Source organism: Billgrantia hypersalina (genome assembly GCF_052584175.1).
Genome location: NZ_JBMIQI010000018.1, coordinates 1 through 110,037 on the forward strand (window position 1 = coordinate 1; position 110,037 = coordinate 110,037).

A 110,037-nucleotide genomic window follows, 5' to 3' on the forward strand; every position below is an offset into this window, starting at 1 on the left:
AACCTCTCGTCGTATCGCTTCCTCATAGAAACACCCCGAAGGTTGGATTGGGTGTCCAACTTTCGGGGTGCAGTTCAAGGCGGCCCGTAGCGATCCCCTATGCCGCTTTCAGCGGTTAGGGAACAGGCTGGTCAGCTTGGTGGCCAGCATGACGTTGCCGGTCGCCTTGAGCTTGCCGGTCATGAAAGCTGTCATGCCGTTGACATCCCCGCTCATGATGCCTTTCAGGGTATCGGTGCTCATGGATAGCGATACGGAAGGGTCGTCGTGCTCGCCTTCCTCGATCGCCAGTGTGCCGTCCTTCACCACCAGGTAGTGGCTACCGTTGTCACTGAAATGGAACTGGAAGACATCATCCATGCCCTGGGCAGCCTGGGGGTCGAAGCGCTCTTGCAGTTTATCTAGGATCGAGGTGGACATGGTGTTTCCTTCGTTGATGAGCAGGGGGACTGAAGCCCGTCTGACAAAGATTATTTCAAACGATTGTTTCAATCAAGCCCGTTGTCAGCGCCGTTCTCTGGCGTCACGATTGGGCAACCAAAGACGATAGGGAGTGCCGACGTGAACGAGTGGCTGATGGATATCGGGCGTTTCATCGTCCAGATGTCGATTCTGACGCTGTTGGTGGTGGCGGCTGTGCTGATTATCACCCGGATCAAGGGCGAAAGCGGTGAGCGCGTACGCCTGAGAATCGAGAACTTGAACGATCGTCTTGAATACCGCCAGCGGCGCCTGAGCCTGGCCGCTACCGAACCCAATGCCCGCAAGCGATTGCTCAAGACCTTCCGCCGCGATGACAAGCGCCGTTCCCGCACGGGCCATAAGCCGTCGATCGAGCGGCCGACGACATGGGTACTCGATTTTCGTGGCGACCTGAAAGCGACTGGAGTGGGGCGCTTCGCTGAGGAAATCTCCAGCGTGCTGGCTGCGGCTGCGACAGGGGATGAAGTCGTGATTCGGCTGGAATCCCCGGGTGGCCTGGTACACGCCTACGGTCTTGCAGCCGCCCAGGTCGATCGCCTGCGCGACGCCGGGCTCCACACGACGGTTTGTGTGGACAAGGTCGCAGCCAGCGGCGGCTATCTCATGGCTTGTGCCGCCGACCAGCTGCGTGCCGCCCCCTTCGCCGTACTGGGCTCCATTGGGGTTGTCGCGCAGCTACCCAACGTACATCGCCTGCTCAAGCGTCACGACGTGGATGTCGAGCTGCTCACGGCGGGTGAGTACAAGCGGACCCTGACCGTCTTCGGAGAAAATACCGAGGAGGGGCGCGAGAAGTTCCAATCTGACCTCGAGAACATCCATGCCCTGTTCAAGCGGCATGTGGCCGAGCGACGTCCTCATCTCGACATCGAAGCCGTGGCCACGGGTGAGGTGTGGTACGGGCACGACGCTCTGCCAAGAGGACTGATCGATGCCCTTGGCACCAGCGAGGCCTATCTGGTTTCACGCATGCAGGAGGTACGCGTCGTCAGTGTTCGCTTGGAAACTCGTCATTCGATGGCCGATCGGCTGGGCAAGGCGATCAGCGCCGGTGTCGAGAACGCGGTGGAGCGCCTGTTCGAGCGACTCGACGCAAGCCGCTGGGAGAAGCGCTGAATACGATGCCTCGCGGCAGCTGTCAGAATTCTTGAAGCCGGACCAGGGCTTCGATCATCTGGCGTGCCTGGTCACCCTGAAGTGAATAGTAGATGGTTTGCGATGCCCGACGTGTCGATACCAAACCCTCACGCCTGAGGATGGCAAGATGCTGCGACAATGCCGATTGGCTCAACGCGAGTCGCTGGTTGAGTTCGGTCACCGAGAGTTCGGAATCATCCAGCAGGCAAAGGATGCGCAGGCGATTATCGTTGGCCAGCGCTTTCAGTAGTGCGGTGGCGTTGTCGATGGCCGGGTTGCCGGCCTGGAGGAGACGCGATGAAGCGCTGTGCGAGGTGCTCATGATGATCTCCTGATATTGCCCGGGCAGCACGGTGGCTGAGGGCTAGCGGCTTCAGGCAGCTACCTCGGTCTGGGACAGGACAGTGCCAAAGGCATGTCGCAGACGTTGCAGTTCGGCAGTGCCCAACGTAGTCATGGCATTGCTGATTTAGTCATCATTGATAGTGACTCAACGACTGTCAAACGAAGAATCAACTTAAATGGTCTTTTCTCTGACTTGTGGCAATGGATTGTCAACAATCAAGAACGAGACAAGCGCTTGTTATGCGGAAAAGAAGGCTCATTAGCCGATGGTATGAAGGAAAAAGTTAAGAAAAACTCTACAGTGTCAACAATCGCCGTTCCTCATCGATGTCGGACCGAAGCTCATGTCTACCTACAAGAATGAATACCATCGCTCGATCGACCAACCGGAAGCCTTCTGGGCCGACCAGGCGAGACGGATCCCTTGGTTTACGTCTCCGAGCACGATTCTCGAATACGACGAGCAGGGGCATGCCCGCTGGTACACGGATGGCGAGATGAACATCTGCCATGCTGCCCTGGATCATCACGTTGCACAGGGAAGGGGGGACCAGCCCGCTATCTACTGGGATTCTCCCGTCACCGGCGCCAAGCGAACCCTGACCTACCGTGAAATGCGTGACGAGGTGGCGCTATTCGCCGGCGTGCTGCAGGATCTCGGCGTAAAGAAAGGCGATCGTGTGGTCGTCTACATGCCCATGGTGCCGGAAGCTCTGGTCGCGATGTATGCCTGCGCACGGCTGGGTGCTGTTCACTCCGTGGTGTTCGGCGGCTTTGCCCCGCATGAGCTTGCCGTGCGTATCGATGACGCTCAGCCCAAGGTCGTGGTGGCGGCTTCCTGTGGTGTCGAGATCGACCGGGTGATTTCCTACAAGCCCATTATCGATACCGCGATCGAGCAGAGCGAGCATAAGCCAGAGGCCTGTGTTTTCTTGCAGCGGGAACAGCAGCGCGCCGAGCTAGGCCCGCGCGATCATGACTGGGCCGAGCTGATGAAGCGCGCCACCCCGGCAGACTGTGTGGCGGTCAAGGGGAGCGACCCACTCTACGTGCTGTATACATCGGGAACCACAGGCAAGCCCAAGGGCGTGGTACGAGACACTGCAGGTTATGCGATAGCACTGCACTACTCGATGGAAACCATCTACGACGTGGCGCCTGGCGACGTGTTCTTCTCGGCCTCCGACGTCGGTTGGGTGGTAGGCCATTCCTACATCGTCTATGCCCCTCTGCTTCGCGGGTGCACCAGCGTGGTCTACGAAGGCAAGCCGGTCAAGACGCCTGACGCGGGCGCTTTCTGGCGGTTGATCAGCCAGTACCGGGTCAAGAGCTTCTTTACCGCGCCCACGGCCTTCCGCGCCATCAAGAAGGAGGACCCCGACGGCAAGCTGCTGCAGCAATACGACATTTCCTGTCTGAGAGCGCTGTACCTGGCGGGTGAGCGCCTCGATCCGCCTACCTACCACTGGCTCGACGACCTGCTCGAGGTGCCCGTGATCGACCACTGGTGGCAGACCGAAACCGGCTGGCCGATTGCCGCCAACCTGCAGGGGCTCGAGCCGATGCCGACCAAGGCCGGCAGTGCCACCGTGCCGGTGCCGGGATTCGACGTGCAGATCCTGAATCGCGAAGGCGAGAGGGCCGGGGCGATGGAGCAGGGCAGCGTGGTCATCAAGCAGCCCATGCCGCCAGGCTGCCTGGTGGGGGTGTGGGGCGATCCCCAGCGCTTTCACAGTGCCTACATGGCCGCTTTCCCCGGCTACTATCTAACGGGTGACGGGGGCTACTTCGACGACGACGGCTACCTCTTCATCATGGGACGCACCGACGACGTTATCAATATCGCCGGGCACCGCCTTTCCACCGGCGAAATGGAGGAGGTGGTAGGTGCCCACCGGGCCGTGGCCGAATGCGCCGTGATCGGCATTCACGATGCCCTCAAGGGCCAGGTCCCGGTGGGACTGGTCATCCCCAAGGACGGTTTCGATGGCGATGAGGTCACCCTGGAAAATGAACTGATTGCCCTAGTGCGCGAGAAGATCGGCCCGATCGCCTGCTTCAAGCAGGTTCTGGTCGTCAACCGCCTGCCCAAGACGCGCTCCGGCAAGATCCTGCGCAAGCTGTTGCGCAACATTGCCGACGGCAAGGCGTATGGCGTCCCTTCGACCATCGACGATCCGGCCAGCCTGCAGGACGTGCACGAAGCCATGAAGGAGAAGGAGGTCGGCTCGGCTCACGAAGCCCGCCAGGTCTGATGTCTTGTCGAGGACGCGAAATCGCCGCCCCCGGGCGGTGATTGGGTTCAGTGTCGCGACCCGTTACGCCTCAGGCATTGGCCGGTGCCATCGGACCACGTATAATCCACGCCTCATTTCCGGCACCGGTCGCCCGACGGGTGCCGGCGAGGGTTCCCTCACCCCTCGTACACGACTTGGCCACCTGTTGGCCGCGAAAAAGGAATGCAGATGTTCATACTGACTGAAGCGCAGCAACGCCGCTGCCTCATGCTGCTGGTGTCGTTTCACATCCTGGTGATAGCGGCCAGCAACTATCTCGTCCAGCTCCCTTTTACGCTGTTCGGTTTTCACACTACCTGGGGCGCGTTCAGTTTTCCCTTCATTTTCCTCGCGACCGACCTCACCGTGAGGCTGTTCGGCAAGGAGCCCGCCCGTGCGATCATCATGCGCGTGATGCTCCCTGCGCTGTTCATTTCCTACGTCGTCTCGGTGATCTTCCCGCGCGGCAGCTACGCCGGCTTCGGCGCCCTCGGGGAGTGGGATCTGTTCGTGGCACGCATCGCCCTGGCCAGCTTCATGGCCTATGTACTGGGGCAACTGCTCGACGTTCAGGTCTTCGACCGGCTGCGCAATCTGCGGGCTTGGTGGGTTGCCCCGGCGGTTTCGACGGTGCTGGGCAATCTCGCCGATACGGCAGCCTTCTTTGCCATGGCGTTTCATCGTAGCCCCGACCCCTTCATGGCCGCGAACTGGGTCGAGATCGCCGCCGTGGACTACGTCATTAAACTCGCTATCAGCCTGTTGTTCTTCCTGCCGCTTTACGGCGTACTACTGGCCTGGCTGAGTCGCAGGCTGGTGGCTTTCACAGGGCAGCAGGACCTGGCGCCGCAGCACACCTGATCGGCATCAGGCCGATACCAGAAACGGGAGATGGTATGAGCGTCGAACTCAATTATCACGATACGGGCGGCGAAGGCACGCCGCTCATCGTCGTCCACGGCCTGCTGGGCAGCGCCGATAATTGGCGCTCACACGTCAAGCTGTGGCAAGAACGCTGGCGAGTCGTGGCCGTCGACCTGCGCAACCATGGACGTTCTCCTCACGCCGATGGCATGAGCTACCGCGAGATGGCAGATGACCTGCTGGCCCTGATGGAGCGCCTGCAAATCGAGAAAGCGCACCTCCTCGGCCACTCGATGGGGGGCAAGGTCGCCATCACCTTGGCTCGACTGGCGCCCGCGCGCGTGGCATCGCTGATCGTGGCGGATATCGCTCCCCAGGCTTACGGGCACGGGCACGATGCCGTTTTTGCAGGCCTGCGGAACCTCGAGCGCGGTAAACCCGACAACCGGCGCAAGGCCGATGCCCTGCTGGCGGAGTACGTCGAGGATCGCGCTACCCGCCTCTTCCTGGCCACCAACCTGGAACGAGCGGACAACGGCGAACTGACGCTGCGCCTCGGGCTCGACCAGATCGAAGCCGGCTATGACGATATCATGCAGGCACCGGACGGGGAGGGGGCCTACGCAGGCCCATCCCTGGTACTACGCGGCGCAGCATCGCATTACGTGCCCGACTCCGCGCTTCCCCGGTTGAAGCAGGTATTGCCCGAGGCACGCCTGGTGACCCTGCAAGCCGGGCACTGGCTGCATGCCGAGCAGCCCGAGGCATTCCAGGCCGCCGTCAACGAGTTCCTCGCCGATCAGGCATCATGATTGCCGAATTGAGGCGCTAACGCCCGTCAGGGAGCGGCCGTACCGAGGTCAATGGCGAGGCGATCCACGGCGGTGTTGGTCTTGATGACCCCCTCCTGGAGCAGGAATCGCTCGAAACGCAAGTAGCGTCCCTGGTCCACCGCCGCAGGCTGCAGAGAGAGGCGAGGGTAGATATCGGACCAGGACTCGCGGCTGGCCTGGTCGGCCAACGCAGGTTCCGAAGCCTCGAGTAGTGCCCAGGCGTCCTGCGGGTGGTTGGCGATCCAGAGAGCCGCTTCCTCCAGAGCCGAAACCAGTTGACGCACCGCGTCTCGCTTGCCGTTGAGGCGATCCCGATTCGCCATCAGGATCAAGCCATCATGCAAGGGTAGTCCGAATGCCTCGACCGGCAGTACGCGCGTGAGGATACCTTCATCGGCAAGCTGGCGGGGAAACAGATAGCGATGGTGTACCATCACGCCATCGATACTCTGGCCGCGCATGGCGTCGAGCACCGAGAAGTCGACGTCCTGCAGCGCCACCAGCTCCAGTGCGTCGGACACCCCGAGAATCTCGCTGAGCAGGCTTGACAACAGCGCGTCGCGTCCATCGATATCAGTATGACCGATACGCAGCCCCTCCAGATCCGCCACCGGTCCCTCATGTTCGGTATCTTCACGCACGATCAATGCTGCAACCGGAGCGGAGATCAGGGTAGCCACGCGCATGAGAGGCAGACCCCGATCGACCAGCATGTGCAGTTGGGCCTGGCGACCGACGACCAAATCGGTTCGCCCGGCTGCCAGCAGCTTGGCAGGCACCTCGGGGTCGGCCGGAACCTCCAGGGTCACGTCCAGCCCTCGACGCGCGAACATGCCTTTCTCCCGTGCCACCAGCAAGGTGGCATGCTGGGGATTGAGATACCAATCGAGCGTCACGCGCAAGCGCGTGGTGGGGGGAGGCACGATGGGGTCGGCGGGCTCGCTGACTACCGTTGGGACTTCCAGCCCCCGCCGCTGAGAGCGTACTGACGCGTCGCGATCGCTCGACGCATCTGCACTGGGAATTTCCCTTACGCCTGGCACCTCTATGCTTGGCGGCACCTCTACCACGGGGGCGGGCTCGGTTGGTGCCAGCGCCTCGATATCGCTCGGGATGGGAAACACCTCGACGCGGCTTTCGAGCTGCAGCGGAGGGGCAGGCAGCGGCTCGGCTTCTTCCGTCTCGGATTCGGCTAGCAGCGCGAGAGGGAGCATAAGCAGAGAGGCGGCGATCGCTCCCACCAAGGTGCATGCCAAGGAGCCGCAATGAAGCTTGGCCATGAAACTCCAACGTAAATGTAATTTTCGGTAAGCAGCCAGTTTATCGTTGTCATGCCGAGCATGGCCAGCCTGCGCCGTTCTGCTAGAGCGGAGTGACCCATGGCATAATGGGCTTACCCCGGCTCGAGGTCATGCATGGACACCATCAATACGCTTTTTCTCCTTTCCGGCTTTCTGATAGCCCTGAGCGTCGTGGCCAGTCGAGTTTCAGCCGTCGTCGGCCTGCCGCTGCTGCTGATCTTTCTGGGTCTGGGCATGCTGGCAGGCGAAGATGGGCTACTCAAGATCCAGTTCGACGACTATTCCCTGGCGTTCCTGATCGGTCATCTCGCTTTGGCCATGATACTGCTTGATGGCGGGTTGCGTACCCGTCTCAAGACCTTCCGGGTCGGTTTCAAGCCAGCCCTGTCGTTGGCCACCTTGGGAGTGTTCGTTACCAGCGGACTGGTGGGGCTTTTTGCGATGTGGATCTTCGGCTTGTCCCTGGTGCAGGGGCTGCTAGTGGGGGCCATCGTTGGCTCTACGGACGCTGCGGCCGTGTTCTCGATGCTGAGCGGACGTGGCGTTCACCTCAATGAACGCGTCAGCGCCACCCTCGAGATCGAGTCCGGCACCAACGATCCCATGGCCATTTTTCTGACACTGCTTCTCGTTGAGGTATTGGTCGGCGATATCCGGGGGCCGGGCTCGACCGTGATGTTCATGGTGCTCCAGTTCGGTATCGCCATTCTTATCGGTTTGGGAGCCGGATGGCTCAGCGCCAAGCTGCTGCGCTGGTTAGACCTCGCGCCTGGCCTTTATTCGCTGCTGGCCCTGGGACTGGGGTTCTGTGTCTTCGGTGCGACCAGTTTCCTCGGCGGCAGTGGCTTTCTGGCTATCTACCTGACCGGTTTGATGATCGGCAACCAACCGGGCCGACACCTCAATTTCATTCTTCCAGTCCATGACGGCCTGGCTTGGTTGAGCCAGATCGGACTGTTCCTGATCCTGGGCCTGCTGGTCAACCCATCGGGGCTACTCGAGTTCGCTCTGCCGGCCGCGCTCGTGGCATTGGTGCTGATCTTCGTTGCGCGTCCGATCGCTGTCCTGATCACGGTCAAACCCTTCTTCCGCTTCCGCTGGAGGGAGATCGGCTTCATATCCTGGGTCGGGTTGCGTGGCGCGGTTCCCATCGTGCTTGCCATCTTCCCCGTGATCGGCGGGGTAGAGAATGCGGCTCTCTACTTCAATGTCGCCTTTGCCGTGGTGTTGTTGTCCCTGCTGATCCAAGGTGGCACCTTGCCCCTGGCTGCCCGCTGGACGAAGGTCGAGATTCCGGCCGGTGTCACGCCCGACCGACGCGGTCCGCTCGGCATCCTGCCGGATAACGACTACGAGATGTTCGTCTACAAGGTGGATAACGAAGATCTCGATGACGTGCCCATCCGTCTGCTGCGCTTTCCCTCGGGTGCGGTAATCTCGGCGCTCTTTCGCCAGCATGCCATGCTGCATCCCAAGGGCAGCACGCGGCTGAAACCAGGCGACATCATCTGTGTCATTGGCCGCAGCGGGGACCTGCCGGCACTCAACCGCTTGTTCAGCGGCGATTCCAAACTCAAGCGCGAACGCGCTTTCTTCGGTACCTTCACTTTCGACGGCGATGCCTTGATGAAGGACATCGCCGGTGTCTACGGATTGACGCTAAGCCCGGGAGAGAGCGACATGACCCTGGCCGAGTTCGTATCGCTGCGCGTAGGCGGCCACCCGGTGGTCGGCGACGACGTCGACTGGCATGGCATCCATTGGGTCGTCAGCGAAATGGACGGCAACCGAGTGACACGTGTCGGTCTGCGGCTCTATTAGCCGTCTCGCTTGCAGCCCACAGTAGCGGCAACTATCTTCCCTTCACGTCAATGGGATTTGATTGAGGTGCTCCATGACTCGAGGGCTTGGAGGTCGCTCACTGGCCAATATCACCCGTTACCAAGGGTATCGGCGAGGTCGAGTAGCGTCTCGAATATGTGTCTCGAATGTGTGAAGCGGAGCTAAATCCATATCGACAGGGAGTGTCTTGACATGCTCAAGTTTCTGGCAAGTACCGTAGGAATCATCTTTCTTATCGGCCTGGCCGTGGTTATCGGCCTGCTGATGCTGATCTTCTAGTTTCATAGCGTGGCGACGAGTCGCATCGCGATTCGTCCCGCACCGCCCCCCATCGCATACCCAGGCTTTCTTCCGCTAACATGGTTGGGACATGTATAGAAGCTGGAGTTTGCGATGTTGTTATCGCGCCATCAGTGGCTCACGCTGCTGGCGGGGTATGTGATAGGCACTTTCCTATTCACCATCCTGCGTTGGCCGCCCGATGCCAATCATGACCTCTTCCTCGCTTTCGGCGGCATGCTGGTACCGACGGGTCTGGCCTTTTTCGGTGCGCTATTGGGGCGAATCCATAGCCGGCAAGGCGCGACAGTGGGGCTGGTGCTCGGCTATATCACCTTCTTCGCGCCGGCCAGCGTCGTCATGCTGGGCAGCTGAGGCTTGAAAGCAAAGCGCCCGGCCTGGGCCGGGCGCATAAATCTGACTCAGCAGCGCTTAACCTGAAACGGCAAAACTCCCCGCGTTGAGCCAAAGGTGGGTGGCGACGCTCGCTGCGTAACCCACCGCGATCACAGGTGCCCAGCGCAAATGACCGATGAAGGTATAATTGCCGCGCGCCTGGCCCATCAGTGCAACACCGGCAGCCGAGCCGATCGACAGCAGGCTGCCGCCGACACCGGCGGTCAGCGTGATCAGCAACCAATGACCATGCGACATCTCAGGCTCCATGGTCAGCACGGCGAACATGACGGGGATGTTATCGACTACCGCGGAGACCACGCCCAGCACGATATTTGCCCAGGTGGCATCCCACCCGGCGTAGAGCGCCTCGGACAGCATGCCGAGATAACCCAGGAAGCCCAGGCCCCCGACGGCAACCACCACGCCATAGAAGAACAGCAGGGTATCCCACTCTGCGCGTGCCACGCGGTTGAATACGTCGAAGGGCACAACGCTACCCAACTGACGCAACTTGCGCTCATCGCCGCGCCGGGTGTAGCGAATGCGCTTTTTTTCCAGGGAACGCGGCAATGTCATGCGCAGGTAATAGCCGAAGAACTGCAGGTAGCCGAGGCCGGTCATCATTCCCAGCACCGGTGGCAGGTGCAGCAAGGTATGGCAAGCCACGGCGGTAGCAATGGTGAGCAGGAATAACAGGACGATGCGCCGTGCACCGCGCTTGAGCCAGACGTCTTCGTAGACGCCCTCCGGCTTGCGATTGTTGATGAAGAACGTCATCAGGACGGCGGGAATCAGGAAATTCACCAGCGACGGCACCAGCAGCGAGAAGAACTCATAGAACTGCACGATACCCGCCTGCCATACCATCAACGTGGTGATATCGCCGAAGGGGCTGAAGGCGCCGCCAGCATTGGCCGCCACCACAATATTGATGCAAGCCAGGTTGATGAAACGCTTGTCGCCTTCCGCCACCTTGGTGACAACCGCACACATCAGCATGGCCGTCGTGAGGTTATCGGCGATCGGAGAAATGATAAAGGAGAGACCGCCGGTCAGCCAGAACAGCTGCTTGTAGCTGAAGCCCCTACGGGTCATCCAGGAGCGCAGCGCATCGAAGACGCGTCGCTCGTCCATGGCATTGATGTAGGTCATCGCCACCAGCAGGAACAGCATCAGCTCAGCGAATTCGAGCAGCGTCTCGCGAAACGCATGCTCGGCTTCGTCGGGCATGCCGGATTGCACGTAGACCCAGCCGATCATGAACCAGATGAGGCCGGCAGCCACCAGCACCGGTTTCGATTTGCGCATGTGCAATTTTTCTTCGCTCATGACCAATGCATAGGCAAGAACGAAGATGGCAACGGCAACGTAGCCGACGGCCGAACCGGTCAGATCCAGGCTACCCGTCACCGCCATGGCGAAGGGGCTGAATAGAAAGAGACAGAAAGCGGCCAATAGGATACCGGGCCACCGGAAGTTTTCCCGTAGCCTGGATTTCGAACTGCAGCCAGTTGGCATGGCGGTGAGTCCTGTGTTGTAAGGGGTTGGGAGGAGGAGAAAAAAGCGGCTGAATTTTACCATGCTCTGTTGCGGTGCAACAGTTGTTAAGGGGGAGCAAATAGGGCCATATCGAAGCTTTGGGCAATAAAAAAACCCCTGCTTTGCAGGGGTTTTCTTAAGGTATCAGGGTGGCGGAGGGACAGCCCGCCTGGCGGCATTGTATCAGGGCGCGCCACCCGCAATCAAGGGGAAGCATAAACCCACAGCTCATCAGCACTTTGGTTCTATTCCTCGCATTTCTCGCCGGACCACCTTGTATTACAACGTGCCACGAACTATCATCCAAGAACATTACCTTTGTTGGGTAGCTTGTTGGAGACGCGGCCATGCCTAAGAAAGCCAGAGAACTTTCCGCCGTTGAGGTGAAGCGCCTGACCGAGCCAGGCCTGTACGCCGTGGGCGGGGTGGCCGGCCTGCATCTCCAGATCGCCAAGACCGGCGCCCGCTCATGGGTGCTGCGTGCCACGGTAGGCGCCAAGCGCCGCGACATTGGCTTGGGTGGCTATCCTGACGTAACCCTTGCCAGCGCTCGAGAGAAGGCCAGAGAGGCGCGAGAGAAGATCCAGCAGGGCATCGACCCGGTTGCCGAGCGCCGCGCTCTAAGGAGCGCTCTGCTCGCTCAGCAGGTACGCGACATTACCTTTGAGCAATGCGCTGCCGAGGTCATCAAGAAGAAGCAGGCTGAGTCTCGCAACGCCAAGCATGCTCAGCAGTGGGAAAACACGCTCAAGACCTATGCCTATCCCGTATTGGGCAAGATGGCCGTTGCTGACGTGGATCTGGCCCATGTCTTGAAGGTGCTCAAGCCTGAGTGGGAAAGCAAGACCGAAACCATGACCAGGGTACGCCAGCGCATCGAGGCAGTTATTGCGTGGGCAACCGTGCATGGCCACCGCTCCGGTGACAACCCGGCACGCTGGAAGGGCAACCTAGACGCCATTCTGCCGAAGCCCTCCAAGGTGGCCAAGGTGAAGCACCACAAGGCGCTGCCGATAGACGACATGGGCGAGTTCATGGTGAAACTGCGCCAGCAGAAGGGCGTGGCTGCGCTGGCTCTGGAGTTCACCATTCTGACCGCGACACGCTCAGGCGAGGTTCGGGGTGCCACGTGGGACGAGATCGACCTGGAGAACGCCATCTGGACGATACCAGCCGGCCGCATGAAAGCCGAGAAAGAGCACCGCGTACCGCTCTCCAAGGAAGCCCTTGCGCTGCTGCAGCGACTCCCGCGTGATTCCGAGGTTGTCTTTCCGGCACCGAAGGGCGGCAAGTTCAGCGATGCAGCCCTGGCCGCTGTGCTCAAGCGTATGGGCGTTGATGCCACCGTTCACGGCTTCCGCTCGACATTCCGGGATTGGGCAGCCGAGCGTACCAGCTACCCGCATCACGTTTGCGAGATGGCCCTGGCCCATACGATCAAGAACGCAGCCGAGGCAGCCTATCGTAGGGGCGACCTCATGGAGAAGCGGGCAAAGCTGATGCAAGACTGGGCGAAGTTCTGCGGCACGATCCAGCCGAAAGGCGAAGTCGTCCCGCTGCGTAAGGCGGAGATGTGATCCGCCCGGACTACTGAACAGACAATGGCTTATGAGCAGGGCAGGGTGATACCCAACGAAAACCCCATCATAAGCGACCAGGGCACAGGCGGCACTGCCGCACCGTGTTGGCTGGCCTAGGGTAGCTCCCGAACGTGCGGATACTCCACCGCACTGGCCAGCCTCTTCAATGGAGAGCGTGAGGAGTAGCGCTTATGTCTATTGAGAGCAGGCTTCTGAAGCGAAAAAAATGGTACACGCTGGATGATGCAGCTCGCCGTTTGAGCGTCGAGTTCGGCTGCGATATTAGCCATCGCGACCTTGCTCAGTTTGCGCTTGATGGCGAGCTCAAGTTAAGTGTCCTTTTCCAAGATCGCACCTTTGTGCATGGCTACCGCCTGGTGCCGAGTAGCTTTCATCTTCCCTGCCATACCGGCAGCATTGAAGGCGGCACATACATTCCCTCATTGCTGGGTTACCAAATAGATTGGTGTGATCAGGTAGCCTGGGTTAGTGGTACGTGCCGACTTGTGACGGAGCACCACGTCATCAGAAAATACCTCAGAACATGGGTTCAGTATGGGGCCGGACAGTTCACTGAGAGCGAGTATGTAGACAAGGAATGGTTTGTAGAATCTGCTCACGATGGACAGATCTACTTTATGGTCGATGTGGCTAGTGAGGATGCTGATGGGCATGATACCTACTGCGTGAACGAGCGCCTTCCGAAACCTGAAGATTTGATCGTGACTAAGCCGGATCTCGATGTCTTTGTAAACCGCGTTTTAGAAGAAGGTGAATCAAGCCAGAGCAAGCGAGAACCTGATGAAATGAAAACTCTAGAGGTGCTGGGTTTGCTCACGGAAGCGCTCGCACAGCAGCATCCTGGTCTTTACGCTATCTCTGGGAAACCTAAGAGATCGGGAATCGTTAGCATTATGCTTGGGGTTGTCGAAGGCTATGCAAAACCAGCTGATACTGACGCCGAGCCTCTAGAGCTGCGCGCTGTTGGCAAAACCACTCTCGACAACATCCTCAGAGATTCCATTGAGGCATGGGAGAGAAGAAAGCAGCAGTAAATTTTCCAATGGAAATTGATTTTTCCATTTGGAACATACCTCAGCTCCAAAGTCGCACGATCAGCCTTGTCGATAGCCAATGAGACAAGGTGACTCCGATGGAGCAAGTAGCACACACAGCCAGCAAGTGGCTTAGTGATAAGCAAGTAGCCGAGCGGTACGAAATTGGCCGGGCAACACCCTGGCGTTGGGCAAGGGAAGGTAACTGCAACTTCCCGGCTCCCATCAAGCTAGGGCCGAGCTGTACACGTTGGCGCCTTGCCGATCTGGAAGCATGGGAGGCAAGTCGGGAGGTGGCGCAATGAGCAAACTTCCCAGCTTCCCGACCCGCGAGCACTTCCTCTCCCATACCCGCGCCGTCCTTGCCATGCTGCTGCGTGGCGAGGGCTGCGACCAATTCAGCTACCACCGCTTGACCGGCCTACCCATTGCCGACTTCCGCACTAGGGTGAGCGAGCTATACCGCGCCGGCTGGCCTATTGATCGTGAGTTCCATCTGGCTCGAGACACGAACGGCGAGCCAAGGCGCTGCAAGCACTACTGGCTGTCCAGAAAGCTGATGGCGGCGTTCTTCGCTGCCGATCCCACCTTCAAGACCCGCTGTGAAGCGTTCGCCCAGAAGTACGGAGACAGTCTATGCCGCGTCAGCTAAAAGAAAACCCCGTCCTGGCGGCTACCAGTGACGAGGCTTCATTCCAGACTGAACACCTGAATGATAGCCCAGCCGCCCAGCGAAATGCCAGCAACCTCACGGCCCCCGTATGCGGGGCCGTAGCCAAGGCAGGGTAGCCCTATGGCGAAGAAGAAACCCAAGGTTCATTGGGGGGCTGGGGGCGCTCTCGCCATACCCAAGTTCCTCATGGGCCATGAGGACTTTCGAGAGCTTTCGCCTTCCGCCCTCAAGGTGCTGCTTGTGCTGGGCTACCAGTACAACGGCAAGAACAACGGGGATCTCTCGGCCACTCACACGATGATGCAGGACTGGGGCGGCATGGCAGAAGCAACGCTCTCCAGGGCCCTACGAGAGCTTCAGGAGCGCAACCTGGTTACCAAGACCCGGACTAACTATAAGGGCCGTGACGGCGCTCGCTGCGCCCTGTACGCGCTGACATGGGCTCCTATCGACGAATGCCCCGGCAAGATGCTGGAGGTACACCCTACGATCACCGCACCGCGAAAGCTATCAGGAGGATAGAGCCATGAGCTTCGATGATTACCAGCTTCAAAAATTGAAGTCATAGGCATCAAAAAATGAAGCCTTCCAGCCGGGTGAGCCGAATATTGACCGATAAGGCATCAAATTTTGCAGCCTTATCCCGACTTTTCGAGGTTTTGTGACTTCAATTTTTGAAGACCCTTATAAGTTACCAGGGGGTATAGCTCAGATGAGGGGTTCTAGGACCAATGCGGGGCGATGGCGAGAGCAGCAAGAGGCTCTGATCATCACAGGCCCAGCCCGCCCCATCGTCACCGGGCAAAAAGGGCTTGCCATGCCAAACCGTACCGACTACCTTGTAGTACATACGAACACACAAGGAACGAAGCATGGCCCCGCACGATCAGCACATCAACCTCCGGCTATCTGCCGAACTGCTGGAGAGGGTAGAGGCACACCGCCTGGAGCTGGAGAAGCTGACGCGCCAGTCCGTGACTCGAGCGGCCGCGCTGCGCTCACTGATCGACGCAGGGCTGGAGTTCGTAGAGAAGAAGGGCAAGTAGAAAACGAAGCGCCCCCGCACCTGCTGCAACAGGCCGGGGGCATGACACCGCGAAGCAATTGGAGAACCACGATGCGTAACAATGATACCACTACCCATGACTTCGATTCACTGGCCGCACAGGCGCGTGAATTCAGCGAGCGCCTGCAAGGCTGCCACGGGCTGCTGATGTCCCTAGCTGACTGCGGACAAACACTCTACCTGGGCGTGCAAGGATCCGACGTGTTCGCGGTCAAGATGCTTGCCAGCCGGGTGAGGGAGTACGCCGAACTATGGCAGGCAGCGGCCAAGCATATACGCACCCCTCATATCAGCCTCGCTGAGGCCGGTATCTCGTCCCGTGTCGCGGTATATGCTGCCGCTGGACTCAGTGACAGTGTTTCTGATCGAACTGAGCTTGGAGGCCTATTTGAGGTACACGCCGGCTACCTGGATCCACTGCTGTGTTCCTTCCGGTCTGTGCTGGAGAACTATTCCAACGCTGATAGGGGCACTGACGAAAGCCGCACCTTTGAAGCTGGCACCATTATCGAGCAGGAGCTTGGCCGGCTATCGTTCGACATGGAGCAGATGCAGGAACGCCTTTACAGCGCCTGGAATGCCATTGGTGGCCAGGGCAGGGAGGAAGCAGCATGAACGTTACTGGCACCAAGCCCAACAACAGCGCAGCTCTTGCCACTCCTAACGCTGACCGCGATCAGCTGGCTCGCATGATCGGGGCCGATCCATCGCTTGAGCCGCTGTTGCTCGACATCATCGCCAGATTCATGCGCAGCAAGCCGCTGCCAAAGTAGCCCTGCCCACCGTGGTACACAAGCCCTGGCCAACGCCGGGGCTTTTCCGTTGAAGCCCGCTTAGCGTGAAGTGCTAGTCTGCAAGAAAAACCACAATGGGAGCGCGGGGATGTTCGGGCTATTCAGAAAGCTGCTGGGTAAGCCGGCCAACCAGACAGAGCAAAATGACGACCTTGACCAACTTGTTAAGCACGTCAGTGAAGCATATGCAGGCGATATAAGCGTATCTTCCGCTGACTTCTTGGCGGCACAAGGCAAGCTGGCCCAGGTTGATGGCAAGCCTATCTACCACTATGCCGAATCACATAAGCATGACATCGAGATGATGAAGCGCTGTTGTGCTGCCATAGAGGGCGTCTACTGGTCGCACGGCACCATGAAGATGGCCCCTGAGCCGAGATACTTTGAGCGAGTCGCAATACTGTCTAGGAAGGCGAAGGATTACGAAGGCGAGATCGACATTTGCAGGCGCTGGCTAGCCATGGAAGATGACTTCATGGATTGGCGACAAGGGGATCAACGGCGCGGAGTGATCATTTCTGGTAGCCCTGTTGCTCGCCGAATCCGTGAGAGGTTACCCAAAGCCATGGCCTTACTAGACAAGCAGCGCTCGCCCAGCGCCTAAACCTGAGTACAGGTCTGATACAGGAGCCCCCGCCATTGAGCGGGGCTTTTCGTTGATCCGAGGCAGTGTGAGCAGTCTGGAATCTTGCTATATCTGAACAGCGAAAACTAAGAAGTAGATAGCGCAGGGAGTAGTTATGGGGAACACAACCAAAATGGTCCTGGTGGTCATAGGCGGCATCTTCCTTTACGCCATGCTCGCCGAGCCACCCGATGAACCTAAGAGATCATCGACAGCACAGGCTAGAGAGGCTCAGGCGCGAGAATCAGAGGCCAACCTTCCGGATTCCTTCATCTCAACCAGAGATGACATAGACGCCGTGGCAGAGGCTGCTCGTCGCTGCGTAGCTGCTCTGCACGGCGGTAGCGGCGGCGTAGCATGCGACTCGTTTGATGCGAAATACGCCGGTATCGCCAAGGACTTAGAAAGCAACCACGAATCCCTGAAAGCCGAATGGGAGAGTGACGTCTCAGCTTCCGAGATGAGCAGGCTCGACGCGCAACTCAGGACAATGCAGCGCAGAGTGAGCGAGGTAGGCGATCTTCGCAATCCATGGAGCACCCACCAAGGCACGTCCCGTATAGATGACAGCCCTACTGTCACGCTGCGCGCCAGGTCGAATGAGCACGTAACCAATTGGCTCGGTCGCCCCACGGCTCCAGCAACACTGACCTTGAGCTGCCTGGAAAACACGACCCGCATCTTCGTCAACCTGAATGATAACCACATGTCCAGCAGCCCCTACCATGACTGGGGTCATGTCACCATGCGTATCGATGACCAGCAGGCTTTTACCAACCGGATGCAGGAGTCGACTGACAACTCGGTGCTAGGGCTGTGGAGCGGCGGTCAGTCCATCCCGGTCATTCGTAGGATGTTTGGCGCGGAGCGCCTTACGGTCCGGGCCACGCCGTATGGGCAATCTCCCATCACCGTCACGTTTGATATCACCGGCCTGGAAGATGAGATCCAGCCGCTCCGACAGGCATGCAACTGGTAGCGATGTAGCGCAGCCCAGAAACCCGCCCCTCGAGGCGGGTTTTTAATGCCTGCACGCGCTCCAAAGCATATGTGGCGGACGCATACTCCCCCTTTAACGTTGTAACAGCGAGTTTCATGGCGTCTCATCAATGCCGATCCCTCATAATACCCAACAAAAAAGGGCTGATTAGGCCAGATTTGGCTATACTGTATAAAACCACATAGGTTTGAGGTGATCGCATGTCATCCGCACAGAATGGCCGTTTCAGGGGACCGAACGTAAAGCCCACCAAGGCCGCCATCGCTAACTATTTTCGGCTGCTGCAGGACAAGGCCAACCAGGGCGACACCCTGGCCGCTGCCGAACTCATCAAGATCGACCTTCTCGACCGACGCAAGGAAACCGCCGTATGAACCGCAAAACCGAAACCTTTGTCTCCGGCCAATACAAGCTACTCGTCACCGCTCACGATTGGGCGCCGATGCTTGAGCACAAGGTGTCAGGCGTCTATGGCCTGACGGCGCCGCTGAAAGAAGCCTCTACCTGGCAGACTGGCCGGCTGATGCGAAACGCTCGAGACCTGGCGCTTGATGCCGTCGCCAAGTTCGAGCAGTGGACGCCGCGCCTTGAGGCCATCCACAAGAATTCAGACCTGTCCTTACAGGGCCGCCAGCGTGCCGCCAGTGACATCGTGAATCCCATCCTGGCCGAAATGGAGGCCAAGGTGAGCGCGATGAATGAGGACATCGAGACGCTGTATCGGCAGGCCCAAGCCGGCCTTTCCCCCGTCCGCCCGCTGAGTGACAGCGATGTGGTAGGGCATGCCATGGATCGGGAGATCCGCGATTACCTGCGTGAGAACCCGCCCAGCGAGCAGATGCTAGGCGCGATGATGAAGGGTGAGCATCCGTCATTCGTGAGCGCTGTACTCCGCGCCCCGGAGCCAATGCTGGCCGGCTTCACCCCGCTGAACGCCCGACGCCTTGAGGCTGCCGGCATTGCCGCCGCCTTCGGTGAAGCGGTCGAGATGCTGGATACCATGATTGTGGCCTTCGATGACGCCCGCGTTGCTGCGCTGCGCTCCATCGACACCATGGCCGGCATCAACGAGTTGCGGAAGTCGCACAACGAGCTGGACCGCCGCATCAATGCCGCTTTTGCCAAGAACCAGACGCTGGCCGAGTTCCGCACCTGGCTCGCTGCTATCCCGCGTCCTGCAAAACGTTCTGGCGACCTGACAGCCGCGCCGTCAGAAGCAGCGTAAGGGGATAGGATGCTCACTTTCGACCTGCGCAAGCCCATGCTGACGGCCAGCCGCGTGCATGAGTCCGACCAGCACCCGCTAGAGGCGCTGCGCCGCCTGGCTGACCGAGCCATGGGAGTGTTCATGATCTACAACGTGGACGAACTGAACATCAGCTACACGGTCATGGCGTTCGATCCCGGCACCGGCAAGTACGTCACAACCGAGGCGCCGAGCCCAACCCGAGCCTATGAACTCGCTCAGGCGGAATACCAGCGCGACACCGGCCCTAGTCGGTCGGTGCAATAGGAGGCGCTCATGCAGAGCCGGCTAGAGATCGTCATCGACAGCACGTCAGGCGAACGGCGTCTGAAGTCGCTGAACTACCAACTCGGCGCCACCGAAAAGAGCGGCGACAGGCTCACCAGGGCTACCGGGGGAGTGAACGACGAGCTGCGCCGTATGCGTACCGTCACCCTGGCTGCTACCGGCGCCCTGGGCGGCCTGGCCGGCGTCATGAGCGCCCGCGAGGTGATCCGCTACGCCGACACCTGGCAGAACGTCACCAACCAGCTACGGCAAGTCACGGACTCCACAACCGAGCTTGAGAGCATCCAGGCTCAATTGCTGGAGACGGCCAACGAGACGCGCTCAGGCTTCGACTCGACCGCCAATCTCTATGCCCGCCTTGCTCGCTCCACGACCGAGCTGGACCTGTCACAGCGCGACCTGCTGGGCATCACCCGCACGATCAACCAGAGCTTTGCCACCAGCGGCGCCACTGCCACCGAGGCATCAGCTGCCATCACCCAGCTATCCCAAGGCCTGGCATCCGGCGCCCTGCGTGGTGACGAGTTCAACAGCGTGGCCGAGCAAGCGCCCGACATCATGCGGGCCATTGCTGCCTCGCTTGGCTTGACGATTGGCGAGCTGCGCGACTTCGCTGCCGAGGGCGGCATCACGGCTGAGATCGTGGTGAATGCGCTACGTGAAGCCTCTGACGAGATCGGGGGCCGCTTCGCTGACTCCGTGGCGACGTTCGGCCAGAAAGCCGAGGTGGCTAACAACAACCTCATGGCCTGGATTGGCACGAGCAATGAGGTAAACGGCGTTGTCGGCAAGCTGGGTGATGGTCTGGTGACTCTCTCCGAGAACCTTGACGGCATCGTGACCCTAGCCGGCGGCGCTGCCACGCTGTTTGCTGGCCGCTTGGCAGGAGCCACAGCGACCGCTGCCGGGGGCATGCTGGCTGCCCAGATCGAGGCCGCCCGCTACCAGGCAACGCTCGCCTCTATGGCTGGCGTGACCCGTGCAGCCGCTGCATCTCAACTCGCATTGGGAACGGCCACCCGAGGCGCTGCCGGCGCCCTGGCCCTGGTGGGTGGTCCCGTAGGGGCTGCTGTCGTGGCTGGTGGGGCGCTGTACTACTTCCGGGAAGAGCTGGGCTTTGTTCAGCCTGAGCTGCGCGCCTCATCCGAGCGGGTAGCCGAGCTGGTGGGCTCCCTGGATGCACTGAGTCAGGCCGCCATCAGAACGCGCATTTCAGAGCTGACCAGCGACCTTGCCAAACTCAAGACCGAGTTCATCGGGGTGACGGAGATCGGCACGGCGGCTGACAGTGGAAGGCGGCGGGGCAGTGGTACCCTGGGCTTGGCTGCCGGCGAGCTTGGCCGCCAGACGCGAGCGATTCAAGATGCCGTCAGCGGCGTGGGTGAGGGGATCCTGAGCCCGCAGACACAAGCCGAGATCAAGGCGCATGAACAGGCCCTCTCAGACCTGCAAAACCAGTTGGACAGCCTTGAAGGCACCAACATCAGGACGGCGGGCAGCTTCGCGGCCCTGAGTGGCGACACGAAGGATGCCGCCAAGGCTGCCAGAGAGGCCGAGCGGGAGCTTGAACGCCTCGCCAGTGGCTTCCAATCCCTATACGACCGACTGCGCCCCGTAGAGGCCTCACAGCGCCGCTACCGTGAAGATCAAGAAATTGTTAACCGGGCAGTTGAGGCCGGCCTGTTGCCACTCGCTGAGCAGTCGAGGCTGCTACAGGAGCTTGAGCGGGACTACCGAAACGCTGGCGATGCCGCGTCCGTGTATGGCTTCACTGGCAGCGGCCGGCGTGACGAGGACCAAGACAGCTATTGGGATCGCTGGCTGGCAGGAGCTGAGACGGCCTTTACTGACTTCGATCAGCTCGCCGCTAACACAGCACAGAGCTTTCAACAGGGATTCGGAAACGCCTTCGAGTCGATGATTTTTGACTCCAAGTCTGCCGGCAGCGCGGCCCGCACGATGTTTGAAGGCGTGTCCCGGACGGCGGTCAACGCCTTGGGACAGATGGCCGGCCAGTGGGTCGCCTACCAAGGGGTGCAGATGGCCACAGGCCGCACCATGGAGGCTGCTGCTATCGCTGGAGCTGCCACGACCGGTACGGCTATCGCATCGGCCTACGCGCCTGCTGCAACTATGGCGTCCCTCGCCTCGTTTGGAGCCAACTCTGCCCCCGCTATGGCCGGCATCTCGTCTACGTTCGCGCTAAGCAAGGGTTTGGCTCTTACCGGCATGGCACATGACGGATTAGACCGCGTGCCGCGTGAAGGTACGTGGCTCTTGGATAAGGGCGAGCGTGTCGTATCAAGGCCGCAAGCCGACCGCTTGGATCGCTACCTCGATCAACAGGAAGAGAAGGCAGCACCGTCACAGGCGCCTACCGTCATCATCAATGAAGCCCCACCAGGCACGAAAGCCGACGCCCGCCAAGATGACGATGGCCGATGGGTGGTGGAAGTCATGGTTGCCGACCTGAATGGGGATGGCAGGTTCGCTAAGGCCATGGGACAGACCTATGGAATGAGGAGGCAAGGGCGCTAATGGCTTTCCAAGCAGACAAATACGACAGCAGTCTTTTCACGTCCGGCACCTGGGAAGAGTTCCAGAGTGGCCGCTTCCGTATCGCCCTGGCGGGGAACGTCGCCTACCGTCAGGCGCTCGAGGACATGGCGAAGAAGTACCGCAGGCAGTACGGCGATGAGCTGACCCAAGCCCAGCAAGACGAGATCACCGCCGAGGCGATGGCTATCGGCATGCTGACCGGCTGGGAAGGCGTCACGGCCACGGACCAGGACTGCAACTCTGTAGAGCTGGAGTACAGCGTCGAGAATGCCAAGGCGCTGCTGCTGGAGCATCCCGAGCTAGTCGCCTTCGTCATGCGGAAGGGCGGCGAGATGGAGCGCTTCGAGAGGAAATATGCCGATGACGCAGCGTGACGGCAAAGGCCGATTCATCAAGGGCACCACCGGCAACCCCGGTGGACGCCCCCGCAAGGCTGACGAGCTGCGTTCGCTGCTGGAGGGTGACGCCAAGGACGTTGCCCGCAAAGTGATCGAGGCTGCCAAGGGTGGCGATATGCAAGCCTGCCGTATTGTGGTCGAACGCATCCTGCCGCCCGTCCGACCCGCCCATGCCTGCGTCGCTTTCGACTTCGACGCTGACGCATCACTGACCGACCAATCCCGCCAGATCCTCGCCGCCGTGGCAGAGGGCAAGCTACCGCCCGACCAGGGTAAGGCGTTGCTCGACGGCATCGCGGCACTTTCCCGCGTGACGGAAATGGATGAGCTGGCCAGGCGTATTGCCGCCATCGAGGAGCAGAGCAATGCTTGAGTACCCGGAGAAAGACCGTTACCTGCACAGCGCCGTGCAGCCCCTGAAGCGCCTGCATCGCGCTCAGATCGTCGTCAAAGGCCAGGTTAAGGCCACCCTGCAAGGTGAGGACGTGAGCAGCCTGAAAGACCGCGCTCATCGCTTCGCATCGGCTCAAGGCTGGCACCGCGCCGTGGTGCAGGTGGTGAACCATGCGTGACCTGGAGAAGCGCCTGGAGCGCCTGGAGAGCCGCCAGCATGACAGCATCGTGCAGGCAATCTCCGACCTGATAGACGAGCTGAGCGACAAGGCAGCCGGTGGTGACGGCACGCAGACGCGCTCCGAGCTGCTGGATCTGCTGGAGGACCACCATGCCACGTCATAGCCTGGCTTCGCTGGAAAAGCGGTTAGAAGCCCTGGAAACAGTCCACGCCGAACCGCCCGAAATATGGGTTGCTCCATCCGAAATGGAAATAGCCGGCTGGGAGCTGCTGCCTGGAAACAGCCTGTCCGAGAACGTCATGCGCCTGACAGGCGAGAGTGACGAGGATCTGAAGGGTAGGGCAAGGGCAGCCATGCGCGAGCTGTGGCGGCAGGGTGGGGCGCGTAATGCGGCAGCCATCTATTTCGCCATCAAGCCGAGCGGGGTGACGCTATGAGCCTCAAGGATCTACAGCGGCGCCTTACGAAGCTGGAAAACGACCGCTTCATGACCGATGACGGCATCGAGGCGTTCTTCATCAGCGTCGTGGACAATACCCGGGAAGGTGCCGGCGAGCCGCTACCAGTGCTGGGCTGGAGGTATCAGCGCTACATGGATGATGACGTGGTGACGATGCGCGAGCCTGGTGAAGATGACGACACGCTGAGGGAGCGCCACCTGGCCGCCGTTCGCCCGCTGCTGGTTAAGGGTAGCGTGCCGATGTTCCTGCCGATCAATCCATAGGCGGGAAAATCCCCCCAATCAGGGGTATTTGGCGTTGCATTCGTTGCATGCACACCAAAAAGCCGCCTCATCTCTACCGTTTCCGGCTTGATGGGCGGCTTGTTGGGTAACTTGCCGAAACGCTGCTAAGTTACTGATAAATAAGGGCGAGTGGCGGAGGGACAGGGATTCGAACCCTGGAAGGGCGTTAACCCTTGCCGGTTTTCAAGACCGGTGCATTCAACCGCTCTGCCATCCCTCCGGCTCACGGGGGCGAATATTACCAGTTATGCTCTTAAGGTCAAGAGGGGCAGCCAAGCACAGCCGAGGAGGCCGCATGCCGAACCATGTCGATTCGCCAGTGATACCTACGCCAGCCGCGGCCGCCGCACTCGTCCACCGGGGTAGATTGTTGACGGTGCGCCGACGGTACCCGCCGAATGCCGGACTGCTGGCGCTGCCCGGAGGCAAGGTGGAAGCCGGCGAGCCACTGCTTGAGGCAGCGGTGCGTGAACTGCACGAAGAAACCGGTGTGCTTGCCGAGGCAGAGCGTGTGTTGACCGCGCTCGATCAATTCCAGCACGACGATGCGGGGCTTCTATTGCATCATTTCGTCATCGTGGTGGTACTCTGCCGCTGGGTAGGAGGTGACGCGGTGGCAGGTGACGATGCCAGTGCGATTCACTGGCTTCCGGCCGAGCAGGCATGGGACGAGCCGGGGCTTTGCGCCAGTACCCGTCGAGTCGCCATCGATCTGCTGGAAAACCCATCGCTGCGATGAAGGGGCGTTGAGTCTTGTAGAACTAAGGACTTGCGCCGGGAACCAAGCGACGGCATTCTTGGTCAACTGCTGAGATCAATCAAGATCAACCACAGGGAGCTCTGGATCAATGGCCTATCACGATACACACATGGCCCAGCACTCGTCCCAGGCCGTCAGTGCCAACAAGGTACTGCGCAACACGTATGCGCTACTGGCGATGACCCTGCTGTTTTCCGCTGTCACAGCGGGTGCCGCCATGGCCATGGGCGTCGAGCGGATGAATATCTTCGTCTTCTTCATCGGCGCATACGGCCTGATGTTCCTGGTGCACAAGACGGCTAACTCGGCGGCGGGCCTGCTGGCCACATTCGCCTTCACCGGCTTCATGGGCTTTACCCTCGGCCCGATACTCAGCGCCTACCTGGCTCTGCCCAACGGCGCCGCACTGATCATGAACGCGCTGGCCATGACAGGGCTGACTTTCATTGGCCTGTCTGCCGTGGCGCTGGTGACCAAGAAGGACTTCAGCTTCCTTGGCAATTTCCTGATGGCTGGTGCCATCGTGCTGATTCTCGCCATGGTGGCTGGCCTGATCTTCCAGATTCCTACGCTGATGCTGATGGTTTCGGCTGGCTTCGTGCTGTTCGCCTCGGCCGCCATCCTCTACCAGACCAGCGAAATCGTGCACCGCGCCGGCGAGACAAACTATATTCTCGCCACCATTACGCTTTATGTCTCGATCTACAATCTCTTCGTCAGCCTGCTGTCGCTGCTGGGCATCATGAGCAGCGATTGATTTCGGCCCCACGAGGGTATCGTCAGGCCCCGCCAACGCGGGGCCTGTGCGTTTGAGTATGCAGGTATCTGCCCATGCGCTATGGTCTACTCGTAAAGGGAGCCCCGTATAGCAGCCAGGCCTCCCATTCGGCGCTGCGCTTTGCCACGGCCCTGCTGGCCCGGGGGCATCGCCTGGAAAGCGTCTTCTTCTATCACGACGGCGTCTACAATGCAGCGCGGCTAGCCGCACCGCCCCAGGACGAACCGCACCTCTACGACGCCTGGTGCTCACTCAATGCCGAGCACGGTACGCAGCTACAGGTGTGCATCGCCGCGGCCCTTCGCCGCGGCATGCTCGATGCCCGCGAGGCGGATCGCCACGGCAAAACCGGCCATAGTGTCGAACCGCCCTTCGAGCTAACGGGGCTTGGGCAGTTGATCGATCTGGGGCAGGGTGTCGATCGACTGGTAACCTTCGCCCCATGAGGAATAGCGCCATGTCATCGCTCTCCAGCCTCACCGGTGACTTACTGGTCGTGTTGCGCCACGCGCCGCATGGCGGCAGCTGGCTGCGGGAAGGCCTCGATGCAGCGCTGGTGGGCGCAGCCTTCGGACAATCGGTCTCCCTGCTGTTTCAAGGCGATGGCGTTCTGGCCCTGGCCAAAGGCCAGGGGCCAGGCCCGCTTGGGCAGAAGGGAACCGCTGCCACCCTGGACATGCTGACCATGTACGATATCGAGTCGCTCTTCTTCGACGAGGATGCGCTCTCCCGCTTCGGCCTCTCCCAGCGCGACCTGCAGCTGCCAGCCGCCGGAGCCGATCCCGGTGTGATCACAGAGCTGTTTGCCGGGCATCGGCTGGTCCTGATTTTCTGATTGGCTCTGTTGATACAGCGAGGGTGCCGATGATCCTGCATATTCTCAACCGCCCCCCCAGCTCGAGCCTGGTCTACCGAGAGGCGCTCGCCGCCATGGGCGGTACCGATCGGCTGCTACTGGTCGAGGATGGCGTGCTGGGCGCGTTACCTTCCCAGGTGCGCCATTTCCAATCAGTCCAGGGGCGATTGTTCGCCCTGCGGGAGGACCTCGCTTCACGCGGCCTCGCGGGGCAGTGCGACCCTGGCGTACAGGTCGTCGACGTGGATGGCTTCGTCATCTTGACTGAAGAGGCCGACAAGACAGTGAGCTGGTTCTGATGGCCTCCACCGAGATTGCACGTTACCTGCTTGTAGGAAGCAAACGCATCGCGCTCGACCCCGAAGGCTATCTGGTCGAGCTGTCCGACTGGACACCGGCCGTGGCCGAGGCGCTGGCTGCCGAGGAGGGGCGCGAACTGACCGCAGAGCACTGGGATGTAATCGAAGTGATCCGCGACTTCTACGCCCGCTATGAGGCGTCGCCTGCCATGCGGCCGCTGGTCAAAGCGGTAGGTCAAGCCCTGGGGTCGGAGAAGGGACGTTCGCTGCACCTGATGAGATTGTTTCCCGATAGCCCCGCCAAGGTGGCGGCGCGCCTCGCGGGGCTACCGAAACCTGCCAACTGCCTATAGCGGTGCCTGCATGAACTTCCTCGCCCATGCCTGGCTTGCCCGTGGAGGCAGCGACGATTTTCTCTACGGCAACTTGATCGCCGACGGCGTCAAAGGCAGCGATCTGACGGCTTGGCCCAGCGAGGTAGCCAATGGCATTCGCCATCATCGCCGGGTCGATGCATACGTCGACACCCACCCGACGGTGCTGTCGGCGCGCCGGCGTGCGCCCAAGGCCTACCGTCGCTACGCCGGTATCGCTCTCGATCTGGTATGGGATCACTTCGTTGCGCGGGAGCTAGCTCTCGACAGGCAGGAGTCTCACGTCGTGTTGCGCAGCTATCGTGTGCTGCGCCATCGGCCAGCGCCGGCTCGCCTGGCTCGACTGGTGCCGGCAATGATCGACCAGGACTGGATGCATCGCTATGCCGATTTCTCCTTCACCTGCAGTGCGGTGCGCGGCATTGGGGAACGCCTTTCCGGTCCCAATCGCCTGGCGGAACTCGTCCCCTGGCTGGAAGAGGATTACGCCGGCCTCGAACACGCCTTCCATCTCTTGTGGCCGGCGGTTGCCGTCGCGCTCGAAGTCGCGCCCGACGGCGAGACAGCAACGCTCAGGCGCCCTTGAGCCACAGGCACTCCACCTTGTCTCCCTCGACAATATGCGAATCGGCAGGGATCACCGCCAAGGCATCGGCAGCCACACAGGAAGAGAGCACACCCGAGCCTTGGTCGGCAAAGGCATGGGCGGTGATGCCGCCAGGCTCCATCACCAGGGAGACGCGCATGTAATGTCGCCGAGGCCCGGTACGGGTGGTAAACGCCGCGGAGGCGCTCAGCGTCGGCAACTTTGCCAGGCTCGGGCAGCCGAGCAGGGCGCCCATCAGCGGGCGCAGGAACAGCCAGGCCGCCACAAAACTGGAGACGGGGTTCCCCGGTAGACCGACGAAGCGCACCTCGCGTCCGTCGCCGGCGTCGAGCCGCCCCAGGGCCAGCGGCTTGCCGGGTTTGAGCGCCAAGCGCCATAGGTCAAGATGGCCTATCGCTTCGATGGCGGACTTGACGTGGTCCTCCTCACCGACACTGACCCCCCCGGTAGTCACCACGACGTCGGCCTGCTCGGCGGCAAGCGCCAGCATCGCCCGGGTACCGTCGGCGTCATCTGGCATGGAGGCGACGAAAGTGACCTCGGCGCCGAACGTTTCCAGCATGTCCTTCAGCATGGGTCGGTTGGAATCGTAGATCTGCCCCGGTGCCAACGGCTGGCCAGGCTCGACGATCTCATTACCGCTGGTGAGCAGGGCGACACGCGGCCGGCGGCGCACTGACACCTCGGCGATGCCCTGGCTCGCCAGATGCCCTAGCGCCGCACTGTCCAGCCGATGCCCGCGTTCGAGTAGTACGCTGCCGGCCGCCACGTCGCTGCCGCGGTGTCGCACATTGTTATCGACGGGTACCTGCGGTGGGATGTCGGCCTCGTCGTCGGTGAGTTCCACCTTCTCCTGCATCACCACGCAATTGGCACCGGCGGGCAGCGGGGCGCCGGTAAAGATCCGGGCACAGGTCCCGCGGTCGAGCGGCAAGGGTTGGCTGCCCGCGGCGATGCGCTGGCGGATCGACAACCGTTTGCCGGCATCTTCATGATGCAGGGCGTATCCGTCCATGGCGCTATTGTCGAACGGCGGCACGTCGAGCCTAGCCACGACCTCCGTGGCCAACACGCGCCGACCGGCCTTCTCGCAGGCCACGATTTCCGCTTCCATCGGGTCGACATGTTCCAGCAGGGCGGCGAGAGCCGCTTCGACGGAATGCAGGTCAGACATGCTGGCCTCGCTCGGGAATGACCAGATTGGCAAAATTGCACGGCTTGTGACGGCTGTCGAGCTGCTCCGCGAGCAGACCGTCCCAAGCGGTACGGCAGGCGCTGCTCGAACCGGGCAGGCAGAACACCACGGTGGCGTTGGCCAGGCCGCCGAGGCAGCGGCTCTGGATGGTCGAACTGCCGATCTCGTGCCAGGAAAGCTGACGGAACTGCTCGCCGAAGCCCTCGATACGCTTGTCGAGCAGCACGGACACCGCCTCGGGCGTGGAGTCCCGTCCCGTAAAGCCGGTTCCACCGGTGGTAAGAATCACCTGGACGTCAGGATCGGCAATCCATTCTGAAACCGCAGCACGAATACGGTAGACATCGTCGACGACGATGCGCCGCTCGGCCAGCCGGTGCCCGGCTTCGGTGAGCCGCTCGGCCAGCAGGGCCCCGCTGCGATCGCTGGCAAAATCACGCGTGTCGGAAATGGTCAGGACCGCAATACTGAGCGGTATCGGGGCCTCGCTCATGATTGCGCATCCCGCTTGCGGGCCTGTCGCGCCTCGAAGGCAGCTAGCTGTTCGGGCGTGGCCTGTTGCTGATACTGCGCCTTCCACTCCGGGTAGGGCATGCCGTAGACGTATTCGCGGGCGGTTTCGTAGTCGAGTTCGGCACCCTGTTCGTCGGCGGCCGCAACCAGCCACTTGGAAAGGCAGTTACGGCAGAAATCAGCAAGAATCATCAGGTCGATGTTCTGTACGTCCTTGTTGGCATCCAGGTGCTGGAGCAAGCGACGAAAGGCGGCCGCTTCCAGCTGGGTACGTGTCGCGTCGTCGAGATGCTGCATTGACGTTGGCTCCTGGTTGGATTCGGCTCAGGATAGCAGAACCGGACTGAACGCTAATCTTACGCGCTTCAGGCGGCGTCGCCACGGGTGCATACCGAAAGCACCACCGCATCTTCGTCGCTCACCGAGACGAGGGCGTGACCCATGTCGCTGTCGAAGTAGATGCTGTCGCCGCGCGATAACTGGAGCGGTTCGTAGAACTCGGTATAGAGACGAATCTCGCCCTCCAGGACCATCAGGAACTCCTCTCCGTCGTGGCGCACCCATTCACTGAACTCGTCGAAGCTGCGCGCTCTGACGATGGTCTTGAACGGGATCATGCGTTTCTGGGCCAGTTCGCAGCTGAGCAACTCGTGCTCGTAGGTGGGTGTAGGATGACGCTGTCCCTCGCCCTGGCGCGTCAGGTCCCGACGCCCCATGGTACGCGGCTGGGCGCGGGGAGGGGTGAGCAACTGCGGCAGATCGATTTCCAGGCCGTTGATCAGTTTCTGTACGGCAGTAAACGTAGGCGAGATCTGGTTGTTCTCGATCTTCGACAGGGTGGAACGGGCCAGGCCGGTACGCAGGCTGACGTCTTCCAGGGTCCACTGGTTGGCCAAGCGTATTTCCTTGAGACGCTCACCAAGACGCAGCGGCTCGACAAACGGCTTGCGACCCGAGGCAATGCGCAACGCGGCCTGCTGATCGGTTTGGGTGGACATGGTGGTGTTCACTATTGGAAACAGAGTTTCCCCAGCCTACCACATATGTCGCGTCATGCACCGAACCCCACACGCCAAGAGCGTGCGTGTTTCCGCCATCCTGTCCCTTGCTCAGCCTTCGAAGGGCAAGCCGAGGAGGGCCTTGACGTGCGCTTCCACGCTGCGACCCAGCGAATCCAGGTCATAGCCGCCTTCGAGTACGGAAACCAGGCGGTTATCGGCATAAAGCGCGGCGATGTCCAGGGCCAGCCGGGTGATCCAATAGTAGTCTTCGTCTTCCAGACAAAGTTCGGCCAGGGGATCGTCGCGATGGGCGTCAAAACCCGCCGAAACGAGCAGCAGTTCGGGCTTGAAGGCGTGCAGTGCCGGCAGCCAGTCATCCTCGACGGCACGGCGGAAAGCGGCACTGTCGGTACCGGCCTCAAGCGGCGTGTTGACCACGTTCTGCCATTCGCTTCGCAGGTAGCGCCAAGGGTAGAAGGGGAACTGGTAGCTGCTGCAGATCAGGATATCCGGGTCGTCCTTGAAGATGTCGATGGTGCCGTTGCACTGGTGTACGTCGAAATCGAGTATGGCGATGCGCTTCACCCCGTAGCGTGATCGGGCATGGGCGGCACCCACGGCGACGTTGTTGTAGAAACAGAACCCCATGGCATCGGTGGCCTCGGCATGGTGGCCTGGGGGCCTCACGGCGCAGAACACGTTGTCCGCCTGACCGCGATAGACCTGCTCGACGCCGCGTATGACCGCACCGGCCGCCAGCCGGGCGGCATCGAGGCTGTCGGGGGTCATCATGGTATCGCTATCCAGGGTGACGATGCCCGACTCGGGAACGCACTTGTCGAGGGCGCGCAGGTGACGAAGCGGATGCACCCTTGCGAGTTCTTCCTCGCTGGCGGGGCGCGCTTCCGATTGCATGGTCTGCTGCAACAGCCCGGAGAGGGCCAGGCGGGCCCGGATGGCCTCGAGGCGCAGGGGGCTTTCGGGGTGCTCAGGGCCCATATGGTGAAGATCGCAATCGGGATGCGAGATGAACGAGGTTATCATATGGAACTCCAGAGTGACTGAAATCACCTTAATGCGCGTCCTCCCTTGCACAACAGTGTCAATAAGTCGTACACAGGGGAGCATCATCCTGTTCCGGTGGAGGTAGCGTCTTGAGTACCCGGTTTTTGCGCCACTTCTTCGAACCTCGCACCATCGCGGTGATCGGCGCCTCGGAAAAGCCCCATTCCATCGGCGGCATCGTGATTCGGAACCTGCAGGAAGCAGGCTTTACGGGGACGCTCTGGGCGGTCAACCGCAAGGGCTATGAGACGGTCTTCGATCAACCCGGCGTCTCGCGGATAAGCGAACTGCCCGAGACACCCGACCTAGCCGTCGTATGCACACCGGCGGATACCCTTCCCAGGATAATTTCACGCCTGGGTCGTATCGGCGTCAAGGCTGCCCTGGTGCTCACTGGCGGTGCGCACCTGGATGAGGCCGAAGGGGACAGGGGGTCGATTCGCGACCGCATGCTGACAGCCGCGCGCGAATCGGGTATTCGTGTCCTGGGCCCCGAGTGCATGGGCCTGATCGTCCCCGGCCGACGCATCAACGCCTCCTATTCCAGCCAGCCGGTCAAGGCGGGCAAGGTCGCCTACCTCGGGCAGTCGGGCATGCTCGGCAACGCCATGATCGACTGGGCGGCTGGCCGCGGCATCGGTTTCTCGCATCTCATTACGGTGGGCGATAGCGTCGACGTGATGCTTCCCGATCTCATCGACTACATCAACCAGTACGCACCGACCCAGGCCATTCTGCTCCACCTGGAGCGCATTCAGGATGCCTTGCACTTCATGACCGCCTTGCGTGACGCGTCGCGTCATCGTCTGGTGCTGGCGATCAAGAGCGGGCGCACCTCGCAATCCGACCTCTCCGGCATGCCGCCGACGCCGGGCATCGCCAACCGCGACGTGGTATTCGATGCTGCCTTATCGCGTGCAGGCGTGGTGCGCGTCAACGATTCCGATGAATTGTTCGACGCGCTGATGACACTGTCGCAGATGCGTCCGCTGAAGGGCGATCGCCTTGCCATTGTCTCCAACGGGCTGGGCCCCGCCATGCTCGCCATCGACAAGCTGGTCAGTGCCGGTGGAACCCTGGCGAGCTTTCGAGAGGAGACGCGCGAGGCGCTTCGCGAGGGCGAGTTCGACATGAGCAAGCCCGGGGAGAACCCAGTGGACCTGGGCGGTAACGCCACGCCGGAGAGGTTCGTCGAGGCACTGGAGATCGTCGCCGCCGACCCCGGAGTCGACGCCGTGCTGGTGGTGCATGCACCCACGCGACTGGCACCGTCGAAGGTTACCGCCCAGGCGCTCATCGCCAACCGCAAGCGTTTCAGACGCAACCTGTTGACCAGCTGGATGGGGCTCGAGGGGGCGCTCTATGCCCGCCATGAATGCAGCATGGCGGGTATTCCCACCTATGTCTCGCCCGAAAAGGCGGTGAAGGCGTTCATGCACATGGTCGACTACCAACGCGTGCAGGCACTGCTGCAGGAAACACCGCCCAGCCTGCCATTCAGCACCACGGCGGACATCCGCGCCAGGTGCCGCACCCTGATCGAGCAGGCCAGGGCTGAAGGGCGCGAGACCCTGTCGCATTCCGAAGCCGCCCAGGTGCTGGAGGCCTACGGCATTCCCGTGGCCCCCAGTCGCTACGTGCATACGCCGGAGGAAGCCGCGGCGGCGGCGGAAGAACTCGAGGGCCCCTGGGCGTTGAAGGTGGTGCACGATGGCAACTGTCGTCCGTTTCGCTATCGCAAGCACCCCCATCGTATTTCGGCGGGTCTGCTTCAGGACTTGCACGAACCGAGCCAGGTGGCAGAAGGGCTGACGCGGCTGGGTCAAAAGGTGCACGAGAAGTTCCCACCGGTGAAGATCCGCGAGTACTGCCTGCAGCCGATGCAGCGAGGCAAGCAGTCGATGCAGATATGTGCCGGCATCACGCGAGACCCGGTGTTCGGCCCGCTCATCGTGTTCGGCATCGGCGGCTACAAGGTCAATATCCTGGCCGACCGCCAGGTGGCGCTTCCGCCGTTGAACATGACCCTGGCCGCTGACGTGGTGGGGCGGACACACGCCGCGCGACTGATTCGCGAGCACTCAGGCGAACCCGAGCGTGACCTTCAGCGTCTCTGCCAGCTGCTGGTCATGCTCTCGCAGATGGCTTCGGACCTGCTTGAGCTACGCGGGCTGGAACTCAACCCCTTGCTGCTCAACCGCGATGGTGTCCTGGCGGTGGACTTCGCGCTCGATCTGGGCACACCGGCCCGCTTCGCCATCATGCCGTACCCGGAGGAGTTGCGTGAGTGGGTGACGCTGAACAATGGGATGCAGGTAGAGGTGCGCCCCATCCGCGCCGAGGATGCCCCGCTGATCACCAGCTTTCATAGCCAGCTGTCCGAAGAAAGCATTCGCTTTCGCTATTTTCACAACAAGTCCGACTTGAGCCAGCGCGACCTGTCGATCCTCTCTCATATCAACTACGACCGGCAGATGGCCTTCATCGCCGAGCACCAGAAGGAAGACGGCAGCAAGGAGATGCTCGGCGTGGTGCGGGTGTGGAACGATCCGGACAACATCCGCACCGAGTTCTCCATCATCGTGCGCGACGACATGGCCGGGCAGGGCCTCGGCAGCCTGCTGATGAAAAAGATGATCGCCTATTGCAAAAGCGTGGGCACGCTGGAAATGATCGGCAAGATCATGGTCGACAATCACCCCATGCGCGCGTTGATGAAACACCTCGGTTTTCGCTGCCGTTATAACATGGAAGAGCAGGTGGTGGATGCGGTGCTGCGCCTCAACGAGCCAGAGAGCGAGTGGCAACGCCACCGCCTCGAGAGCCTGCCCGACTGAGGCAGGGCTCTCGCGACGAAGTGCTTCACCCGCTCGCTGCCGGCACGGGAGCGAGCACGGCTTTCAGGGTGCCAGGCGGAACGAGCGCCAGGCTTCGTCACGATATTCGTAGCGGATCCGATCGTGGAGCCGGCTCGGCTGCCCCTGCCAGAACTCGATCATGTCGGGCACCACACGATATCCCCCCCAATGCACGGGGCGGGGGATGTCCTGCCCCTCGTAGGCCTGCTCGAAGCGATGCTGCCGCTCTTCGATCCACTGGCGATCGGGAATCACCACGCTCTGGGTGGCAACCCAGGCGCCGAGCTGACTGGCGCGGGGGCGGCTGTTGAAGTAAGTGTCCGACTCTTCGTCGGAAACCGGCTCGACGCGGCCCTCGACACGCACTTGGCGACCCAGCGAGGGCCACCAGAACACCAGGGCGGCAAACGGTACGTTCGTCAGTTCGCTGCCCTTATGGCTATGATAATTGGTGTAGAACACGAGGCCACGCTCGTCGAAACCTTTCAGCAGCACGACGCGAGCGTGGGGCAGGCCCTGGCTATCGACCGTTGCCAACGTCATGACGTTGCCGTCCTCGCCTTCGGCATCGAGCGCTAGCGTGAGCCACTCATCGAACAATACCATGGGTGCTGCCGGGACCATTCCCTCGTCGAGTCTGCCACCCTCGTAGTCGCGCCGGATATCGGCAATATTGCGTGTCATGGCGTACTCCTCGTCATTATTTTCCATGGTCGCCACTGAAGCTAACGGCACAATACCGTACATGGCTCCCTATCATTCGCTGCGACCGGCTTGCATCAGGCGGCTGCGAAAGCGGGCATAGAACATGCAGCCGGTGAATAGCCCCAGGGCAGCCAAGGCCTCGGCGACACCGAGAACCCCCTGGCCGGGCAATGTTGCCACCATGACCCCCTGCACGAAATAGAGCAGGCTGACGAAGGCCAGCCAGGCATGACCGCGGGGCCTTTTACCTATGATCGAAGGCAAGAAGAGAAGCAGCGGCAAGGAACGGATCAGAATCGGCGTCAGCGGGTTGGTTCCGGCTTCCATGGCCAGGCCGCTCCACGTGATCAACACCAGCAAGACGACATAGCTGGCGAGGACCAGGTGTCGGCTACGCTCGGTGAGCATGTCCAGCCCGTGGCGTGCCTCCACGCTCTCTACCCAGCGCCTCATGTCGCCTCCCCGATGCCATCGAGCGCCAGGGCCAGGCGGGCCAGGCGCCGGCCCTGCGCGCGCACCAACCGACGCTCGGCATCGGCCAGCGGCTGGTTGCTGCGCTGCCCAGCGACATGACTGGCGCCATAGGGGGTCCCGCCGACGGTGGTCGTCATCAGGTCGGTTTCGCTGTAGGGCAAGCCGGCATAGACCATACCATGGTGCAACAGCGGCAGTAGCATGGAAACCAGGGTTGTCTCCTGCCCGCCATGCAGGCTGGATGTGGAGGTAAATGCCGTTGCCGGCTTGTCCACCAGCGCTCCGTTGAGCCACAGCGCACTGGTCGAGTCGATGAAGTATTTCAGCGGCGCGGCCATGTTGCCGAAGCGAGTCGGGCTGCCCAGTGCCAGGCCGGCACAGTGACGCAGATCGTCGAGATCGGCGTAGATTGCCCCCTCGGCGGGAATCTCGGGGTCGACGGCTTCACAGGTGGGCGAGACCGGCGGCACGGTGCGCAGACGCGCCTCTATGCCGGGACAGGACTCGACGCCGGCAGCCATCAGCTCTGCCATGCTGCGGGTGGCGCCGTGTCGAGAGTAGTAGAGAATAAGCACATAGGGCAGGGAGTCGCGCATCGTGGCTCCAGTTCGAAGGGCAGGGATCAGTCGTTCACTCGGACCAGGGCAAGTACGTCCTCGGGGGGACGACCGATCACGGCCCGCTTGCCATCATCGGCTATCGGGCGTTCCATCAGCTTCGGATGCTGGACGATGGCGGCAATCACCTGTTCCTGGTCCTGCAGGTTGGTACTCTCCTCGAGATCCTGCCACTCGGGCTCCTGGGTACGCACCAGCCGCTCGCCGTCGGCGTCCAGGCGCGACATCAGATCCCGTAGTTCCTCCTCACTGAGTGGCTCGTCGAGGTAGCGCCGCACCGTCACCTCGGCGCCATGCTCTTCGAGCAGCGCCAGCGCCTGGCGCGACTTGGAGCAACGGGGGTTGTGGTAGAGCGTGATGGCCATGCGAGACTCCTCGATCCTTGGAAAGGCTGACTTACATTGTAGAAGGGGCGCTGTGTCGGCCACAACCGCAGTTATCTCGAATTCCCGCTTCGATCAGTTGGTTGCGTCACCGGCAGGCGAGCGCTGCAGCTCGCTCATGCGACGATACACCCAGGCCATGCGGTCGTCGGCGAGCTGCATGGGCACGCGCTCGTAGCGAATGCCCAGGCGCTCATAACGATCCAGCCGCTCCAGTTCGTCGGCGTCGACCACGATGATCTCGCCCTCGACCCGTTCACCTGGTGCCGGCGTCAGGTCAAGCCCCTCACGACGAAATCCTTCGAGGACTGCCGGTTCGGCTTCTCCGGCGCGCCCCATTACCAGCCAGCGGATCGGCGCCAGGCGCAGCGTACCGTAAACGAAAACCGCGTGTTCGCCATCCTCTATGTCGGGCAGGTGGTCGGGGCGCTCGTAGGTGAAAGGGCTCAGCATGGTGAGCCATAACCAGGCCAGTACGGCCAGCAGGCCAACCAACACGCCTAAGGCGAAATGATGAAAGCGCATACGGTCTCCTGTGGTTCACGGTGCTGCTATCCTGCCATGGCACCAAGTCGCGAGTCCGGTTCATCCTCGGTGCGAGGCTCTGATAGGATGCCAATCAAGGCTCGACACAGCGGAGGATGCCCATGACCCAGTCAGCACACGACGATCAGGACTTCAGGGCATTGATGGGAGACGTGAAGCCGCTGCGCAGGAGCGCCAATCGCGCGAATCCGGGCCAGCGCCGCACCCGACCTACCGAAGCCCAACTGGCACGGCGCGAGAGTGCCCAGGCGCAATTCGGCCAGGACAGCTTCCTGTCCGACGATTTCGTCGAACTGCTGCTGCCGTTCGATCCCATCGAGTATCGCCGCGACGGTATCCAGCAGGGCGTCGTCGACCGCCTGCGCCACGGTGGCTACCCCGCACAGTCTCGCCTGCATCTGCTGCGCCGTCCCCTGGCCGAGTGCAGGCGAGCCCTGCCACCGTTCATCCGGGAAGCCTACGCCCACGACCTGCGTTCGGTGCTGATCGTCCATGGGCGCGGCACGGAGATCGACAGCCCGGCCAATGTCTTGCGTTCCTACCTGGCCAAGTGGCTGGCCCAGTTCGATGAGGTTCAGGCTTGCGTGTCGGCCCAGCAGGCCGACGGTGGCCTGGGCGCGACCTGGGTCATGTTGCGCAAGAGCGAACGCGCCAGAGCGGAAAACCGCGAGCGTCAGCAGAAGCGTCGCGGCTGAATCGAAACGACGGAAGCCGGCGCTAGGCCGGCTTCCAATGTGCCTTTTCCTTCCCGTGGCTAGACCAGTGCCGGCTCCGCGCGCTTGACGGCCTCGCGCATACGCTGGCGGAAGAGCGGCTCTGGCACGTCGACAGCCGGCTGGTAGGCGCGACTGAAGGCATTGAGCGCATGCAGCGCATCCTCCAACCACTGATCCTCGCGCAGCGACAGGGCATCAAACCCGCAGCGGGTGAGGAAGAACACCTGGTCGACGAGCACGTCGCCGATGGCTCTGATCTCGCCTTCGTAGCCGTAGCGTTCGCGCAATAGCCGCGCCAGGCTGTAGCCACGGCCATCGGTGAACTTGGGGAAATCGATGGCAATTAACGGCGCACTGGCCAATTCCTCGGCCAGCTCCAGTGTCAGCTCGGTGTCGCTGGAGAGCCAGGGCGCGAGCGCCTCGCTGCCCTCCGCTGCCTGCCAGCGCGCGAGGGGAACGATGGCAGGGGAGTCGGGCAATGCCGCTTCCTCGTCACGAATCAGTATCCAGCGGTCCTCGTCCGGCTTGCCGCCACGAATGAAGGGACGTAGAGAGGCGTTCTGATCAGGCATATACCCGCTCCTTGAAAGGCTTCAGGCCGATACGGCGGTAAGTCTCGATGAAGGTCTCGCCCTCGGCACGTTCCCAGACATAGACCTGCAGGACCTTGTCGATCACCTCGGGAACGCTTTCGCGATCGAAGGATGGGCCAAGGATCTTGCCCAGCGATGAATTGTTACCCTGAGCGCCGCCGAGCGAGATCTGGTACCACTCCTCACCCTTCTTGTCGACGCCGAGGATGCCGATATGGCCGACGTGATGATGTCCGCAGGCATTCATGCAGCCGGAAATGTTGAGATCCAGAGGCCCCAGGTCGTAGAGGTAGTCGATATCGTCGAAGCGTTCCTGGATGGCCTGGGCGACCGGGATAGACTTGGCGTTGGCCAGGGCGCAATAGTCGCCTCCGGGGCAGCAGATCAGGTCGGCCAGGGTACCAACGGTCGGATTGGCCAGACCGAGCTCCTGCAAACGCTGCCAGAGCTCCTCCAGGCGGTCTACTGCCACGTCGGCCAGCACCAGGTTCTGCTCATGAGTGACACGAATCTCACCATGGCTGAACTCGTCGGCCAGGTCGGCCACCTGGTGCATCTGCTCCCAGGTCAGATCGCCTGGCGAGTGACCGCTGCGTTTGAGCGACAGCGTGACCGCCTTGTAGCCCGGCACCTTGTGCCCGTGAACGTTATTGGTCACGAAGCGAGCAAAAGACCGGTTCTCGCTGCGCAGACGCTCGAATCCGGCAATTGCTTCCGCGCTGACGTCACGGCGATCCGGATCGACGAAATGCGACTGCATCGCCTCGACCGCTTCACGCGTCAGTGTCTGCGGCCCGTCCTTGAGGTGGGCCCACTCGGCCTCGACGCGACGGCGGAACTCCTCGACGCCCAGCGCCTTGACCAGGATCTTGATGCGCGCCTTGAACTTGTTGTCTCGACGGCCGAACTGATTGTAGACACGAACCAGCGCTTCCAGGTAGGTCAGAAGGTGTTGCCATGGCAGGTCGTCGCGCACGATCTCGCCAATCATCGGCGTTCGACCGAGACCGCCGCCGGCCAGTACCCTGACGCGCACCTCGCCCTGTTCGTCGCGCCACAGGCGCAGGCCCACGTCGTGGACCTGGATGGCGGCACGATCCTCGGCGGCACCCGTCACCGCGATCTTGAACTTGCGCGGCAGGTAGGTGAACTCCGGATGGAAAGTCGACCACTGGCGAATCAGCTCGCACCAGGGCCGGGGATCGACCTCCTCGTCTTCGGCGATGCCGGCGAACTGGTCGGCAGAGGTATTACGGATATCGTTGCCGCTGGTCTGGATCGAGTGCATCTGCACACTGGCGAGTTCGGCCAGCATGTCGGGAACCGTTTCCAGCTTCGGCCAGTTCAGCTGCAGGTTGGTGCGGGTGGTGAAATGCCCGTAGCCACGATCGTAGTCGCGCGCCAGGTCACCCAGCTTGCGCAGCTGGTAGGAAGCCAGCATGCCGTAGGGAATGGCAATACGCAGCATGGGCGCGTAACGCTGGACGTAGAGTCCGTTCTGGACGCGCAACGGCAGAAATTCTTCGTCGCTGATCCGGCCTGCCAGATAGCGGTTCATCTGGTCGCGAAACTGGGCGACGCGTTCGTTGACCAGGGTCTGGTCATGGGTGTCGTAGCGATACATTCAGCCGGTCCTGCTGCTAAGGAATTGGCGAAGCGTCAGGGGGCACCATAACGCCCCCGGCATATTCTATGAAAGAATAAATATTTATATTTTTTATACGTAAAAGCATATAAAGCGTCAAGCTGCCTCCGCGTCTATCGGAGTTGCGGCTGCAACCACTGGCGACGTTGCCAGATCACCGCGAACCACAACGAATTCAGGCAACGGTAGCCGAGCTGCACCCACCATATCCCCAGCAACCCGGCCTCCATGACCACGCCGACCCACCAGGCGAGAGGCAGGAAAACCAGCCATTGCAGGGTGAGGGTGGTGGTCATCACGGTACGATTGGCACCGGCACCGAGCAGGGCCTGACCCAGCACCAGGGCTACCGCATCGAGTACGATCATGACCGCAGTGAGCTGCAGCGGAAGGCGAGCCAAGGCTATCAGCTCCCTGTCATGCAGGAAAATACCCAGTACCTGGTCAGGTAGAGCAGCCATCGGCAACGCCAGGGTGGCCAGGCACAACCATGCCAGCCGTACGACGTCCCAACCCCAGCGATGGGCGTCCCCGGGAGCTTGTTGTCCTAGCGATTGCCCCACCAGACTCATGGCGGCCATACCCAGCCCCACGCCGGGCAGGATCAGCAGCAAAGACAGGTTCACCAGTACATGGCCTACGGCAACGCTGGCCGTGTCGATTCGTCCCAGGATCCAGAACAACACCGCGTAGCCGGCGGCGAACCAGAGCTGCTGGAAGGAGTGAGGTGCTGCCAGGCGCAGCGTGGTCATGAAGACGGAACGCCCAGTCCGACCGACAAGAAAGCCGCTGGGCCCGGCATGCCGCGTGCTGACCCACGCCCAGAGGGCGAGCCCGGCGAACAGCGACAAGCTCGTCCCTGCGCCGGCACCTGCCGCCCCCATGGCCGGCAGGCCCAGGTAACCGAAAATAAGACACAGACTGGCTGCCACGTTGACGACGTGCATCGCCAGCATGATGCGCAGGTAGAAGCCGCTCTGCTCGATGCCGTTCCAGTAACCGCGAAAGCAGAAGATCATGGCCACGGCCGCAAGCGACAACACCCGCCAGCGGAAGTATTCCGCCGCCACGGCATTCACCTCTGCGCTGGGGTTGAGCAGCGACATCAGCCTTGGAGCCTGCCACAGGCAAAGCAGGGTAACGGGAAGGGCTATCAGCAGCGCGATGACCAGACCCGCGTTGAGCGGCTGGGCACGCAGATGCCAGGCACACTCGCCGTGACGCCAGGCGGTTTGTGCCTGCACGCCGGAAGAGAGGCCAAACACCAGAGCAGTGATGAGGAACATGGCATAGCCGCCGATGCCTATGCCGGCCAAGGGCGTCTCCCCGAGCGAACCGACCAATGCGGCATCGATCAGGTTGATCAGGCTCTGGGTCAGCATCGCGGCAATGATAGGCAGGGCCAGGTTCAAAATGCGCCGGCGGCGGATCGAGTCGGGTAACATCCGTCGTCTATCGTTCGTCTCGGAAGCCGCCCGCGCCGGTGGCACGGGCTCCCATGGTACGGAGATCAGGCAGGGTCATAGGACAGGACAGGGGACAGCCAGCGCTCCATCTCCCCCAGCGCCATGCCCTTGCGCGTGGCCAACGCCTCGACTTGGTCGTGAGTGATCTTGCCGGTAGAAAAGTACTTCGACTGTGGATGGGAGAAGTACCATCCCGATACCGCTGCGGCGGGCCACATGGCGAAATTCTCGGTCAGTTCGATGCCCGCGTTGGCGGTGGCGTCGAGCAGGCGGAACAGCCTACGCTTTTCGGTGTGATCGGGGCAGGCGGGGTAGCCCGGAGCCGGCCGGATGCCCTGATACTTCTCGGCAATCAACGCGTTGTTGTCCAGTGTCTCGTCGGGCACGTAACCCCAGAATTCCTTGCGCACCCGTTCATGCATGCGCTCGGCGAATGCCTCCGCCAGACGGTCGGTCAATGCCTGGACCATGATCGCGCTATAGTCGTCCCCGGCGGCCTTGTAGCGCTCGGCCAGCGCCTCGACGCCATGCCCGGTGGTCACGGCAAAACCACCGATCCAGTCGGGCTTGCCACTCTCCCTGGGTGCCACGAAGTCGGCCAGGCTGTAGCAAACGCCGTCGCGGTTCTTGGTGGTCTGCTGCCTTATGTGATGCAGCCGCTCGATCACTTCGCTTCGCGATTCGTCGGCGTACACCTCGATGACATCGTCATCGACGCTGTTGGCTGGCCATAGACCGATCACGCCACGCGCCTGGACGTGCTTCTCGTCGATCAACTTGCGCAGCATCTGCTGGGCATCGTCGAACAGGTTGCGAGCCGCCTCGCCGACAACCGCGTCGTCGAGAATCTTGGGATACTTGCCCGCCAACTCCCAGCTCATGAAGAAAGGCGTCCAATCGATGCGCTCGAGCAGCTCCTCGATATCGTAGCCTTCGAACACCTTGAGCCCGGTCATGGCGGGCCTGGGGGGGGTATAGCTGTCCCAATCGATAGGCAGCTTGCGCTGGCGGGCCTCGGCATAGCTCAGGTCGGCCGCCTTGGGGCGACGCCTGGCATTGCGGTCTCGCACCTGCTCGTACTCGGCCTTGATCTCCGCCACGTAGGTAGGCTTGAGCGTCGGCGAGAGCAACTTGCCGGCGACACCCACCGCACGCGAGGCGTCGGTGACGTAGATCACCGGCTCGTCGTACTGCGGCTCGACCTTGACTGCCGTGTGGGCCTTGGAGGTGGTGGCTCCACCGATCAACAGCGGTAGCTTGAAGCCTTGGCGCTTCATCTCCTTGGCCACGTGAACCATCTCGTCCAACGAGGGTGTGATGAGTCCCGAGAGACCGATGATGTCGGCGTTCTCGGCGCGCGCCGTCTGCAGGATCTTCTCGGCCGGCACCATCACGCCGAGATCGACCACGTCGTAGTTGTTGCACTGCAGGACCACGCCGACGATGTTCTTGCCGATGTCATGCACGTCACCCTTGACCGTGGCCATCACGATCTTGCCCTTGGCCTGCTGGTCTTCCGCCGCGAGCTCGTTCTTCTCGGCCTCGATGAAGGGGATGAGATAGGCCACCGCCTGCTTCATGACACGCGCCGACTTGACCACCTGGGGAAGGAACATCTTGCCGGCGCCGAACAGGTCACCGACCACGTTCATGCCATCCATCAGTGGCCCCTCGATAACCTCGATGGGCCGGTTGGCACGCTGCCGGGCGAGTTCGGTATCCTCCTCGATGAAGGCGGTGATGCCCTTGACCAGGGCGTGCTCGATGCGCTTCTCCACCGGCCAGCTGCGCCACTCGAGGTCCTCCTTCTTGGCCGCACCGCTACCATCGCCCTTGTACTTCTCGGCCAGATCGACCAGGCGCTCGGTGGCATCGCGGCGACGGTTCTGCACCACGTCCTCGACTGCCTCGCGCAGTTCTGCCGGCAAATCGTCATACACCGCCAGCTGGCCGGCGTTGACGATACCCATGGTCAGGCCCGCGCGGATCGCGTGGTAGAGGAATACCGAGTGGATCGCCTCGCGCACGGGATTGTTGCCGCGAAAGGAGAACGACACATTGGAGACGCCGCCTGAAACCATGGCGTGGGGGAGGTGCTCGCGGATCCAGCGGGTGGCCTCGATGAAGTCGACAGCGTAGTTGTCGTGCTCCTCGATACCGGTGGCGATGGCGAAGATGTTGGGATCGAAGATGATGTCTTCCGGCGGGAAGCCGATATCATCGACCAGCAAGCGGTAGGCGCGCTGGCAGATTTCCGTCTTGCGGGCGAAGGTGTCGGCCTGGCCGGCTTCGTCGAAGGCCATCACCACCACGGCGGCGCCGTAGCGACGACACAAAGTGGCCTGCTCGCGGAATGCCGCCTCGCCCTCCTTGAGCGAGATCGAATTGACCACCGCCTTGCCCTGCACGCACTTGAGCCCCGCCTCGATGATCTCCCACTTGGAGGAGTCGATCATGATAGGCACTCGGGCGATGTCGGGCTCGCCGGCGACCAGGTTGAGGAAACGCACCATGGCCTCCTGCGACTCGAGCATGCCCTCGTCCATATTGATGTCGATGACCTGGGCGCCGTTTTCCACCTGCTCGAGGGCCACCTCGAGCGCTGTGGTGTAATCCTCCTCGACGATGAGTCGCTTGAACCGAGCCGAGCCGGTCACGTTGGTACGCTCGCCGACGTTGACGAACAGCGAATCCTTCTCGATGTTGAACGGCTCCAGGCCGGCGAGGCGACAGGCGCGCGGCCGTTCGGGCACCTGGCGAGGCGCCAGGCCCTGGATGGCGGCATGAATGGCGGCGATATGCTCGGGTGTCGAGCCGCAGCAGCCGCCGATGATGTTCACCAGGCCGCTCTCGGCGAACTCGGCAACGATGGCCGCCATCTCTTCGGGGGTCTGGTCGTACTCGCCGAACTCGTTGGGCAGACCGGCGTTGGGGTGCGCTGAGACGAAGGTGTCGGCCTTGGTCGATAGTTCTTCCAGGTAGGGGCGCAGCTCCTCGGCACCCAGCGCACAGTTGAGGCCGATGGAGAGCGGCCGGGCATGGCGCACCGAGTTCCAGAACGCCTCGGTGGTCTGGCCGGAGAGGGTGCGGCCGGAGGCGTCGGTAATGGTGCCGGAGATCATCACCGGCAGACGTTCGCCGCGCTCTTCGAACAGCGTCTCGAGGGCGAAGATGGCCGCCTTGGCGTTAAGCGTGTCGAAGATGGTCTCGATCAGGATCAGGTCGGCACCACCTTCGATCAGCGCTTCGGCGGCCTCGCGGTAGTTGTCGCGCAGTTCATCGAAGGTAACGTTACGCTTGGCGGGATCATTGACGTCGGGCGAGAGCGAGGCCGTGCGCGAGGTCGGCCCCAGCACGCCGGCGACATAGCGTGGCACACCGGTTTCGGCCGCCACGGCGTCGCAGACCTCACGAGCCAGACGCGCCGACTCGCGGTTGAGCTCGGGTACGAGCGCCTCCATACCGTAGTCGGCCTGGGAGAGGCGGGTGCTGTTGAAGGTATTGGTCTCGACGATGTCCGCACCGGCCTCGAGGTAGTCGCGATGGATGCGCGTCACCAGTTCTGGGCAGGTCAGCGCCAGCAGGTCGTTATTGCCCTTGAGCTCGGTGGGCCAGTCGCGGAAGCGCTCGCCGCGAAAGTCGGCCTCGTCGAGCCGAGCATTCTGCAACATGGTGCCCATGCCGCCATCCAGCATGAGGATGCGCTCGCCGAGCCGTTCGGTGAGGGTGGCGGTCAGTGCAGTGGGTAGGGCGGCCATGGGTCGGGTCGGTCTCCAGCGAAAGTCACGTCAGGGAATCGAGTTCGTCCTGCCGATTCTTGTTCGGCGACTGGCAGGGACGGTTTTGTCAGCCGGACATGGTAACAAAACCAGCCGCTTGAGGGCAGGGCTGGTTAAAAACCGAGCAAAATAGTCGGGATTGTCTCAAAGCGGGCTTTTGCTTACCATAAGGGTATGTCATTTATGGCCGGACCGACGAGGCCCCCGGCCCGACCAGCGAGAACATCATGAGCGAGATCATCCGGATTACCGACAGCGCCCAGGACTACCTCGCCGAGCTGCTCGAAAAGCAGAACGTCGAGGGTATTGCAGTGCGAATCTTCATTACCCAGCCGGGCACACCCTATGCCGAGACCTGCCTGGCCTACTGCCGGCCCGGCGAGGAAGAGCCCAGCGACCAGCGCCTGGAGCTCGACAAGATCACCGTGTTGGTGGACAAGAACAGCGTCCCCTTTCTCGAGGAAGCCGTGGTCGATTTCAATGCCGACCGTATGGGGGGGCAGCTGACCATCAAGGCGCCCAATGCCAAGATGCCCAAGGTCAACGCCGACAGCCCGCTGGAAGATCGCGTGAACTACATCCTCTACAGCGAGATCAATCCGGGCCTCGCCGCCCATGGCGGCGAAATCAAGCTGGTCGAGCTGACCGAGGACCAGGTGGCGATACTTGCCTTCGGTGGCGGCTGCCAGGGCTGTGCCGCGGTCGACCTGACGCTCAAGGAGGGCGTGGAAAAGACCTTGATGGATCGCATTCCAGAGCTTGCCGGGATTCGCGACGTGACCGACCACACGGATACCACCAACGCCTACTACCGCTGACGGCCCGCTGCCACGCGAAAGTTCGTCGTGGCGCGCGTGATCAGCGAACGCTCTCGGAAGGCTCCTCGGCGGAGCCTTCCTTCTTTTCCATTCCCCCCTCGGAATGGCGCGACGCCGCGTCACTCTCTCCCGGCTGCCAGATTCGCCGCATCAGTTCGGCATCCAGCGTGCGCAGCCGAGCCGCCTGCTCGTCAAGGTGACGCTTCTGGTCATCGATGCGCGCCTGTAGCAGCGACTGCTCATGGTGCAGGGTGTCGATGCGCTCCTCGGCGCGACTTTTCGCCCACTGGGTCTCGCGATGCTGCTTCTCCTCACGGGACAGGGCTGCCTGGCTCTCGTGAAGCTGCCGCTGCAGGCTCTCCTGGCGCTTCTCGAGCTGAGCGACGATGGCATCGTGCCGTTTCTCGGACGACACTCTCTCTTGGCGCGCTTCGTCGAGCAGGCTCATCAGGCGTGCCTCGGCGGCCTCGTGGCGCTGTTCCTCCTGATTCAGGCGCGCCAGCTGCTGGGCATCGCGGTCGGCCAGCGCCTGCAGGTGGGCCTGGGCCTGCTGCTCGTTCTCCTTTTGCAGTTTGTCGAGTTGCTGCAAGGTGCGGCCCAAGCGCTCTTCCAGTTGTCGCGCGCGTTCCTGCCACTGGTCGCGTTCGCTCTCGACCTTCGCCAACGCGGCACTGCGCTGCTCGAGCCGCTGCTCCGTCCCCGCCAAGTGAGCCGCCAGGGCGGCTTCACGCTGCTCGGCGTTTTCCACTTTGCGCTGCGCCTCCTGCATGGCAGCTTGCGCCTCGGCGACACGACGATCGGCCTGTTCACGATAGTTCGCCAACGCTTCGCCGGCAGCCTCCTGGGCCTTGTGCCATAGGCTTTCCGCCAAACGCTGGACGGGTTCGGGCATGGCCTGAGAAGCGGGCAGGTCACGGGCGCCGCGGCTGGTGTCTTGGCGCAGGCGCCATTCTCGCAGATGGTCGCTGATCGTCGTGAAGCTACCAGTTCCCAGCACTTCACGAATCTTCTGAACGCTGGGTGCTTCGCCTTTGGTCAGCAGGCTCTCGATGACTTCCCGAACGTCCTCATATTGCACACCGCTGCGTGCCATGACGGTCTCCTTGGTGGTGTGGCGATTGCTCCTTGCATCACGCGGCGGGCGTCACTGCTCTTGCTTGCCGTGCGCCCACTGAGGCTCCTAAGCATAGTCGCTTTCCGTTAGGAGAGAAAGGAAATTACATTTTATGTATTACGTAATTTATGTAACGATAGAATAAGAGAATTCAAGATTACCCGTCTTATCTTGAATTCATGAAAATTACGCAGGAAACTGGAGCCTACAGGCCAGTTGCCACGGACTGAAAGATGAAGACGCCGAGCGAGAAGAATGCTGCCGTTTCTCTCAACCCGACTGGGGTGGACACTAGCCGTCTCGCGTTACCCGGCTCAGCTAGGACGTTGGCGGAGAGTGCTTCCGAAAGAGCCCGCATTACCGCCCGCAGCGATGCCGAAGCCGTAGCTCAATGGCTCGGCGAGTTCCGTGACAGCCCACGCACCTTGCGGACCTACCGGCGCGAGGCCGAACGGCTGCTGCTGTGGCTGGAGCACCGAGGACTCGGGCTCTCGGCGTTGCGCCGACAGGACCTGGAAGCCTACGAGGCGTTTCTCGTCTCGCCCACGCCACGCCATTTATGGGTGGGCCCACCGCGGCCGCGCCACGCGCCGGATTGGCGACCTTTTCGCGGGCCGCTGTCGCCGGCCAGTCGGCGACAGAGCCTGGTTATCCTGCAGGGGATGTTCGCTTGGCTGGTGGAGGCGAGGTGGGTCGACCACAATCCCTTTCGCCTGATGCGTGACAAGCGCCGTCGGCTTGACAATCGCCAGGCCGGTATCGATCGCTACCTGGAGCGACCGCTCTGGGAGTGGTTCTGGCAGTGGCTGACGCGCCCCCTTGAAGCGAACGCCGGCGCCAGAGAGCGCTATCTCTGGCAGCGGCGGCGCATGATCTTCGGTTTCGCCTACCTCCTTGCCCCCCGAATCGGCGAGATGGCAGCTGCCGAGATGAGCGACTTTTTTCTGCGCGAAGGGCGTTGGTGGTGGCGCGTAGTGGGCAAGGGCGACAAGGCGGCGCGCATCCCGGTGCCCGACGACATGCTGGCTTTGCTGCGCGATTGGCGCGATGTGCTGGGCCTGGCACCCGAACCGTCATCGGGTGAGTCGGGGCCCGTCCTGCGGGGGCTGGATGGCCGCCGCGGCCTGGGCGACAACCAGCTCTACCGGCTGATCCGCCAAGCTTTCGGCGAAGCAGCCACGGCACTGGAGGCCGAAGCCGGCGACAGCGCTGAAGCCCAGGTAGCTCGGCTGCGCACCGCCACGCCGCACTGGCTGCGCCATACCGCACTCACTCACCAGGCTCAAGCCGGCGTCGAACTGCGCTATCTCGCCAGCACAGCGCGCCATGCGCGGCTCGACACCACGGCACGGTACCTGCACGCCGAGGACGAGGAGTGGCATCGTCAGCAATCCGCCCATGGCTTGCCCAGCCGGGTGCACGAGCCGGTATAATGAAGGATTCAGACAGGGGAGAGGACATGACGACCGAAGCCACGGCCGAACAGGCCCAGCAAGCGCTGCGGGAAGAGTTCGAGATGTTCGATAACTGGATGGATCGCTACCAGTACATTATCGACATGGGCAAGCAGCTGCCGGCATTCCCCGAGGAGTGGAAGACGCCCGACCACAAGATCCAAGGCTGCCAGTCCAACGTATGGATTCACCATCGCCGCGAAGGCGAGGTGCTGCACTTCGACGCGATGTCGGATGCCGCCATCGTTTCCGGCCTGATCGCGGTGCTGATGCGCATCTACAACGATCGTCCCGCCCGCGAGATTCGCGATACGAGCCCTCACTTCCTCGAGGACCTGGGGCTCGACAAGCACTTGTCCCCTACGCGCAGCAACGGATTGCACGCCATGCTGGGCAAGATCTACGAGGTTGCCGAGATAGAGGCGCCTTCCGCCTGATGCCGCTGCGCCCGGGGTGCACCGCCATGGCGCCTGCGTTCCCGCTCCAGGATACGCTCGGCATCCAGGTCGGCTATGGCGACGTTGCGCCCCGCAGGAATCTCGCCGGCAAGTTGTAGCGCCTGGTAGCGAGCGCAGCAGACGCGCAGGAAAGAGGCGAAGTTGGCGGGGTCGTGGCCGGCCTCGGCGCACTCCCGCGACAGCTTCGCCACCAGCTGGCTGAGGGTGAGGCTGTCGCGACGACCTATCTCCTCCAGTACCATCCAGAAGAAGCGTTCCAGGCGTATGCTTGTCGACACGCCCTCGAGGCGCATGGATCGGGTCTGAGGCGCCCAGAGGTCAGGTTCGGCTCCGATGAAAAGCCTGCACATGCTTTTTTCCTCCCTCGCTGACCCGGCCGACACCTTCATCATGGCGCCAGGCGCGAGCCAGGGCAAGGAGTCTTACCGAGCCAACCGCTAGAGCTCGATTCGCGTCTCCAGCACGACCAGGAACTGGGCGATCCAGGCCGGATGTGCGGGCCAGGCCGGGGCGGTGACCAGCTTGCCGTCGGTTACCGCGTCGTCCACCGCAATGTCGGCGTAGCGCCCTCCGGCGAGTTCCACCTCAGGGCGACAGGCTGGGTAGGCCGAGCAAGTGCGGCCCTCCAGCACCCGGGCTGCGGCCAGCAGCTGGGCGCCATGACAGATCGCCGCTACCGGCTTGTCGGCGTCAAAGAAGTGGCGCACCAGCTCGACGACCTTCTCATTCAGGCGCAAGTACTCGGGGGCACGCCCGCCGGCAACAACCAGCCCGTCGTAATCGGCGGGGTCGACAGCGGCGAAGTCGGCATTAAGGGTGAAACGATGTCCGGGTTTTTCGCTGTAGGTCTGGTCACCTTCGAAATCATGAATGGCGGTGGCAATGCTATCGCCGGCCCGCTTGTCGGGGCACACGGCGTCGACGCGATGGCCCACGGCCTGAAGCGCCTGGAAGGGCACCATGGTTTCGTAGTCTTCGGCGTAATCGCCACATAGCAGGAGCAGTCGCTTGGCGGACATGGCGTATCTCCTCGTCGTTGATGGTTCGGTTGTGCCGCCAGCCAGTCTGGCACGACCGATCGCAAGGAGGGTGGTAGCGGGCTACTACAGTGAGCGGGAAGGGAGTCGAGCAGGGCGGTTATCGGCGCCGGCGTCAGCGGCAGCGATAATGCTCGTCAAGCTCGGGGTCATCGCGGCACAGCCGCTCGCTGGGGCCGCCCGGCACGGGGTCGATGCCGTTGTCTCCCCCGGGGTGGCAGCGCGCGATGCGCCTGGCGGCGAGCCAGCCGCCGCGCATCGGGCCGTGGACCTGTATGGCCTCGGCGGTGTAGTGCGAACAGCTGGGCCAGAAGCGACAGCGGGGCCCCAGCAGGGGGCTGAGCACGAGCTGATATAGCCGGACCAGCCCGATCAACACCAGGCCAGCCGCTAGACCCAGGCCCCGACCCAGCCGCAGAAGCCAAGCCGCCAGACAGGGCATGACTCAGCCTCCCTCCGGGGGCTTGCGATAAAGCGTCTCGGGGTCGATCAACGGTTCGCTCGAGACACGCGCTTCGCCGTCCTCCAGGGCAACATAAAAGCAGCTACGCCGCCCGGTGTGGCACGCGGGTCCGGTCTGCTCGACTCGAAGCAGCAGGGTATCGCCGTCACAGTCGAGGCTGGCCCCGCGCAGGTGCTGTTGCTGCCCCGACGATTCCCCCTTGCGCCACAGCTTGCCTCGCGAGCGCGACCAGTAGCAGACGCGCCCGGTAGCGAGGGTCTCCTCCAACGCTTCGCGATTCATCCAGGCCAGCATCAGCACTTCGCCGCTGTCATGCTGCTGAGCGATGGCGGGAATCAGGCCATCGCCATTGAAACGCACGGCAGCGAGGATCTGCTGTAGCGGTAGCCGTTCATCGAGCTCGGCGCGTTCAAGTTGCTTGAAAAGGTCAGTCATGGTGAATCCGTGGATCGGTTCAGGCGTGGGCAGCCGCGTCCAGACAGGCATCGCAGCTGCCCAACAGCTCAATGGTCTGTCGCTCGACACGAAACCCCAGGCCGCGTGCCTGAGCGCTGAGCTGTGCATTGACGTCATCCAGATGAAGTTCCTCGACACGACCGCAGTGACGGCAGATCAGCAGCTGGAAACCATGCGCATGTTCAGGGCAGGGACAGGCAACATAGGCGTTGAGCGATTCGATGCGATGCACCAGTCCCTGCTCGATCAGGAAATCCAGCGCTCGGTAGACGGTGGGTGGGCGAGCCGCAGCATGTTCGACGGCAAGCCGGTCGAGCAATTCGTAGGCCTTGAGCCCTCCGCTGGCCCCCGCGATCATCTCGAGTACACGGCGTCGTATTGGCGTGAATCGCACCCCACGAAGCTGGCATTGTCTTTCGGCCTGCGAGAGCAGGGCAGTAGCGTCGGTCATGGCTGACCCGATATGTCTGGAATGGCGCCCATTCTACGTGTTGGTGCAGGGCTAGGCCAGCTCGGGCTCCGCGGCCACCGTCCGCAACTCGCCCCGGCGGGCAAAATGGTGCTGGGCGAAGGCAACCCGCTCCTTGACGCCGAGGCCTTCGGGTTGCTTCTCCACCAGGTCCAGGCGCCGCCGCAGGCCCTCGCCGTTGGCCATCTGAATGGCCAGGCCAGGTCGGGCATTGAGTTCGAGCAGCATGGGCCCCCGGTTGCGGTCGATCACCATGTCGGTGCCCAGGTAACCGAGCCCCGTCATTTCGTAACAGCCTGCGGCCAGCTCGAGCAAGCCGCCCCAGTCGGGGATCTGCAGGCTGGCCAGTTCATGCCCGGTATCGGGATGGTCGCGACGGGAACGATCGAACTGGACGCCACGTACCGCCGTACCCGTGGCGATATCGAGCCCCACGCCCACGGCCCCTTGGTGCAGGTTGGCCTTGCCGTCGGAAGCGGCGGTGGAGAGACGCATCATGGCCATGACCGGATAGCCGCGGAAGATGATCACGCGAATGTCCGGCACACCTTCGTAAGTGTACTCTGAGAGCTTCTCGTCGAAATTGATCAGCGCCTCGATCATCGCCACGTCGGGAGTGCCACCGAGGGAGTACAGCCCCGACAGGATGTTGGAGATGTGGCGGTGCAAGTCCTCGAGGCTCAGCTTGGCGCCGCTGGGCTTGACGAAGCCGTCCTCGTCGACCCGCTCGATCACCAGAATGCCCTTGCCACCGCTGCCCTTGGCCGGCTTGATGGCGAAGCCCCCGTGTCCCGCTATCATCGCGCCGACCTGCTTGACCTCGAACTGCGTGGTTACCGTGCCGATCAAGGCCGGCGAGGTGATGCCATGCTTCTCGGCCAGCAGCTTTGTCTTCAGCTTGTCGTCGACCAACGGGTAGAGACGACGCTTGTTGTAGCGCCCGATATAGCGAATGTTGCGCCGGTTCATGCCGATGATGCCGCGATTTCGGAGTTGGCTAGGCCATACCCACATGATGCTTAGTCCTCGGTGACCGGTTTGAAGCGCCGCAGCTCGAGCAGGCGATAACCGGTGTAGTTACCCAGCAGCATGATCAGCGCCATGATGATCAGCTGAACGCCCAGGAAATTGAAGGTGATATGACGAATCCAGGGATTGTTCATTGCCAGATACGCCAACACCGCCGTTATGAGGCTGCCGCCGCCCTGAATCACGACCTGCTTGGGGCCTTCTTCCTCCCACAGGATCGACATGCGCTCGATGGTCCAGGCCAGGATGATCATCGGGAAGAAGGTGATCGTCAGGCCGGCATTGAGCCCCACCCTATAGGAGAGCACGGAGAAGATCGAGATGATGGCGATGACCGTAATGATCACCGCCGACACTCGCGCCACCAACAGCAGGTTGAGATACGAGAGATAGTTGCGTATCACCAGCCCCATGGCCACGATCAGCAGGAAGCCGATCAGGCCGGTGGGCAGCGAGGTCTGGATGAACGCCAGCGCGATCAGGACGGGCATGAAGGTGCCGGAGGTCTTGAGACCGACGATGATGCGCAGGAAGACGACGACCAGCGCGCCGATAGGAATCAGCAGGATGGTCTGGAACAGGGCCTGCTCCTCCAGCGGCAGGCTGTGGATCGAGAAGTTGAGCAGGGTGTCGTCGGCCAGCTGGCTGCGCACCGCGGCCGCGGCCGGCTGGCTGCGTGACAGCATCGAGAAGGTCACGCGGGAGTTGGTGCCGCCTTGTACCTCAAGCAGTGCGCGCCCGCCGGTTTCCCAAAGCAGTAGGTTTTCCGGCTGCCCCTGGTCCGCGGTGCTCGGATTGAACAGGGCCCAGTTCTCCTCGTCCTCGAAGACCATGATCCAGGATGACACCGTCTGCCTCCGACGGCCGTCCTCGAGCACCAGGCCACTGACCTCGCGAGCGTGCACGCCGGCCTGGTTGAGCAAGCGGACGAGCAGGGGAGTGCGGTCGAACTGGGTCAGCAGCAGGCGCGCATTCTCGCTCTCGCGATCATCGCCAAAATCGCGTATCAGCTCCCGGGCAAAAGTATAGGGATCGGCGCTGCGCATCCAGGCCCGCTCGATGACCTGGGCGGCCGCGGTGTCGTAGGGCCGCTCCCAGCTGACCTCCAGCAGTTCGGGCCTCGCCAGCTGCTGCTGGCGCTTGTCATCGGTTTCCAGCAGGCGAACGGAGTAATAGAGCTGCTGACTCCCCGTGGCACTGCGGATCGACCACTGCGCACGCCGCCCGGTCTCGTCCTGGAGAAAAGACAACCCATAACCCGGCGAAGCGGTGTTCTCTGTCAGGATACGGTAGCCGCGCTGATGCGAAGGCAACGCCAGGTCGACGCGCACGGGATCGCCCACGGCCGTAAAGTCGACGATGGCTTCGACCTCCCACACCTGCCGCTGCTCACCAGGAGTCCACGGAACCTCCATCTGGTAATGCCGGTGAAGGCTGGTGCCGATGCCAAGTACCATCAGCAAGCCCACGATGAAATAGAAGGGCAGTCGCGACATGTATCATCCTTGCAGTCAGGGCGCTCAGGCTTGGTTTCAGCCTTCTTCTTCGTCCAGGTCGTTGATCTCGTCCTCTGGCGCCTCGGAAGCAGGGCGACCGCCAGGGAATTCGGGGCGGGGATGCAAGTAGTCTTCTGCCACGTCGATCACGGCGATATCCATGAGGAAACGGCGACCCAGCAGGACCGGGTAATTGAGATGGGAACGGTCGTTGAGCGTGAATTCGACCTGCTCGCGGATCGGCCCCAGCGTCATCAACATGCTGACGACCGGGCGCGATTCGCTACCCGCTGCCTGCAGAATCCGAACCCGCCGTTCCACGGGACGCTCAATCCACTCGCCGCGTACGTTCTCGACGACGACATCGTCTTCGTTCAGGCCCAGCTTGAAGCGCACCCAATCTTCGCCATCACGCTCGAAGCGGGTGATTTCGGTGGCGGACAGCGACGATGTGTTGGCGCCGGAATCGACCCTGGCGCGAAGGTAGGTGCCGACCTCCGGTAATCCGATCCATTCGGAGCGGCCGACCATCTCCTTGGCCGATAGCGTTTCGCTGAGTTGGGTATCGCAATCCCTGGGCACTTCGACCGGCTCGTCGCCGCGCTGCTTGAGCGCTTCGACGTCGCCACGCAGATGGCGCAAGGTGACGCCGGCATCGCGCAGTTCGGCAAGCAACTCGGCCTGGCGACGATCATGGGCATCCTGTTGGGCGTCGGCGCGTTCACAGCGCTGGACGATTCGCTCCTCGAGGTGGCCGATACGCTCCTCGAAGGCCGCGGAACTCAACAAGGGCTCGGGTTCGGTGTGTGAGCCGGGAGTGAGGGTGCATCCGCTGATCAATAAAGTGCTCGCCAACCAGATGGGTGCGGCTAGCGTTCTCGGTCGCATGGAATCTGACAGCCTCCGATCGGGCTGCGAACAGGGCGCAGCGGCAGTGGGCTTGGCGTGATGGCGCATGGAACCATTGCACCGGGACATGACGGGGGATGATAAGGATACCGAGGTAGGCTTGTCCAACACTGTGACGGATAGTCGATTTAACATAATATACATTATGCGAACCACAGTAATGCTTAAGCATGACTGGCCACATCGAGCACTGGGTACTTCACCAGCCTGTATCCTCAACTAAAGAACCCCGGCGCTGTGCCGGGGTCTCTGTCATCGAGCTGTCAGGGCTTAGGCTTCATCGGGCGGCGCGTAGGAACCGTCCTCGCGGTGCACTTCCTTGCCCGTGATCGGCGGTGTGAACACGCAGGCGAGATGCATGGTCTTGTGGGCACGCAGCAAGTGCTCGTCGTGCTGGTCGAGGATGTAGATATCGCCCGGCTTGATCGGCCAGATCTTGCCATCGGCCAGGGTTTCCACTTCGCCTTCACCCTCGATGCAGTACACCGACTCGTAGTGATGCTTATAGTGGATATGCGTCTCGGTACCTTCGTAGATACGCGTGATATGGAACGAGAAGCCACCACCGTCGTTGGCCAGCACCAAGCGCGTGCTGTCCCAGGTGCCGCTCTCCGACTTGACCAGACGGTCCGTATTACGCGCTTCCTCGAGATTGCGAACGATCATTTTCACGTCACTCCGTACAATCCATAGACGGGCCGGCTGATCTTCAGCCGGCCGATGACATGCTGCCAGGCGCCGATCGGGCTAGGCACGCCGATGCTCAGGCAACGACTTCCTTGACGCTCTCCTCGAGAATGTCCAGCCCCTTGAGCAGGTCCTCGTCAGGTATGGTCAGCGGACACAGGCACTTGATCACTTCGCCTGCCTGGCCGCTCGTCTCGATCACCAGGCCTTTCTCAAAAGCCTTGGCGGTGATCTTGTCAGCCAGGTCTCCGTCACCGAGGTCGATACCGCGCATCAGGCCACGGCCACGCTCGGAGGCCGGGATACCTTGCTCGCTGATCCAGGCAGCGATCTTCTGGAAGCGGTCCTCGACCACCCTGCCCTTGCGCTGAACGTCGCGCTCGAAGGTGTCGTCCTTCCAGTAATGTCGCATGGCCGCCGCTGCCGTGGCAAAGGCCAGATTGAAGCCCCGGAAGGTACCGTTGTACTGGCCAGGTTTCCACTTGTCGAGATCGGGACGCATCAGCACGTGGGCGAACGGCAGGCCGAAACCGGATAGCGACTTTGAGTTGGTGACGATGTCGGGCTTGATGCCGGCGTGTTCGAAGCTGAAGAACTTGCCGGTGCGACCGCAGCCTGCCTGGATGTCGTCGACGATCAGCAGAATGCCGTGCTCGCGGCATATTCCCTCGAGGCGCTTGAGCCAGTCGAGGCCGGCAACGTTGATACCGCCCTCCCCCTGTACGGTCTCGACGATCACCGCCGCGGGCAGGTCCAGGCCACTGGAATTGTCGCCCAGCAGCTTCTCGAAATAATCCAGGCTGTCGGCGTGCTCGCCCAGGTAGCCGTCATAGGGCATGAAGGCGCTGCCTTGCAGCGGGATGCCGCCGGTGGCCTCGCGGAACTTGCGGTTGCCGGTAGCGGCCAGCGCCCCCATCGTCACGCCGTGGAAGCCGTTGGTGAAGGTCACGATGTTGTGTCGGCCCTGGGCCACGCGGGCCAGGCGAATGGCGGCCTCGACAGCGTTGGTGCCGGTCGGCCCCGGCAGGTGCACCTTGTACTCCAGGCCGCGCGGCTTGAGGATCACCTCTTCCAGAGTTTCCAGGTAGTCACGCTTGGCGGCGGTCCAGAAATCGAGACCGTGGACGATACCGTCGCTATCCAGATAGTCGAGCAGCGCCTGTTTGAGATGCGGGTTGTTGTGCCCGTAGTTGAGGGTGCCGGCGCCGGCCAGGAAGTCGATGTACTCGCGACCGCTCTCGTCGGTCAGGCGCGCATTCTTGGCCTTGGTGAAAACCACCGGGAACGAACGGGAATAGGTCCGCACATTGGATTCGAGACGTTCGAGTGTTTGGGTCTGCATGACGACCTCCTGTCGGAATGATCAGGCGTAGGAGTGCATGGATGGCCGAATGCCTCGGCCATCCAGCGATTCGGATGGGGATCAGATGCGCCGCGTATCGAAGGGACCGATGCGCACGAGGTTTTCGGGATCGTGTTCACCGCCCAACTGGTCCGTGGAGAAGTATTCGCGGCTGTTGAGAGGCGCCTGCCAGCGATCGGCGAGACGACGAAAAAGCCCCCAGGACGCCTGGTTGTCAGGCGTAATGGTGGTTTCCAGATGGTGCACGTCATCCAGCTCGGGACGGCTCATGACGGCTTCCACGAGACGCCTGGCCAAGCCGGTGCCGCGGGCCTTCTCGCCCACCGCCACCTGCCACAGGAAGTAGGTGTCGGGAGCGTTGCTCTTCACATAGCCGGAGACGAAGCCGACGATCTCGCCCTCTTCGTTTGTCGCTACCGCACAGGTGTCACGGAACTGCGTCGCCAGGAGCAAGTAGGCATAGGCGGAGTTCACATCGAGCGGCGGGCAGGACTTGACCAGTTCATAGATGCCCCAGCCATCGTCAGGGTTGGGCTTGCGAATGAAAAGTGGCGAGGCATCGCTGCCGACCACGGCATCGGCCACGCTGGGGCGAGCCAGGTCAGCGGAAGGAGTGAAGGGCTGCGGTGTCATGTTCATGTTCAGGTTTCGCTGTAGCGATGATGCTCTTAATGATAACAGGCCTCATCGACAAATCAAAACAGGCGTTATGATTACCGCACAGTTGCATAACAAAAAATTATCAAATATTGCCGACCGCCTCCCAGCGCATCGAACTGGAGAGCCGCTCCCGTCACAATATGGCGCAACCAGGCATCGCCCAGGTTCAGCCCATGACGTGAGTCTAGCCCAGGGCGGGCGGGTGGGCAGAAAATAAGATCGGGCCGCCGATGTGGCGACCCGATGTCGGTAGTGCCAAGGCCGGAAAGCGGCGTTTCAATGTCGTGAAAGGGTACGCATGGTGACGAACTCCTCCGCTGCCGTCGGGTGAATGCCGACAGTGGCATCGAAGTCGGCCTTGGTGAGGCCAGCCCTGACGGCGATGGCAATGCCCTGGATCAGCTCGCCGGCCTCTTCACCCACCATATGAGCCCCGATGACCACATCGCTCTCGTCATCGACCACCAGCTTCATCAGACAGCGTTCCTCACTGCCCGAAAGCGTGTGCTTCATGGGCCGAAAGTCGGTGCGATAGACCCGTATCGAGCCATACTGCTTGCGCGCGTCCTCTTCCGAGAGACCTACCGTACCGATGTTGGGATGACAGAAGACTGCCGTGGCGATATTGCGATAGTCCATCGGCCGCGGTGGCGTGTCGCTGAAATGCTGCTGGACCAGATGCATGGCTTCCGCCAGCGCCACGGGCGTCAGCTCAGGTCCGCCGGTGACGTCGCCCAGGGCAAGGAGGGAGGGAATGGACGTCTCGAACCGATCGTTCACCTTGAGTGTGCCGTCGGCATTGAGCTCGACATCGAGCGCATCGAGCCCCACCCGATCCAGATTGGGCTTGCGTCCGGTGGCGGCGAGCACGGCATCCACGACAAGCGACTCACCGTTGGTGAGCGATACCTTCAAGCCGTCCTCGACCTTGTCGATACGTTCGATATTGGTTTCAAAATGCAGATTGACGCCTTTGGCAGCCATCTGCTCCCGGGTAAATTCACGTACCTCGCGATCGAACCCTCTCAGGAACAGCTCGCCCCGGTAGACCAGGTGGGATTCACTACCCAGCCCATTGAATATGCTGGCGAACTCCACCGCGATATAGCCACCGCCGAGGGCCAGGAAACGCCTCGGCATCCGCTCCAGGTCGAATACCTCGTTGGAGGTCACGACCAGCTCGCGCCCCGGAATATCGGGTACCCAGGGCCAGCCGCCAACGGCCACGAGAATCTTGGCAGCGGTAAAGGTTTCAGCGCCGACCTCGACCCGATGGGCATCTACCACCCGTGCTCGGCCATGGATAAGACGTACTCCGGCATTTTCCAACAGGCGTGCATAGATCCCGTTGAGGCGCTTGATCTCCGCGATCTTGTTGTCGCGTAGCGTAGCCCAGTCGAAGCGCGGCGCTTCGTGCAACTGCCAGCCGAACCCGCGAGCATCCTGAAAGGCATCATGAAAATGTGCAGCGTAGGAATAGAGTTTCTTGGGAACGCAACCCACGTTGACACAGGTGCCACCCAAGTAGCGATCCTCGGCAACGGCCACCCTGGCGCCGGTTGCCGCTGCGGTACGGGCGGCACGCACCCCGCCGGAACCGGCCCCGATCACGAACAGGTCATAGTCGAAGTCAGACACTCGATTCTCCTCGTCTAGCCGGGTCTTGATGATGAACCCGATCTGATCCCGCGATCTTACCAGCGCCGGCGCTACCGTGTAGAGCCAAGCGTGTGGCAGCACTGCGACAACCCCGCTCGCCCGCTTGCAGGAACCAGGCTTCGCCCAACTCGAGTCCAAACTCGAGTAATGAAGCCCGCCGACGGCTCGAAACCCGCCTCCCAGAGGCTTACACTCCAATTGAAACATCGTCGAGGTAACCCATGACCGACCCTCTAGCCCAGCTCCAAAAGAGACACCTCGCGGAACTCGAGGGCCGATATGCCGAAGTGCTGACTACCCTCGGCTTCGATGGCGTGCTGATCTACAGTGGCCACCCTGCCCGACTCTACGGCGACGACCAGCATGCCAGCTTCTTTAGCTACGGGCATTTCCAGCACTGGACGGGCCAGGCCGGACTCGCCCACAGCTGGTTGCTGATCCAGCCCGGCCGGCGCCCCGTTTGTTTCTTACATGCGCCGGATGACTTCTGGCATCTACCGCCACACTTACCCGATCAGGCATGGACAGCACACTTCGAGGTGGTAAAGGGCCGCTTTGAAACGCCTCCGCCATTGAGTCGCGGACGCTACGCCGTGATCGGAGACGTCTCGGAGGCGACGGCCAAGGCCATCGCGGCAGAGTGCAACCCACCGGCCCTTATGGCCGCGCTGAACGAGGGGCGTGTACGCAAGAACGACTACGAGATCGCCTGCCTCAGTGAAGCCAACCGCATGGCCATGCGGGGGCATCGAGCCGCCGCGGACGCCTTCCATGCTGGCGATAGTGAACTCGATATCCAGTTGGCCTATCTGCAGGCCTCGCGTCAGCGTGAAAGCGAACTGCCCTACGGCAATATCGTCGGGATCGGTCCCCATGCTGCCGTGCTTCATTACCAGCATTACGAGATTGAGCCACCCCGCCATCGGCACAGCCTGCTGGTGGACGCAGGCCATCGCTTTCGCGGCTACTGTGCGGATCTGACTCGCACCTGGTCCGGCCCGGACACCGACCCGCTTTTCGCCTCGCTGATCACGGGCATGCATGAACTCAAGCGGGAGCTCGCCGCCGCCGTTGCTCCTGGTATCGATTTCGTCGAGTTGCATGAGCGCATGCATCGCCTGCTCGGCACGTTGCTTGCCGAGAGCGGGCTGGTCACCGGTTCGGCCGAAGCCGTAGTGGAAAGTGGGGTGACGCGTGCTTTCTGCCCCCACGGGCTTGGTCACCTGCTTGGCATTCAGGTGCACGACGTTGCCGGACGCACGGCGCGCGATGGCACACCTCGGCCGCCGCCGCCCGACCATCCGGCACTGAGGCTGACGCGGGAACTGGAAGCCGGAATGGTGGTCACCATTGAACCCGGACTGTATATCATCCCCATGCTGCTCGAGCCGCTCGAATCAACCCCCGCCGGCCGCGACGTAAACTGGACCATGGTGGCGCGCCTGGCACCCCACGGCGGCATACGTATCGAGGACAATGTAGCGGTCACCACGGAAGCGGCCCGGAACCTGACAGCTGAGATCGAGTGAGTGAAATGAGGGAACGGCGGGCAGCAGCCGACTTTACGCCTCCGCGCGGACTCTCCAATCCGCACGTGCAGACCCTGTTGCCCCGCTTGATGGCCAGGCCTGGCATTGACCGCGATATCGAAAACCTCGAGCTGCCCGATGGCGACTTCGTCGAACTCAACTGGATCCGTCCGACGCCTGCCAGCGCCGAGGCGCCGATTTTCGTGCTTTTCCACGGCCTCGAGGGGTCGTTCGATTCACCCTATGCGCGTTGCTTGCTGGCAACGGCCAGCCGCATGGGCTGGCGAGCGGTACTGATGCATTTCCGCGGCTGCGGCAGCCAGCCGAACCGGCTGCCGCGTGCCTATCACAGCGGCGATACGGCCGACGCCTATTGGTTGATCGCCGAATTGTCGCGTCGTTACCCCAAGGCTTTGAAGATAGCAGCCGGGGTCTCGCTGGGGGGCAACATGCTTCTCAAGCTCGTGGCCGAACAGGGCGGTGGCGGCCTCGACCTGACCGGGGCCATCGTGATCAGCGCACCGCTCGACCTGGCGGCCAGCGCGGCGAGACTGCACCGGGGGTTCTCCCAGGTCTACGAACGGCATCTGCTCAACGCGCTCAAGCGCAAGGTCGCGCCACGACTGGCCAGGAGTGAACTGCCCCTGGCACTGGATATCCGGACGCTCTCACGAATCGACAGCCTGCGCAGTTACGATGATCTGGTGACCGCGCCGCTGCATGGCTTCGATGACGCAGCCGATTATTACCATCGGGCCTCTGCCGGACGCCTGCTCGGCGAGGTCGAGCTGCCTACCCTGATCCTGCATGCCGATGACGACCCCTTCATGCCCGCCGACCTGTTCGGCCGGCTGCCTCGACCGGCCGACGCGGTGCGTCTGGAGGTGACCCATCACGGCGGTCATGTCGGCTTCATGGAGTGGCGTGATCGCCGCCTGCGTCCCTGGCTGGCCCGGCGACTGGCGCGCGAGCTCGCCTGCTGGGCCGACACCGGCGCCTCCTGGCAATCGGCCATGAATCGCCACCTCAGCCGATCGGACAGCTGACCCCGGTGCCCTTCAGTCCACAGTATCCGCCCGGATTCTTGTGCAGGTACTGTTGGTGATACTCCTCGGCCGGGTAGAACGTGTCGAGCGGAGCTATCTCGGTCGTAATCCTGCCACGCCGGGCCTGCGTCAGCTCATTCTGGTAAACATCACGGCTATGCTTGGCGGCCTCGAGCTGCGTGTCGCGGGTGGCATAGATTGCCGAGCGGTACTGGCTGCCGATGTCGTTGCCCTGGCGCATGCCTTGGGTGGGATCGTGCGCTTCCCAGAAGACACGGAGCAACGTCGCGATATCCACTACGCGGGGGTCGAAGACCACGCTGACCACTTCTGCATGCCCGGTACGCCCGGTACAGGTCTCTTCATAGGTGGGATTGCGCGTCACGCCACCGGCATAACCCACCGCGGTGACGTGTACCCCGGGAAGCTGCCAGAAAAGTCTTTCGGCCCCCCAGAAACAGCCGAGGCCGAAGACGATCTGCTCATGGCCCTCCGGAAAGGGGGGCAGCATCGAGCGACCGGTCACGGCATGCACACCGGAAATGCGGATGGGGGTGTCGCGCCCCGGCAGGGCTTGGGCGGGATCGATGATCATGATGCACTCCTCCAGAAGCGACGTATCGTATCGGTTCATGGACCGCCGTTCAGCTGTGGCGGCTGGCCGGGTCGGGTAAAGATGTAGATCAGGTCCACGGCCTGGGCAGCACCGGAGACGGCCTGCACGTAGAAATCGCGCCACAGGGTATAGCGCAGCGTGAGCTCGGCGATCGGAGAGAAGATACCGACACCATAGCTGACACGCAGATCGTCTGTCAGGTACCCGCTCACCACCACCTGGCTCTCCTCGCCGGTCCCACTGGTTTCCAGCGCCAGATCGTCGATACCGAAGGCCTGGCCGATGGCTCCCACCACACCGCCGGTCTGCCCCAGCGTCAGGCCGACCAGGGCCGCCGTCAGCGCACCGTCGGCGTCGCCGTCACGCGGGGCGCGGCCACGCAGCAGGTAGGAGAGCGCCCGCGCCTCGTCCATGGCCGGTTCAGCGAATATCGTCAGGCTGGGCTCGGCGGCGAAACCGGTGACGCGCAGGCCGGCGATGACGCCATCTTCGGTAACGTCGGGATTGCGTATGGCCTCGAAATCGAGCAGCGGCTGGCTGGGAGAGCCGCTGAAGAGCAGCTCTCCCTGGCGTATCAGCAGGTCCTGGCCGAAGGCACGGAAGCGGCCGTCGGTGAGGTTGACATCGCCGAACAGCTGTACCGGCCCATCCTGCTGACGTACCTCCAGGGTACCGGCCAGGCCCGTCTCGAGGCCTGAAGTGTCGAGGATCATGTCCGGCCCGAGGTGCAGCTCGATGAGAACGTCGAGTTGCATGCCCGCCTCACGTAGGGCGACCGCGGCCGCCTCATCGTCCCCGGCGGTCGCATCCAGCTCTTCACGCTGTTGGGCCCGGGCCTCGTCACGCCGGGTGATGATGACTTCATCGGGGCTGGGACTGACCGCCGCCGGTGGCGCTTCGCCGATTTCCAGCCGCGCCCAAGGCACCTGTACGTCACCGCGCACCCGCAGCTGCTGCGGATCGATCCGCACGGCGATATCCGGGGCGACTCGCAGGCGACCGAACTGAGGCAGTGTGATCAATAGCGGACGTCTGGTGCCGTCGAGATTCACGGCAACTCGCCACTCGTCAAGCGATGGCCAGCTGGCGTCGCCGTCGATGATCAGCCTCCCTTCGTCACTGGCGACATAACCCATGAGCCTCGCACTGTCCCCATTGAACTCGATGCGTATGCGGCCATCCTCGACGATCAGCGGCACGTCGAGCCCCGAAGCACGCAGCCCGGTCAGCTCGAGCGCCCCGTCCAGACTCGGGCTGTCCCGGGTTCCGGATATCCCGACCCTGCCCGAGACAACCCCGTCCAGCGTATCGAGCCCCTGTGCCAGGGTGCGATAGCGCGACAGATCGAGACCGTCGAGCACCAGGGTACCGTCCAGCTCGCCGGTACCCAGCGGGTCGTCGAGGCCGATATCGAGGTCGAGGCGACCGGCATCGCCAAGCGCCAGGTCGAGGTTGAAGGCCGTACGCCCCTGGTTGGCATCCAGTCGCACGTTGAGTTGCGTGTCGGGCATCGACCACGGCTGACCATAGATGTCCAACCCTTCAAGATTCAGCTCGCTGGCAAGATCCGCCTCGACATTCCACTGTTGCCCTCCCTGTCGCCACTGCGCCTGCAGGTCCAGCTCGGTCGTACCACTGGCACGCCAATCCTGCGGCAACCACTCATCGAGCATTTCCATCGGCAGGTCGCGTACCGTCAGGGCCACCTGCCCCTGCTCGGCGCTTGCCTGAAGCGTCTCCTCCAGGCATACCCGACCGCCCTGTTCGCGGCGCAGGCAGAACGGCTGCACCCGAGCCCGCCCGCTTGTCACATCGGCGTCGAACGCGATCGGCGAATCGAGGCGCATCTCGCCGTAATCGGTATCGACTTCCAACGGAGCGATACGACCCGCATAGCGCTGGCGTTCTGTGGAAAAGCCACCTTCGAGGGTCAGTTCCGCCCGCGTAAGCGGCATGCCGCGCCCGGCCAGGGCCGTCAAGGTTGCGCGATGGGATGACAAGCGACCGCTCAGGTCGAGGCTCACGTCGCTGAAGCGTTGCCCACCGGCATCCAGGCGCTGGGCGTCAAGCTCGATGTCGAGCTCGGGATCGTCGAGCCCCTGGATGCTGCCCGACAGCTGCAGCGCTTCGAGACGATTGTCGGCAAAGGCGAGCTCTCGGCCCTCGAGGTCGAGCTCCAGGCGTGGCTGCTCGGGTGAGCCGCCGGTACGAAAGCGCCCCGTCAGGCTTCCGCTCAGGTCGTCGTGAAGACTTCCCAGCTCCGTCAGGGCTATGTTGCCGCCCAGGTCCATGCGCCGCTCGGAGATGGCGCCACTTGCCGTGACACGGTTGTCTCCCTGGCGGAAGTCGAACTCCTCGACCTGCCATTGCATGTCGCTGTTACCGGCCAGGCTGGCACGCAACGAGAGCGGCAGCTCTTGCAGCTCACCGTCGACCGCCAGACGCGGCACGCGAAGCTGCCAGCCGTCAGTCGTCTGGCGGAAGGCAACGTCGATGTCGCCGCTCAGCCGCCCTTCCATGGCATCGGTGAACCGCCCCGGATCGACATTGTCCAGGCGTGCCGTGGCATCGACGTCGAGTCCATCGTGCCATTCGACTCGCCCACGGCTGACCACCGAGGCATCGCCAAGGCCTAGAGACAGCGGCGTCCAGGCAAAATGCTCGAAATCGCCGCTGCCCGACAAGGCCACCTGGGTCAAGGGCACCTGAGGCCCCTCCACACGCATCGAAAGCGAGGCCCGATAGTCGACCAGGCTACCCGAGAGGCGCAGGTCGAGATCCTCGATCACGTAGGGGTCTGCCACCGCTTCCCCTTCCTCGGCGTGGGCGATGGCCATGGGCAACGGCCATTGCAGGAATTCACTCTGCAAGGAGGCACTAAACGGCAATTCGGGGTCCAGTACATCGCCCTGGGCGGAGAGCCGGGCCTCCACCGGGCCGCGTGCCGCCAGCTCGGCGCTCAGGTCGGCCAGGCTGCCATCAAGCCGGAGGTCGAGACGCTGACCGGCCAGTTCCGGCATCAGCTCAGGCAGCCACAGGGCAGCCTCGAGGTGCGCTTCAAGCGGGTAGTCGTCGCGCAGCGCAATGCGCCCGGAAAATCTCGCGTCTATGTCACGGCTCGCCGCTTCCAAGGTCACGATCTCGACCTCATGGCCACTCGCCTCGAAGGCAAGGGTGAGAGAGCGCAGGTCGTAGTCGACCGGCCCTCTCACCTCTACACCGTCGAGGTGTATCCGCGGCGCCGCGATCGTCAGTGGCAGGTCGATTTCCGGCAGCGCGACACGTTCACGCTGCTCGAGGGGCACTTCGGGCTCGGTTGCCTCGACAGCCGGTGCCTGGACGGCCTGGACAGCCGCCAAGGCTTGCTCGCTCAGCACCCCATCGCCCTCCGAAGGGTCCAGGGCCAGTGCTGCCGCACCGGACGCTGGGATGTCGACCTGCAGCCGCTCCAGGCGAGTCGGGAGCAGTCTCAACCGTTCTCCTTCGGCTTCGATACCGGTATAAAGCACGTCCCAGCCGATTCGCGTACCGTCGGATAGCCTGATCTCGACATCCTCCAATTCGAATTCTGGCGCAGAAACGTCGAGGGGGAAGCGGAACGATGCGGGCGCTATCTCCTGCGGCGCCTCGTCGAGCGCCTCCAGGGCGGGACGCGGGGGTACCTCCGAGGCTCCTTCTGCTTCATCGGTCGCTACCTCGGGCGTCGCCTCGGCGCTTGCCGGCAGGATGACGTTCAGCCCCTCGGCGCGGGAAGCATCCAAGCGCAACCGCGACGTTTCGGCCTGGGCCGCCGTGGCCAGATAATCAAGCTCGATCCGTGTGCCGTCGGCCAGTTGCAGTCGCGTGTCTTCCAGGACCAGCTCACGCACTTCCACGGGGAACGGCAGGCGCACCGGGTCACCCGCCCCTGCCTGCTCCCGCGCCTGTTCTGCGGGTGGTTCGCCCGGCTCGCCTTGCGCTTGCAATTGGACGCGACCTCCTTGCATGGCCAGTCGCTCCACGCACAAGCGACCGCGCAACAGGCAATCCTCCGACCAGGCCAGCTCCAGCCTCTCAGCGGCAACCTGGGCCGGGCCTGCCTCAACCTGGAATCCATGCAGCACCAGGCGATCGAGTGGGGCTCCCTCGACACGCTCGAGCTGGTAGTAGCCGCGCTTGGCGCCCTCCTCGAGCAGCAAGCCGGCGCCCCAGGGGGACAGTGCGAGACCGAGCACGAGGAACACGATGCCGATCGCAAGCACGGGCAACACGATCAGCAGCTTCAAAAGGGCAAGGGACAATAACCGCATTATCAGAATTCCGGGCCGATGGCGAAGTGAATACGCCACGAATCATCCTCGTCATCGAAGGGGTGGGCGATATCGAAACGCACCGGCCCGACGGGGGAAATCCAACGTACGCCAAGGCCGGCACCGGTGTTGAGGGTTTCCGGCCACCAATCGTCGAAGGCGTCCCCACTATCAACGAAAGCTGCACCCCACCAGTTGCCGGTCACGCGGCGCTGGAACTCGATGCTGCCGGCCAACATCTGTTGACCGCCGCGCAGCAGGCCCTCCTCGTTGCGCGGTGCCAAGGTTTCATAACCGTACCCGCGTACCGAGCGATCACCCCCGGTAAAGAAGCGCAAGGATGGCGGTATCTTGGAGAAGTCGTCGGTCTCGATGGCGCCCAGGGCCAGGCGAGTCACGAAGCGCAGGTCGTCCCCGAGCATTCGAATCCATTCGGTGTTTCCAGTCATCCGCAGGAAATCGGCATCCGAGCCCCATATGCTGTCGGAGTATTCGAAGGTGATGCGCTGGCGATCGCCCCATGTGGGAAAGCGCGGGTCGCGTGTGCGCGTTCGCGTCCAACTCACCCCCGGGTAGTAGATGAAGACGCTATCTTTCTCTCCTCCCTGGGCGAAATCCTCGTAGGTCGCCCGGACGAAAAGGGACTGCACCCAGTGGTTGTCGAACTCCCAGCGTCGTGCCAACTCGATGGTCGCCTCGTTGGAGCGAGTGTCCTCGTTGTCGCGGTGGCGCAGGCCGTACTGGAAACGATACTGGTCGCGCAGCGGGTCGGCCAGCGGCACAAGATAGGTGCCGGTCAGCCGCACCTCAGGCTGCGAGAGGAAAAAATCCTGCTCGAGACTGTGGCCATAGCGATTGATCCAGGGCTGGTTCCAGCCGAACTGCAACCGAGGCCCGACATCGGTGGCATAGCCGATACCTGTCTCGAACTGGTGTCGATCGGCCGGCGCCAGCGCCACATCCACCGGCATGGAGGCACGCTCGGCGGCATGCAGCTCCGTTACCGCCGACAGCGCCAAGGCGGAAAGCCGGGGACCGCTGGCCATTGCCGCTCGGGTGGAGGGAGCCTGGGGCAGCGCTGCCTCTCCCTCGGTCGCCACCGAGTTCCACCAGCCCAGGGTCGGCGGTTCCAGGGCGAGCTCGCGCCGGGCGTCGAGGCGCGGCCGCACACTCACCGAACTGAACCAGTTCGTCTGTCCCAGGCGCTGGGCGTAGAGCGCCACCTCGCCGGCAAGATAAGGGTCGCCCGGCTCGAACGGCGCCAGGCTGCGCAAGCGCTCCTCGACGATATGATTGCCACGTATCGTGATGTTGCCGAAGGCGTAGCGTTGTCCGCTATCGAGACTGAGATAGAGCCTGGCACTCTCATCGTAGGGCCGCACTTCCATGCGACGATCGATGAAGGACCAGTCGAAGTAACCACGCTCAAGGGCGAGGTTGGCCAGCCGACTGCGCATGCGATCCCAGGGTGCATGCACCAGGGGATCCCCCTCCGACAGAGGTAAGGCGTCCAAGGTATCGCGAAAAGGCTCGTCTTCCGCTGCCTCGCCTTCGAGCCGGATATCGATGGTTTCGATGATCACCTGCGGGCCGGGCTCGATGGCCAGACTCACGTAGCGCGGCGGGTCGGCCTCATCGAGCTGAGACCGTACCTGCGGCTCGTAGTAGCCATAGACCCGCATGGCTTCACGGGTTCGCCGTATTGCCTCGCCTTCTAGGCGACGGCGATCGTACTGGGCTGCGTCCAATGCGTCGAGATAGTAGCGGACGTTGTCGGCCACATCGCCCTGCAATCCGTCGATACGTGCCTCGAGTCCAAGCGCTCCTTGCGCCATGCCAAGACACAGGGCCGCCGCCCCCACGCGTGAAAACACGCCTCTTCCCATATTACGGCTTCCCGATTAGGCTCCTGCCCAGCCTCGGCAGGGCCTGGCGAAACTACTGCAGGGCTTCCAGCCCTGCGCTGAGAGAAAGCTGCTCCTGTCGCAATTCGCGCAGCTCGGCCTCCATGCCCGTCAGCCTGGCCTGGAGTCCATCGATGGCCTGGGAGGCCTCTCCCGCTTCGCTGGCCGCTTCCAACTCGGCGGCAAGTTCGTCGAGGCGCTGCTCCAGGGCATCTTCGCGAGCCTGCATACGCTCATCGAGCGCAGCGATCTCTTCTTCCATGAGCTGCTGGAAATGTTCGTCGACGGCTTCGAGCCGCTCATCCAGCGATGCTCTCACGCTCTGCTGCCGTTCTGCCAGTACCTCCTGCTGTTCTTGCCACTCCTCCATGCGCTGGGCCTGTCGCTCGTTGGCCTCAACCAGCGATTCGATCCTCGCGGCCAGGCTTTCGCGTCCCTCTTCATCGACGCGTTCCAGAGAGTCGAGTGACGTTCGTACCGCCTCGAGCAGGGCCTCGCGCTCCTCGGCCTCACTATCCAACCTTGCCAAGCCGTCTGTCACTTCCTCGACACGCTCGTCCAGTGCTTCGAGCCGGGAGGCGTCACGCTCGACGACCTGCTGCACGTCCACTTCCAGGCTTGCCATACGTGCCACGATCGATTCGGCATGCTCCTCTACGGAGGAGAGCCGAGCTTCGATGGTTTCGAGGCGATCGCCACGTCCCTCCTCGGCATCGAAGCGAGCGTGTACGTTGGACATCTCGGAAGACATTTGGTGCATCTGCGCACTCAACCGCTGGCGTTCCTGCCAACCCAACCAGACCACACCGATCAGTATGGCCAACAACAGCAGCACCGCGAACTTCAGGGGCCACAGCCGTGGACGAGGGGCCGATGAATAGCGGCGTGGTCTCGTCAGGCTGGTATCGGGATCGGGCACGATGGGACGTCGCTCGGAAGGACGCGCTTCGGGCATGTCTGACTCCTTCTAGGCAGGTGCGGCAGGCGCCTAACCATTGTAAGCGGGTTATACGCCTGCGCGCACACTGCCGCCTCAACGCGTCGAGGGTCGCTCCTGCGGTTCGGCACGACGGCCGATGCCACGGTAGACCAGCCCCCAGCTGGCCACGTGGGCAGGATCGTAAATGTTGCGACCATCGAGCAAGAGGCGTTCGCGCAGCGACTCGGCCAAGCGTGGCCAGTCAGGGTTCCAGTAATGCTTCCACTCGGTGACGAGGATCAAGGCATCGGCATCTTCGCAGGCTGCATAAGGGTCGCCATCGAACAGGGTCAGCAACGGATGGTTGCCCACTTCGGCGCGTAGGGCCGGAATGGCGGCCGGGTCGTGGAGTCGAACCCTTACCCCCTGCGCCCACAACGCCTCGAGCAGCGTGAGTACCGGAGCATGATCGATGCGCGCTGAGCCCGGTTTGAATGCGGCCCCCCAGATCGCCACGGTACGGCCCTGGAGCTGTCCATGGAAATGGGTCCACAGCTTGCGAAACAGGGTTTCCTTCTTCTGCTCGTTGATATCCAGGACCTGTTCGAGCAGCGCCGAGCGTCGCCCGCTGGCCTGCTGCACGTCGGCCAGGCGCATCAGGTCGCGGGAAAAATGGGGGCCGCCAAAGCCACAACCCGGATAGAGGTACTCGTAACCGATACGCGAATCCGCTCCCATCCCCTGGCGAACGTATTCCACATCGACCCCAAGGCTGTCGGCGAGCCCGGCGATCTCGTTCATGTAGCTGATTCGCGTGGCGAGCATGCCGATCGTTGCCAGCTTGGTCAGCTCGGCGGCGCGGCGCGGCATGAGCTGCATGACGTCACGACGTCGATTGAACGCCCTCAGCAATTCGCGTACCTGAGCCTCGGCTCGCTCGTCGTCACAACCCAGCAGCCAGCGTCCCGGCCGGGTGAAGCTGGCCCAGGCACGACCTTCCTCGATCATGTCCACCAGGGCCACTGCGCGCCGCCCGTTTCCCCCGAGCCGCGCTTCCAGCCGCTCGGTCTCGCCGACCGGGAAGGTAGAGTTATTGATGAGTATCAAGGGTCCCTGCTGGCGCCCTGCGACCTCGCCCACCAGCTCATCGGCTTCCTCACGCTGCTCCGGTGACAGCGCGAGCCAGAGAATGTCGATGCGCTCGCCTGGATCCACGCCTTCGCCGTTGGCCAGGATCAGGGTACCCTGCTCGAAACCCTCCTCGAGACGTTCGAGCAGATCCGGCTCGCGCCGCATCCAGTCAGCCGCCTGGAGCGCCGGCCAGCGCATCGTGGCGTGGGGTACCCAGCGGACCTGGTGGCCAACCCAGGAGAGTGCGGCGGCGGCCGTAGCCGCCGCCAGCTCGCTGCCATGTATCTGTATCCGCATGGTGTTTACTCCGCCTGGCTATAGCGGGTGAGCAGCTCGCGAAAACCCTCGCCGAAGCGGGGGTGACGACGGCCGTAGACCAGAGTGGCTTCGAGATAGCCCAACTGGTGCCCGCAGTCGTACGTCTTGCCGCGCATGCGCCAGGCATCGACACCGTCGCGCTGGCGCAGGGTCTCGATGGCGTCGGTGAGCTGGATCTCGTTACCGGCGCCCGGTGGCGTTTCGGCCAGCAGCGGGAAGATGTTGCCCGGCAGCACGTAGCGGCCTATCACCGCCAGGTTGGAGGGGGCATCCTCGCGGGCTGGCTTCTCGATAACGCCGGCCAGGGGGCAGGACTTGCCGGCGGCCGGCGGCTCGCCTTCGGGTTTCACGATGCCGTACTTGTGCACGTTCTCCCAGGGCACGTCCTCGACCATCAGCTGCGGGCGCCCCGTCTCCTCGTAGGTATCGATCATGCCGGCCAGGTCGTTGCGCTCGAGGCCCTCGTCATCTACCAGCACATCGGGGAGCAGCACCGCAAACGGCTCGTTGTCACCAATGACGGGGCGGGCGCAAAGCACCGCATGCCCCAGTCCCAGCGGCTCATGTTGACGCACGCTGATGATGTTGACGTCGGGGGGTACGATGGCGCGCAGCTCGTCGAGCAGCTCCTGCTTGTTCTTGGCCTCGAGGGTGGATTCGAGTTCGTAGTGAGTGTCGAAATGGTTTTCGATGGCGCTCTTGCTGGCATGGGTCACCAGCACGATGTCGCGGATGCCGGCCTCAACCGCCTCGTTGACCACATACTGGATCACGGGGCGGTCGACGATAGTGATCATTTCCTTGGGAATTGCCTTGGACGCCGGTAAGCAACGAGTACCAAAACCAGCGACGGGCAATACAGCCTTGCGAATCATGGGTGCCATCCTTGTCGGTTGATCATCAGGGTCAGTGAATGTCACTCCCCGGGCCGGTCCTTGATTCCCTCATGGGAAAGCCCGGGCAGCTACGGGTACAATAGCGCATGATACCGAAGGTAAAGAATGTTGCCAGGGTGCCGGACCAATTGACACGGAGAGAGAAGATGAGCGCAACCCTCCACCATAACGTCGACCAGGGCGAAATCGCCAAATTCGAGGCCTTGGCCAGCCGCTGGTGGGACCCCCATAGCGAGTTCAAGCCATTGCACGATATCAATCCGCTGCGCCTGGACTTCATCGACGCCCGCTGCGGCCTCGCCGGACGCAAGGTCATCGACGTGGGTTGCGGCGGCGGCATCCTGGCCGAGGCAATGGCTCACCGCGGCGCAAGCGTGACCGGCGTCGACATGGGCGAGGCACCGCTTGCCGTGGCGCGTCTGCATGCACGGGAGAGCGGCGTCGAGATCGAGTATCGCCAGGCCAGCGCCGAAGCCATGGCCGACGAACATCCGGGGGAATTCGACGTCGTGACCTGCATGGAGATGCTCGAACACGTACCCGACCCCGGTTCGGTGGTCCGGGCCTGCGCTATGCTGGTCAAACCCGGCGGGCACCTGTTCTTCTCGACCATCAACCGCAACCCCAAGGCCTATGCGCTGGCCATCGTCGGCGCCGAGTACCTGTTGCAGCTGTTGCCTCGAGGCACCCACGAGTACCGCAAGTTCATTCGCCCCTCCGAGCTGGCCGGCTGGTGTCGCGAGCACGGGATTGCGGTGCGCGAGCAGAACGGCCTCACCTATAACCCGCTGATGCGACGCTATCGCCTCTCGACGAGCGACGTCTCGGTCAATTACATGATGCATTGCCGTCGGGAGCCGGCATGACGCACGTGCCGCAAGCACTGCTGTTCGACCTCGACGGCACGCTGGTCGATACCGCACCAGACCTGGCACGGGCCACCAACGCCTTGCGCGTACATCATGGCCTCGAACCACTGCCCTACCCTACGATCCGCGCCCAGGTCTCCAATGGCGGCAGCGCCCTGGTTGTGCTGGCACTTGGAATCGACAAGGCAGAAGAGGGCCACGACGAGGCGCGGCAGTTTCTGCTCGACGCCTATGGCCGGTCGTTGGCCGAGGAGAGTTGCCTGTTCCCTCATTTCGATCGCCTGCTGGCCAGGTGGGAAGCGGAGAGCCGCCCCTGGGGGATCGTGACCAACAAGCCGCGGGCCTACGCCGCGCCTCTGATCGATGCGCTGGGGCTGGCACCGGGTGCCCTGCTCTGTGCCGATGACCTGCCGCTCAGGAAACCGTCGCCCGAACCGCTATGGGCGGCGGCCGATCGTCTGGCGGTCGCACCCTCGCAGTGCTGGTACATCGGCGATCACTTGCGTGACATGCAGGCGGCCCGTGCGGCCGGCATGGTGGCCGTCGCCGTGGGTTACGGCTATATCGAGGAGGGAGAGGACTACCGGGCGTGGCCGGCAGACCTCTGGTTCGAAACCTGCGAGTCGCTAGTGGAGGCGCTGCTGCCTGCCTGATATCCCAGGCAGGCTAGCGCAAATAGGCGAGCGGGATGAAGCGCCAGACGCCCGGAGCACTGCAACCCGAGCGTATGGGGTTATACGTGAGGAATGCGAGCATTCGGGCACCAATTCGCCGGGAGCGAATTGGAACAGCCGAAGGCTGGCCCGAAGGGTAGCCGCCAGGGATGGCGGCTATAGCGCAGCGATTCGCCCGCGCAGCCATTTGCTTACTTGGGCGGCTGGGCGTCGAAGCGCTCACCGTTATGCCCCCGGCTGTCCGGCCCCATCAGCCACAGGTAGGTGGGCATGATCTCTTCTGGGGTTCGCAAGGTCATCGCGTCCTCCCCCGGGTAGGCATGCGCGCGCATCGCCGTACGGGTGGCACCGGGGTTGAGCGAGTTGACGCGCAGGGTACCCAGGTGCTCCACCTCGTCTGCCAGCACTTCCATGAAGCCTTCGGTAGCGAACTTGGAAACGGCATAGGCGCCCCAGAAGGCCCGCCCCTTGCGCCCGACGCTGGAGGAGGTGAAGACGACCGAAGCGTCGGGCGAGGCCTGCAATAGCGGCAATAGGGCCTGGGTCATCCAGGTGGGGCCGTTGATGTTGACCTGCATGACCTGATCCCACAGCGCCGGGTTGTATTGCTCGAACGGCGTGATACGACCCAGCAGCCCTGCATTGTGCAGGAGCCCATCAAGACGCCCGAACTCCTTGTCCAGGGTTTCGGCCATGTCATGGTAGTCCTTGAGCGTAGCCCCCTCGAAGTTGAGCGGGAAAATGGCCGGCTGGGGCCCGCCCGCTGCTTCGATCTCGTCGTAGACCTTTTCCAGCTTGGCAATGGTGCGGCCCAGCAGGATCACGGTTGCGCCATGGCGAGCGAAGGCCAGGGCAGCCGCCCTGCCGATACCGTCGCCCGCTCCCGTGACGAGTATGATGCGATCGGACAGCAGGTCGGCAGGCGCCGCATAGTCGATCTTGCAGGTCATCGTGGCTCCTTGAGCGGGGCCAGTCCGCTACAGGGACTGGCGCAGGAAGTCGTTGGCAAGCCCGGCAGCACTGCTGTCGGAGTAGTCGTCACGCACACGCTCGAGCAAAGCACGGCTTTCTTCGATGTCGCCCTGGCGAGCCTTGATCAAGCCAAGCTTGTAGAGGGCGTCGGGTACCTTGCTGCTCTGGGAATAATTGTCGATGACTTCACGAAAGGCGGTTTCCGCCCGCTCCAGGTTGGCTTCTGCCGAATGCAGCTCACCTAACCAGTAATAGCCGTTAGCCGTCAGGCTGGTGTCCGGGTAGTCCTGCACGAAGGCTTCGAAAGCCGCAATCGCTTCGTCGAACTGGCGCGCCTGCACCTTGGCGAAGGCAGCTTGGTAAGCGGCTTGGGCATCGGGGCTGTTTCCGCTCGGCGAAGGGGTCTCCGCCACCTGACGCGCGGCCTCCTCGTCAACCTGTGGGTTGGCTTCGATACCGGCGCTGCCGGCCATCAGGCGCTCGTCGAGGTCCATGTACTGCTGACGGGTCTGGTTGCGCAGCTGCTCGAGCTGGTGACGCAACTCCTCGATCTGACCTCGCAGTTGCTGAATCTCCTGCTGGTGCTCCTGCAGCTGGTTGTAGAGAACCAGACTGCCACCCGCTTCCTGCTGAACTTCGGCCTGATCGAGGAATCCGCCTCGCGGTTGAGCGGTGCGGTCCTCCACGATCGGGCGCTGCTGGGCTTCGACAAGGCTCATCACGGACAGCGGGAGCACCAGGGCTCCCGCGCCGCACAGCCTTTTCAGACTGTGTCGCATTCGTCACTCCATCGGCGCGCGAGGGCGCCCGTTGGCTCAGTAGGCAAACACCACGCGGCGGTTCTGGGCATGAGACTCTTCCCCGCTGCCACGCTGTGCCGGACGCTCTTCACCATAGCTGACCACTTCGAGCTTCGACGGGGAAACGCCCTGCACTTCGAGGAAACGCTTCACGGCGTTGGCGCGACGCTCTCCCAGCGCCATGTTGTACTCGCGGGTGCCGCGCTCGTCGGTATGGCCCTGCAGCACGACACGAGCGCTGTTGTTGGAACGCAGGTAGCGGGCATGAGCCGCCAATACCGATTCGAACTCGGAGCGGATGGTATCCCGATCGTAGTCGAAATAGATGGTGCGCACTTCCGGGATGCGGCCGTCCGCCTGTTGTCCGGCGCGATCGCCGCTGACGCCTGAGCCACTGACCTGGCCAGAGCCGGCCGCGCCGGTGCCAGTGCCGGCCCCGCCATTGGTTGTGCCATCCATGGACCCGTCACGGCTTCCTCCGGTGCTGGAACAACCCGCAACCAGTGCCAGAGACAGGGCGATCGCCAGCATCCTGGCATGTGACTTGAATTGCATCGTCAAACTCCTCAAAGGACTTGAATGACACGTACCATTAGTTCAAGAACGGTGACCATGCGGGTTCCCGCACGTCACCCTGTGCCGAAGGCAACCGGTAGGACGCTCGTCCATCGGCCGACACGGCCCCCAACACCCCGCTGTTACCCTGCTGGGTGGCGAAGATTACCATGGTCCCGTTGGGTGCAACACTAGGCGATTCATCCAAACGAGAGTCGGTGAGTACCACCAGGCGACCGGAGTCCAGGTCCTGCCTAGCCACCTGGAAGCCGTTGTTGCCGCGATGGATCATGAACAGCGCCTCTCCATCCGGAGAGAAGCGACCACGGGCGTTGTAGTTGCCGGTAAAGGTCAACCGTTCGGTCTGGCCACTGCCGAAGCTGTAGCGGTAGAGCTGCGGTCCGCCGCTACGATCCGAGGTGAACAGTAGACTGCCGCCATCAGGCGACCAGTCAGGCTCGGTATCGATACTGGAGTTATTGGTGATGCGTTCGAGATTGCGCGAGCCGACGTCCATCACGTAGATATCGGGCTGCCCATCCTTGGACAAGGTCATGGCCAGGCGACGGCCATCGGGCGACCAGCTCGGGGCACCGTTGATGCCATCGAAGGAGGCGATGCGCGCCCGCTGCCCGGTGCCGACTTCCTGGACGTAGATCGCCGGTCGATCGGTCTCGAAGGAGACGTAGGCCAGCTTGCGGCCATCCGGTGACCATGCAGGCGACAGGATCGGCTGGCGCGAGCTCAGCACCTGTTGGCTGTTATGACCGTCGGCGTCGGCGACGTAGAGCGCGAACTGCATGTCTTCCCCGCTCCCTTGGGCGGTGACGTAGGCGATACGAGTCGAGAAGGCACCGCGAATGCCCGTGATGGCCTCGAAAATCTGGTCGCTGATGTAATGTGCACCGCCGCGCAGCTCGCTGCTGCCGGCGCTGACGTTCTCTCCGATCATGCGGCGCTCGCCGCTGACATCCATCAGCTCGTAGCGAATGCGGTAGCCATCGTCCGCACGGCTGACCTGGCCCACGACCAGGTAACGCACGTCGAGCGCACTCCACTGGCCATAGCGCACCTCGTCGCCGGAACGGGGCCGATCATACATGGCATCGCGCGACAGCGGCTCGAAGAAACCGCTGCGCTGCAGATCGTCACTGATGATCTGGGCAACGTCCTCGGGCAAGTCACCTCCATCGGCCGAAAAAGGCACAACGGCAATGGGGGTGGCCCGATCGCTGCCTCGGGTGATTTCGATGGTCAGGTCTCCCTGGGCATGAGCGAGCGCGCCGAACATCAGCAGCGCGGCACAGAGCCAGGTCGTCATCAGGGCTTTCATCAGCGTACATCTCCCGGTGTGAATCGCAGATTGAACTGGCGGAAATCACGTTGCGCCGCTGGCGGCAACTGGCGCAGTTCGCTAAACGGTGCGGCGGCTTCCACTGCCTGAATCGCGGAGCGATCGAAACTGCTGTCACCGCTACTCTGGCTAATGGTAGCGCCAAACAACTCACCCGAGGGACCCAGTTGGACCTGAACGGTGGCCGCCAGGCCCCCGCTCGCCCCGGGGGGGATTACCCAGGCTTGCTCGACTGCTCGGCGGACCAGGTTGATGAAGCTGTTGGCGGCTTCCTGGGCCTGCCGGGCATTGGCCACGGCATCCGACTCGCCCTCGATGGCGCGATCGAGCCCCTGGGAGGCAGCCTCGGCTGCACGCCGCGCTTCCTCTTCGCGGCGGCGCTGCTCCTCGGCCTCACGCTGGCGCTGGGCTTCTTCTTCGCGGCGACGCTGCTCCTCGGCCTCGCGCTGGCGCTGGGCTTCCTCTTCCTGGCGGCGCTGTTCCTCGGCCTCGCGCTGGCGCTGGGCCTCTTCTTCCTGACGGCGCTGCTCCTCGGCTTCGCGCTGGCGCTGGGCCTCTTCTTCCTGACGGCGCTGCTCCTCGGCCTCGCGCTGGCGCTCGGCTTCCGCTTCGCGGCGGCGCTGCTCTTCGGCTTCGCGCTGGCGTTGCTCCTCGGCTTCCTGCTGTCGCCTGGCCTCTTCTTCGGCACGGCGTTGAGCCTCTTGCTGACGCTGACGCTCAGCCTCTTCCGCCGCTTCCTGCTGACGCTGTCGCTCCGCCTCCTGCTCTTCGCGCTGGCGGGCCAGCCGCTCGGCCTCCTCGGCACGGCGCTGTGCTTCCGCCTCGGCGGTTTCCCTGGCTTCCTGCAGCCGTCGAGCCTCCTCTTCACGAGCCGCCTGCTGTCGCTCCGCTTCACGGGCACGCTCTTCATCGGCTTGCTGCTCGGCCTCCGCGCGTGCCTGCTCCTCAGCCTCGGCCTGCCGCGCCTCTTCCTGTTCACGGGCCTGCTCCTCAGCCTGTCGCGCCTCGGCGCGTGCCCGAGCCTCTTCGGCCCGCTGGGCCTGATCCGTGGTGGTCTCGGTGCTGACCAGCGTCGCCTGAACGATGGAGGTCGATTCGGGTTCGTCCGGGTGGCGCTGGGGCAAGCTGATCACGCTGAGCACCACCACCAGCACGTGCAGGCCGATGGCAAGCAGAGTGGGCACAGCATAGCCGACCGGCCTGCCTTCGGTGCGAGAGGGGGCGCGCTGACGTCGGGCCATCACGTCTCCTAGTTTCCTGATCCAGGGGCTCTTAATCACGCGGTGGCGGCTCGGAAATCAGCCCGACGTTGGCAACACCCGACACCTGAAGCGTGCTCATCAGGGTCACGATCTCGCCGTAGGGCACGAATCTGTCGCCGCGTACCATGACCGGCGTGCCAGGCTGGCGCTCGAGCAGGATCAGCACCCGATCGCCAAGCTCCTCCAGGTCCACGGACATCTCTTCGCCACCAACCGACAGGTAGTACCCTCCTTCGCGATCCACCGACACGATGATGGGGTCGCGGTCCTCCTGGGAGTCGATCGGCTCGGAGGTGACCTGGGGCAGTTCGACCTGCACTCCCTGGGTCAGCATCGGCGCGGTGATCATGAAGATGACCAGCAGCACGAGCATGACGTCGATGAAGGGAACGACGTTGATCTCCCCCATCGGCTTGCGGCGTCCGCCGCGATTGAACGGTCCATGCATGACGCGACTCCTCAGGCGGCGCCGGCTTCGCTGCGGCCCTGCAGGTTACGGTGCAGGATCGAGTGGAACTCCTCGGCGAAGTCTTCGTACTTGCCCAGCAGTCGATCGGACTCGGACGACAGGCGGTTGTAGAAAATGACGGCGGGAATGGCCGCGAACAGGCCCATGGCGGTGGCGATCAGGGCTTCCGCGATCCACGGGGCCACGGTGGCGAGCGTGGCCTGCTGGGCCATGGAGAGCGACTGGAACGATCCCATGATGCCCCATACGGTGCCGAACAGGCCGATATAAGGGCTCGCCGAGGCGACCGTGGCGAGGAAAACGAGATGCAGGGTCAGACGCTCTTCTTCGCGTGACCAGGCTACCCGCATGCTGCGTTGAACGCCGTCGAGAATGGCATCGGCGCTCTTGGTCTTGGGCAGCAGCCGATTGAATTCACGAAATCCGGCACGAAAGACGTGCTCGGCCCCTTGCGTTTCCTGCTCGGAGGGCGTTTCGCGATACAGTTCGTTGAGGTCGACTCCGGACCAGAACCGCTCCTCGAACGCCTGGTGAGCGCGACGTGCACGGCGCATCACGAAAGTCCGCTGGAAAATCACCACCCAGGAGAGTATCGAGCCGATTATCAGAATCAGCATGACCAGCTGCACCACGGTGCTGGCGCTCATGATCAGGTGGGGTATTGACATGGAGTCGTTCACGGGCATCCTCGCTGATCTGCAATTAAGCGTTGAGAACCGCGGCGAGAGCCGGCGGCCACGGTGTAGGTTTGAGACGAACGGCATCCAGACAGGCGATGTCGACCGTCGCCTCACAAAGGGATTCCCCGCTGCGGTTCACCGTCTGGTGAAAACGCAGCCTGCAGCGTCCGCTCGCTTCAACGGTCGCGGTCACCGAGAGCTCGTCATCGAGGCGGGCAGGCTTGGCATAGCGACACTCCAGGCGATGAACCACGAACTGGATGCCGCTTTCGAGAAGCTCACGCTGGGTGATGCCATGCTGGCGCAGCCAGTCGCTGCGAGCCCGCTCCATGTATTTGAGGTAGTTGACGTAATACACGATGCCGCCGGCATCGGTATCCTCGATGTAGACACGCAGCGGCAAAACGAAATCGGTCACTGGCGCACCTCGCCCCCCGCATCCTCGGCCCGCTCGTGCGGCACCAGGTCGAAATGCAGCCAAGCCTGCCGCGTGACTACCCGGCCACGAGCGGTGCGCATCATCAGACCCTGCTGAATCAGGTAGGGCTCGATGACGTCTTCTATGGTATCGCGCTCCTCACCGATCGCCGCGGCCAGCGAATCGATACCGACCGGACCACCGTCGAACTTTTCGATCATGGCCAGCAGCAGGCGGCGGTCCATGTGGTCCAGGCCATGATGGTCGACATGCAGCATGTTCAGCGCCTGGTCGGCCACCGCCGCATCCACCAGACCGTTGCCCCGCACCTGGGCGAAATCGCGTACCCGCCGCAGCAAGCGGTTGGCGATGCGCGGCGTCCCCCGCGAACGGCGCGCCACTTCACGGGCGCCTTCACGGTCAGCCTGGACGCCGAGCAGCCTGGCCGATCGCGCCACGATCTCGGTCAGCTCGCCGATGTCGTAGAATTCCAGTCGCTGCACGATACCGAAGCGATCGCGCAGCGGTGAAGTCAGAAGCCCAGCGCGCGTGGTCGCGCCGACCAGAGTGAATGGCGGCAGGTCGAGCTTGATGGAGCGTGCGGCCGGCCCCTCGCCAATGACGATATCGAGCTGGAAGTCCTCCATCGCCGGGTAGAGGATCTCTTCGACGACGGGCGACAGACGGTGGATCTCGTCGATGAACAGTACGTCGCCGGGCTGCAGGTTGGTCAGCATGGCGGCGAGATCGCCGGCACGCTCGAGTACCGGACCCGAAGTGGATTTGAGTCCGACGCCCATCTCGGCGGCAATGATGTTCGCGAGCGTGGTCTTGCCCAGCCCGGGTGGGCCGAATACCAGGGTGTGATCGAGGCTCTCGTCGCGCCCTCGGGCAGCGGTGATGAAGATCTCCAACTGCTCGCGCACCCTTGGCTGGCCGATGTAATCGGCTAGCCGCTTGGGCCGGATCGCATGGTCGACGCGGCTCTCGCCGTCACGCTCGTCGGCGGCGATCAAGCGGTCATTCTGCATCATGTCGAACACTCGTGGCGCTCATGAACATACTGAATAGCGATCCCTCTAGACCGTTAAGGAGGACCCTTGGGGCCCAAGGCAAGGCGTTGCGCGCCATGTCGCGCCCTAGCCAGCCATGCGCTTGGTCAGGGCGGCCTTTATCAGGGCCTCGGTCGACAGCGCCGCATCGAGCCCGGATAGCATTTTCGCGGCCTCAGTGGGCTTGTAGCCGAGGCTGACCAGTGCAGCTTCGGCGTCGGCCAGCGGATCCTGGTGCCTCCTCTCCTCGCTGGGTGACGCCATGGCATCGGCCAGGTCGGTCGTACCCGGGTGTTCCCAATGAGGGAAGCGGTCCCGCATCTCGATGACCAGACGCTCGGCAGTCTTCTTCCCGACGCCGGGCAGCCGGGTCAACGCCTTGACGTCATCCTCCATCACGCAACGGATGAAGGCCGTCTCGTCCATACCAGAGAGGATTGCCAGGGCCAGCTTGGGACCGATGCCGTTGACACGAATGAGAGCACGAAACAGGGCACGCTCCTGCTCGCGGGCGAAGCCGAACAACAGGTGGGCGTCTTCGCGCACGGTCAGATGCGTGAACAGCGACACGCTCTCTCCTACCGCCGGCAGAGCCACCAAGGTGGTCATCGAGGCCTCGAGTTCATAACCGACACCGGCCACGTCCACGACCAGCCAGGGCGGTTGTTTGTCGAGCAGGGTACCACGCAGGCGTCCGATCATGGGGCTTCGCTATCCGATCCGTATCCGTCCTAGGCGCAAGGCCTTCCTGGCGCCACTATACTGGTCGCTCAAGCGACTGACCAGCCCAGAGTAAACGGTGTTCGACAATAACTCAGCGAACGTACCCAGGCGTTTTCAGGGCTGAAAATCGCGCCAGGAGCCACCGCGACGACGGGAACGATGGCCACCGAAACTGCCTTGATTGAGCAGGCCGAGCCGCGCATGGGCATGAGTCAGCGCGATGGCCAACGCATCGGCGGCGTCGGCCTGGGGGGTGCCGTCGAGCCCCAGGATGGCGACGACCATGTGCTGCACCTGGGTCTTGCTCGCCCCGCCGTTACCCGCCACCGCCTGCTTGATCTGGCGCGGGCCGTATTCGTTCACCGGCAAACCGTGGTTGGCGGCGCAAACGATCGCCGCGCCGCGCGCCTGGCCGAGCTTGAGTGCCGAATCGGGGTTCTTCGACATGAATACCTGCTCGATAGCCAACTCCCCCGGGCGATGCAAGGCGATCAGCTCGGTGATGCCGGCGTAGATGCGAGCCAATCGCTGCGGCAAGTCGACGTCCTGCAGACGAAGGCAACCGCTGGCTACGTACCTTGGGGTGGGCGTGGAGACGTCGAGCACGCCGTAGCCGGTAATGCGCGAACCGGGGTCGATGCCGAGGATCAGCATGGCACGCGCTTCAGCGCAGGGGAAACAAGCACAGGCATGACAGGGCATCCTTGGAACCGTCGTAAAACCGGCGCCACACGGGCGCCGGTTTCGTACATCGTACCGCAGGCTGTCGTGCTCACTCCTGCCCTTCCACCTTGGCCTTCTGGCGCAGGCGAATGTTGAGTTCGCGCAACTGCTCGCCGCTCACTTCGCCCGGGGCATCGGTCATCAGACAGGCCGCGCTCTGGGTCTTGGGGAAAGCGATCACTTCACGAATGGTGCGCGAACCCGCCATCAACATGACCAGGCGATCGAGGCCGAACGCCAGGCCGCCATGCGGCGGTGCACCGTAGTGCAGGGCATCGAGCAGGAAGCCGAACTTCTCGCGGGCCTCCTCCTCGCCGATGCCGAGAATCTCGAACACGGTACTCTGCATCTGCTGGTCATAGATACGGATCGAACCGCCGCCCAGCTCGGTGCCGTTGAGCACCATATCGTAGGCACGCGAGAGTGCCGCAGCCGGCTCGGCCTTGAGCTCCTCGGGGGTGCACGAGGGCGAGGTGAACGGATGGTGCAGCGGGCTCAGGCGACCGTTGTCATCGGTTTCGAACATGGGAAAGTCGACCACCCACAAAGGCGCCCAGTCGCGGGTATAGAGGTTGAGGTCCTCGCCCAGCTTGACCCGCAGCGCACCAAGGGCTTCATTGACGACGTGGGTCTTGTCGGCACCGAAGAATACGATGTCACCGTCCTCGGCGCCGATGCGGTCGAGCAGCTCCTCTATCACGTTCTCCATGAACTTGACGATCGGCGACTGCAGGCCCTCGAGCCCCTTGTCACGTTCGTTGACCTTGATCCAGGCCAGGCCCTTGGCACCGTATATCCCGACGAACTTGGTATAGTCGTCGATCACCTTGCGCGACATGCTGGCTCCACCCGGCACCTTGAGGGCCGCCACGCGACCGTCTGCGGCATTGGCCGGGCCGGAAAAGACCTGGAAATCGACCTGCTTCATGAGGTCGTCGACGTCGACCAGCATCAGCGGGATGCGCAGGTCAGGCTTGTCGGAGCCGTAGCGATCCATGGCGTCGGCCCAGGTCATGCGCGGGAATTCGGGCAACTCGACATCGAGCACGTCCTGGAACAGCTCGCGTATCATGGTTTCGGTGACACCCATGATGTCCTCCTCCTCGACGAAGGAGGCTTCGATGTCGATCTGGGTGAACTCCGGCTGACGGTCGGCGCGCAGGTCCTCGTCGCGGAAACACTTGGCGATCTGGTAGTAGCGATCGAAGCCGGCCACCATCAGCAACTGCTTGAAGAGCTGTGGCGACTGCGGCAGGGCGAAGAAGCTGCCCGGATGGGTGCGGCTCGGCACCAGGTAGTCGCGGGCACCCTCGGGGGTCGCACGGGTCAGGATCGGCGTCTCGATGTCGAGGAAGCCCTGACCCTCGAGAAAGGCGCGCACATGATGCGAGATGCGCGAGCGCAGACGCAGCTTCTCGATCATCTCGGGGCGGCGCAGGTCGATGTAGCGATGCTTGAGGCGCACCTCTTCGCCGACCTTGCCGTGCTCGTCGAGCTGGAACGGCGGCGTAGCCGCCGTGTTCAGCACTTCCACATCCTTGGCCAGCACTTCGACCATGCCGGTGGGCATCTTGGCGTTCTGGGTGCCTTCGGGGCGCAGGCGGACGCGGCCCGAGATGCGCAGCACGTACTCGCTGCGAGCACGGTCGGCAGTGGCGAAAGCCTCGGCGGTATCGGGGTCGACCACGACCTGGGCGATACCGTCGCGATCGCGCATGTCGAGGAAAATCACCCCTCCGTGGTCACGGCGGCGATGAACCCAGCCGCACAGGGTGACCGTCTGGTCCACCAGGGTCTCGTTGAGCTGGCCGCAATAATGGCTGCGCATGTCGTATCCTGTTTCGTTAAGCGTTGTCTGTGAAATGATCGGAATGGGTCACGGTCAGGCCGCGGCGCCGTCCTTCGCCGGCGCCTTGCTCTCCTTGCCTTCGCCACCACTGCTGCCTGTATCACCGGCAAGGTTCTTCTTGCTGCCGGACTTAAAGTCGGTCTCGTACCAGCCGCCCCCGGCCAGACGGAAGCCCGCGGCGGAGACCAGGCGACCGAGCGCAGGCGCTTCGCAGGCGGGGCAGTCGGTCAGGGGAGCGGCGCTGAGCTTCTGGAGCTTCTCCAGACGGTGGCCGCAGGCCTTGCACTGATATTCATAGATGGGCATGGTTCAATTCACTCCTGATTCGACAGCGCAACCAACGGCGATATAGGGTCGAGCGGCGCACTTTCCAAGCCTGCCGTAAAAGCCCGATAGTATAACGTGCCTGGCAAGACCTGTCCCAGCCTTGCCGAGGCGAACCAACACAAGGAATCCAGCATGAAAGCCGTGATACTCGATGCCGCCAGCCTGGGCCCTGACGTCGACCTCGCGCCCATCCGCGAACAGGTCGACACGCTCGAGGTACACCAGGTCAGCACCACAGAGCAGAGCAGGGCTCGACTGGCCGGCGCCGAGGCGGCCATCGTCAACAAGGTCGTGCTCGATGCCCCCACCCTCGAGGCACTACCCGAGCTCAGGCTGATCTGCGTGCTCGCGACGGGCACCAACAATATCGACATGGCCACCGCCGAGCGCCTGGGCATCGCCGTGCGCAACGTCACCGCCTACGGCACCGCCAGCGTGGCCCAGCACACCCTGATGATGATGCTGGCCCTGGCCAACCGCCTGCCGCTCTATCAGCGCGACGTGGCGGCCGGCCGATGGAACGAGAGTCCCTTCTTCTGTCTGATGGATCACGGCACCTTGCAGCTCGAAGGCAAGCACCTGGTCATTGTCGGCCAAGGCGAACTTGGCCGGCATGTCGGCACCCTGGCCGAGGCCTTCGGTATGCGTATCACCTTCGCTGCTCGGCCTGGCAACGAGGCCAGCGACAGCCGTCCCGGCATTGCCGAGCTGGCTTCCACGGCCGACGTCATCAGCCTGCATTGCCCGCTCACCGAAGCGACACGCCACCTGATCGACGCCGACCTGCTCAGGCGACTCAAGCCCGGCGCCCTGCTGATCAACTGCGCCCGAGGCGGCATCCTCGACGAGGAGGCGGCACTCGAAGCGCTGCGTGAAGGGCGGCTGGGCGGCCTCGGCGTTGACGTGCTACCAGTGGAACCGCCACGAAACGGCCATCCCCTGCTGGATGCTTTGTCCGAGCCGCTGAACCTGATCGTGACGCCACACAATGCCTGGATCACCCCCGAAGCGCGCCAACGCATCGTGACCCTGACTCGCGACAACTTGAGTCACTGGAAGTCGCAGCAGAGAGGAGAATGACATGCTGCACAACCTGGGTTCGATCAACCTCGACCACTGCTACCGGGTTCCTCACCTGGTCCATGCCGGTGAGACGCTGGCCAGCCACAGCTATTACGTCGGCCTAGGCGGCAAGGGTGCCAACCAATCGCTGGCCATGGCACTGGCAGGGGGACAGGTGTGTCACTGGGGACGACTCGGCCGCCAGGACGGATGGGTCCGCGACCGTCTGGCCCGCGCCGGTGTCGATGTCACTCACGTCGAGCTGGTCGACGAGCCCAGCGGACACGCCATCATCCAGGTCGACGACCATGGCGAAAACACTATCATCTTGCACCCCGGCGCCAATCACGGTTTTTCCCGGCAGCATCGCAACGCCCTCTGCCAGGCGGCCCGGCACGGCGACTGGCTGCTGGTACAGAACGAATGCAATGCCCTGCCCGAGCTGATCGAATGCGCTCGCCGACAAGGTCTCGCCATCGCCTTCAACCCCGCCCCCATGAGCGATACGGTGCTCGACTTGCCGCTCGAGGCCTGCGGGCTGCTGTTCGTCAACCGCGGCGAGGCCGCCTGGCTGACCGGCCTGCCTGAAGAGAGCGATACCCCGGTACTGCTGGAGGGCCTGCACGCGCGACTGCCGCACACCGCGACGGTGCTGACCCTGGGCAGCGAAGGCGCCTGGTACCAAAGGGGCGAGGCGCGACACTACCAGCCCGCCCTGCCGGTCGAGCCGGTGGATACCACCGCAGCCGGGGATACCTTCATCGGCTATTTCCTCGCTGCGCTGCAAGAAGAGCGAGCCGTTCCCGACTGCCTGGCATTCGCCGCCCATGCCGCGGCGTTGAGCGTTCAGCGCCCCGGTGCCGCCGACAGTATCCCGCCGCGCGACGAGGTCGAGCAGTACCTCGCCAGTCACTCTCACGCCTGACACCCACAAGGAGGCAACGTGTCGCATCCCATCATCTTCGATACCGATCCCGGCGTCGACGACGCCCAGGCCATTGCCATCGCCCTGCGTCACCCCGAGATCGAGCTGCTTGGGCTGACCACGACCTACGGCAATGTCGATGTCGAGACCGCCACCCACAACGCCCTGCTGCTGAGCGAGTTGGCAGGCCGCGACATTCCTGTCGCCCAGGGCGCCGCCGGGCCTGTGGTCAAGCCACGCCATCCGGCACCTGCCCATATCCATGGTGCCAACGGCCTGGGCAATATCGAGCTGCCCGAAGTGAAGGGAAAGCCGGACCCGCGCAGCGCTGCGCAGTTCATCGTCGACACGATCAACGAACGGCCCGGCGAAGTGACCCTGGTGGCCGTCGGGCCGGTGGGTAATCTGGCCGCCGCGCTACAACTCGACCCGACGCTAACCGAGAAGGTCAAGCGTGTGGTGATCATGGGCGGCTCGATCCGCGAGGGTGGCAATGTGACACCTGTAGCCGAAGCCAACATGTTCAACGACCCTCATGCCGCCCAGCGCGCCCTGACAGCAGGCTGGCCATTGACCTTGGTGGGACTGGACGTCACCCACCGCTGCGTGCTGAGCCAGGCGCACATGCAGCGCATCGAGGCGGGCCAGGGCGAACTGGGCAAGGTGCTGGCCGGGAGCTACGCCTTCTACCGCGACTTCTATCGCGAGTTCCTCGGCATTGACGGCTGCTGCCCCCACGACAGCTGCGCCCTCGCCTGGCTGCTGCGCCCGGAGCTGTTCACCACCGCGCCGGGGCATCTTTCGGTCGTCACCGACGGCATGGCGGAGGGGCAGACCGTCTTCGCCCCCGAGGGGCGCGGTTTCATCCAGGAGCGCTGGTCGCAGTCGCCTCTCGCCGAAGTCTGTCTCGAGGTGGACGGCGAGGCAGTAGTGGAATGGATCGCCGACACCCTGAGCTGAGTCGGGCTAGAGGCAGACGAAATTGTCCGGGTCGCGGCACTCGATGGATTCCAGCTCGACGTGCGTGACCCGGGCATTCGGTGGACCCTGCCACAGCCAGCTGGCCACCTGGTTGACCGCTTCGCCATTGCCGCACAGCAGCACCTCCACCTGGCCGTCCGGGAGGTTCTTGGCGTAGCCGGTCAGGCCATGCTGGAGCGCCTGCTCCTGTACCGCGCGGCGATACCACACCCCCTGAACCTTGCCGGCGACCACGCCCTTCACACAACGTTTACTCATCCTTCCTCCTCATTCTGATGTTCATGAGCCGCCTTTGAGCGCTTCCCGCCGTTCCGTCAAGTCCCGAAGAAAGCGGGAATCAACGCTCGAGGCTCTCGAAACGGTTCCAGTCGTCAGTGCCAATGTTCTAGTCTTGATAATAGGAACGCGGCGTCGCCACAAGCAATGACCGCGCCGAGGAAGGCCGTATATCCACTGCCTTCCGGCCCCGATAGATAACAACACATCCTCACGAGGGAGATAACGCCATGCGGGTCTTCGATCACCCCGAGTTCGACCACCACCAGCAGATCGTCTTCGGCTGCGATGAGGGCAGCGGATTGCGCGCCATCATTGCCATTCACGACACACGCCGTGGCCCCGCCCTGGGCGGCCTGCGCATCTATCCCTATGCCAGCGAAGAGGACGCCTTGACCGACGTGCTGCGCCTCTCTCGGGGCATGACATTCAAGTCGGCACTGGCCGACCTTCCGCTCGGCGGCGGCAAGGCGGTGATCATGGCCGATCCCCGCCGCGACAAGACACCTGCGATGCTGCAGGCAATGGGCAGGCTGGTGGAGTCGCTCGGGGGGCGTTACATCACTGCCGAGGACGCCGGCAGCGGCGAGGAGGACATGCGCTACATTCGCCGGGAAACGCGTCACGTCAGCGGACTGGGTCGAGGCCACGATTCGGGCGATCCCTCACCCTTCACGGCCCACGGCGTGTTCTGCGCGCTGCAGAGTGCCGTGCGTCATCGCTTCGGCCGTGACGACCTGCAGGAACTGCGGGTAGCGATCCAGGGAGTCGGTCATGTCGGTGCGCATCTGGCTCGCGAACTGCACGCCGCGGGAGCGAAACTGCTACTGACCGACATCGATCGCGATCACCTGGGCATGCTCAGCGACGAACTGGATGCACAGAGCATCGCGCCCGAGGAAATCTTCACGACAGATGTCGATGTCTTCGCTCCCTGCGCCATGGGCGCGGTACTGACCCCAGCCGTAGCGGAGAGCCTGAAGGCAAAAGTGGTCTGTGGCGCCGCCAACAATCAGTTGGCCACACCCGAGGTCGCTGCCCGATTGCACGCACGAGGCATTCTCTACGTACCCGACTACGTCGCCAATGCAGGTGGTGTCATCGATGTCGAGGCCCAGCGGCACGAATCGTACGATCGCGCTGCGGTAATGAGTCACGTGGAGCGGATCGCCGGCACCGTCGACGAGATTCTCACGCGAGCCAGGATACAAGAGGCAAACCCGGCGCAAGTAGCCGATCAATTGGCCTGCGAGCGTCTCGCCGGCTAGGCGTTCTCGTGCCGGGCAAGCGCTGCCCGGCACCAACTCTCAGGTGATCAGTTCACGCCTGACGACGACGGCGCTATTGCGCGGTACGACCTTCCGACCCTGCGCGAGCAGATAGCTGCGGGTAAAGGCGGCGCCGAACAGCAGGATCAATGAGCTGTAGTAGACCCACAGCAGGATCATGACTACCGAGCCGGCGGCCCCATAGGTCGATGCCGTGGCGGTATAGGCCAGGTAGGAGGCGATCGCGCTGCGCCCGAGGGTGAACAGTAGCGCAGTGACGACTGCCCCCAGCAACACGTCTCGCCAGCCCAGCACGACATCGGGCAGAACCTTGAAGATGGTGGCGAAGAGCGCCGTGATCACGGCCAGAGAGATGAAGAATTCGGCCCCGGCGGTCAGAGTGCCCATCAGCGGCATGGCATCGCCGATGGCCCGAAGCATCGCCCGCACCATCACGCCGACCAACAGCGAAACGAGCAGGATGAAGCCAATGGCAAGTACCACCGTGAGCGACAGCAAACGCTGCTTGAGAAATAACAGAATACTGTTGCGGCTGGGCTTTGCGGTCACGCCCCAGATCATGTTCAGCGAATACTGCATCTGAGCGAAAACCGTCGTGGCTCCTATGAGGAGACCGCCGAACCCGAATAACGTCGGCACGATGCCCGACTCTTCGATACGCGACTGCGCGACGGCCTGCTCGATGGCTCGCGCCGCCTCCACGCCCAGGGTGCCTTCGAGGCGCTCGACGATCTGCCCCTGAGCCGCATCCGCGCCGAATACCACGCCGATCACGGCAACGGCAATGATGACGGTGGGTGCGAGCGAAAAAAGCGTATAGAAAGCCAGCGAACCGGCGTAGCTAAAGGCATTGCGCTCCAACCACAGGTTCATTGCATCCTGAGCCGTCTTCCACCAGAACTTGAACGAGAGACTGTGCACGGCTCCTCCTTGGCAAATGGCACCTTCCCTGAAGCATACCCAATCGGCATGCTTCTGTCGGCCAGCGGCCTTCATTGCAGCCCTGCACCCCCACGCCCATAATAGGCCACCCAGCCACAGCGAAGGATGCCCGATGAGCGATCATGAATTTGACTGTCTCGTCTTCATCGGACGTTTCCAGCCCCCTCACCTGGGGCATCTGGCAGTAATCAACGACGCCTTGCGCCATGCGCGCCAGGTAATCGTCCTTGTGGGCTCGGCCTGGCAGGCGCGCTCCCTGCGTAACCCCTGGCGCTTCGCCGAACGCCAGGAAATGCTGCGCGGCTGCTTCGATGAGGAGGAGAACGCACGGCTGGAGATAGTGCCGCTGCTCGATGCGCTATACAACAACGATGTCTGGGTTCGCGACGTGCAGCGCAAAGTGCGCGACATTGCCGGGCATCATCACGCTCGCCTGCCTCGTATCGGACTCATCGGAGCCAGTCGCGGCCAGTCAAGCTATTACCTGTCGTTGTTTCCGCAATGGGAGTCGGTCAGCGTGCCGCTGGTCGATGGAATTTCGGCCAGCCAGATCCGCGACAGGCTGTTCCACTCCCTCTCCTCCACCGAGGATTACCTCAGTACCGGCGCGACCCATGACCTGCCACCCGGCGTTTGCGAGGCGCTGCGTCGCTTCGCCGGCAGTGATGCCCACCTGCAGCTGACGGAAGAGCAGAAGCTACTCGAGCAGTATCGGCAGGCCTGGGCCAAGGCGCCCTACCCACCGATCTTCGTCACGGTCAATGCCGTAGTGGTTCAATCCGGCCATGTACTGCTGGTACGCCGAACCGCGGCTCCCGGCAAGGGCTTGCTGGCATTGCCCGGTGGCTTCATCAACCCTCATGAGCGCCTGCTCGACGCCTGCCTTCGCGAGCTGCGCGAACGGGTCCGGCTCAAGGTTCCCGAGCCGGTACTCAAGGGCTCGCTGCGTGGCCAGCGCCTGTTCGACGAGCCCCACCGCAGCTGGCGAGGCCGCACCCTGGCCGAAGCCTTCTATTTCGCCCTGCGCCCCGATCAGCAATTGCCTCAACTCAAGCCGGTCAAGGGCGGCGACCATGCCCGCTGGGTACCATTGGCCGAACTCGAACCCGACAGCCTGTTCGAGGACCACTTCTTCATCATCCAGAATTTCCTCGGCCTGCCGGCGGACTTCGGCGGGATATAGCGGGAAACAATAAGTGCTTCACGGGTCGGCGAGCGGCCCAAGCGCAAGGCGCCCGGAGCGCACGAGGTGGAGCATAGGGGATAAGTGACGCCTTCGAGCACCGCGTAACGTAGCGATTGGGCGGCGCAGCCAGCCGTGGAGTGATTTTCTAAGCCTGCAAGAAGTCGCGAGGCAGCTTCATCATCTGCCGCCAGAGCTTCTCGACACCTGGCTTGTGTACCAGCGAACAACGGTAGAGGCGAATCTCCAGCGGCACGTCCCACTTCTCGCCGCCGGCCCGCACCAGTCGGCCACTCTTCAGCTCTTCGCGGACGCAAAAATCCGGAATCCAGGCCAGGCCTACGCCCTGCAGCACCATGCCCTTGAGGCCTTCCGCCATGGCCGTCTCGTAGACGGTGCGCAGGCGCAGACGCAGCGGGTCGTTCTTGAGCAGCATGCGTACGCTGCGACCAAGGAAGGCGCCCTGGGTATAGGCGAGGTAGGGAATCGTCTCCTTGCTCTCGAGGCTGAAACGTGGCTTGCCCTTGGCGTCGGGCAGGCTCACCGGCAACATCTTGACCTGGCCGATGGAGAACGAAGGAAAAACCTCGGCGTCGAGCTGCATCGTCGCGTAGGGGTCATGGTAGGCCAGCATCAAGTCGCAGTTGCCTTCACGCAGCACGTGAATCGCCTCGCCCACGTTCATGGCCACGAGACGCGTCGGCAGCTCGCCCAACCCCTCCTGCAATCTTGAGATCCATTCGGGATAGAAGCTCAGCGCCAGGGAATGGGCGGCGACGATGTCCAGCGCCTCGCGGGCCATGGAGACGCCGCGCAGGTGGCCCAGGCACTCGTTGAGCTGCTCCACCAGGTTGCGCGCCGTGACCAGGAACAGCTGCCCTTCCGGCGTCAGGTTGATGGGGGTAGTGGAGCGGTCGACGAGAGTCACGCCCACCGCTTGCTCGAGGGCGCGTATGCGACGGCTGAATGCCGGCTGGGTGACATGGCGCTGCCGAGCGGAGGCGGAAAAGCTACGGGTGTTGGCCAGGGCCACGAAATCTTCCAGCCACTTTGTCTCGAGGTTCACCGGGACTCCCGCTGACAGCGATCGCGAATCAAGTTAGGACGGTTCAGACAGTGTCTGAGGGCCTTGCTGAGGCATCGCCTAATTTACCTCAGGTGCAGAACAAACCCAAGAAACTTCATGACTTACTGGATCGGCGCGGTCAGGTAGGCGGCGCGGGACACGAGCTTGCGCCACAGCGGCCGGCGCTGCAACTCGTCATAGCTGATGCGACGACAGACTGAGAAATCGCGATCGAGCATCAGGCGGACTTCCGCGGCAAAACGCCGATCGGGAACGAAGGCGGTGATCTCGAAATTGAGACGGAACGAGCGATTATCCAGGTTCACGGTGCCAACCAGTGCTGCGCTGTCGTCGATCAGGATGACTTTCTGGTGCAAAAAACCCGGCTGGTAACGATAGACCTTGACCCCTGCCCGTACCATGTCGGGTAGAAAGGAAAAGGCCGAAAGATAGATCAAGAGGTGATCGGGATGTTCCGGCATCATGATGCGCACATCGACTCCGCGCATGGCGGCCAGGCGCAGGGCATCCTGCACGCCCTGATCCGGAACGAAGTAAGGGCTCGTGACCCATAGCCGCTCGTGAGCGCTATGGATGGCATGCTGGACCAGCAGGCTCGCGGTTTCCTGCCGATCCGCTGGACCCGAGGGCACGATGACGACGTTCTGGCACTCCTCGCAGGTGATCCGCGGCTCCCAGCGCAGATTGATGACTTCGCCGGTCGCCCAGTGCCAATCCTCCCAGAACGCCTCCTGCAATCCCAACACGCTGGGTCCGGTGAGCTTAAGATGGGTATCGCGCCAAGGGCCGTGACGAGGATGCTGCCCCAGGTATTCGACGCCGACATTGAAGCCACCGAGCCAACCTTCGCCGCCATCCACGACGAGTATCTTGCGATGGTTGCGGAAGTTGAGCTGGAACCGGTGCTTGAAGCCTCGCGAGGAGCGAAACGGACTGACCTCGACGCCACCCTGGGCCAGTTCGCGCAGATAGCCTTCGGAGAGCTTGCGGCTGCCTATTTCATCGTAGAGAAAATAGACCCGCACACCGCGCGCCGCCGCTCGCACGAGATGCTCCTTGAGACGGTGACCCAAGGCGTCGTGCCGCACGATGAAGAATTGCACCAGGAGGTACTCGCGGGCACTGTCGATGCCGGAGAAGAGACTGTCGAAGGTTTCCTTACCGTCGATCAGCAGCTCGGCCTGATTGCCGCTGGTCAAGGGCATCATGGCGAGCTGCTCCACGGCGCGAACGTCGGGGTTGCGTGCGTCGGCCAGGAAGGGCTCCAGGCGCGGGCGGTAGCGCGCCAGAATGCGCCGCAGCAAGGTATCGCGCTCGCCGCGGGCCGACACGTAACCATAGAAGCGCGGCCTGCCGAAGATCCAGTAGGCCGGGACGGCGAGATAGGGAAAGGTCACCAGGGAGATGATCCAGGCCACGGCCCCCTGCGAGGTACGGCTGGAGAGCAGCGCCAGGACCGCCGAGAGAAAGCCCAGCAGGTGCACCACGAAGATTGCCAGTCCAATCAGCCCGGAAGCCATGATCACTCCCTGAAAAAACAGCAGGCTGCAGCATACTCCAGACGACACTAGCCCCGCCAGTTGGCGGGGCCGTCAGGGGAACCAGCGGAAAGTGAATCTCTCCTTTACGCGCGTTCGGCGATGATCTCCTTCCACTTGGCCGGGCCGGTCTGGTGCACCGAGGTACCCTGGCTGTCCACCGCTACTGTGACCGGCATATCCTCGACTTCGAACTCGTAGATCGCCTCCATGCCCAGGTCGGCGAAGCCGACCACGCGAGACTTCTTGATCGCCTGCGCCACCAGGTAGGCGGAGCCGCCCACTGCCATCAGATAGACCGCCTTGTTGTCGCGAATCGCCTCGATGGCGGCCGGCCCGCGTTCGGCCTTGCCGACCATGCCCAGCAGGCCGGTTTCCTCGAGCATAGTGCGGGTGAACTTGTCCATGCGTGTCGCCGTGGTGGGACCGGCCGGACCCACCACCTCGTCGCGCACCGGATCCACCGGACCCACGTAGTAGATGAAGCGCCCTTTCAGGTCGACCGGCAACGCCTCGCCCTTGGCGATCATGTCAACCATGCGCTTGTGGGCCGCGTCACGGCCGGTAAGCAGCTTGCCGTTGAGCAGCAGCGTGTCGCCCGGCTGCCAGGTTTGTACCTCTTCTGGCGTCACGCTGTCGAGATCGACGCGCTTGACGTTGTCGCCCGCCTCGCGGGTAATTTCCGGCCAATCCTCGAGCTTGGGCGCCGGCAGCGCCGCCGGGCCGGTCCCGTCCAGGGTAAAATGGGCATGGCGCGTGGCGGCACAGTTGGGAATGATCGCCACCGGCTTGTTCGCGGCATGGGTCGGGTAGTCCTTGACCTTGATATCGAGCACCGTGGTCAAGCCACCCAGGCCCTGGGCGCCGATGCCGCTCCTGTTGACACGGTCGAACAGCTCCAGGCGCAACTCCTCGGCGCGGTTGGACGGGCCGCGGGCCTGAAGCTCCTGGATGTCGATCGGGTCAAGCAGCGCCTCTTTGGCGATCTCCATGGCCTTCTCGGCGGTGCCGCCGATACCGATGCCGAGCATGCCGGGCGGGCACCAGCCGGCTCCCATCTTGGGCAACTGCTCCATCACCCAGTCGACCACGTTGTCGGAGGGATTGAGCATGGCGAACTTGCTCTTCGCCTCGCTGCCGCCACCCTTGGCTGCCACGTGTACCTCGACGGTATCGCCCGGTACGAGCTTGTGATGGATCACGGCCGGCGTGTTGTCGCCGGTGTTCTTGCGCTTGCCGTCCGGGTCGGCCAGTACCGAGGCTCGCAGCACATTGTCGGGGAAATGATAAGCGCGACGCACGCCTTCGTTGATCATGTCGTCAAGGCTCATGTCGGCCTCCCAGCGCACGTTCATGCCCACATGAACGAAGACGGTGACGATGCCGGTATCCTGGCAGATCGGCCGGTGCCCCATAGCGCACATGCGCGAATTGATCAGGATCTGGGCAATGGCATCCTTCGCTGCCGGGTTCTCCTCCCGCTCGTACGCCGCCGCCATGGCGTCGATGAAATCCTTGGGATGGTAATAGGAGATGTACTGCAGGGCGTCGGCAACGCTCTGGATCAGATCGTCCTGGCGAATCACGGTCATGTGCAAGGGACTCCTTGGCAGTGTCGGCATGCCCGCTTCTGGATTCGCATAGCGAAACGGCGGGCTCGAACGGTGGCGAATTATACCGTATCGGCCTTCTCTCGACAGACCTGTGCCGCCAAAGTCGCATATGTCGAATAGTGTAACAGCGAGATAACGGTATAATTGCGGAGGGCATCATCCCAATGGTGATACTCCTAGCGCTACATTCGTTCGTCAGGCTGGCAGTTCGGGCAACGGTACAGCCGCCGCGAAGCCACCGTCTGCCGTACGATCGCTGTACCGCAAGCATGGCATGGCCGGCCGTCACGCTCGTAGACGGCGAATCGGCACAGCCGACGACTCTCCCCCTGCCGTCTGGCGGAGGCTGCCCATTCGCCGCGATTGGTCACGCCGGCCTGCTCGTAGGCCTGACGGGTCACGTCGAGAATGGTCCCTGCCAGCCGTTCCAACCGCTCGGGTGCAAGATCGGCTACCCGGGACGAAGGCGCCAGCCCGGCGAAGAACAGGATCTCGGAGCGCAAATAGTTGCCAATGCCAGCGAACAGCGCCTGGTCGAGCAGCAGCCCGCCCACCCGCCGGCGCACAAAGCGCGGCTCCTGCAATCGTGCCTGAGCCTGCTCCGGCGTCACGCCGTGGGTCAGCAGGTCGGGGCCGAGGCGGGAGAGAAACGGATGCTCGGCGAGCCTGTCGGCCGGCCATAGCGAGACATCCGAGGCGCTGTAGAGACTGGCCGAGCGCCCTTTCGCCGTCAGCCGAACCCGCAGCGAACGCTCGGTATCCGGCTCGCGCTCGGCGTCGTGCAGCTTCCACACCCCGTAGAGCTGATTATGCGAATAGAGCACGCGACCATCATCGAAGCGCGTCAACAGCGCCTTGCCCCAGCTGTCCACCGCCGTGACCTCACGCCCCACCAGCGAATCGGCCTCAGCGGCCAGCTCCGGGAAGGCGAACCACACGGCTTCCAGGCGCCGGCCGGCTAGCTGTTCGTGCAGGCGATCGGCGGCACGTCGAATTTCTGGGCCTTCGGGCATCCAGTGTTTCCTTAGTCTCTTGCTCCACTCGGGGCCGAACCGCGGACAGGCCTATGAGGAGGCGCTGTGAACCCATCCCTGGGCGCTACTTTTGCCATCCATGGCAAAAGACCTCCTCTTCGGCCTGCCCCCGGCGCCCCTCGCTCCATAGCATTATGACTCCTCGATATACACCAGAGCATCTGTGGATTGGCGTCGCGAGCGAAGAGAGGTTGCCCGCCGCCGGAGCGCAGCAACCGGAGTTGACTTGCTGCTCAATGAGGATTGCGACGGTCCGACGTTTCGGTACCGCCGGCGGGCAAGATATCGAGCGCAGCAGGCAATCAACGATGCCTACCCCAGCGCCAGCTGCCGCTCCTTAAGCTCATGCAGCCGATCGCGCAGCCTGGCTGCCTCCTCGAACTCCAGGTTCTGGGCCGCCTCGAACATGGCGTCCTCGACCCGTGATACCTCTTTGGCAAGATCTGTCGGCGACAGCTCGCTGAGGTCGTAGATCGCCGCGCCCTCGGCCACCTTGCGCTCGCCCCGCCGCCCCTTGCCCTTGCGCCCCGGGGCCTGGGCCGCCTCCATGATGTCCGCCACCGAGCGCGTCACGGTGGTGGGTGTGATGCCATGCTTCTCGTTGTGGGCGATCTGCTTGGCGCGGCGCCGCTCGGTCTCATCGATAGCGCGGCGCATGGAGTCGGTCACGCGGTCGGCATAGAGTATCGCCTTGCCGTGGGCGTTGCGCGCCGCCCGGCCGATGGTCTGGATCAGCGAGCGCTCGTTGCGCAGGAACCCTTCCTTGTCGGCATCGAGGATGGCGACCAGCGATACCTCGGGAATATCGAGACCCTCGCGCAGCAGGTTGATACCCACCAGCACGTCGAACTTGCCCAGGCGCAGGTCACGGATGATCTCCACCCGCTCCACGGTATCGATATCGGAATGCAGGTAGCGCACCCGCACGTCGTGCTCGTCGAGGTATTCGGTCAGATCCTCCGCCATGCGCTTGGTCAGGGTGGTGACGAGCACCCGTTCGCCCACCTCGGTACGGAGCCGAATCTCGGAAAGCAGGTCGTCGACCTGGGTCGTGGCCGGGCGCACCTCGATCTCGGGATCGACCAACCCGGTGGGACGCACCACCTGCTCAACCACTTGCCCGGCGTGCGCGGCCTCGTAGGGTCCCGGCGTGGCCGAGACGAAGATCGTCTGCGGACAGATGCTCTCCCACTCCTCGAAGGTCATGGGCCGGTTGTCCAGCGCCGAGGGCAGGCGGAAGCCGTACTCGACCAGGGTTTCCTTGCGCGAGCGGTCACCCTTGTACATGCCACCCACCTGGGGAACGCTGACGTGGGATTCGTCGATGAACAGCAGCGCATCGTCCGGCAGGTAGTCGAAGAATGTCGGAGGCGGCTCGCCCGGGTTGCGACCCGAGAGGTAGCGCGAGTAGTTCTCGATACCGTTGCAGTAGCCCAGCTCGTTCATCATCTCGAGGTCGTAGAGGGTGCGCTGCTCGAGGCGCTGGGCCTCCACCAGCCGGTCGTTCTTGCGCAGCCACTCCAGGCGCTCGACCAGCTCGGCCTTGATCCGATCGGCGGCAGAGATGATCGTCTCCCGCGGCGTCACGTAGTGGCTCTTGGGATAGATGGTCATGCGCGGCACCTGGCCGCGCACTTCGCCAGTCAGGGGATCGAACAGCCGGATCGAATCGATCTCGTCGTCGAACAGCTCGACCCGCACGGCCTCCTCGTCGGAGTCGGCCGGATAGATATCGATCACGTCGCCGCGCACGCGGTAGGTACCGCGCTTGAAGTCCAGGTCGTTACGGGTGTACTGCAGCTCCGCCAACCGGCGCAGGAAGGAGCGCTGGTCGATCAGCTCGCCGCGGGTGAAATGCAGGCGCATCTTCAGGTACTGGTCGGGGTCGCCGAGGCCGTAGATGGCCGACACCGAGACCACGATCAGCGCATCGCGCCGCTCGAGCAGCGCCTTGGTCGCGGAAAGGCGCATCTGCTCGATATGGTCGTTGATCGAGGCATCCTTCTCGATGAAGGTGTCCGACGAGGGGACGTAGGCTTCAGGCTGATAGTAGTCGTAATAGGAGACGAAATATTCGATGGCGTTGTCGGGAAAGAACGACTTGAACTCGCCGTAGAGCTGCGCGGCCAACGTCTTGTTGGGCGCCATGACGATGGTCGGTCGCTGCAAGCGCTCGACCACGTTGGCCATGGTGAAGGTCTTGCCCGAACCGGTCACGCCGAGCAGCGTCTGGTGGGCCAACCCGGAGTCCAGCCCCCGGATCAGGGCTTCGATCGCAGCGGGCTGGTCGCCGGCGGGCTTGAAATTGGCAGCGAGGCGAAACGGCTTGCTCATGACGGCTCCCAACGAACATCAGGCGCCATGGAAGCGCCTGGAATCAACTGACGGAGGTGCACTCCAGTATAGGCCGGTACGTGCTTCACGCCTCGACGATATCGGTGCTGCGCGTAATGACCTCCACGGTGGCGCTGGTCATGAGGCGATGGATCGGGCACTTGTGACTGATCTCCTCGAGCCGCGCCCGCTGCTGCGCATCCTCGATGCCGTGAAAAGTCATGACCACTTCGAGCCGGTACGTGCCCTTGCGTTCCTCGCTGTCGTCGCGATTGACCCTGACGGTGATCCCTTCGAGCGGCCACTGCTTGCGCCGAGCGTACATCTGCGCGGTGATCGCCTTGCAGGCACCGAGGGAGAGATCGAAGTAGTCGTGCGGATCCGGCGCGCTGCCCTCGCCACCGAAGGCCTTGGGCACGTCGGCATGCAGATCCTCGAATCCCTCGATTCTGACACGCTGGCGAAAGAGTCTGTTGCGCTCGCTGACGATCTCGATACTCTTGTGCATTGACGACTCCGCCCGGTTACTTGATCTCGATGGGAAGCCTGAGAGCCTCCACGGCACGGATCAGCGCCTCGCGACTGACGCGCCCTTCCACTTCCGCCCCATGGCGTCCCACCTCGGCGCTCTCGACGCCATCCACCATCATCAGCGCCGTGGTGATACGATTGACCTGGTCGGCGCTTTCCACGCCGCTGAAACTAAGCGACTGTTGGGGCATGCATGACTCCCTGGCATAACAAGGAAAGACCCCAGTCTAACATGGGCCTCGGAGGGCGACACCGCTTGCAATCCGGCGTTTGCGCCCGCATACCTGACACCATTACCCCGACGATGACCCGGAGCCTTACAGGCATGAGCGATTGGATAACCGCCCTGGGAGGGCGACGCTTGAGCGATGAGCGGGTGGAGTTCGACACGCCCGACCCCGCCCGCCAGGCCATGGAACGTACGGTCATTTGTCCGCTCGTTCACCTCGGCGCACTCGATGTGGTCGGCCCCGGCGCCGGCAAGTTGCTGCAGGGGCAGACCAGCGCCCAGGTCGACCTGGCCGATGGCACCTTCGCCCCGCTGACCAGCTTCTGCAGTGCCAAGGGTCGCATGTTGGCCAATGCGCAACTCCTGCGCATTGGCGCCGAACGCTACCGTCTGATCCTGCATCGTGGCCTGCTGAACCCGCTGCGCGACCACTTGAAGAAGTTCGCCCCCTTCTACAAGAGCGAGCTCGCCATACGCGACGATCTGGCGCTGCTGGGGTTGATCGGGCGGGAGGCGCATGCATTGGCGGAAGTGCGTTTCGACGTCACGCCGCCTACGGTCTGGCACCAGGCCGGCCATGATGCGCTCCAGTTGCTGGGCCATCCCGGCCCGCTACCGCGGCTGCTGGCCTGCCTGCCGTTGGTCGAGGCCGAGGCGATAACAACCCGGCTTGCCGAGCAGGCAGCTCCGGTCGGCAACGCCGTCTGGCGCCTGCAGGACATCCAGGCCGGGCTCGCCTGGCTCACGCCGACGCACCAGGACGCTCTACTGCCCCAGATGATCAACTGGGAGGCGCTCGGTGGCATCAGTTTCAAGAAAGGGTGTTATACGGGCCAGGAGGTGGTGGCCCGGGCGCATTTCCGCGGCCAGGTAAAGAAGCGCCTCGCAAGGGCCCAGCTAGAGGGAAGTCGCCTGCCCGAGCCCGGTACCAGTGTGGTGGATGCCGACAACAGGAGCCAGGGCGAAGTCGTCGCTGCGGAGCGCGACGCCTACGGCCAGGCGGAAATCCTTGCCGTGCTTAACACTCGGGAGGATGCCGGGCCTCTCAGCGTCGACGGCCAGGCCGTCAAGCGGCTGAAACTGCCCTATTCGATCGAACGGCTCGACCCCGAGGCGCTGGCCAAGGCCAGCGCCTAAGCCTCGCCCAGGCCAAAGATTCGCCTGGCGGTCGCCGTGCTCTGCATGGCGATCGTCTCGGGCGTCTCGCCCCGCAGCTTCGCCACCATCTCGCAGACCTGCACGATGCGTGCCGGCTCGTTGCGCTGCCCCTGGTAACCGCAGAGCGGCATGTCGGGGCTGTCGGTCTCCAGCACGAAGCCATCCTCGGGCAGGCTCTTTACCGCGCGCCACAGGCGCTGTGCCCGCGCATAGGTCACTGCACCACCCAGCCCCACGACGAAACCGAGGTCGAGAAACTTCCATGCCTGGTCCGGCGAACCGGCGAAGGCATGGATCAGCCCCCCCTCGGGGAGATCGAGCTGGCGCAAGCGTTTGGAGACCTTGTCGTTGGCATGCACGCAGTGAATCACCACCGGTAGCCGGCGGGATTTGGCCAGGCGAAGCTGGGTGTTGAATAGCTCCCACTGGTCATCGAGCGTCTCCTCGAAGCGTGCATCGATACCGCACTCTCCCAGTGCCCGCACGGCGGGATAGTCGTCAAGCAGCGAAGCCAGCGCCTCGACATCGCCCTTGCCATGCTCGTGCATGAAGTAGGGATGCAGGCCCAGGCTGATGTGGACGTCCGCGCGCTCGCCGAGCGCCAGTACGGCGGGCCAGCGCTCACGCGTGGTACCGGGCACCATGAAGTGGCCGACGCCGGCCGCTCTGGCACGTTCGAACATCGCCTCGCGGTCGTCGTCGAAGGCCTCGAAATCGAGGTGACAGTGAGCGTCAATCAACATCCGTGTCGTGCTCCTTGGCTGATTCTCGCCGGCATCACTCCGGCGGCGACAGCTGCGACGTACAGGCCGGACAGCGGGTCGCCGGCAGCGGAACCTTGCTCAGGCAGTAGGGGCAGTCCTTTACCGTGGGCGGACCCGCCGTCTCGCTCGGGCGGTAAGCCAGGTTCTTGAGCCGGTTGACGTTACGAACCAGCACGAAGGTGGCCAGCGCCACGATGAGGAACGACAGCAGGGCATTCAGGAATAGCCCGTAATTAAGCGTTACCGCTCCGGCCGCCTGGGCCTGCTCCAGGGTCGTGTAGTCACCGCCGCCAGGCGCGTCGCGCAGGATCAGAAACTGGTTGGCAAAATTCAGCCCACCGGTGGCCAGGCTGATGAGCGGCGTGAAGAGGTCCCGCACCAGACTGTTGACGATCCCCGTGAAGGCGGCGCCGATGACGATCCCCACCGCCATGTCGACCACGCTGCCCTTGACCGCAAACTCGCGGAACTCCTTCAGCATCCTCGATGCCATACCGCACTTCTCCCTTCTGCGTCCCTTACCTGCCGAAGCTGATGCGTCAATGCTCGCGGGTGGCAGCGAAACGGATCTCCGGCCAGCGCTCCTGGGTCATCTGCAGGTTGACCCTCGTGGGGGCAATGTAGGTCAGGTAACCGCCGCCATCCAGCGCCAGGTTGGCACTCGCCTTGCGCTTGAACTCCTCGAGCTTCTTGGCATCGTCGCAGTAGATCCAGCGCGCAGTCTGCACGTTGACCGGCTCGTAGACGCAGTCGACCTTGTACTCCTCCTTGAGGCGATGAGCGACCAGGTCGAACTGCAGCGTGCCCACGGCGCCAAGGATCAAATCATTATTGTCGAGAGGCTGGAACAGCTGTGTGGCGCCCTCCTCGGAAAGTTGCTGCAGGCCCTTCTGCAGCGCCTTGAGCTTGAGCGGGTCCTTCAACTGAACGCGCTTGAACAGCTCCGGAGCGAAGTGCGGGATGCCGGTGAACCGCATATCCTCGCCCAGGGTGAAGGTATCGCCGATCTGGATGGTGCCGTGGTTGTGCAGGCCGATGATGTCGCCGGGCCACGCTTCCTCCACATGGGCGCGGTCGGAGGCCATGAAGGTCAGGGCATCGGCGATCTTCACGTCCTTGCCGAGACGCACATGGCGCATCTTCATGTTCTTCTCGTACTTGCCCGAGCAGACCCGCAGGAAGGCAATGCGGTCGCGATGCTTCGGGTCCATGTTGGCCTGGATCTTGAACACGAAGCCGGTGAAGCGTGAATCCTCGGCCTCGACGGTACGCGTGTCGGTCTCCCGCGGCTGGGGCGGCGGCGCATACTCGACGAAGCCGTCGAGCATCTCGCGCACGCCGAAGTTGCCCATGGCGGTTCCGAAATAGACCGGCGTCAGCTCGCCGCGCAGGTAGGCGTCGAGGTCGAACTCATGGGAGGCGCCCCGCACCAGCTCGACCTCCATGCGCAGCTCCTCGGCCTGTTCGGTACCGAGCACCTTGTCGACTTCGGGGTTATGGAGCCCCTCGATGCGCTTGTCGTCGGGAATTCGGCTGCCCTGGCCCTGGGTATAAAGGTGGATCACGTCATTGTAGAGGTGATAGACGCCCTTGAAGTGTCGCCCCATGCCGATCGGCCAGGTCATCGGCGCACACGCGATGTTCAGCACCGTCTCGACCTCATCCATGACCTCGATGGGATCGCGGATATCGCGATCCATCTTGTTGATGAAGGTCAGGATCGGCGTGGTACGCAGGCGGCAGACCTCCATCAGCTTGATCGTTCGCGCCTCGACGCCCTTGGCGCCGTCGATCACCATCAGCGCCGAGTCCACGGCGGTCAGGGTGCGGTAGGTGTCTTCGGAGAAATCCTCGTGACCCGGGGTATCGAGCAGGTTGACGATGCGCCCACCGTAGGGGAACTGCATCACGGAGGTAGTGACCGAGATGCCGCGCTCCTGCTCCATCTTCATCCAGTCGGAAGTGGCATGGCGGTCGTTGCGTTTGCTCTTCACCGAGCCGGCGAGCTGAATGGCGTTTCCGAACAGCAGCATCTTCTCGGTGATGGTGGTCTTGCCCGCATCGGGGTGCGAGATAATGGCGAAGGTTCTGCGCAGCCCGACTTCCCGGGCCAGATCGGCATCTGACATCAGTCTCGAATCGTCGTATGGCACCGTTACGGTGCGTGAGTGAGGAATGGCACGCATTCTACGGCTTTGCCACCTTCAGTTGTAGGGCAGCGCCCGCGAAAGGTTGCCGACAGACCGGCGCCGCCTGCCCGGAAGGCGGCATGACGCGGTATCATGCCTGCATGATGAACGACGGAGCCACCATGCCAGCCACCCCCCTGCCGCTTTCGACTCCCAGCCGCAACCTGGTGCGACTGACCATCGTCCGCGGCATCACCTGGACCGGTTTCCTGATCGCGGCCATCGTCGGGGTCGAGCTCCTGCATTTCGAGCTCGAGGTTGCCGCGGTGATCGGCGTGATCGTCTGCATGGGGCTGGTCAACCTGTTTACCTGGTGGCGACTCGGCCGCCAGTGGGCGGTGAGCCACGCTGAATACCTCCTGCACCTGCTGGCCGACGTCTTCGGGCTCACGCTGCTGTTCTACCTGACCGGTGGGTCCAGCAACCCGTTCATCAACTATTACCTGGTGCCTGTCACCATCGCGGCAGCCACCCTGCCCTGGCGCTACGCCTGGATCATCGCCTCGGCGGCCATGGCGTCGTATACGCTGCTGATGGGGAGCCACCATCCCGTGCCGCAGTTCGCCCATTACCATGAAGCCTCCGGCGTCAACCTGCACGTGCTGGGCATGTGGATCAACTTCGGCCTCTCCGCCGGGCTCGTGACCTTCTTCATCTACAAGATGGCCCACGCGTTGCGTAGCCGGGAGCAGGCGCTTTCCCAGACACGCGAATCGGCCCTGCGCAACGAGCAGATCGTTGCGGTGGCCACCCAGGCAGCCGGCACCGCTCATGAGCTGGGCACACCGTTGTCGACCATGGCGGTGCTGCTCAGCGAGATGCGCGAGGAGGCACGCGACGATCCCGAGCTGAAGGAGGACATCGATTTGCTGCGCGGCCAAGTCGACATCTGCAAGTCACGCCTGCGTCACCTGGTAGAGAGCGCCGACCGACGCCGCATGGCTGAACCCGAGGTGCAGGATGCCCGTGACTGGCTGCAGGGCGTGGTGCAGCGCTGGCTGGTGCTGCGGCCGGACGTCAGCTATCGCCTCGAGATCAGCGATCAGCGCGGCACGCCCTGGCTCAAGGTCGACACCACGCTCGACCAGGCCATCACCAACCTGCTCAACAACGCCGCGGATGCCAACCCGGACGACATCAGCATACGTCTGGACTGGAACGACGCCGAGGTCACCATCGACATTCGTGACCACGGCCCCGGCGTTACCCTGGACATCGCCTACCAACTGGGCGAAACGTTCGTCTCGACCAAGAGCAAGGGACTCGGCATCGGGCTGTTCCTGACCCACGCCACCATCAATCGCTTCGGTGGGGGTGTAAGCTTGTATAATCATCCAGACGGGGGGACGCTGACCGAAGTGATCCTGCCGCACAGTGAGCCCTGAGCGATGAGGACGCCATGCAAGATGCCGACACAAGCCTGCTGATCGTCGACGACGACGAAATGTTCTGCCACGTGCTATCCCGCGCCCTGAGCCGGCGCGGCTATGAGGTATTCGTCGCACATGATGCCGAGCAGGCGCTCAGCCTGGCCCGCCGCCACCGTCCCGAGCTGGCCACCCTGGACCTCAAGCTGGAACACAGCTCGGGCCTGAAGCTGCTACCCGAACTGCTCGACGTGGTGCCCCAGTGCCGTGTCGTGGTGTTGACCGGCTACTCGAGCATCGCCACCGCCGTGGAGGCGATCAAGCTCGGTGCCGTCAACTACCTGTGCAAGCCCGCCGACGCGGACGAAATCCTCGTCGCCCTGGGCCGTGAAGAGGGTGACCCGGATGCCGAGGTGGCCGACAACCCGCCCTCGATCAACCGCGTCGCCTGGGAGCACATCCAGAAGGTGCTGCAGGAACACGACGGCAACATCTCCGCCACCGCGCGCGCCCTGGGGATGCATCGCCGTACCCTACAGCGCAAGCTGCAGAAGCGCCCGGTGCGACGCTGATCATTCCAGGTGCTACCCGATATTCCGAGCCTGATGCGAAAACGCAGCGAGCGAAGGCCAGACTAGGCAAACATTGGCGCAAAAGCGGAATTTACGTGTAGTCAATGAGCTTTTTATGCCAATGTTTAACGCCGCATGGCCGGGCGCAGCCAGTTTTCGCGCAGGCTCACTGAGCCGTCCAGCCCAGGTCGATATTCCAGCTCGAGCCGGTCACCGCCCCTGCCGCATCGGAGGCGAGGTAGGCCACCAGCCCAGACACTTCCTCGGGATCGATCAGGCGCTTGACCGCCGCGTTCTTGAGCATGACCTGCTCCACTACCTCCTGCTCGGCCATGTTGTGCAGACGCGCCTGATCGGCGATCTGGTTTTCCACCAGCGGCGTCTTGACGTAGGCCGGACAGATGGCGTTGGCGGTGATCCCTTGCGCCCCACCCTCCAGAGCCGCCGTCTTGGTCAGCCCGATCATGCCGTGCTTGGCGCTGATATAGGCCGACTTGCCCGGCGAAGCGACCTGGGCATGTACCGAGGCGATATTGACGATTCGCCCCCAGCCGTTTTCTCGCATCGACGGCCAAACCGCCTGCGTCAGCAGAAAAGGCGCCGTCAGCATCAGGTCGATGATCTGTCGCCATTTGGCCTCGGGAAAATCCTCGATTGGCGACACGTGCTGGATACCCGCGTTATTGACCAGGATATCGACCCGCCCGAAACGCTTGATGGCTTCCGCCGCAGCTCCCTTGCAGGCCTCGCCGTCCGTCAGGTCGGCCTGGTAGAACGCCGCGCCGACGGCGTCGGCCTTCTCCTTGGCCTGTTCATTGAAATCGACGGCCAGTACCTGGTGTCCCAGTTCGCGAAACTGGCGTACCACCGCCTCACCGATACCACTGGCGGTTCCCGTTACCAGGGCGACGCGTGGCACGGGGGTCGTTGCGTTGGTCATGGGCTAATCCTTCTAACGGCGTTGGTGATGTCAGTGAATCCAGCATAAGCCCGAGCCTGCCAATAGGGCCAGCCCGTCAGTGCATTCATGACGTCTCGCCCGGCATCATCACCTTGACCATCAGGCGCTGGGCCAGCCGACTTCCATCCTCCCGCGTCTCCAGGTCGGAAAGGTCATCGAGCAGCTCACAGCGCCACAGCCAGACCTCCTCTTCCAGCACCTCGGCAACGAAAGGGTAGCGGCCCGAGGGCAGCTCGAAGGCACGTCGTTCGCCGGCGTCAGGCGGAGCGGTGCTGGCGAAGACAGGAAACAGGACCAGTGACAGCGAAACGGGAGTGATCAACGCGCCGACCAAATAACCGGGCTCGTCATCCTGACCGGCCCCCGAGAACACCTGGAAACACAAGGCATCGACATCGAGTTGGGGGTTGCCTCCCGCCGAGGCCGCAAGCGCCGCACCATGACGCCGCTTCCAGGCCCGGGCCATGTCGTTCAGTCGCTGGTACTGCTCGGACGTCGGAGCCAGCATGACACACTCCTGCTCTGTGGATGGATGGCGGCTCCCTACAGCAGGAGGCCGCACGCACTGCTATTCTGGCAGGTCCATGCGCAACGAGGAATGCACATGCTCCCCCAACAGCGACTAGAGTTGGCCGTCGCCATCGCTCGGGAAGCCGGCGAGCGGATCGTGGCAGCCAGGCAGAATCAGAACTTCAACCAGCAATACAAGAAGGGGCAGGAACTGGTCACGGACGTGGACGTTGCCGTCGATACCCTGATCAGCGAGCGCCTGGAAGCCAGCCTGCCCGGCGAGCAGCGGCTCAGCGAGGAGCTCGCCCCCGACCACGAGGTAATGCGCACGGCCGAAGCGCTTTGGGTCATCGATCCCATCGACGGCACCGTCAATTTCGCTCACGGCCTGCGTCATGTGGCCGTTTCCATCGCCTGGGTCAGCGAAGGCAAGAGCCGCCTCGGTGTGGTACATGCCCCTTTCCTCGATGAAACTTTTACCGCTCTGTATGGCCAGGGTGCGTGGTGCAACGGTAGGCCGATCCATGCCAGCCGTATCACCCACCTTCAGCGCTGCCTGGTCGGCACCGGCTTTCCCTACCGACGCGATAGCCGTCCACCGCTCATGCGTCGGCTGATGGCCGTCCTCGAGCACTGCCAGGATGTCAGGCGCAACGGCTCAGCCGCCCTGGATCTGTGCGATGTGGCCTGCGGGCGGCTGGATGCCTACTACGAAAGCGTATCGCCCTGGGACTTCGCAGCCGGGGTCCTGATCGCCCGCGAGGCAGGCGCCCGCGCCGGACATCTCTACCCATGCCCCCAAGGTATCCCGGAGGATCTTTATGGCGAGAACCTACTGGTATGCGCGCCTGAAATCCATGCCGAGCTAGGGGAGCTCCTTCGCGCAGCAGACGCCGACGAGCTCAAGCCACACTGAGGAAGCCGGGCTCGCCATAGCGGTTCGCCATCGTGGCGCTAACATCGCCCTATTGGCTTTCGCGTCCCTCAGCCGTCACAATATTGCGAGCTACTACTCTTCAGGAGACATACTATGTTCGTGGTCATCTTCGGTCGCCCCGGCTGTTCTTTTTGCGTTCGCGCCCAGCAACTCGCCGAGCGCCTGGAAAGCGCCAACGTGATCGAGGGACACCGCTACGTGGATATCTGGGCCGAAGGCATCAGCAAGGCCGACCTGGAGAAGACCATCGGCAAACCGGTTTCGACGGTCCCTCAAGTCTTCATCGACCAGAATCACATCGGTGGCTTCACCGAGTTCGACCGGTACGTTCGCGAAAACGCCTTGCTGGCTTGACCATGGGCATCGCCTGGGCGGGGGCATCTCCCCGCCTTTTCACGAAGCGTACAAATCCCGTTTAACGTTCCCTCCGCGTTGAAAGCCGTTCCTGTCCAGCCCCTATACTGAGGTCGAATGCGCAAGCGCATCTGGACAAAAGGAACGGCACGATGCAAAGGGAAGAATTTCTCCAGCAACTCTGGCTCGATTACGTCCACCACCACCCTGACGTGGGGATGCTTCGCCTGTGGCCGACAGATGCGCCGGTCGAGTACCTGACCCTGATCACCGTGAACCAGTCTCCCTTCGCCGCACTGGACCTGCTGCCCACCCTTGGTCATCTCGGCTACCGCCCCGTGCACCGTTACGCCATGGCCGATCGCGGCCTGCTGGTATCGCTGTTGGCACCGCCCGACGATGGCGCCTGGCTGGTATTGGCCGAACTGCAGCTCGGCACCCTGTCTCGCGAGCCGCGCGAAAGACTGGCCAGGTTGGTGAGCCATGCCCATCCCCAGGACACGCGGGGCAAGAACCTGCTCTGCCGCGGGCGTCCGTGGGCCATGCCACGCTGGGACGACTACGTCGTGCTGCAGGATGCGCACCCACTGGCAGGCTGGATCTCGGTCATGGGCCCGAGTGTGCATCATGCCGGTTTCGACTGCGAGCGGCTCGGCAACAGCTTCGAGATGCTCGACGACGCACTCGCCGCGACCGGCCTTGCCGGTAGCGAAGATCGTCACCACGGAATTTTTCCCGTGTCGCCACTGCTCCAGTATCGATTCTATCCCACCTGCTCAAGACGCCTTGCCTTTGCCGAGGGCGACGAGCACCGCATCTGCCTGGGCGGCCTGGCCCTGTTGCAGAAGCGATTGAGCAGCGACCATGAACGTGCCGTGGAACTGCTGCTACCGCATCATACGCGTTGCGAGATCACCTGAACGACGCCAAGGACGTTATCCACAGAAATTGTGGATAACGCTGTGCAAGACGCCGTGACAACCGCTTAAGTCCCGGTAATGACAGGTCTCATACCGACTGATCAGAAAATCGACACACACGGAATCGGGTAGGGGCCGGGGTCACCCCCGGCGCCCTCCCACACCACCGTACGTACCGTTCGGTATACGGCGGTTCATGAAGAACGGGTAAGCCACCTTGCCGTGTCGAGTACCGAGATCAGGCCCAACTGATCGAACCACCTCCTCGGCAGGGCCTGATTCATGTGCGAGGCGCCGGCATTCCACCAAGGCCCTCGCCCGTTTCCCGCTGATTTCCAGGCGCGATAGGCGTCCAGACCCAGCGCTTGTAGCTTCCGGCGCCGGGTCCTGGGCCGCTTCCATTGCCGCCAGATCACACAACGCAGCCGGCGGCGTACCCACTGATCCAACGCTTCCAGAGGGCGCTTTACGTCGACGAGGCTGAAGTAGCTGGCCCAGCCCCGCAGGACCGGGATCAGCGCTTCGATGACTCGTCGGATGTTGCGCCCCTTGCCACGCTTGAGGATCTCACGGACACGCTGCATCAAGCGCTGCAGACTGGCCTTGGCCAGCGTCAGTCTTGGCAGCTTGTGCCGGGTCAACGTGTAGCCCAGATACCCTCGGTTCCAAGGCCGGTCCACCGCGCTCTTGTCGCGATTGACC

The 110,037-nt window shown here is 62.9% G+C and carries 119 protein-coding genes and 1 tRNA gene (1 of these 120 only partly in view); 54 read left to right on the forward strand and 66 right to left on the reverse strand.

All coding sequences use genetic code 11. The features are described 5' to 3' along the window. Positions 1–108: 108 nt before the first annotated feature. Positions 109–420: an SCP2 sterol-binding domain-containing protein gene (locus ACOJCM_RS14610; protein WP_445212800.1), complete on the reverse strand. Its 312-nt coding sequence runs from the start codon at positions 418–420 to the stop codon at positions 109–111. A 141-nt stretch (positions 421–561) separates the two neighbouring features. Here ACOJCM_RS14610 and sohB point away from each other — a divergent pair, with 141 nt between their 5' ends. Next, positions 562–1,599 carry a protease SohB gene (sohB, locus tag ACOJCM_RS14615; protein WP_445212801.1) on the forward strand — a complete coding sequence of 346 codons (1,038 nt, stop codon included), beginning with the start codon at positions 562–564 and terminating at the stop codon, positions 1,597–1,599. Between the two features lie 22 nt (positions 1,600–1,621). On the opposite strand, the gene ACOJCM_RS14620 is transcribed toward sohB, so the two are convergent. Further along, entirely contained in the window at positions 1,622–1,942 is a 321-nt protein-coding gene (locus tag ACOJCM_RS14620) for an ArsR/SmtB family transcription factor (RefSeq protein ID WP_445212802.1), read from the reverse strand. Between the two features lie 93 nt (positions 1,943–2,035). Here ACOJCM_RS14620 and ACOJCM_RS14625 point away from each other — a divergent pair, with 93 nt between their 5' ends. The 4 genes from ACOJCM_RS14625 to ACOJCM_RS14640 all read left to right on the forward strand — a co-directional run bounded on the left by ACOJCM_RS14625 (position 2,036) and on the right by ACOJCM_RS14640 (position 5,917). Then, on the forward strand, positions 2,036–2,329 hold the full coding sequence (locus ACOJCM_RS14625; protein WP_445212803.1) for a hypothetical protein: 294 nt from the start codon (positions 2,036–2,038) through the stop codon (positions 2,327–2,329). Beyond that, entirely contained in the window at positions 2,310–4,220 is a 1,911-nt protein-coding gene (locus tag ACOJCM_RS14630) for a propionyl-CoA synthetase (protein WP_445212804.1), read from the forward strand. Before ACOJCM_RS14625 ends, ACOJCM_RS14630 begins: the two co-directional genes overlap by 20 nt. A gap of 210 nt (positions 4,221–4,430) precedes the next feature. After that, complete coding sequence (locus ACOJCM_RS14635; protein WP_445212805.1) at positions 4,431–5,102, forward strand: 7-cyano-7-deazaguanine/7-aminomethyl-7-deazaguanine transporter; 672 nt, start codon at positions 4,431–4,433, stop codon at positions 5,100–5,102. A 35-nt stretch (positions 5,103–5,137) separates the two neighbouring features. After that, positions 5,138–5,917, forward strand: a complete 780-nt coding sequence (locus ACOJCM_RS14640) for an alpha/beta fold hydrolase (RefSeq protein WP_445212806.1) — start codon at positions 5,138–5,140, stop codon at positions 5,915–5,917. A gap of 26 nt (positions 5,918–5,943) precedes the next feature. Here ACOJCM_RS14640 and ACOJCM_RS14645 read toward each other — a convergent pair whose 3' ends face one another. Beyond that, complete coding sequence (locus ACOJCM_RS14645) at positions 5,944–7,218, reverse strand: ABC transporter substrate-binding protein (RefSeq protein ID WP_445212807.1); 1,275 nt, start codon at positions 7,216–7,218, stop codon at positions 5,944–5,946. A gap of 135 nt (positions 7,219–7,353) precedes the next feature. On the opposite strand from ACOJCM_RS14645, the gene ACOJCM_RS14650 reads away from it, so the two are divergent. From ACOJCM_RS14650 to ACOJCM_RS14660, 3 genes are all read left to right on the forward strand, one after another. Beyond that, positions 7,354–9,060: a potassium/proton antiporter gene (locus ACOJCM_RS14650; RefSeq protein ID WP_445212808.1), complete on the forward strand. Its 1,707-nt coding sequence runs from the start codon at positions 7,354–7,356 to the stop codon at positions 9,058–9,060. Positions 9,061–9,273: 213 nt separating this feature from the next. Then, the gene (locus tag ACOJCM_RS14655) at positions 9,274–9,360 is read left to right on the forward strand and encodes a small membrane protein YohP (RefSeq protein WP_442345781.1); all 87 of its coding nucleotides are present in this window, start codon (positions 9,274–9,276) and stop codon (positions 9,358–9,360) included. A gap of 114 nt (positions 9,361–9,474) precedes the next feature. After that, entirely contained in the window at positions 9,475–9,735 is a 261-nt protein-coding gene (locus tag ACOJCM_RS14660; protein WP_445212809.1) for a hypothetical protein, read from the forward strand. 57 nt (positions 9,736–9,792) lie between these two features. Here the strand turns inward: ACOJCM_RS14660 and nhaD are convergent, their stop codons facing one another. Continuing rightward, positions 9,793–11,277, reverse strand: coding sequence for a sodium:proton antiporter NhaD (gene nhaD, locus ACOJCM_RS14665; RefSeq protein WP_445212810.1), 1,485 nt, complete (start codon positions 11,275–11,277; stop codon positions 9,793–9,795). Between the two features lie 368 nt (positions 11,278–11,645). On the opposite strand from nhaD, the gene ACOJCM_RS14670 reads away from it, so the two are divergent. The 19 genes from ACOJCM_RS14670 (at position 11,646) to ACOJCM_RS14760 (ending at position 23,881) form a co-directional block, all read left to right on the forward strand. Next, a complete protein-coding gene (locus ACOJCM_RS14670) occupies positions 11,646–12,875 on the forward strand; it encodes a tyrosine-type recombinase/integrase (RefSeq protein WP_445212811.1) in 1,230 nt (409 codons plus the stop codon). A 194-nt stretch (positions 12,876–13,069) separates the two neighbouring features. Further along, positions 13,070–13,933, forward strand: coding sequence for a hypothetical protein (locus ACOJCM_RS14675; protein ID WP_445212812.1), 864 nt, complete (start codon positions 13,070–13,072; stop codon positions 13,931–13,933). A gap of 301 nt (positions 13,934–14,234) precedes the next feature. Continuing rightward, the gene (locus ACOJCM_RS14680; RefSeq protein ID WP_445212813.1) at positions 14,235–14,585 is read left to right on the forward strand and encodes a hypothetical protein; all 351 of its coding nucleotides are present in this window, start codon (positions 14,235–14,237) and stop codon (positions 14,583–14,585) included. A 141-nt stretch (positions 14,586–14,726) separates the two neighbouring features. Continuing rightward, a complete protein-coding gene (locus ACOJCM_RS14685) occupies positions 14,727–15,128 on the forward strand; it encodes a hypothetical protein (RefSeq protein ID WP_445212814.1) in 402 nt (133 codons plus the stop codon). A 350-nt stretch (positions 15,129–15,478) separates the two neighbouring features. After that, positions 15,479–15,652, forward strand: coding sequence for a hypothetical protein (locus tag ACOJCM_RS14690; protein WP_445212815.1), 174 nt, complete (start codon positions 15,479–15,481; stop codon positions 15,650–15,652). 71 nt (positions 15,653–15,723) lie between these two features. Next, positions 15,724–16,287: a hypothetical protein gene (locus tag ACOJCM_RS14695; RefSeq protein ID WP_445212816.1), complete on the forward strand. Its 564-nt coding sequence runs from the start codon at positions 15,724–15,726 to the stop codon at positions 16,285–16,287. After that, the gene (locus ACOJCM_RS14700; protein WP_445212817.1) at positions 16,284–16,445 is read left to right on the forward strand and encodes a hypothetical protein; all 162 of its coding nucleotides are present in this window, start codon (positions 16,284–16,286) and stop codon (positions 16,443–16,445) included. Before ACOJCM_RS14695 ends, ACOJCM_RS14700 begins: the two co-directional genes overlap by 4 nt. Before the next feature lie 109 nt (positions 16,446–16,554). Then, on the forward strand, positions 16,555–17,070 hold the full coding sequence (locus ACOJCM_RS14705) for a hypothetical protein (RefSeq protein ID WP_445212818.1): 516 nt from the start codon (positions 16,555–16,557) through the stop codon (positions 17,068–17,070). Between the two features lie 136 nt (positions 17,071–17,206). Then, entirely contained in the window at positions 17,207–18,070 is an 864-nt protein-coding gene (locus ACOJCM_RS14710; protein ID WP_445212819.1) for a type VI secretion system-associated protein TagO, read from the forward strand. A gap of 221 nt (positions 18,071–18,291) precedes the next feature. Next, positions 18,292–18,465: a hypothetical protein gene (locus tag ACOJCM_RS14715; protein WP_445212820.1), complete on the forward strand. Its 174-nt coding sequence runs from the start codon at positions 18,292–18,294 to the stop codon at positions 18,463–18,465. After that, positions 18,462–19,316 carry a hypothetical protein gene (locus ACOJCM_RS14720; RefSeq protein ID WP_445212821.1) on the forward strand — a complete coding sequence of 285 codons (855 nt, stop codon included), beginning with the start codon at positions 18,462–18,464 and terminating at the stop codon, positions 19,314–19,316. The genes ACOJCM_RS14715 and ACOJCM_RS14720 overlap by 4 nt, the downstream gene beginning before the upstream one ends. A gap of 9 nt (positions 19,317–19,325) precedes the next feature. Further along, complete coding sequence (locus ACOJCM_RS14725; protein WP_445212822.1) at positions 19,326–19,604, forward strand: hypothetical protein; 279 nt, start codon at positions 19,326–19,328, stop codon at positions 19,602–19,604. A gap of 9 nt (positions 19,605–19,613) precedes the next feature. Then, positions 19,614–22,163 (forward strand): tape measure protein, encoded by a 2,550-nt coding sequence (locus tag ACOJCM_RS14730; protein WP_445212823.1) that lies wholly within the window; start codon positions 19,614–19,616, stop codon positions 22,161–22,163. Continuing rightward, complete coding sequence (locus ACOJCM_RS14735; protein ID WP_445212824.1) at positions 22,163–22,558, forward strand: hypothetical protein; 396 nt, start codon at positions 22,163–22,165, stop codon at positions 22,556–22,558. The genes ACOJCM_RS14730 and ACOJCM_RS14735 overlap by 1 nt, the downstream gene beginning before the upstream one ends. Next, positions 22,545–22,955 carry a DUF5681 domain-containing protein gene (locus tag ACOJCM_RS14740; RefSeq protein ID WP_445212825.1) on the forward strand — a complete coding sequence of 137 codons (411 nt, stop codon included), beginning with the start codon at positions 22,545–22,547 and terminating at the stop codon, positions 22,953–22,955. The genes ACOJCM_RS14735 and ACOJCM_RS14740 overlap by 14 nt, the downstream gene beginning before the upstream one ends. Continuing rightward, a complete protein-coding gene (locus tag ACOJCM_RS14745) occupies positions 22,948–23,154 on the forward strand; it encodes a hypothetical protein (RefSeq protein WP_445212826.1) in 207 nt (68 codons plus the stop codon). Before ACOJCM_RS14740 ends, ACOJCM_RS14745 begins: the two co-directional genes overlap by 8 nt. Next, positions 23,147–23,320 (forward strand): hypothetical protein, encoded by a 174-nt coding sequence (locus ACOJCM_RS14750; protein ID WP_445212827.1) that lies wholly within the window; start codon positions 23,147–23,149, stop codon positions 23,318–23,320. The genes ACOJCM_RS14745 and ACOJCM_RS14750 overlap by 8 nt, the downstream gene beginning before the upstream one ends. Next, complete coding sequence (locus ACOJCM_RS14755; protein ID WP_445212828.1) at positions 23,307–23,594, forward strand: hypothetical protein; 288 nt, start codon at positions 23,307–23,309, stop codon at positions 23,592–23,594. The genes ACOJCM_RS14750 and ACOJCM_RS14755 overlap by 14 nt, the downstream gene beginning before the upstream one ends. Then, positions 23,591–23,881 carry a hypothetical protein gene (locus ACOJCM_RS14760; RefSeq protein WP_445212829.1) on the forward strand — a complete coding sequence of 97 codons (291 nt, stop codon included), beginning with the start codon at positions 23,591–23,593 and terminating at the stop codon, positions 23,879–23,881. Before ACOJCM_RS14755 ends, ACOJCM_RS14760 begins: the two co-directional genes overlap by 4 nt. Positions 23,882–24,032: 151 nt before the next feature. Here the strand turns inward: ACOJCM_RS14760 and ACOJCM_RS14765 are convergent. Then, positions 24,033–24,122 (reverse strand) — tRNA-Ser (locus ACOJCM_RS14765). A gap of 75 nt (positions 24,123–24,197) precedes the next feature. On the opposite strand from ACOJCM_RS14765, the gene ACOJCM_RS14770 reads away from it, so the two are divergent. From ACOJCM_RS14770 to ACOJCM_RS14800, 7 genes are all read left to right on the forward strand, one after another. Continuing rightward, entirely contained in the window at positions 24,198–24,641 is a 444-nt protein-coding gene (locus tag ACOJCM_RS14770; RefSeq protein WP_445212830.1) for an NUDIX hydrolase, read from the forward strand. Between the two features lie 109 nt (positions 24,642–24,750). Next, on the forward strand, positions 24,751–25,419 hold the full coding sequence (locus ACOJCM_RS14775; protein WP_445212831.1) for a Bax inhibitor-1/YccA family protein: 669 nt from the start codon (positions 24,751–24,753) through the stop codon (positions 25,417–25,419). Positions 25,420–25,493: 74 nt separating this feature from the next. After that, positions 25,494–25,886, forward strand: a complete 393-nt coding sequence (gene tusD, locus ACOJCM_RS14780; protein WP_445212832.1) for a sulfurtransferase complex subunit TusD — start codon at positions 25,494–25,496, stop codon at positions 25,884–25,886. Positions 25,887–25,897: 11 nt separating this feature from the next. Continuing rightward, positions 25,898–26,275, forward strand: a complete 378-nt coding sequence (tusC, locus tag ACOJCM_RS14785) for a sulfurtransferase complex subunit TusC (protein ID WP_445212833.1) — start codon at positions 25,898–25,900, stop codon at positions 26,273–26,275. Positions 26,276–26,304: 29 nt separating this feature from the next. Continuing rightward, positions 26,305–26,595 (forward strand): sulfurtransferase complex subunit TusB, encoded by a 291-nt coding sequence (tusB, locus tag ACOJCM_RS14790; protein WP_445212834.1) that lies wholly within the window; start codon positions 26,305–26,307, stop codon positions 26,593–26,595. Beyond that, positions 26,595–26,948, forward strand: a complete 354-nt coding sequence (locus ACOJCM_RS14795; RefSeq protein WP_445212835.1) for a TusE/DsrC/DsvC family sulfur relay protein — start codon at positions 26,595–26,597, stop codon at positions 26,946–26,948. The genes tusB and ACOJCM_RS14795 overlap by 1 nt, the downstream gene beginning before the upstream one ends. Positions 26,949–26,958: 10 nt before the next feature. After that, on the forward strand, positions 26,959–27,555 hold the full coding sequence (locus tag ACOJCM_RS14800; RefSeq protein ID WP_445212836.1) for an acyl carrier protein phosphodiesterase: 597 nt from the start codon (positions 26,959–26,961) through the stop codon (positions 27,553–27,555). Here the strand turns inward: ACOJCM_RS14800 and ACOJCM_RS14805 are convergent. The 5 genes from ACOJCM_RS14805 to ACOJCM_RS14825 form a co-directional block, all read right to left on the reverse strand. Next, a complete protein-coding gene (locus tag ACOJCM_RS14805; protein WP_445212837.1) occupies positions 27,542–28,750 on the reverse strand; it encodes a molybdopterin molybdotransferase MoeA in 1,209 nt (402 codons plus the stop codon). The two genes, ACOJCM_RS14800 and ACOJCM_RS14805, sit on opposite strands and share 14 nt — an antisense overlap. Then, on the reverse strand, positions 28,743–29,264 hold the full coding sequence (moaB, locus tag ACOJCM_RS14810) for a molybdenum cofactor biosynthesis protein B (protein WP_445212838.1): 522 nt from the start codon (positions 29,262–29,264) through the stop codon (positions 28,743–28,745). The genes ACOJCM_RS14805 and moaB overlap by 8 nt, the downstream gene beginning before the upstream one ends. Then, positions 29,261–29,581, reverse strand: a complete 321-nt coding sequence (locus ACOJCM_RS14815) for a DUF1244 domain-containing protein (RefSeq protein ID WP_445212839.1) — start codon at positions 29,579–29,581, stop codon at positions 29,261–29,263. Before ACOJCM_RS14815 ends, moaB begins: the two co-directional genes overlap by 4 nt. Before the next feature lie 68 nt (positions 29,582–29,649). Further along, positions 29,650–30,282, reverse strand: a complete 633-nt coding sequence (locus ACOJCM_RS14820; protein ID WP_445212840.1) for a helix-turn-helix domain-containing protein — start codon at positions 30,280–30,282, stop codon at positions 29,650–29,652. A 111-nt stretch (positions 30,283–30,393) separates the two neighbouring features. Continuing rightward, positions 30,394–31,329 carry a histone deacetylase family protein gene (locus ACOJCM_RS14825; RefSeq protein WP_445212841.1) on the reverse strand — a complete coding sequence of 312 codons (936 nt, stop codon included), beginning with the start codon at positions 31,327–31,329 and terminating at the stop codon, positions 30,394–30,396. 110 nt (positions 31,330–31,439) lie between these two features. On the opposite strand from ACOJCM_RS14825, the gene ACOJCM_RS14830 reads away from it, so the two are divergent. Beyond that, complete coding sequence (locus tag ACOJCM_RS14830) at positions 31,440–34,187, forward strand: bifunctional acetate--CoA ligase family protein/GNAT family N-acetyltransferase (protein ID WP_445212842.1); 2,748 nt, start codon at positions 31,440–31,442, stop codon at positions 34,185–34,187. Between the two features lie 63 nt (positions 34,188–34,250). Here the strand turns inward: ACOJCM_RS14830 and pdxH are convergent, their stop codons facing one another. The 5 genes from pdxH to ACOJCM_RS14855 all read right to left on the reverse strand — a co-directional run bounded on the left by pdxH (position 34,251) and on the right by ACOJCM_RS14855 (position 36,912). After that, entirely contained in the window at positions 34,251–34,892 is a 642-nt protein-coding gene (pdxH, locus tag ACOJCM_RS14835; protein ID WP_445212843.1) for a pyridoxamine 5'-phosphate oxidase, read from the reverse strand. A gap of 72 nt (positions 34,893–34,964) precedes the next feature. Beyond that, positions 34,965–35,366, reverse strand: coding sequence for a DUF2069 domain-containing protein (locus ACOJCM_RS14840; protein WP_445212844.1), 402 nt, complete (start codon positions 35,364–35,366; stop codon positions 34,965–34,967). Further along, positions 35,363–35,983 (reverse strand): NAD(P)H:quinone oxidoreductase, encoded by a 621-nt coding sequence (gene wrbA, locus ACOJCM_RS14845; protein ID WP_445212845.1) that lies wholly within the window; start codon positions 35,981–35,983, stop codon positions 35,363–35,365. Before wrbA ends, ACOJCM_RS14840 begins: the two co-directional genes overlap by 4 nt. 26 nt (positions 35,984–36,009) lie before the next feature. Further along, the gene (arsC, locus tag ACOJCM_RS14850; RefSeq protein ID WP_445212846.1) at positions 36,010–36,369 is read right to left on the reverse strand and encodes an arsenate reductase (glutaredoxin); all 360 of its coding nucleotides are present in this window, start codon (positions 36,367–36,369) and stop codon (positions 36,010–36,012) included. Between the two features lie 93 nt (positions 36,370–36,462). After that, positions 36,463–36,912 (reverse strand): gamma-glutamylcyclotransferase family protein, encoded by a 450-nt coding sequence (locus ACOJCM_RS14855; RefSeq protein WP_445212847.1) that lies wholly within the window; start codon positions 36,910–36,912, stop codon positions 36,463–36,465. A gap of 122 nt (positions 36,913–37,034) precedes the next feature. On the opposite strand from ACOJCM_RS14855, the gene smrA reads away from it, so the two are divergent. Further along, positions 37,035–37,628 carry a DNA endonuclease SmrA gene (smrA, locus tag ACOJCM_RS14860; protein ID WP_445212848.1) on the forward strand — a complete coding sequence of 198 codons (594 nt, stop codon included), beginning with the start codon at positions 37,035–37,037 and terminating at the stop codon, positions 37,626–37,628. A gap of 59 nt (positions 37,629–37,687) precedes the next feature. On the opposite strand, the gene ACOJCM_RS14865 is transcribed toward smrA, so the two are convergent. The 4 genes from ACOJCM_RS14865 to metH form a co-directional block, all read right to left on the reverse strand. Further along, positions 37,688–38,221 (reverse strand): DUF934 domain-containing protein, encoded by a 534-nt coding sequence (locus ACOJCM_RS14865; RefSeq protein ID WP_445212849.1) that lies wholly within the window; start codon positions 38,219–38,221, stop codon positions 37,688–37,690. After that, positions 38,214–39,866: a nitrite/sulfite reductase gene (locus tag ACOJCM_RS14870; RefSeq protein ID WP_445212850.1), complete on the reverse strand. Its 1,653-nt coding sequence runs from the start codon at positions 39,864–39,866 to the stop codon at positions 38,214–38,216. The genes ACOJCM_RS14865 and ACOJCM_RS14870 overlap by 8 nt, the downstream gene beginning before the upstream one ends. 134 nt (positions 39,867–40,000) lie before the next feature. Beyond that, on the reverse strand, positions 40,001–41,332 hold the full coding sequence (locus ACOJCM_RS14875) for an MATE family efflux transporter (protein WP_445212851.1): 1,332 nt from the start codon (positions 41,330–41,332) through the stop codon (positions 40,001–40,003). A 65-nt stretch (positions 41,333–41,397) separates the two neighbouring features. Beyond that, positions 41,398–45,111, reverse strand: a complete 3,714-nt coding sequence (gene metH / locus ACOJCM_RS14880) for a methionine synthase (RefSeq protein WP_445212852.1) — start codon at positions 45,109–45,111, stop codon at positions 41,398–41,400. Between the two features lie 248 nt (positions 45,112–45,359). Between metH and nfuA the strand changes: the two genes are divergently transcribed. After that, a complete protein-coding gene (gene nfuA / locus ACOJCM_RS14885) occupies positions 45,360–45,950 on the forward strand; it encodes a Fe-S biogenesis protein NfuA (protein ID WP_445212853.1) in 591 nt (196 codons plus the stop codon). A 40-nt stretch (positions 45,951–45,990) separates the two neighbouring features. Here the strand turns inward: nfuA and ACOJCM_RS14890 are convergent, their stop codons facing one another. Next, positions 45,991–47,043: a DNA-binding protein gene (locus ACOJCM_RS14890; RefSeq protein WP_445212854.1), complete on the reverse strand. Its 1,053-nt coding sequence runs from the start codon at positions 47,041–47,043 to the stop codon at positions 45,991–45,993. Positions 47,044–47,297: 254 nt separating this feature from the next. On the opposite strand from ACOJCM_RS14890, the gene ACOJCM_RS14895 reads away from it, so the two are divergent. Further along, a complete protein-coding gene (locus ACOJCM_RS14895) occupies positions 47,298–48,497 on the forward strand; it encodes a tyrosine-type recombinase/integrase (RefSeq protein WP_445212855.1) in 1,200 nt (399 codons plus the stop codon). A 26-nt stretch (positions 48,498–48,523) separates the two neighbouring features. After that, positions 48,524–48,955: a SufE family protein gene (locus ACOJCM_RS14900; protein ID WP_445212856.1), complete on the forward strand. Its 432-nt coding sequence runs from the start codon at positions 48,524–48,526 to the stop codon at positions 48,953–48,955. Here ACOJCM_RS14900 and ACOJCM_RS14905 read toward each other — a convergent pair. From ACOJCM_RS14905 to gorA, 12 genes are all read right to left on the reverse strand, one after another. Then, a complete protein-coding gene (locus tag ACOJCM_RS14905) occupies positions 48,919–49,326 on the reverse strand; it encodes a ribbon-helix-helix domain-containing protein (protein ID WP_445212857.1) in 408 nt (135 codons plus the stop codon). The two genes, ACOJCM_RS14900 and ACOJCM_RS14905, sit on opposite strands and share 37 nt — an antisense overlap. A gap of 87 nt (positions 49,327–49,413) precedes the next feature. Beyond that, entirely contained in the window at positions 49,414–49,995 is a 582-nt protein-coding gene (locus ACOJCM_RS14910) for a DJ-1/PfpI family protein (protein WP_445212858.1), read from the reverse strand. Positions 49,996–50,128: 133 nt separating this feature from the next. Beyond that, positions 50,129–50,455: a membrane protein insertion efficiency factor YidD gene (yidD, locus tag ACOJCM_RS14915; protein ID WP_445212859.1), complete on the reverse strand. Its 327-nt coding sequence runs from the start codon at positions 50,453–50,455 to the stop codon at positions 50,129–50,131. A gap of 3 nt (positions 50,456–50,458) precedes the next feature. Next, on the reverse strand, positions 50,459–50,911 hold the full coding sequence (hisI, locus tag ACOJCM_RS14920) for a phosphoribosyl-AMP cyclohydrolase (protein WP_445212860.1): 453 nt from the start codon (positions 50,909–50,911) through the stop codon (positions 50,459–50,461). Between the two features lie 19 nt (positions 50,912–50,930). Further along, the gene (locus ACOJCM_RS14925) at positions 50,931–51,383 is read right to left on the reverse strand and encodes a transcriptional repressor (protein ID WP_445212861.1); all 453 of its coding nucleotides are present in this window, start codon (positions 51,381–51,383) and stop codon (positions 50,931–50,933) included. Between the two features lie 51 nt (positions 51,384–51,434). Then, entirely contained in the window at positions 51,435–52,415 is a 981-nt protein-coding gene (locus ACOJCM_RS14930; RefSeq protein WP_445212862.1) for an alpha-L-glutamate ligase-like protein, read from the reverse strand. A gap of 5 nt (positions 52,416–52,420) precedes the next feature. Continuing rightward, positions 52,421–53,926 carry an inactive transglutaminase family protein gene (locus ACOJCM_RS14935; protein ID WP_445212863.1) on the reverse strand — a complete coding sequence of 502 codons (1,506 nt, stop codon included), beginning with the start codon at positions 53,924–53,926 and terminating at the stop codon, positions 52,421–52,423. 36 nt (positions 53,927–53,962) lie between these two features. After that, complete coding sequence (locus tag ACOJCM_RS14940) at positions 53,963–54,814, reverse strand: ATP-dependent zinc protease family protein (protein WP_445212864.1); 852 nt, start codon at positions 54,812–54,814, stop codon at positions 53,963–53,965. A 291-nt stretch (positions 54,815–55,105) separates the two neighbouring features. Beyond that, complete coding sequence (locus ACOJCM_RS14945; RefSeq protein ID WP_445212865.1) at positions 55,106–55,501, reverse strand: ectoine synthase; 396 nt, start codon at positions 55,499–55,501, stop codon at positions 55,106–55,108. A 97-nt stretch (positions 55,502–55,598) separates the two neighbouring features. Next, a complete protein-coding gene (gene ectB, locus ACOJCM_RS14950; RefSeq protein ID WP_445212866.1) occupies positions 55,599–56,864 on the reverse strand; it encodes a diaminobutyrate--2-oxoglutarate transaminase in 1,266 nt (421 codons plus the stop codon). Positions 56,865–56,945: 81 nt separating this feature from the next. Then, positions 56,946–57,524 (reverse strand): diaminobutyrate acetyltransferase, encoded by a 579-nt coding sequence (gene ectA / locus ACOJCM_RS14955; protein ID WP_445212867.1) that lies wholly within the window; start codon positions 57,522–57,524, stop codon positions 56,946–56,948. 297 nt (positions 57,525–57,821) lie between these two features. Continuing rightward, positions 57,822–59,183: a glutathione-disulfide reductase gene (gorA, locus tag ACOJCM_RS14960; protein WP_445212868.1), complete on the reverse strand. Its 1,362-nt coding sequence runs from the start codon at positions 59,181–59,183 to the stop codon at positions 57,822–57,824. A 242-nt stretch (positions 59,184–59,425) separates the two neighbouring features. On the opposite strand from gorA, the gene pepQ reads away from it, so the two are divergent. Together pepQ and ACOJCM_RS14970 are read left to right on the forward strand one after the other, a co-directional pair. Then, on the forward strand, positions 59,426–60,733 hold the full coding sequence (gene pepQ, locus ACOJCM_RS14965; protein WP_445212869.1) for a Xaa-Pro dipeptidase: 1,308 nt from the start codon (positions 59,426–59,428) through the stop codon (positions 60,731–60,733). 5 nt (positions 60,734–60,738) lie between these two features. Then, the gene (locus tag ACOJCM_RS14970; protein ID WP_445213484.1) at positions 60,739–61,779 is read left to right on the forward strand and encodes a hydrolase; all 1,041 of its coding nucleotides are present in this window, start codon (positions 60,739–60,741) and stop codon (positions 61,777–61,779) included. On the opposite strand, the gene msrA is transcribed toward ACOJCM_RS14970, so the two are convergent. The 6 genes from msrA to galU form a co-directional block, all read right to left on the reverse strand. Beyond that, on the reverse strand, positions 61,760–62,374 hold the full coding sequence (msrA, locus tag ACOJCM_RS14975) for a peptide-methionine (S)-S-oxide reductase MsrA (protein ID WP_445212870.1): 615 nt from the start codon (positions 62,372–62,374) through the stop codon (positions 61,760–61,762). The genes ACOJCM_RS14970 and msrA overlap by 20 nt on opposite strands. A gap of 35 nt (positions 62,375–62,409) precedes the next feature. After that, the gene (gene tamB / locus ACOJCM_RS14980) at positions 62,410–66,684 is read right to left on the reverse strand and encodes an autotransporter assembly complex protein TamB (protein ID WP_445212871.1); all 4,275 of its coding nucleotides are present in this window, start codon (positions 66,682–66,684) and stop codon (positions 62,410–62,412) included. Positions 66,685–66,686: 2 nt separating this feature from the next. Further along, a complete protein-coding gene (gene tamA, locus ACOJCM_RS14985; RefSeq protein WP_445212872.1) occupies positions 66,687–68,558 on the reverse strand; it encodes an autotransporter assembly complex protein TamA in 1,872 nt (623 codons plus the stop codon). 64 nt (positions 68,559–68,622) lie between these two features. Then, a complete protein-coding gene (locus ACOJCM_RS14990; protein WP_445212873.1) occupies positions 68,623–69,543 on the reverse strand; it encodes a hypothetical protein in 921 nt (306 codons plus the stop codon). Positions 69,544–69,621: 78 nt separating this feature from the next. Further along, entirely contained in the window at positions 69,622–70,935 is a 1,314-nt protein-coding gene (locus ACOJCM_RS14995) for a UDP binding domain-containing protein (protein ID WP_445212874.1), read from the reverse strand. 5 nt (positions 70,936–70,940) lie between these two features. Further along, entirely contained in the window at positions 70,941–71,831 is an 891-nt protein-coding gene (gene galU, locus ACOJCM_RS15000) for a UTP--glucose-1-phosphate uridylyltransferase GalU (protein WP_445212875.1), read from the reverse strand. 167 nt (positions 71,832–71,998) lie between these two features. Between galU and ubiG the strand changes: the two genes are divergently transcribed. Both ubiG and ACOJCM_RS15010 read left to right on the forward strand, forming a co-directional pair. Next, a complete protein-coding gene (ubiG, locus tag ACOJCM_RS15005; RefSeq protein ID WP_445212876.1) occupies positions 71,999–72,718 on the forward strand; it encodes a bifunctional 2-polyprenyl-6-hydroxyphenol methylase/3-demethylubiquinol 3-O-methyltransferase UbiG in 720 nt (239 codons plus the stop codon). After that, positions 72,715–73,374: an HAD-IA family hydrolase gene (locus ACOJCM_RS15010; RefSeq protein ID WP_445212877.1), complete on the forward strand. Its 660-nt coding sequence runs from the start codon at positions 72,715–72,717 to the stop codon at positions 73,372–73,374. The genes ubiG and ACOJCM_RS15010 overlap by 4 nt, the downstream gene beginning before the upstream one ends. 212 nt (positions 73,375–73,586) lie before the next feature. Here ACOJCM_RS15010 and ACOJCM_RS15015 read toward each other — a convergent pair whose 3' ends face one another. The 13 genes from ACOJCM_RS15015 to ACOJCM_RS15075 all read right to left on the reverse strand — a co-directional run bounded on the left by ACOJCM_RS15015 (position 73,587) and on the right by ACOJCM_RS15075 (position 84,558). Continuing rightward, a complete protein-coding gene (locus tag ACOJCM_RS15015) occupies positions 73,587–74,345 on the reverse strand; it encodes a YciK family oxidoreductase (RefSeq protein WP_445212878.1) in 759 nt (252 codons plus the stop codon). Between the two features lie 27 nt (positions 74,346–74,372). After that, positions 74,373–75,146: a tol-pal system protein YbgF gene (gene ybgF, locus ACOJCM_RS15020; protein ID WP_445212879.1), complete on the reverse strand. Its 774-nt coding sequence runs from the start codon at positions 75,144–75,146 to the stop codon at positions 74,373–74,375. Between the two features lie 36 nt (positions 75,147–75,182). After that, on the reverse strand, positions 75,183–75,722 hold the full coding sequence (gene pal / locus ACOJCM_RS15025) for a peptidoglycan-associated lipoprotein Pal (RefSeq protein ID WP_445212880.1): 540 nt from the start codon (positions 75,720–75,722) through the stop codon (positions 75,183–75,185). Positions 75,723–75,759: 37 nt separating this feature from the next. Then, on the reverse strand, positions 75,760–77,055 hold the full coding sequence (gene tolB, locus ACOJCM_RS15030; RefSeq protein ID WP_445212881.1) for a Tol-Pal system beta propeller repeat protein TolB: 1,296 nt from the start codon (positions 77,053–77,055) through the stop codon (positions 75,760–75,762). Continuing rightward, entirely contained in the window at positions 77,055–78,317 is a 1,263-nt protein-coding gene (tolA, locus tag ACOJCM_RS15035) for a cell envelope integrity protein TolA (RefSeq protein ID WP_445212882.1), read from the reverse strand. The genes tolB and tolA overlap by 1 nt, the downstream gene beginning before the upstream one ends. A 31-nt stretch (positions 78,318–78,348) precedes the next feature. Next, the gene (gene tolR, locus ACOJCM_RS15040) at positions 78,349–78,786 is read right to left on the reverse strand and encodes a protein TolR (protein ID WP_445212883.1); all 438 of its coding nucleotides are present in this window, start codon (positions 78,784–78,786) and stop codon (positions 78,349–78,351) included. Positions 78,787–78,797: 11 nt separating this feature from the next. Continuing rightward, on the reverse strand, positions 78,798–79,475 hold the full coding sequence (gene tolQ / locus ACOJCM_RS15045) for a protein TolQ (protein WP_445212884.1): 678 nt from the start codon (positions 79,473–79,475) through the stop codon (positions 78,798–78,800). Between the two features lie 34 nt (positions 79,476–79,509). Next, positions 79,510–79,905, reverse strand: coding sequence for a tol-pal system-associated acyl-CoA thioesterase (gene ybgC, locus ACOJCM_RS15050; protein ID WP_445212885.1), 396 nt, complete (start codon positions 79,903–79,905; stop codon positions 79,510–79,512). After that, positions 79,902–80,939, reverse strand: a complete 1,038-nt coding sequence (gene ruvB, locus ACOJCM_RS15055; protein WP_445212886.1) for a Holliday junction branch migration DNA helicase RuvB — start codon at positions 80,937–80,939, stop codon at positions 79,902–79,904. The genes ybgC and ruvB overlap by 4 nt, the downstream gene beginning before the upstream one ends. A 105-nt stretch (positions 80,940–81,044) precedes the next feature. Next, a complete protein-coding gene (gene ruvA, locus ACOJCM_RS15060; protein WP_445212887.1) occupies positions 81,045–81,659 on the reverse strand; it encodes a Holliday junction branch migration protein RuvA in 615 nt (204 codons plus the stop codon). A gap of 135 nt (positions 81,660–81,794) precedes the next feature. Further along, positions 81,795–82,334, reverse strand: a complete 540-nt coding sequence (gene ruvC / locus ACOJCM_RS15065; protein ID WP_445212888.1) for a crossover junction endodeoxyribonuclease RuvC — start codon at positions 82,332–82,334, stop codon at positions 81,795–81,797. Positions 82,335–82,452: 118 nt separating this feature from the next. Beyond that, positions 82,453–84,231, reverse strand: coding sequence for an aspartate--tRNA ligase (gene aspS / locus ACOJCM_RS15070; protein WP_445212889.1), 1,779 nt, complete (start codon positions 84,229–84,231; stop codon positions 82,453–82,455). A gap of 54 nt (positions 84,232–84,285) precedes the next feature. Further along, complete coding sequence (locus tag ACOJCM_RS15075) at positions 84,286–84,558, reverse strand: FmdB family zinc ribbon protein (protein WP_445212890.1); 273 nt, start codon at positions 84,556–84,558, stop codon at positions 84,286–84,288. Positions 84,559–84,711: 153 nt separating this feature from the next. Between ACOJCM_RS15075 and ACOJCM_RS15080 the strand changes: the two genes are divergently transcribed. Genes ACOJCM_RS15080 through ACOJCM_RS15090 form a run of 3 tightly spaced genes read left to right on the forward strand, consistent with a single transcriptional unit; the run spans position 84,712 to position 87,526 of the window. Then, positions 84,712–85,659, forward strand: coding sequence for a D-2-hydroxyacid dehydrogenase (locus ACOJCM_RS15080; RefSeq protein WP_445212891.1), 948 nt, complete (start codon positions 84,712–84,714; stop codon positions 85,657–85,659). 1 nt (position 85,660) lies between these two features. Then, positions 85,661–86,566, forward strand: coding sequence for a ribokinase (locus tag ACOJCM_RS15085; RefSeq protein WP_445212892.1), 906 nt, complete (start codon positions 85,661–85,663; stop codon positions 86,564–86,566). Positions 86,567–86,584: 18 nt separating this feature from the next. Beyond that, complete coding sequence (locus ACOJCM_RS15090) at positions 86,585–87,526, forward strand: nucleoside hydrolase (RefSeq protein ID WP_445212893.1); 942 nt, start codon at positions 86,585–86,587, stop codon at positions 87,524–87,526. A gap of 6 nt (positions 87,527–87,532) precedes the next feature. Here ACOJCM_RS15090 and yccX read toward each other — a convergent pair whose 3' ends face one another. Further along, a complete protein-coding gene (yccX, locus tag ACOJCM_RS15095; protein WP_445212894.1) occupies positions 87,533–87,805 on the reverse strand; it encodes an acylphosphatase in 273 nt (90 codons plus the stop codon). 248 nt (positions 87,806–88,053) lie between these two features. Between yccX and ACOJCM_RS15100 the strand changes: the two genes are divergently transcribed. Beyond that, complete coding sequence (locus ACOJCM_RS15100; RefSeq protein ID WP_445212895.1) at positions 88,054–89,091, forward strand: Glu/Leu/Phe/Val family dehydrogenase; 1,038 nt, start codon at positions 88,054–88,056, stop codon at positions 89,089–89,091. A 39-nt stretch (positions 89,092–89,130) separates the two neighbouring features. On the opposite strand, the gene ACOJCM_RS15105 is transcribed toward ACOJCM_RS15100, so the two are convergent. After that, a complete protein-coding gene (locus ACOJCM_RS15105) occupies positions 89,131–89,985 on the reverse strand; it encodes a YihY/virulence factor BrkB family protein (RefSeq protein WP_445213485.1) in 855 nt (284 codons plus the stop codon). 181 nt (positions 89,986–90,166) lie between these two features. On the opposite strand from ACOJCM_RS15105, the gene ACOJCM_RS15110 reads away from it, so the two are divergent. Further along, a complete protein-coding gene (locus tag ACOJCM_RS15110; protein WP_445212896.1) occupies positions 90,167–91,237 on the forward strand; it encodes a bifunctional nicotinamide-nucleotide adenylyltransferase/Nudix hydroxylase in 1,071 nt (356 codons plus the stop codon). A 148-nt stretch (positions 91,238–91,385) separates the two neighbouring features. Here ACOJCM_RS15110 and ACOJCM_RS15115 read toward each other — a convergent pair whose 3' ends face one another. From ACOJCM_RS15115 to ACOJCM_RS15145, 7 genes are all read right to left on the reverse strand, one after another. After that, positions 91,386–92,303 (reverse strand): LysR substrate-binding domain-containing protein, encoded by a 918-nt coding sequence (locus tag ACOJCM_RS15115; protein ID WP_445212897.1) that lies wholly within the window; start codon positions 92,301–92,303, stop codon positions 91,386–91,388. A 122-nt stretch (positions 92,304–92,425) separates the two neighbouring features. Further along, on the reverse strand, positions 92,426–93,844 hold the full coding sequence (gene cls, locus ACOJCM_RS15120; protein ID WP_445212898.1) for a cardiolipin synthase: 1,419 nt from the start codon (positions 93,842–93,844) through the stop codon (positions 92,426–92,428). A 104-nt stretch (positions 93,845–93,948) separates the two neighbouring features. Then, the gene (locus ACOJCM_RS15125) at positions 93,949–95,454 is read right to left on the reverse strand and encodes a fumarate hydratase (protein ID WP_445212899.1); all 1,506 of its coding nucleotides are present in this window, start codon (positions 95,452–95,454) and stop codon (positions 93,949–93,951) included. Between the two features lie 203 nt (positions 95,455–95,657). Continuing rightward, positions 95,658–96,488, reverse strand: a complete 831-nt coding sequence (gene nei / locus ACOJCM_RS15130; RefSeq protein WP_445212900.1) for an endonuclease VIII — start codon at positions 96,486–96,488, stop codon at positions 95,658–95,660. 333 nt (positions 96,489–96,821) lie between these two features. Next, positions 96,822–98,843 (reverse strand): excinuclease ABC subunit UvrB, encoded by a 2,022-nt coding sequence (gene uvrB, locus ACOJCM_RS15135; RefSeq protein ID WP_445212901.1) that lies wholly within the window; start codon positions 98,841–98,843, stop codon positions 96,822–96,824. Positions 98,844–98,928: 85 nt separating this feature from the next. Next, on the reverse strand, positions 98,929–99,351 hold the full coding sequence (locus ACOJCM_RS15140; protein ID WP_445212902.1) for an OsmC family protein: 423 nt from the start codon (positions 99,349–99,351) through the stop codon (positions 98,929–98,931). A gap of 16 nt (positions 99,352–99,367) precedes the next feature. Next, positions 99,368–99,565, reverse strand: coding sequence for a hypothetical protein (locus ACOJCM_RS15145; RefSeq protein ID WP_445212903.1), 198 nt, complete (start codon positions 99,563–99,565; stop codon positions 99,368–99,370). A gap of 134 nt (positions 99,566–99,699) precedes the next feature. Here ACOJCM_RS15145 and ygfZ point away from each other — a divergent pair, with 134 nt between their 5' ends. Then, positions 99,700–100,740, forward strand: a complete 1,041-nt coding sequence (ygfZ, locus tag ACOJCM_RS15150; RefSeq protein ID WP_445212904.1) for a CAF17-like 4Fe-4S cluster assembly/insertion protein YgfZ — start codon at positions 99,700–99,702, stop codon at positions 100,738–100,740. Here ygfZ and ACOJCM_RS15155 read toward each other — a convergent pair. From ACOJCM_RS15155 to ACOJCM_RS15165, 3 genes are read right to left on the reverse strand one after another with little or no spacing between them, the layout of a single operon-like run. Next, positions 100,737–101,504, reverse strand: a complete 768-nt coding sequence (locus tag ACOJCM_RS15155; RefSeq protein ID WP_445212905.1) for a TatD family hydrolase — start codon at positions 101,502–101,504, stop codon at positions 100,737–100,739. The two genes, ygfZ and ACOJCM_RS15155, sit on opposite strands and share 4 nt — an antisense overlap. 34 nt (positions 101,505–101,538) lie before the next feature. Next, the gene (gene mscL / locus ACOJCM_RS15160) at positions 101,539–102,018 is read right to left on the reverse strand and encodes a large conductance mechanosensitive channel protein MscL (RefSeq protein WP_445212906.1); all 480 of its coding nucleotides are present in this window, start codon (positions 102,016–102,018) and stop codon (positions 101,539–101,541) included. 46 nt (positions 102,019–102,064) lie between these two features. Beyond that, positions 102,065–103,654, reverse strand: coding sequence for a peptide chain release factor 3 (locus ACOJCM_RS15165; protein ID WP_445212907.1), 1,590 nt, complete (start codon positions 103,652–103,654; stop codon positions 102,065–102,067). A 182-nt stretch (positions 103,655–103,836) separates the two neighbouring features. Here ACOJCM_RS15165 and ACOJCM_RS15170 point away from each other — a divergent pair, with 182 nt between their 5' ends. Both ACOJCM_RS15170 and ACOJCM_RS15175 read left to right on the forward strand, forming a co-directional pair. Then, the gene (locus tag ACOJCM_RS15170; protein WP_445212908.1) at positions 103,837–105,099 is read left to right on the forward strand and encodes an ATP-binding protein; all 1,263 of its coding nucleotides are present in this window, start codon (positions 103,837–103,839) and stop codon (positions 105,097–105,099) included. A gap of 14 nt (positions 105,100–105,113) precedes the next feature. After that, complete coding sequence (locus ACOJCM_RS15175) at positions 105,114–105,653, forward strand: response regulator transcription factor (RefSeq protein WP_445212909.1); 540 nt, start codon at positions 105,114–105,116, stop codon at positions 105,651–105,653. A 166-nt stretch (positions 105,654–105,819) separates the two neighbouring features. On the opposite strand, the gene ACOJCM_RS15180 is transcribed toward ACOJCM_RS15175, so the two are convergent. Then, complete coding sequence (locus tag ACOJCM_RS15180) at positions 105,820–106,593, reverse strand: 3-hydroxybutyrate dehydrogenase (RefSeq protein ID WP_445212910.1); 774 nt, start codon at positions 106,591–106,593, stop codon at positions 105,820–105,822. A gap of 85 nt (positions 106,594–106,678) precedes the next feature. Continuing rightward, positions 106,679–107,122 (reverse strand): [NiFe]-hydrogenase assembly chaperone HybE, encoded by a 444-nt coding sequence (gene hybE / locus ACOJCM_RS15185; protein ID WP_445212911.1) that lies wholly within the window; start codon positions 107,120–107,122, stop codon positions 106,679–106,681. A gap of 96 nt (positions 107,123–107,218) precedes the next feature. On the opposite strand from hybE, the gene ACOJCM_RS15190 reads away from it, so the two are divergent. The 3 genes from ACOJCM_RS15190 to ACOJCM_RS15200 all read left to right on the forward strand — a co-directional run bounded on the left by ACOJCM_RS15190 (position 107,219) and on the right by ACOJCM_RS15200 (position 109,335). Continuing rightward, positions 107,219–108,040: an inositol monophosphatase family protein gene (locus ACOJCM_RS15190; RefSeq protein WP_445212912.1), complete on the forward strand. Its 822-nt coding sequence runs from the start codon at positions 107,219–107,221 to the stop codon at positions 108,038–108,040. 114 nt (positions 108,041–108,154) lie between these two features. Continuing rightward, entirely contained in the window at positions 108,155–108,415 is a 261-nt protein-coding gene (locus ACOJCM_RS15195; RefSeq protein ID WP_445212913.1) for a GrxA family glutaredoxin, read from the forward strand. 152 nt (positions 108,416–108,567) lie between these two features. Next, positions 108,568–109,335 (forward strand): DUF1338 domain-containing protein, encoded by a 768-nt coding sequence (locus ACOJCM_RS15200; RefSeq protein WP_445212914.1) that lies wholly within the window; start codon positions 108,568–108,570, stop codon positions 109,333–109,335. Between the two features lie 194 nt (positions 109,336–109,529). Here the strand turns inward: ACOJCM_RS15200 and ltrA are convergent, their stop codons facing one another. Then, on the reverse strand, positions 109,530–110,037 hold the 3' portion of the coding sequence (gene ltrA, locus ACOJCM_RS15205; protein ID WP_445212915.1) for a group II intron reverse transcriptase/maturase. 881 nt of this gene lie beyond the right edge of the window; the window shows 508 of its 1,389 coding nt (coding positions 882–1,389); the start codon falls outside the window, past its right edge; it ends in the stop codon at positions 109,530–109,532.

Coding starts and splice junctions, on each gene's coding strand:
- ACOJCM_RS14610 (WP_445212800.1), bottom strand. CDS start 420: ATGTCCACCTCGATCCTAGATAAACTGCAAGAGCGCTTCGACCCCCAG.
- ACOJCM_RS14620 (WP_445212802.1), bottom strand. CDS start 1,942: ATGAGCACCTCGCACAGCGCTTCATCGCGTCTCCTCCAGGCCGGCAAC.
- ACOJCM_RS14625 (WP_445212803.1), top strand. CDS start 2,036: ATGTCGCAGACGTTGCAGTTCGGCAGTGCCCAACGTAGTCATGGCATT.
- ACOJCM_RS14630 (WP_445212804.1), top strand. CDS start 2,310: ATGTCTACCTACAAGAATGAATACCATCGCTCGATCGACCAACCGGAA.
- ACOJCM_RS14635 (WP_445212805.1), top strand. CDS start 4,431: ATGTTCATACTGACTGAAGCGCAGCAACGCCGCTGCCTCATGCTGCTG.
- ACOJCM_RS14640 (WP_445212806.1), top strand. CDS start 5,138: ATGAGCGTCGAACTCAATTATCACGATACGGGCGGCGAAGGCACGCCG.
- ACOJCM_RS14645 (WP_445212807.1), bottom strand. CDS start 7,218: ATGGCCAAGCTTCATTGCGGCTCCTTGGCATGCACCTTGGTGGGAGCG.
- ACOJCM_RS14650 (WP_445212808.1), top strand. CDS start 7,354: ATGGACACCATCAATACGCTTTTTCTCCTTTCCGGCTTTCTGATAGCC.
- ACOJCM_RS14655 (WP_442345781.1), top strand. CDS start 9,274: ATGCTCAAGTTTCTGGCAAGTACCGTAGGAATCATCTTTCTTATCGGC.
- ACOJCM_RS14660 (WP_445212809.1), top strand. CDS start 9,475: ATGTTGTTATCGCGCCATCAGTGGCTCACGCTGCTGGCGGGGTATGTG.
- nhaD (WP_445212810.1), bottom strand. CDS start 11,277: ATGCCAACTGGCTGCAGTTCGAAATCCAGGCTACGGGAAAACTTCCGG.
- ACOJCM_RS14670 (WP_445212811.1), top strand. CDS start 11,646: ATGCCTAAGAAAGCCAGAGAACTTTCCGCCGTTGAGGTGAAGCGCCTG.
- ACOJCM_RS14675 (WP_445212812.1), top strand. CDS start 13,070: ATGTCTATTGAGAGCAGGCTTCTGAAGCGAAAAAAATGGTACACGCTG.
- ACOJCM_RS14680 (WP_445212813.1), top strand. CDS start 14,235: ATGAGCAAACTTCCCAGCTTCCCGACCCGCGAGCACTTCCTCTCCCAT.
- ACOJCM_RS14685 (WP_445212814.1), top strand. CDS start 14,727: ATGGCGAAGAAGAAACCCAAGGTTCATTGGGGGGCTGGGGGCGCTCTC.
- ACOJCM_RS14690 (WP_445212815.1), top strand. CDS start 15,479: ATGGCCCCGCACGATCAGCACATCAACCTCCGGCTATCTGCCGAACTG.
- ACOJCM_RS14695 (WP_445212816.1), top strand. CDS start 15,724: ATGCGTAACAATGATACCACTACCCATGACTTCGATTCACTGGCCGCA.
- ACOJCM_RS14700 (WP_445212817.1), top strand. CDS start 16,284: ATGAACGTTACTGGCACCAAGCCCAACAACAGCGCAGCTCTTGCCACT.
- ACOJCM_RS14705 (WP_445212818.1), top strand. CDS start 16,555: ATGTTCGGGCTATTCAGAAAGCTGCTGGGTAAGCCGGCCAACCAGACA.
- ACOJCM_RS14710 (WP_445212819.1), top strand. CDS start 17,207: ATGGGGAACACAACCAAAATGGTCCTGGTGGTCATAGGCGGCATCTTC.
- ACOJCM_RS14715 (WP_445212820.1), top strand. CDS start 18,292: ATGTCATCCGCACAGAATGGCCGTTTCAGGGGACCGAACGTAAAGCCC.
- ACOJCM_RS14720 (WP_445212821.1), top strand. CDS start 18,462: ATGAACCGCAAAACCGAAACCTTTGTCTCCGGCCAATACAAGCTACTC.
- ACOJCM_RS14725 (WP_445212822.1), top strand. CDS start 19,326: ATGCTCACTTTCGACCTGCGCAAGCCCATGCTGACGGCCAGCCGCGTG.
- ACOJCM_RS14730 (WP_445212823.1), top strand. CDS start 19,614: ATGCAGAGCCGGCTAGAGATCGTCATCGACAGCACGTCAGGCGAACGG.
- ACOJCM_RS14735 (WP_445212824.1), top strand. CDS start 22,163: ATGGCTTTCCAAGCAGACAAATACGACAGCAGTCTTTTCACGTCCGGC.
- ACOJCM_RS14740 (WP_445212825.1), top strand. CDS start 22,545: ATGACGCAGCGTGACGGCAAAGGCCGATTCATCAAGGGCACCACCGGC.
- ACOJCM_RS14745 (WP_445212826.1), top strand. CDS start 22,948: ATGCTTGAGTACCCGGAGAAAGACCGTTACCTGCACAGCGCCGTGCAG.
- ACOJCM_RS14750 (WP_445212827.1), top strand. CDS start 23,147: ATGCGTGACCTGGAGAAGCGCCTGGAGCGCCTGGAGAGCCGCCAGCAT.
- ACOJCM_RS14755 (WP_445212828.1), top strand. CDS start 23,307: ATGCCACGTCATAGCCTGGCTTCGCTGGAAAAGCGGTTAGAAGCCCTG.
- ACOJCM_RS14760 (WP_445212829.1), top strand. CDS start 23,591: ATGAGCCTCAAGGATCTACAGCGGCGCCTTACGAAGCTGGAAAACGAC.
- ACOJCM_RS14770 (WP_445212830.1), top strand. CDS start 24,198: ATGCCGAACCATGTCGATTCGCCAGTGATACCTACGCCAGCCGCGGCC.
- ACOJCM_RS14775 (WP_445212831.1), top strand. CDS start 24,751: ATGGCCTATCACGATACACACATGGCCCAGCACTCGTCCCAGGCCGTC.
- tusD (WP_445212832.1), top strand. CDS start 25,494: ATGCGCTATGGTCTACTCGTAAAGGGAGCCCCGTATAGCAGCCAGGCC.
- tusC (WP_445212833.1), top strand. CDS start 25,898: ATGTCATCGCTCTCCAGCCTCACCGGTGACTTACTGGTCGTGTTGCGC.
- tusB (WP_445212834.1), top strand. CDS start 26,305: ATGATCCTGCATATTCTCAACCGCCCCCCCAGCTCGAGCCTGGTCTAC.
- ACOJCM_RS14795 (WP_445212835.1), top strand. CDS start 26,595: ATGGCCTCCACCGAGATTGCACGTTACCTGCTTGTAGGAAGCAAACGC.
- ACOJCM_RS14800 (WP_445212836.1), top strand. CDS start 26,959: ATGAACTTCCTCGCCCATGCCTGGCTTGCCCGTGGAGGCAGCGACGAT.
- ACOJCM_RS14805 (WP_445212837.1), bottom strand. CDS start 28,750: ATGTCTGACCTGCATTCCGTCGAAGCGGCTCTCGCCGCCCTGCTGGAA.
- moaB (WP_445212838.1), bottom strand. CDS start 29,264: ATGAGCGAGGCCCCGATACCGCTCAGTATTGCGGTCCTGACCATTTCC.
- ACOJCM_RS14815 (WP_445212839.1), bottom strand. CDS start 29,581: ATGCAGCATCTCGACGACGCGACACGTACCCAGCTGGAAGCGGCCGCC.
- ACOJCM_RS14820 (WP_445212840.1), bottom strand. CDS start 30,282: ATGTCCACCCAAACCGATCAGCAGGCCGCGTTGCGCATTGCCTCGGGT.
- ACOJCM_RS14825 (WP_445212841.1), bottom strand. CDS start 31,329: ATGATAACCTCGTTCATCTCGCATCCCGATTGCGATCTTCACCATATG.
- pdxH (WP_445212843.1), bottom strand. CDS start 34,892: ATGACACGCAATATTGCCGATATCCGGCGCGACTACGAGGGTGGCAGA.
- ACOJCM_RS14840 (WP_445212844.1), bottom strand. CDS start 35,366: ATGAGGCGCTGGGTAGAGAGCGTGGAGGCACGCCACGGGCTGGACATG.
- wrbA (WP_445212845.1), bottom strand. CDS start 35,983: ATGCGCGACTCCCTGCCCTATGTGCTTATTCTCTACTACTCTCGACAC.
- arsC (WP_445212846.1), bottom strand. CDS start 36,369: ATGGCCATCACGCTCTACCACAACCCCCGTTGCTCCAAGTCGCGCCAG.
- ACOJCM_RS14855 (WP_445212847.1), bottom strand. CDS start 36,912: ATGCGCTTTCATCATTTCGCCTTAGGCGTGTTGGTTGGCCTGCTGGCC.
- smrA (WP_445212848.1), top strand. CDS start 37,035: ATGACCCAGTCAGCACACGACGATCAGGACTTCAGGGCATTGATGGGA.
- ACOJCM_RS14865 (WP_445212849.1), bottom strand. CDS start 38,221: ATGCCTGATCAGAACGCCTCTCTACGTCCCTTCATTCGTGGCGGCAAG.
- ACOJCM_RS14870 (WP_445212850.1), bottom strand. CDS start 39,866: ATGTATCGCTACGACACCCATGACCAGACCCTGGTCAACGAACGCGTC.
- ACOJCM_RS14875 (WP_445212851.1), bottom strand. CDS start 41,332: ATGTTACCCGACTCGATCCGCCGCCGGCGCATTTTGAACCTGGCCCTG.
- metH (WP_445212852.1), bottom strand. CDS start 45,111: ATGGCCGCCCTACCCACTGCACTGACCGCCACCCTCACCGAACGGCTC.
- nfuA (WP_445212853.1), top strand. CDS start 45,360: ATGAGCGAGATCATCCGGATTACCGACAGCGCCCAGGACTACCTCGCC.
- ACOJCM_RS14890 (WP_445212854.1), bottom strand. CDS start 47,043: ATGGCACGCAGCGGTGTGCAATATGAGGACGTTCGGGAAGTCATCGAG.
- ACOJCM_RS14895 (WP_445212855.1), top strand. CDS start 47,298: ATGAAGACGCCGAGCGAGAAGAATGCTGCCGTTTCTCTCAACCCGACT.
- ACOJCM_RS14900 (WP_445212856.1), top strand. CDS start 48,524: ATGACGACCGAAGCCACGGCCGAACAGGCCCAGCAAGCGCTGCGGGAA.
- ACOJCM_RS14905 (WP_445212857.1), bottom strand. CDS start 49,326: ATGTGCAGGCTTTTCATCGGAGCCGAACCTGACCTCTGGGCGCCTCAG.
- ACOJCM_RS14910 (WP_445212858.1), bottom strand. CDS start 49,995: ATGTCCGCCAAGCGACTGCTCCTGCTATGTGGCGATTACGCCGAAGAC.
- yidD (WP_445212859.1), bottom strand. CDS start 50,455: ATGCCCTGTCTGGCGGCTTGGCTTCTGCGGCTGGGTCGGGGCCTGGGT.
- hisI (WP_445212860.1), bottom strand. CDS start 50,911: ATGACTGACCTTTTCAAGCAACTTGAACGCGCCGAGCTCGATGAACGG.
- ACOJCM_RS14925 (WP_445212861.1), bottom strand. CDS start 51,383: ATGACCGACGCTACTGCCCTGCTCTCGCAGGCCGAAAGACAATGCCAG.
- ACOJCM_RS14930 (WP_445212862.1), bottom strand. CDS start 52,415: ATGTGGGTATGGCCTAGCCAACTCCGAAATCGCGGCATCATCGGCATG.
- ACOJCM_RS14935 (WP_445212863.1), bottom strand. CDS start 53,926: ATGTCGCGACTGCCCTTCTATTTCATCGTGGGCTTGCTGATGGTACTT.
- ACOJCM_RS14940 (WP_445212864.1), bottom strand. CDS start 54,814: ATGCGACCGAGAACGCTAGCCGCACCCATCTGGTTGGCGAGCACTTTA.
- ACOJCM_RS14945 (WP_445212865.1), bottom strand. CDS start 55,501: ATGATCGTTCGCAATCTCGAGGAAGCGCGTAATACGGACCGTCTGGTC.
- ectB (WP_445212866.1), bottom strand. CDS start 56,864: ATGCAGACCCAAACACTCGAACGTCTCGAATCCAATGTGCGGACCTAT.
- ectA (WP_445212867.1), bottom strand. CDS start 57,524: ATGAACATGACACCGCAGCCCTTCACTCCTTCCGCTGACCTGGCTCGC.
- pepQ (WP_445212869.1), top strand. CDS start 59,426: ATGACCGACCCTCTAGCCCAGCTCCAAAAGAGACACCTCGCGGAACTC.
- ACOJCM_RS14970 (WP_445213484.1), top strand. CDS start 60,739: ATGAGGGAACGGCGGGCAGCAGCCGACTTTACGCCTCCGCGCGGACTC.
- msrA (WP_445212870.1), bottom strand. CDS start 62,374: ATGATCATCGATCCCGCCCAAGCCCTGCCGGGGCGCGACACCCCCATC.
- tamB (WP_445212871.1), bottom strand. CDS start 66,684: ATGCGGTTATTGTCCCTTGCCCTTTTGAAGCTGCTGATCGTGTTGCCC.
- ACOJCM_RS14990 (WP_445212873.1), bottom strand. CDS start 69,543: ATGCCCGAAGCGCGTCCTTCCGAGCGACGTCCCATCGTGCCCGATCCC.
- ACOJCM_RS14995 (WP_445212874.1), bottom strand. CDS start 70,935: ATGCGGATACAGATACATGGCAGCGAGCTGGCGGCGGCTACGGCCGCC.
- galU (WP_445212875.1), bottom strand. CDS start 71,831: ATGATTCGCAAGGCTGTATTGCCCGTCGCTGGTTTTGGTACTCGTTGC.
- ubiG (WP_445212876.1), top strand. CDS start 71,999: ATGAGCGCAACCCTCCACCATAACGTCGACCAGGGCGAAATCGCCAAA.
- ACOJCM_RS15010 (WP_445212877.1), top strand. CDS start 72,715: ATGACGCACGTGCCGCAAGCACTGCTGTTCGACCTCGACGGCACGCTG.
- ACOJCM_RS15015 (WP_445212878.1), bottom strand. CDS start 74,345: ATGACCTGCAAGATCGACTATGCGGCGCCTGCCGACCTGCTGTCCGAT.
- ybgF (WP_445212879.1), bottom strand. CDS start 75,146: ATGCGACACAGTCTGAAAAGGCTGTGCGGCGCGGGAGCCCTGGTGCTC.
- pal (WP_445212880.1), bottom strand. CDS start 75,722: ATGCAATTCAAGTCACATGCCAGGATGCTGGCGATCGCCCTGTCTCTG.
- tolB (WP_445212881.1), bottom strand. CDS start 77,055: ATGAAAGCCCTGATGACGACCTGGCTCTGTGCCGCGCTGCTGATGTTC.
- tolA (WP_445212882.1), bottom strand. CDS start 78,317: ATGGCCCGACGTCAGCGCGCCCCCTCTCGCACCGAAGGCAGGCCGGTC.
- tolR (WP_445212883.1), bottom strand. CDS start 78,786: ATGCATGGACCGTTCAATCGCGGCGGACGCCGCAAGCCGATGGGGGAG.
- tolQ (WP_445212884.1), bottom strand. CDS start 79,475: ATGTCAATACCCCACCTGATCATGAGCGCCAGCACCGTGGTGCAGCTG.
- ruvB (WP_445212886.1), bottom strand. CDS start 80,939: ATGATGCAGAATGACCGCTTGATCGCCGCCGACGAGCGTGACGGCGAG.
- ruvA (WP_445212887.1), bottom strand. CDS start 81,659: ATGATCGGACGCCTGCGTGGTACCCTGCTCGACAAACAACCGCCCTGG.
- ruvC (WP_445212888.1), bottom strand. CDS start 82,334: ATGCTGATCCTCGGCATCGACCCCGGTTCGCGCATTACCGGCTACGGC.
- aspS (WP_445212889.1), bottom strand. CDS start 84,231: ATGCGCAGCCATTATTGCGGCCAGCTCAACGAGACCCTGGTGGACCAG.
- ACOJCM_RS15075 (WP_445212890.1), bottom strand. CDS start 84,558: ATGCCCATCTATGAATATCAGTGCAAGGCCTGCGGCCACCGTCTGGAG.
- ACOJCM_RS15080 (WP_445212891.1), top strand. CDS start 84,712: ATGAAAGCCGTGATACTCGATGCCGCCAGCCTGGGCCCTGACGTCGAC.
- ACOJCM_RS15085 (WP_445212892.1), top strand. CDS start 85,661: ATGCTGCACAACCTGGGTTCGATCAACCTCGACCACTGCTACCGGGTT.
- yccX (WP_445212894.1), bottom strand. CDS start 87,805: ATGAGTAAACGTTGTGTGAAGGGCGTGGTCGCCGGCAAGGTTCAGGGG.
- ACOJCM_RS15100 (WP_445212895.1), top strand. CDS start 88,054: ATGCGGGTCTTCGATCACCCCGAGTTCGACCACCACCAGCAGATCGTC.
- ACOJCM_RS15105 (WP_445213485.1), bottom strand. CDS start 89,985: ATGAACCTGTGGTTGGAGCGCAATGCCTTTAGCTACGCCGGTTCGCTG.
- ACOJCM_RS15110 (WP_445212896.1), top strand. CDS start 90,167: ATGAGCGATCATGAATTTGACTGTCTCGTCTTCATCGGACGTTTCCAG.
- cls (WP_445212898.1), bottom strand. CDS start 93,844: ATGGCTTCCGGGCTGATTGGACTGGCAATCTTCGTGGTGCACCTGCTG.
- ACOJCM_RS15125 (WP_445212899.1), bottom strand. CDS start 95,454: ATGACCGTGATTCGCCAGGACGATCTGATCCAGAGCGTTGCCGACGCC.
- nei (WP_445212900.1), bottom strand. CDS start 96,488: ATGCCCGAAGGCCCAGAAATTCGACGTGCCGCCGATCGCCTGCACGAA.
- uvrB (WP_445212901.1), bottom strand. CDS start 98,843: ATGAGCAAGCCGTTTCGCCTCGCTGCCAATTTCAAGCCCGCCGGCGAC.
- ACOJCM_RS15140 (WP_445212902.1), bottom strand. CDS start 99,351: ATGCACAAGAGTATCGAGATCGTCAGCGAGCGCAACAGACTCTTTCGC.
- ACOJCM_RS15145 (WP_445212903.1), bottom strand. CDS start 99,565: ATGCCCCAACAGTCGCTTAGTTTCAGCGGCGTGGAAAGCGCCGACCAG.
- ygfZ (WP_445212904.1), top strand. CDS start 99,700: ATGAGCGATTGGATAACCGCCCTGGGAGGGCGACGCTTGAGCGATGAG.
- ACOJCM_RS15155 (WP_445212905.1), bottom strand. CDS start 101,504: ATGTTGATTGACGCTCACTGTCACCTCGATTTCGAGGCCTTCGACGAC.
- mscL (WP_445212906.1), bottom strand. CDS start 102,018: ATGGCATCGAGGATGCTGAAGGAGTTCCGCGAGTTTGCGGTCAAGGGC.
- ACOJCM_RS15165 (WP_445212907.1), bottom strand. CDS start 103,654: ATGTCAGATGCCGATCTGGCCCGGGAAGTCGGGCTGCGCAGAACCTTC.
- ACOJCM_RS15170 (WP_445212908.1), top strand. CDS start 103,837: ATGCCAGCCACCCCCCTGCCGCTTTCGACTCCCAGCCGCAACCTGGTG.
- ACOJCM_RS15175 (WP_445212909.1), top strand. CDS start 105,114: ATGCAAGATGCCGACACAAGCCTGCTGATCGTCGACGACGACGAAATG.
- ACOJCM_RS15180 (WP_445212910.1), bottom strand. CDS start 106,593: ATGACCAACGCAACGACCCCCGTGCCACGCGTCGCCCTGGTAACGGGA.
- hybE (WP_445212911.1), bottom strand. CDS start 107,122: ATGCTGGCTCCGACGTCCGAGCAGTACCAGCGACTGAACGACATGGCC.
- ACOJCM_RS15190 (WP_445212912.1), top strand. CDS start 107,219: ATGCTCCCCCAACAGCGACTAGAGTTGGCCGTCGCCATCGCTCGGGAA.
- ACOJCM_RS15195 (WP_445212913.1), top strand. CDS start 108,155: ATGTTCGTGGTCATCTTCGGTCGCCCCGGCTGTTCTTTTTGCGTTCGC.
- ACOJCM_RS15200 (WP_445212914.1), top strand. CDS start 108,568: ATGCAAAGGGAAGAATTTCTCCAGCAACTCTGGCTCGATTACGTCCAC.